Here is a 105,967-nt window from a genome sequence, read left to right as displayed (position 1 = left end):
CCAATGCGCGGCAGATCGCGGCGGATGAGTTCTTTCAGGGCATGTTCACCACGGCGTTGGATGAGGGCGAGATCATCACCTCGATCCGCTTCCCGGTGCCGCAGGCCGCGAGCTATCAGAAGTTCCTGCAGCCTGCGTCCCGGTTCGCTCTGGTGGGCGTCTATCTGGCGCGGTTCGCCGACGGTGTGCGCGTGGCCGTTACCGGTGCCAGCGAGGACGGCGTGTTCCGCTGGTCCGAGGCCGAGGACGCTCTGACCAAGGAGTTCCGCGCCGACGCCCTGACCGGCCTGAGCATCAATCCCGCCAACATGATCGGCGACCTGCATGGCAGCAAGGACTACCGCGCGCACCTCGTCAGCGTCATGACAAAACGCGCAATCAACGCCTGCGCTTAAAGACACAACTCAAACCAGGGCCCATATTACTTGGGCCTTGGTTTGGGCGTGAGGGTGCGAATAACGCCGTCAGCACGGACGCGACAGGCCGTCGTCGCATCGGCCTCTTGAACGCTGACTGCGGACCAAGCGGGATCGAGAATATGGGATCGCACAAAGTTCAGCCGCATTGCAAATTGGCTAGAAGTTGCAATGGCTCTGTTCTTCAACTTGACGGTTTTGGAAATACCGTGGCTTGGATCTGGCACCCCAAAGACCAAACCTTTGCGCCAGCGTGGAATTCACCGACATTCACCAGAGTATTTCTCCAACCCGCCTGCTTCTGCACCCGAGCGACCAGATCGGTTGCATACCCTTGAACCACCCCACTTAGCGTCAACATATGCCCCGGGGCCGGGTTCAACCATATGCTGAGAAACTCTTACGCGATCCCAACCGATCAGGTCTCTTGCTGCTGTCAGGTTTCCGCCGCTTGCGGAAGCCGTCTATGACGGCTGAATTGCGCCGCCCTATTCAAGAACAACTTTTGACTTTGCCATGGCGGCAGCTGCTTTTTGGCTGACTTCGGCGCCCATTGCAGAGCGACGCCAATAGGTCGGCCCGGCGGTTTATCCGATAGCGCACAGGGATCAAACCTTCGATTGCCAGAAAGGCAACGCGCGGACAAACATACCGACAAACGACCGTTAAAATCGCAGCGCGCAGACCGGCAAGTATCGCATATTTCAGCCATTTCAAAATCTGGTCCAATTTGTACAAGGGATAAATTTTCGGCACGTGAAGGGCTCTGCTTATGAGGTGCGCAAATTCCTGCAACGCCCAAAAGGGAGCAGCTTCCAGTTCCTCGGCCAGGCTCTGAAAAACCGTGCACAGACCCAAACCGTGAAAAAGGTTGGAGCCAGAAACCTTACTGAGACTTTCTGGAAATTACGAAGGGCCGGACCATCCCAATGCGACCAGCCTGTCAATGACCTCCTCGGCATGGGAGTCATTTTGATAGATACTTTTCAACATTGTATCCACGGGCGCTTCAGGCCACGCCTGTTCCAACTCTGCCAGTTTCGAGCGCGCTTCTTTCTCGCGTCCCAACGCGGCCAGTGAAGCCGTCGCATAGGCCAGGGATGGCGCGCTGAGAGGATCACCCAACTGCTTTGCTTCTTCAAACCTGATAATCGTTGTCTCGTACTCGCCCAGGTGAAAATGCGCAGCCCCGGATATGTTGCGATTGGCAAATCTCTGATTGCTGGACGCCAGCAGAGACTGACGATCCGCCGTCTCAACCGCTGCTTCAAATTCGCCAGAGAACAGGGCCACCGCACCGAAGAAATCCAACACAGCCCCGTCCCGAGGATCAAGCTGAGAGGCGCGGCGCCCTAGCGTCAATGCCTCGTCATAATTGCCATTGGCCAGGTACGCCCAACTTTTTGCCGATTGGCTCCACGCCTGATCCGGTGCCAATCGAACGGCCTCGTCAGCAAATTCCATTGCCGCTGTCGCAAAGTTCTCTTTGTCCTGCGGGTCCGGTGACAATATCGACAGCGTTGCCAGCGCCTGAGCCGCCCCGGCGTAGCCGCCAAAGAAGGTCGAATCCATCTCGATCACGCGTTCAAAAACAGAAAGAACAAGTACTTGGCGTGGCCGATCGAAGATCGGGAAAATCATCGCCCTGGCTTGCCGTGCAAGGTTAAATGCCTGCAAAGCAGCAGGTGATTTCTCATAAATTGCCGCGTGCCGCAAAAGTTCGGGTGTGTTCTGCGCGGCATCCGCGCTTTGTGTATTCAATTCCTCTGCTGGTTTGGATGGCAAGAAACTAGCCGCGATCAGAGCACCCACGATGGCGCCTGCGGAAAATGCCGCGAAAGGTATCCACTGCCTTTTTTGGTTTGCCGCGCGAAGGGGGCCGGAGGCGGTCTTCACTTCCTGAAACCGTGGGCGATATCCTCCTGTGTCGATGTGCAGGCGAACCGGATCACCTTTGCCCGCCCCTTCATAATACAGCTCCAAAAGCTGCCGAAGGCGCCTTGCATCAACCCGAACCACGTTCTCTGGGTCCACACCTTCCGTTGTATCGCGATCATAAACATCTTGCGCAATCGTCTTTCCGCGAATGTCACCGCCGCGACCTGCCAGCTCTTCCTCGACCACGTAGGTCAGAAAGGATCGCAGCCTGTCTGATCCATCGAAATGAGTATCGCCCAACACGCCCGCAAGGGCTTGGCGCTTCGCAGTTTCTGGGATGTCGTCAGGAAAATCCATCACATTCAAATACTTGCAACGAAATCCGTGTGAGTCACCCCTATTCTAACCGTGAGTCACTTACGTTGTTTGTCATTCAATAGCAGTGTTGGACCAGAACAACCCGACGAGGCCGGATTCTTGACCTCGATTTTGAACGCACCGTCGTTCGACCGAAAAAGGGGAACCTCATGACACGGCGCACAGATTTCGCGACATTCGGCAAGCACTTTTCTATTGGATTGGCATTTGGAGCCTGGGCCATAGCGCCCCCATCCTTAACCGGAGCATTGGGTGAATTGCTTTCACCAGGTGCCGCATACGCGCAGGAGACCGAGGCGGTTTCACCGACCAAAGTACGTGATCGGCCACGCGACGTTTACTACCCTAACACGGAAGACCTGGCAGAAGACGAAATGCGCGTGATCGCCTGCGGAACCGGGATGCCCACAACGCGCGCGGCACAGGCAGCCGCGTGCTTCCTTGTCGAACTGGGCAACGGTGACAAGTTTCTTTTCGACATTGGTTCGGGTTCGGCCGAACGAATTTCATCGCTGCAAATCCCCTACAACTATCTGGACAAGATATTTATCGGCCACTTGCACACCGATCATTTTGGTGCCTTGCATGACCTCTTTATCGGTGGCGCGCTGATGGGGCGGAATGTCCCGCTGCGGATATGGGGACCAAGCGGACCTGCCGAGGAACTTGGAACCGCCTACGCTTTGGACCACATGCAGAAGATGCTGACATGGGACCTGGCCGGGCGCGCCGGGAATGTTGATTTCCGCGGCTATTCAATGGAGGTCACCGAATTCGACTACAAGCTCGAAAACGAGGTGATCTATGATGAAAACGGGGTTCAGATACGCACCTTCCCCGCCATCCATTCAATCGATGGTGCTGTCAGCTATGCGCTGGAATGGAACGGCCTGAAGTTCGTTTTTAGCTCGGACACCTACCCGAACAAATGGTTCAAGGAATACGCAAAAAACGCTGATCTCGCGATCCATGAATGCTTTATCGCGGTCCCTGAACTGGTGACGAAAATGAAATTCACACCGGAATCCGCTCTTTTGGTCGGAACACAGGTTCACACGGCACCCGAAGCCTTCGGCAAAGTAATGAGCGACATCCAGCCCCGTATGGCTGTGGCCTATCACTTCTTCAACGACTTCGATACGTCTTCCGGCGTTTTTGAGCGCATTCGCTCGACCTATAACGGGCCGCTCAGCATGGCCGATGACTTCATGGTTTGGAACGTCACCAAGGACGACATAACCGTCCGAATGGCGGCCACTGAAGAACGAACTTGGTCACCGCCCCTCGCCGCCCCTGCCGAAGTGCCGTCACAGGACGACAGGGCTGAATTCGCCGAACGATCTGGTGTGCCGCTAGAGGCCATGCAGTTTTCGGACTTCACAAAATCGGGGTATGATGACGTGGATGACGTGCTTCGCCCGATCTTCGAGGAAGCGTCCGAGGCATTGGGTCAAGAGTTTCCCTATCCCGGAGACGAACAGTAACATAGGATGAAAGGTGCGGGGCCAGTTCCCGCGCCTTTTTGTTAGTTATCTGGTGAACCGCAATGCAAAAATACATTGGTTTCATAGCGGGATTGGTTCTGAGTTTCGGGCTTGCAATCTCAACGGCTCAGGTCGCAACGGCACAGTCGCTTGCCCGTTCAGAAGGCGACGACGGGTCTTGGCGACATTCGATCACGCCGTACCTTTTTCTTCCTCTCAGCACTTCGGGCACATCCACGGTCGGCGGAACAAGTGTCGATCTCGATTTGAACCTCAGCGAAGTTCTCGACCTGCTGCAAGGGGCAGCGTCGGTCCGGTACGAAGGCTGGAACGGAGATTTCGGGATCATCTATGAGGTCTACTACGTAAAACTTGGCGAGGATGCGACTTTGCCGGTCGGTGGTGCAACAGTAGATGTGGACATTCGTCAGACCTTCGCAAACGTGCAGGGTGCGTACAGGTTCGCCAACGGAGTGAACGCATCGGGCAAACGCTACGCTGCCGATGTCGCTCTTGGAGTGCAGTGGAACCGGTTGAAACAAGAGTTAGACATAGCTGGCCCCGGTCCGGGTACAACCTTGGGCGGCACAGAAGAGTGGTTTGAACCGATGGTGGCCATTCGCTATGCGACTGAGATCAATGAAAAATGGGGCTTTGCCAGCCGTGCGGAACTAAGCGGCTTTGGTGTGAATGGCGACAACCTTCAGTACCTGATCCTGGCCGGATTTGACTGGAAAGGCTGGGAGAACACCTCGTTGCGGTTCGGTTATCAATTCTATGGAATCGATTTTTCGACGGATCGGTCAGACGGAGAATTTGCGTATGATGTCGATCAAAACGGCCTCTATGCGGCTGTCGCGTTTCACTTCTGAGGCCAGCCAGCGCATCACTCTAAGCCTTTCAGGCGCTATTTTTCTGGGCTGTCTTATGCTTGGCCCCAGTCCCGCCATTGCGGATCTTGTCTCGCCCTATGGAGGCGAGACAGCGCCCAGTTTTGCGGAACTGGTGGTTGAAAACGATCGCGTCCGAGTCGCGCTGGAAATTGACCTGAGCGACTACCCCCACTTCGTCGCGCCGGATGACGGAGAAGGCACTTCTCTGGCGGACCGGACGGGGCAGACGTTTATAGTTTCGGCTGACGGACAACCTCTGAACCCGGTGGTGCGGGCGATCGACGTCCGGCCCAGAACGCCCAGACAGACTGCCGCCAGCAGGGTCGTGGCCCCCCGACCGCGAAGCGCGGATGTCGTCTTTGTGGACATGGAGTTTCAATTTCAGGGCCAACCCGAACAGATCACATTCACGCCGCCATTGAACGAAGCAGGTATTCCTTTGGCTTCGATTGGCATGGTGGCAGAACATGCCGGGGTTCCCGTAACAGACTACCGGTATCTGTCGCGTTCGGAAACCATGCTACCCAATTGGCAAGACCCGTGGTTCACCACATTCGAGAACCCAAACCTGACGCGCCATCACAAGTCACCCCTGATGTCATTCCTATCGATGGAACCACGTGAAGTTCGCCATGAGATCATCTTTCGCTTGAAGGATTTTGAAGAATGGACCGATTTGGATCTGGGCAATGCCGAACGGCTTTCGCCCGATCAGGTCGCCAAGATAAAATCGGAAACGGCGGCGTTTTTCGAGCGCCACAATCCAGTCTCGATCGATGGAGCGAACGTTGATGCCCAAACTGTTCAAGTTTCTCGGATTGCGGTTGGCGCTGACGGATTACGTGTTCTTCCTGACGAGGCAGAAGCCCTGCGAACAACCATGTTGTTGGGCGTTGTTCTGTCCTATCCGCACAACGCGCTTGCAAACCGTGTAGACATGACATGGCAGCTTTTCCCCAATGATGTCGAAACTATTCCTGTTACCCTGAGCGACCCCGCCGGGGCCGTACCCTCGCAGATTTACAAGTCTGATCCTGCCGTGGTCTGGAACAACCACCTTACGTCTTGGGAAGACCCCCAAACGCAGCCCGTTGTGGTGAAAACCGCCGGTATCATGAATCTTCCGTTGTTTGCCATCGGGCTTGGTTTGGCCGCCGCGCTTTGTGCTGTCTTGGCTCGGCGCAGCACGGCGACGCGGCGAACAGTCTTTGTAGGATTGTTTGGCGCCTTCGCAGCCGCATCAGTTGTAACCCTACCGATACGGTATTCTCTGCCCTTCTTAAATGATCGGGCACCGGATGAAGCGGCAACCCATTTGGTTGTGGAAGGCTTGCTTGGCAACATCAGCACCGCGATGCTTGAGCCGAACGCGCAGCGGTTTGAGACCGCTCTGAACCCGTTTGTCGACGCGGACAGTCGAACACAAGTAGGCGATGAACTACGGCGCGGCCTCTCCGTGACGCTGCCGTCAGGGGCATTGGCAAGAACAGACAAGATCGTCGATTTGCAGATCGAAAGCCTTTCCCCCGGAGAAACCCGCGGGGATCATCAAATCCTTGCAAATTGGACAGCACAGGTCAGTGGCGGGCATTGGGGGCATCTACATCGTCAATCTATCCAGTACCGAGGGTTGATGAACGTATCGCGCTATGGTGATCAGTGGCAACTGGACGGATTGACTGTCCTGAGCGCCAAGAAAGAAGGCTAGAAACATGCGGTTCATCGAAACATTCCTCGTCTTTGTGTTATCAGCCATATTGTTCTCTGGCGGCGCACTGGCGCATTTCAACCTGAACCAAAACGTTCGCATTTTTCACGTGGTGCACGACAACGATGGGCTGACCATAATGATGCGGACGCCAATGCCCTATATCGTGGCCGATAAAGTCGGCCCAATGGGTGCGGACGGCCTGCCCAACCCGGCACCTTTCACGACAAACGAGCTTCAGGACGATGCCCTGATGCATCTGGTTGACGCAGACGCAGTGTTCCGAGACCCGCTCGCGCTGGCCGAACTTGTCCGAAACGAGCTTGTCTTTCAACAAGGTGGTGTCAGGCTTCCGGGTCGCAGTGTCGCTCTGAGGGTCTATCCGCTTGGACAAGAACCGGGATTTGCGACAAAAGCCGAGGCATTGCAGGCGTTTGAAACGGAACCCGGTGATTTGCGCCTGGCTGGGCCGGTTTATGTTGGGGACGCTGTCGTCGATGTGATGCTGCAATTCTCGAACGCATCGGATGCCGCTTACACACTGTCCATGTTGGCCGATCCGGGTCTTCCCGAGCAGGACCAAACCGCAAATCTGATCCTGGACTATCGCAATGACGAAACCCGCACCTATCGCGCCAAGGGATTGCTGGCCTCACCTCTGGAAATAACTGGAACGGCGTCCTCTGCCGCTGCTACATTTGTAGTTGAAGGCATCCGGCACATCATTGAGGGCATAGACCACGTACTTTTTGTTCTGTGCATGGTCATCGGCTCACTGAGTTTGCGTGCGTTGCTTGCACGGGTGACGGGATTCACGCTGGGACACAGCGTAACCTTGATCATGGGCTTTTTCGGTTTGGCTCCGTCGGCTCCGTGGTTCATTCCAGCGGTTGAGACGGCCATTGCGCTTACCATTATTCTGGCGGCAGCCGATGCCGTGTTTCAAAGACCCGAACGGAAACATTCTTATCTGGTCGCCGCTGGCGTGACCGCAGGTGTCGGGTTGCTGCACGGCTTTGGCTTTTCGTTCATGCTTCGGGAAATCTTGAAGGTCGACGCCGACAACGTCTGGCAAAGTCTTCTGGCCTTCAATGTCGGGGTCGAGGTCGGGCAATTGATGATCGTGCTGGTAACCTGGCCTCTGGTCGTCATGTTAAGGCGTATGCCCGCGACCATATGGTTCGGGGCACGAACTTTCATAGCCGCGTCGATTTCAGTGGTTGCGATGATCTGGGCTGTGGAACGATTTTCAGCGTTGATTACCTGACGCTTTCGATTGCTCAAAAGGGCTTGAACTCCAGAAAATCAAATTCATTCACTCTGACAGTTCGCCAATCGCGGCTTTCAGACATGGATTTCTGCCACACAACCACAGTCCACTCAGCCCTAAAGAACGCTGCGGAACCAACGCGCTTTAGCGTTGACCAAAATTCCAAACCTGCTGACAATATTGGGAAAACAGGAAACACGGGAATGTTCAGAGGTATCAGGCAAGTGTTTTTGGCGACGTCCAAGTTGCGCTCGAAAGCCACAAAACGGCAACGGCATCTGGCTACCATTGCCTGACAGCGCAACCCAATAAATCCAAAAACGGACAATTCCGCCCAATCCAAGCAGGAAAATGGAAATGGAAGCAAATATTGAGGACCTTGCCGATCATCCACATTCATTCTGGAAGCGCTTTCGCGTGACTTCTGATGATCTCGACGGGTTCCACCATGTGAACAATGCAGTCTACCTAAAATGGTTGGACGCTACTGTTTGGGAACATACGCGCTCTGTTGGGCTGACCGAGCAAGCCTGCATTGACCTGAACCGCGGAATGGCGGCTGTGCGCCATGAAATCAATTACTTGTCATCAACGTTTCTGGACGACGAAGTCGTTGTGTTTAATTGGATTTTGTCGAATGACGAGCGCCTTCGGATCAGCCGTCTGTTTCAAGTCGTCCGCCTCGGGGATCAAAAAACAATCCTGCGGGCGCAATCTGACTATGTCAGCACAAATCTGAAAACAGGCCGCCCTGTTCGGATGCCCGAGATTTTCAAAACAAACTACGACGTGAAAATCTCGGTCACGGGCTGACCTGCACGGCCGGTTCTCCTGCCCGACACGATATCGGGCAGGGCTTTAGTTTGAGCGGCTATTCTGCCGCCACGCCTTCGACAGCTTCCTTTCGGCCCGCCCTGCGGAAGTAGAACATGAACGGCAGCACCACCAGGTACAAGCGTCTGGACCGGCTTGGCGTTGACCTGATCGAAATCTCGGGCGGCAGCTGGGAAAATCCGGTGAACCGCAGGGGCAAGGCCGAGGCCAAGAAAGAAAGCACCAAGAAGCGCGAGGCGTATTTCCTGGAATATGCCGAGAAGGTGAAAAAGCAGATCGACACTCCTTTGGTTGTGACGGGCGGGTTCCGCTCGGCGGCTGGCATGAGCGAGGCGCTGGCCTCGGGTGCCGTCGACATGGCCGGAGTTGCCCGGCCCTTTGCCGTGGACGTGAAGTTTGGCGCGCATGTGATGCAGAACCCCAGCCACGCATCGCCGGTCGCCCCGATCCGCTCGGGCATCAAGAAGATCGACGCGATGGCGATCATGGAGATCAGCTGGTACACGATGCAACTGGAACGGATCTCGCAGGGCAAAAAGGTCCAGACCAAGGCCGACGGCGTCTGGCCCGCTCTTAAGGTCATGTACCGCTTCTGGAAAAACGGAAAAGCCGTCAAACGCGTCAGAGCATGATTGCGTAGCTGCTAAAAAATTGGGGAGCAATCATGACTCAGTCTAACGGACGCTGCGCTTGCGGACAGGTCAAATTCAAAACACAAGGTCGCCCGCTGTTTCGGGCGATCTGCCACTGTACGATCTGTCAGAGGTTCAACAATGCAGAATTTGGCGACGTGCTGTTGTACCAACCCTCGCACGTGGATCAGACAGAATGCGGTCAAATTGCGTATGAGTGTCTGAAACAGCCCCCGGTTGTTCAGCGCGGAAAATGCACAAGCTGCGGAAATCCCGCCTTGGAAAAGCTGGAAATCCCGCTGCTTCCCAAACTGCTGCTGGTGCCTTCGGCGCGGATCGTCGAGCAGGCGCAGCTTCCGCCACCAGATTTCCACATCTTCTATAATCATCGGGTCCGAGATCACGATGACGCCGCACCCAAGGCCAACGGATACCTTCCCAGCCAGATCAGGCTATCACGACATCTTCTCAAGGGGCTTTGGCGCGGACACGGGTGACTAAGTGTCGGGCTATCAGCGGGCATGACCGACAATGACGCCCAGCTTTGAAAGCCAAGCGAATAGTTCTGAATCGAACCTGCCACCCAAGGCCTCGTTTACGCCCTAATTTAAGGCAATCGACACTTCCGACCCAGCGTCACGCTCAAAAACAAAAAACGTGACGCAACTGAACAGTTGCAAGGATTGACCGGGACCCTATCGCTCGGACTATTCGCGGCAACTTGCGCCAATCCTCCTCTCACTGCGCGACGCTACTCAACATGATAAAACCCGAACTTCTAACTGCACCCATCCTGCCGCAAATGGTCCGCTTTGCGGTGCCCAACCTTGCGGCCATGACGATCGTGACAGCCTCGGCCACGGTCGAGACCTACTATGTCGGGCTTCTTGGCGTTCAGGCGCTTGCTGGCCATGCCTTCATTTTCCCTCTCGTCATGCTGCAACATATGATGTCAGCCGGCGCTTTGGGCGGAGGCGTGTCTTCCGCCGTCAGTCGGGCGCTGGGGTCCGGGGACATTGACCAAGCCAAGGTAATGGGCTTGCACGCGCTTGTTATGGGCGCTCTGCTGGGGCTGACTTTTGCCGCTGGACTGCTTTGGGCCGGACCTACTCTGCTCGGGGCAATGGGTGCTCAGGGGGAAGTTCTGGACTTCACGTGGAGCTATGCGCGGGTCGCCGCCTTTGCAATTCCCGGTCTTTGGATCATGAACGCCCTTGTTTCGGTGTTGCGAGGGTCAGGGCATATGACAGGCCCGGCCATATTGACCATTTCAGTTGCGATCAGCCAGATGGTGCTGGGCGGAGTGTTGGGCATCGTTTTAGATCTGGGAATTGCCGGTATCGCTTGGGGGCAAGTGATCGCCTTTTCCTGCGGCGCAGTGGCAAGCATTGCTATCTTGCGTTTCGGCCCAAGTCAGGTACGGCTCAGCTTTGATCTTGGCAAATTGAACCGGTCGATCCTGTCCGAAATCGGCCGTGTCGGCGGTCTGGCGTGTCTGTCTCCGATACAGGGCACGCTGACCGCGATGCTTCTTACGATCTATATTTCGTCGCAGGGTGCAGCCGAAATTGCGGGGTATGGCATTGGGGCACGATTGGAATTCCTCTTGATCCCGATCGCCTTTTCCGTTGGCATCGGAACACTTCCCCTTGTTGGGACAGCAATTGGTGCAGGGGACCTTGCCCGCGCCAGAGCTGCCGGCTGGATCGGAGGGTTGATGGGCGCAGTGGTTCTAGGGTTCGTTGGCTGTGCCGTAGCCATGTTTCCATCGCTTTGGTCCGGCTTGTTCACGAATGACCCCGAAGTACTTGCCGCATCCGCCGCATATTTCCGTTGGGCGGGACCCGGATACGCGTTCATGGGCCTTGGCCTGTGCCTCTATTTCGCGTCTCAGGCCGCTGGACAGGTGATTTGGCCGATCATAGCTGGAACTTCGCGGCTTGTTCCTGTGGCCGTTATGGGTTGGCTCCTTATGCGATCAGGGGCGTCAATTGACCTGTTCTTCAGCACAGTATTTGTTGGAATGGCAGTCTTTGGCCTGATCACTGGCTTAAGTGTCTGGAAACTGGATTGGGGCAAAGCGCTGCGATAAGAGGCGGGTCTTCGACCGATGACACAGGCCCACACGTCAAAGCGTCTTTCCGCTCTTGCTGAGTGACTTGGCCAGCTTGCTGAGATCGCTGTAAACGCGTCCGGCCCGGGGATTCCAATTGGACACATCCTGACCTTGGGTTTTGACCACAAAATCGTCACCCCTGGCTGCCGGGCCGGTCAAAGCGGCCTGGGGGCCTTGCGCACAGACATTTTCACACGTTCCGCGCAGCAGCGTTTCATTCAACTGCCGGGCAATGTGATCGGGCACGCCTGCCGATTCCCATGCCTCACGCGCAACGGCCTGCAGAACAACCGTGAAGTTATTCGAGATGACTGCGGCAGCATGGTATAGGCTCTTGCGATCAGAGCTAATGGGAAAGCATGTGGCGCCAAGGGTCTCGAACAGGGCTGTCGCCACTCCGCTTGCATCGCTGTCTCCTTCTACTCCGCAAAGCGCACCCTGGAACTGCGTTTCGGCAACCTTTGGATCGGCAAAAGAAAGAACCGGATGCACACTTGCCAGCCTCCAATTCAACTGGCGCAAGGCGGCCATCTGATCGGCAGGGAAAAAGCCGCTGCAATGAAACGCAAAGGGCGAAGCAGTGGGCTTTGCCCGCGCCTGGAAGACCTCGGCAAGTTGACCCGCGACGGAAGCGATCTGAGTATCAGGCACGGTCAGCAGCCAAATTTCTGCCGGTCGAACCTCGGCCAGATCATCAACTGCGCGGCCCTGCCCGACCGCACGAACAAGGGCTTTCGCCGATGCCCCCCGCGCGCTCGAGACGTCCTGAAGGACATAGCCCGCCCTGTCCTGTAAAAGTCGGGCAAATGTCTGGCCGACCCGCCCGGCGCCAATGATATTAACGCTCAAACTCTGCATACCGTCGGCCTCCTGTCCTGCTTGAAACATCTATTGTCGATGCGGCCCAAACTCTCAAGCAGAGCGTTTCGTCAAAATATGTTACACAAATATTGCTTTTCTACTTTTCAGTAACATATTATGCATCAAATATCCTGATGCTGAATCATATATGGATTCGCCGACGGGGATCGGCATTTGCAGGTTATTGCGTTTGAGGAGTGCGCAAACATGTATGCACAGATGGTCAAATCCACCGGCAAAGGTGTACAGTCCCGCGACGACATGAGCCCCGAGGACCGGGTCTTTCAGGATCGCATCGATCAAGGCGAAAAGATTGAGCCGAAGGACTATATGCCGGACGCCTACCGGAAAACCCTGATCCGCCAGATCGGTCAGCATGCACATTCCGAGATTGTCGGCCAATTGCCCGAAGGAAACTGGATCACCCGCGCACCGACGCTTGAACGAAAAGCAAACCTGCTCGCTAAGGTGCAAGACGAAGCAGGCCACGGTCTTTACCTGTATTGCGCTGCTGAAACGCTTGGGGTCAGTCGGGACGAGTTGGTTGAAATGCTTCATTCCGAGCGGATGAAGTACTCGTCAATCTTCAACTACCCCACCCTGACTTGGGCCGATATGGGCGCGGTCGGTTGGCTGGTCGATGGTGCTGCGATCATGAATCAGGTGCCGCTGCAGCGCACATCCTACGGGCCTTACGCCCGCGCCATGGTGCGTATCTGCAAGGAAGAAAGCTTTCACCAGCGCCAAGGCTATCACATCATGATCAAGATGGCGAAAGAGGGCACCGCCGATCAAAAGCGCATGGCACAGGATGCGCTGAACCGGTTCTGGTATCCCGCGTTGATGATGTTCGGCCCATCGGACAAGGACAGTGTCCATTCCGCGCAGTCAATGGCGTGGAAGATCAAGATCAACACCAACGACGAGCTGCGACAGAAATTCGTTGATGAAACCGTTCCCCAAGCCGAGTTTTTGGGCCTGACGATCCCTGACGAAAACCTGCGCTGGAACGACGAAACCGGCCATTACGAGTTCAGCGAGCCTGACTGGTCGGAATTCTTTGAAGTGATATCCGGCAACGGTCCCTGCAATGCCGAGCGCCTGAGCGCACGTCGCAAAGCGTGGGACGACGGCGCATGGGTTCGTGAGGCGATGCTTGCCCACGCGCAAAAATCCAAGGAACGCTCTCAAGCCGCGGAGTAACCCGATGACACAGAACAACGAATGGCCGCTTTGGGAAGTATTTATTCGCGGGCAGCACGGAATGAGCCACCGTCATGTCGGCTCTTTGCACGCTGCGGACGCGGCACATGCAATCCGCAATGCGCGCGACGTTTATACCAGGCGGAATGAAGGCGTCAGCATCTGGGTCGTCGAGGCCGAAAAGATCACGGCATCCAGCCCCTCGGACAAGGGTCCACTGTTTGATCCGGCCCGTGACAAGGTTTACCGGCACCCGACCTTTTATGACATCCCCGAAGAAGTGGGGAAAATGTGATGCAGGCGCAGCAGAATAGCCCGTTGTTCGAGTTCCTCTTGCGACAAGGGGACAACGCGTTGGTTCTGGGGCACAGGACGTCCGAATGGTGCGGCGTGGCACCGGTATTGGAGGAAGATATCGCGCTGGCAAACATGGCGCTGGACCTGATCGGACAGACGCAGATGTGGCTGGGATACGCTGGTGAAGTCGAAGGCGCTGATCGGTCTGCCGATGATCTGGCCTTCTTGCGGGACGTTTACGACTTTCGGAACCTTCTGATGCTCGAAGTGCCAAACGGTGATTTTGGGCGCACTCAGATGCGGCAATTCCTGTTTGATGCGTATCAGGTGCCGTGGCTGACACGGCTGCAGGACTCGGCGGATACTCGCGTGGCCGAAATCGCGGCGAAGTGCCTGAAAGAGGCTCTGTATCACCTCGACCGGTCGTCCCACACCGTTATTGCCTTGGGTGACGGAACCGCCGAAAGCAATCATCGGATGGCTGATGCGCTGTCGTATCTCTGGCCGTATAGCGGTGAAATGTTTGCCGACGACGCAACCGACAACGCAATGGCCGAGGCCGGAATTGCCCCTCTGCCCTCGGATATGCGCGCGTTCTGGCTGGACACGGTACAGTGCGTTCTGAACGAGGCATGTCTGACCGTACCCGAAGGAAGCTACGCCCAGAGCGGAGGCCGCAGGGGTTTCAGACACACGGAACATCTGGGTCATATGCTGGCCGTCATGCAGACCCTGCAACGTTCCTACCCCGGAGCCGCGTGGTAGGTGCCATGTCCGTAAGCGAAGCGCAAATTTGGGATTGGCTCGAAACAGTGCCTGACCCGGAAATTCCGGTGATTTCGGTAGTAGACTTGGGCGTCATCCGCGATGTCTCGGTCGCGCAGGATCAGGTGACTGTGACCATAACGCCGACCTATTCAGGATGCCCGGCAATGGCCGTGATCTCGATGGACATCGAAACCGCGCTTGCAAAGAACGGCGTGGACAACTTGAACATCCAAACGCGCATCGCTCCGGCCTGGACAACTGATTGGTTGTCCGAGAAAGGCCGTGCAAGGCTTGAAGATTTTGGGATCGCACCCCCCCAGCCTGCGGGTGGGCCGTCCCGATGTCCGCATTGCAAGTCCGACCAGTTGGAAAAGATCAGTCAATTTGGCTCGACCCCATGCAAGGCGCAGTGGCGGTGCAAAGACTGTCTGGAACCCTTCGACTATTTCAAATGCATCTGAGGTCCCACATCATGGCCAAGTTTCATCCTCTCACGGTGACAGACATCCATAAAACTATCCGCGATGCCGTCGTAGTGACGTTGAAGGCGGAAGTTCCAGAGAACTTCGCCTTCGCGCCGGGGCAGTATCTGACCTTCAAAAGAGATTTCGATGGCGAGGAGCTGCGCCGGTCCTACTCTATCTGCGCGGCACCGCACGAGGGCATCTTGCAGGTCGGAGTCAAGAGTGTCGACGGAGGAGCCTTTTCAAACTGGGTCAACTCGGAACTGAAAGTGGGGGACGTGATGAACGCGATGACCCCAATGGGCAATTTTCACGCGGCAGCCAACGTGGATGCGCCACACTATCTGGGGTTTGCTGGCGGGTCTGGCATCACGCCGATCCTGTCGATCCTGAAAACCGCGCTGTCCGAGGATCCATCCGCGCGTTTCACATTGGTCTACGCGAACCGGAACCCAAACACGATCATGTTTCGGGAAGAGTTGGAGGACCTGAAAAACCGCTATCTGCAAAGGCTGAATATCGTTCACATCCTCGAGGATGACAGCCAGGAAATCGACCTTTTCCAAGGGCGGGTAGACGGTGAGAAATGCGCGGCACTGTTTCGGCACTGGATCGACATCAACTCGGTATCTCTGGCCTATATCTGTGGGCCGGAACCAATGATGTTGGCGATTTCGCAAGCCTTGAAAGATCACGGATTGACCAAGGATCAGATTAGGTACGAATTGTTCGCGTCTTCGCAACCTGGGCGGGCTAAGTCACGGGCCGCTTCAAAAACCAATGACGACAAGGGGATCAAAGGCCGCGTCACCTTGGGCGGTGTCAGCCGCAGCTTTACCATTCCAAAAGATACCAGTCTGTTGGAAGCCGCCCTTGCCGAAAATCTGGACGCACCGCATGCCTGCAAAGCCGGGGTCTGTTCAACCTGCAAGGCGCGGGTGGTTGAAGGCGAGGTTGAAATGGTCGCGAACCACGCCCTGGAAGATTACGAGGTTGAGGCGGGCTTTGTTCTGACCTGTCAGTGTTTTCCTGTGGCAGACAAAGTGGTTTGGGACTACGACGAGGGCGGGTACTAGTCGGCGGCCTGCACGCCCGGCAATCCGGCCATAATGAACCGCGACAAGGTTACCGCATAATCCTCGCGGTCGGAACGTGACGCCTTTGGGTGCCACATGTAGTACCAGTTCAACATCCCAAAGACCGACATAGTCAACTCGCGCAGCAGCCGTCGTTTTGTGCTCAGCTTGCCGCCGCTGACCGCATCCAGAATGCCACTCATCTGCGTGACCATGTCCTTCTGGTAGGCTTTCAGCACCTTTTGCATGTCCTCTGGCAACAACGACACGCCTTCGCTTTGAATGTTGTGCTCGTAGTCCATGCCCTCATAGGCCAGCAGGTATTCGCGCAAAACCAGATGCAGTTGTTCTTCGGGAGGCTTGCCTTCCAAGTCCACGCCCGAGACCCGATCGTTCAATTCCGAGAGATATGAGTCCAGAATATCGAACAGCAATGCCTCTTTGCTGTCATAGTAGTGGTAGATATTAGCCTTTGATATCCCAGCGCTTTTCGCCACCTGATTCATCGAGGCGCGCGCGATGCCCTCTCGGGCGAAAACACTGGCCGCAACAGAGAGGATGCTCTGACGCTTCTGGTCGTGGTCCTTTGCGATCGTGCGCGCCACGGGCTTACTCCTTTGGTCTGTTGTCGATCACACGGCGGGCCTTACCCTGACTGCGCTCGACTGTGCCGGGGGCTCCGACGGTCACTTTGGTTCCGACCCCTATGGTGTCTTTGATCTTCTTGGACAAGACCCCTGCCGCAGCGTTTCTCGCCTCTGCCGAAGCGGTGTCGGACCCAGCTTCGACATGCACGGTCATCGCGTCCATGCGGCCATCGCGGGTCAATTCAATCTGGAAATAGGGTGCAAGGTCAGGGGTCGCCAGAACCAGTTCTTCGACCTGAGTGGGAAAGACATTCACGCCGCGCAGGATAATCATGTCGTCAGATCGCCCGGTGATTTTCTCCATCCGCCGCATTGAACGCGCTGTCCCCGGCAACAGCCGGGTCAGATCGCGCGTACGGTAGCGTATCATCGGCAGCCCTTCTTTGGTGAGTGTTGAAAAGACCAACTCACCGATTTCTCCGTCAGGCAGAACCTCGCCTGTTTCGGGGTCTATGACCTCGGGGTAGAAGTGATCCTCCCAGATGTGCAGCCCGTCTTTGGTCTCGATACATTCGTTGGCTACACCCGGCCCCATGATTTCCGAAAGCCCGTAGATATCGACCGCGTGCATGTCGAAGGCATCCTCGACTTCTGCCCGCATCGCGTTGGTCCAGGGTTCTGCACCAAAAATCCCGACATCCAGCGAACTGTCCCGCGGGTCTATTCCAGCGGCACGAAACTGTTCAAGAATGTTGAGCATGTACGACGGAGTCACCATGATCGTGCTGGGCTTGAAATCCTGTATCAGCATCACTTGCCGCTCGGTCATTCCGCCAGACACCGGAACGACTGTGCAATTCAAACGCTCCGCACCGTAATGCGCACCCAATCCGCCGGTGAACAGGCCATAGCCATAGGCTATGTGCACAATATCACCCGGTTTGGTGCCGCTGGCCCTCATCGACCGGGCGACAAGATTTGCCCACATGTCGATATCGCGACGCGTATATCCCACGACGGTTGGTTTGCCCGTCGTTCCAGATGAGGCATGGACCCGCACGATCTGTTCACGCGGGACGGCGAATAGCCCAAAGGGGTAGTTTGCGCGTAGGTCGTCTTTGTAGGTGAAAGGAAACTTTGCCAAGTCACTCAACGTTAGCAAATCATCCGGATGCACGCCCGCCTCATCGAACCTTTGCCGATACATGGGCACGTTTTCATATGCGTGCTTCACGGACCATTTCAGGCGCTGCAACTGCAAGGCGCGGATCTCGTCGATGGATGCGATTTCAATCGGATCGAGCAAATCTCGGGCCGGTGTCAGATCTTTCATTGGCTCCTCCCCTATTCCTCGAACAACTGGCCCGGTACGGCGCGGGAACAGCCTCGGAATTCAGCAATCACTTCGTTGAGCTGGTTGGTAACGGTGACATCATAGATACCACTGCGTCCCGTCAGGCTGACTTCACGTGCCTCTGCAATAAGCCTGTCCCCCAATCGGCCCGGCGCGATATAGGAAATCGTGTTGTGCTGGGCGACCGTGGATTGATTGCGACTGTTGCAGGCAAACGCAAATGCACTGTCGGCCAGCAAAAAGATTATGCCGCCGTGACAGATGCCATGACCATTCGCGTGGTGTCGCTCGACCGTCATTGACAGCGTGGCTTGGCCTTCGTCGACTTTGTCGATCTGAAGCCCGACCCATGGGCTTGCATTATCTGCGCTCCACATAGCTTGTGCCGCGCGTTCGGCGCGCTCTTTTGGTGTCATGCTAGCGCCCCTCGAAACTTGGTAGCCGTTTTTGCAGAAAGGCCGACACACCTTCGGCGTAATCGGCGCTTTGGCCGCAGGTTTTCTGCAACTTAGCCTCAAGAACCAACTGAGCGTCCAGATCGTTATGCGCGGCTGCCTGAATCGCCTCTTTGGTACGAGACAGACCAAGGGTTGGCCCTTGTGCCAATCTTTCCGCCAGCAACCGCGCCTCGGTCATCAGTGCATCTTGTGCAACGCATTTCCAGATCAGACCCCATGCCTCGGCTTTTTGCGCCGCAAGAGGTTCTGCCGTCATTGCTAGCGCCATGGCGCGCGCCTCGCCCAAACGCCTCGTCAGCAACCATGACCCGCCTGCGTCCGGAACCAGACCAACTTTGGAAAACGACTGCACGAATTTAGCTGTGTCAGAGGCCAGCACGATGTCGCAGGCCAACGCCACATTCGCGCCTGCACCCGCGGCAACACCATTCACGGCGCAAATAACCGGTGCCTCAAATGACCGGATTTGCCGGATCAAGGGATTATAGAAAGTTGTCAGCGTCCGCCCCAGATCCGGCGGCCCGTCGAGGGTTGACGGATCACGATCACCCAAATCCTGACCCGCGCAAAAACCACGCCCCGCACCGGTAAGCAGCACTGCCCTCGCAGCTTCGGAATGTGCGGCATTCAACGCGTCGCGCAGGGCCAGATGCATCTCGTCGTTAAAACTGTTCAGCTTTTCCGGACGGTTCAAAGTAAGCTCGACCCAGTCCGCGTGCCGCGTGACAAGCACAGTGTCGGACACCATATTCTCCTTGATCTTCCTTAGCCTTGTCCTTAAACATTTCATAAACCGACCGGTAGGTCAATTAATGATTGGAGTCATACCGGAACCAGACGCGAGGAATGCCACATGACCGTACAAAGCGTTGAAAGCTATATCGCAGGCCAGTGGATCGGGTGCGACAGTTCGGCCCGCGATATTCATTCCGCCGTAACCGGAGACGTGATCGGTCGCGCAGGCAACAGCGCGTTGGATGTTTCGGCACTGCTGCAATACGCGTACGAAAAGGGCGGCCCTGCCCTGCGCAAGATGACGTTTCACGACCGTGCGCGGATGCTCAAGGCGCTGGCGCTACACCTGGAGCAACAAAAACAGGCGCTATATGATATCTCGTTTTCGACGGGCGCAACACAAAGTGATCACCTGATCGACATTGACGGCGGCATCGGCACGCTGATGGTCTATGCCAGCAAAGGCCGACGCGAGATGCCCGATGACACGGTCTATCTGGATGGCCAGATCGAACGGCTGTCGCGTCAGGGAACGTTTCTAGGTCAGCACATTTGCACCTCTCTGACCGGAGTGGCGCTTCACATCAACGCGTTCAATTTCCCGGTATGGGGCATGCTCGAAAAGCTGGCCCCGACCCTTTTGGCCGGCGTCCCGGCGATCGTGAAACCTGCGACGGCGACATGCTATGTCACCGAGCGATGCGTGCGGATGATGTTAGACAGCGGTGTGCTGCCAGAAGGCTCCGTTCAACTGATTTCCGGCAGTCTTGGGCCAGTTCTGGATCACTTGGGTGGGCAGGATATCGTCAGCTTCACGGGCTCGGCAGCTACGGCCAGGACGTTGCACAGCGCGTCCTGTTTTCTCCAGAATGCGACGCGGTTCATTGCCGAACAGGACAGCCTGAATTCCTCGATCCTCGGGCCGGATGCTGTATCCGGCTCGCCAGAGTTTGATCTGTTCATCAAGGAAATCACACGCGAAATGACAACCAAGGCCGGTCAGAAATGCACGGCCATTCGGCGCATCATGGTGCCAGAATCTCAGGTTGACGCGGTAATAAGCAGGTTGCGCAATCAGCTTGGATCGGTCGTTGTCGGCGACCCGGCCGCCGAAAAGACGCAGATGGGCGCATTGGTGTCTCAGGCCCAAAGGCGCGACGTTCTGGAAAAGGCTGCCTTGATCGGGCAAGAGGCGGAACGTGTTTTCGGAAACCCCCAAGACTTTGAGGTTCATGGGGCAGACCGCGACAACGGCGCTTTTGTGCCCCCAATGCTGTTTCATTGCGCGTCACCGGACACTGCCAACCTGCTGCACTCGGTCGAGGCGTTCGGCCCTGTTTCCACCGTGATGCCCTATCGCGATCTGGATCATGCCATAGACATGGCCAATCGAGGCGGCGGTAGCCTTGTGGCATCGGCAATCACCAATGATCCGGACATCGCACGAACAGTCGCGCTGGGTGCCGGGGCTTTCCACGGCCGACTTTATTTCAACAACCGGACTTCGATGAAGGAAAGCACAGGCCACGGCTCTCCTCTGCCGCATATGGTGCATGGCGGGCCCGGTCGTGCGGGTGGCGGTGAGGAGATGGGTGGCGTGCGCGGCGTAATGCACTACATGCAGCGCACCGCCATTCAGGGCAGCCCTGACATCCTGACCCGCATTGGGCAACAATGGGTTCCCGGCGCCAAGGAACACACAGACCGCGCCCACCCGTTCACGCGCACATTCGACGAGCTTGAAATTGGGGAAACCTTGTACACCGGGGAACGTGAAATCACGCTGGATGACATCGAAACCTTTGCCCATTTCACCGGCGACACCTTCTATGCCCACATGGATGATGCTGCCGCCAAACGGAACCCTTTCTTTCCCGGACGGGTCGCCCACGGGTATCTTTTACTAAGCTTTGCAGCCGGACTTTTTGTTCAACCGGACGAAGGCCCGGTCCTGGCCAATACCGGGTTGGACAATCTGCGGTTTCTAAAGCCCGTTCAGCCGGGCGACAGCATTCATGTGCGCCTTACCGTTCTACAAAAAACGCCGCGCAATCGGGACTATGGTGAGGTTCGGTGGCATGTATCCCTGCTCAATCAAAATGGCGATATGGCCGCGGAATACCAGTTGCTGACAATGAACGCTTTCAAGACAGCCTGACCGCCGGGTTTTCCCATAGCCACGCAACGCGCCCACATGGTATCCAAGAGGCCAGCCCTAGTTTAAGCCTTTTGGAAAGACCCGCATTTGACCCCGGCAGAAACTCTGATTGAAGACCTCAGTACGCTTGAACCAATAAAGACATGGTCACTGATCGTCACCTTGTTTGGCGACTTCAACGGCCAGCATGTTACAGGCAAGGAGCTGGGCTTGCTGTTAGGGCATGTGGGCATAAAAACCGAAGCCATGCGGGTCGCCTTGCACCGGCTCAGAAAAGACGGGTGGATCGTATCTACAAAATCTGGGCGCGAAGTCACCTACAGCCTTTCAGACCACGGCCTTGCAGAAACGCATGCCGCTTACGAGGACGTCTATAGGCAAGATGTCAAATACCCGGAAGGCTGGCAGTTTCTGTTGACCAAGGAAGACATCGAAGCGCCCGACCCGGCAATCCGACTTGAGCGGTCACTGCTTTTGGTTCCGATGGACTCTGCCCTAGGCGATGGGTCCGAAGTCTGCCTGCGGCTGGATATGGACGCGATACCCGATTGGTTTTCTACTCGGATCGTTCCCCCTCAGACTCTGTTTCACGCGCAACGCCTTTTCGACCTGGCGGGCCGCGTCCGGGAAACAGAGCTTGCGCCCCTGCCCCTGGCGGCGGTGCGGCTGCTACTGCTGCATCATTGGCGCAAGATCGCACTACGAAGTTCAAGCTGGGCGCATATTTCCCTTGTCCCTGACGGACCCTTGGCGATCTGTCACGACCGCGTCACTGGTTTGCTGGCGGACCTGCCCAAGCTCTCACCCAAGGCGTATTCGGGCTAAACACCAGCGCCCGAAGTGGCAAAATGGCGCTCACCAATAGTTGACCGACCGGTTGGTTTATGAAACTGTATTCAAAAGCTGTCCGCAGCTTTTGTTATGGGAGGACAACATGAAACAGACATTTGCGGCCCTTGGGCTGGGGATTTCCACGTTGCTGGCTGGGGGCTCTGCCTGGGCAGAGAAAACCATGGTGGTTTCATCATGGCTGCCACCCAGCCACATCGTGAACGAAATCATCTGGCCAGAGTTCATTTCACGCATCGAAGAAGCAACCGATGGACGTGTGACCGGTGCTATTGAATACAATCTGGCCTCACCCCCAGCGCAAGCCGACCTGATCGAAGATGGCGGCGCGGATGCGGCATGGATTTTCCATGGCTACAATCCCGGCCGATTTGTCACCACCAAACTGATCGAGATTCCGGGGCTTGAAGGTGACTCTGCCGCTGCATCCGCCGCCCATTGGCGAGCGCATGAGCAATACCTTGCCGCAGCCAACGAACATGACGGCGTTGTTCCGGTTGCCATGATGGTCCATGCCCCGGGCATGTTGCACCTGTCCAAGGAAGTCAGCTCGCTTGACGATGTCGCGGGTCTCAAAATCCGCTCGGGCGGTGGCGTTATGGGGGATGTCCTCAAAGGTTTGGACATGGCTGGCGTTCAGGTTGCTGCGCCCAAAGTCTATGAAACCGTCTCTAACGGTGTCGCCGACGGGACGTTCTTTCCCGGTGATACGATTGCCATCCTGCGCTTGACCGAAGTTCTACCCTACACCTATCGCGTACCGGGCGGATTCTATCGCGGCTCTTTCTCGATCATCATGAGTGAAGAGTTCCTTGAGTCTGTCGGCGAAGAAGACGCCACTGCCATCCGAGCCGCTCTGGGCGAGGATTTCTCGGCCTTCGCGGGCAAAGCGTGGGACGTCGGCAACCAGAGGGGTCTGGATGCGCAGGCTGCCTCGGGTCAGATCATTGACCTTGAAGGGGATGCAGCCGCCCCGTTTGAAGCGCTGGTGCCACAGATACAGGCATCGGTGCTTGAAGAAGTCTCTGGCAAGGGCGTCGATGCAGAAGCTGCGATGCAACTGATCCGGGACACCATGTCCGAATACAGCGCGAAATGAGCGCACAGTCGAACCTCAAACGGGCAAGCCACTGGTTTGCCCGCTTATGTCTGTTGGGCAGCGGTCTTTGTCTTATGCTCGTAATGGGTTTGACAGTCGTAGAGGTTATCGGTCGCTATATCTTCAACGCACCGATTTTCGGGCGTCAGGATCTGGCTCAAATTCTGTTGGCGTTGTCCATCTTCTTCGCGTTTCCCGTGGTCACCCTGCGGCGCGAACAGATTGACGTTGACCTGCTTGACCACCTATTCCCACGCCGCGCTGCGTTTTGGCGCGACCGGTGTATCGACGCGCTGACATCGCTTTGCCTACTGACGATGGCGATTTGGCTGTTCGCGCGCGCGGACAAGGCGCTAGAACGCGGCGTTACCAGCGAGTTGCTGTTCATCCCAAAATATCCGCTCATTTATTTCATCGCGCTCGTCGTGGGATTGACCGGCGTACTGTTGGCGGTCAGTGCAATGCTCAAAATCATACGGCCATCTGGCCCTGAAGGACTCTGACCAAGATGGAAGTCTCACTGATTGCTTTTGCGCTGGTCATCTTCCTTGTGCTGCTGCGCGTGCCGATTGGAATTGCAATGGGATTTATCGGGGCAATCGGCTTTGTTTACCTGCGCGACGGGCGCTGGTCCGCAGGGCTGGGCCCGGCGGCGGACTCGATACTGGACGTGACCCAGAACGACGCGCTGTCGGTGATACCGCTGTTTATCTTCATGGGCATGATCGTCGCGCAAAGCGGCATGGCGCTGGATTTATACCGCGCCGCCTACACGTTGGTCGGACGGTTGCCCGGCGGGTTGGCGATGTCGACGATTTTGGCCTGCGGTGGCTTTTCCGCTGTTTCGGGTTCATCGCTGGCCACGGCTGCGACCATGTCCAAAGTCGCCCTACCACCGATGCGCAAGTTTGGCTATCACGACAGCCTGTCGACCGCATCTGTCGCTGCGGGCGGTACGTTGGGAATACTTATCCCGCCCAGCATCATCCTGATCATCTACGGCTTTCTGACGGGTCAATCCATCGGGAAGCTGTTTTTAGCCGGCATTTTGCCCGGTCTTCTGGGAATCCTGCTGTATCTGGGCGCTGTCGCCTTCGTTGTCTGGCGCAAACCCGACTACGGTCCTGCGGGTGAAAAAAGCTCATGGTCTGAAACGCGGCAAGCTTTGTTGCGCGTCCTTCCAATCCTCGCGCTGTTCACGTTGATCATTGGCGGTTTGTACGGTCGAGTCTTCACAGCGGACGAGGCCGCGGGCGTCGGCGCATTTGGGGCGATCATCATTTCGATCCTGATCGGTCGTTTCACGTTCAAGGGGCTGATCGAGGCGCTGGTTCAGACAGTGAAAACATCTGTTGGACTGTTTGTCCTATTGATCGGTGCAGACATCTTTAACCGGCTGATTACACGCGCCAGATTGCCAGACGACCTACTGGCATTGGTCCAGGGGGCCGGGCTGGAGCCGTTCACGATTCTGCTGATTATCATCTTGATCTACATCGTTCTGGGCGCCGTGTTTGAGAGCCTGTCCATGATCACGCTGACCGTACCGGTCTTCGCACCTTTGATCGCGTCATTGGGCTTTTTCGAGGGCGATATCACCGGGGAAACCGCGCTGATCTGGTTCGGGATCATCGTTGTGGTGGTCACAGAAATCTCGCTGATCACGCCCCCCATCGGCTTGAATGTCTTTGTTCTAAGGTCCGTCGTGCAAGACGTATCAACGGCCACGATCTTCCGCGGGGTGACGCCTTTCTGGGCCGCCGATATCGTAAGGCTGGCGCTACTAGTGGCTCTGCCTGCGCTTTCCTTGTTCCTGCCCTTGGGCATATTTGGCTTTGGCCCATGAATGCAGAGGAATTATTCTGACGCCGCCTTGGACGAATAATAATATGCGATGGCCTGTGCTCGGTTTCTGACCGACAGCTTTTCATAGATGTTTGAAAGGTGAAACTTCACGGTATTTGCCGATATCTGCAGTTCCTTCGACAATTCTCTGTTCGATAGCCCCTTGGCCAAGGCTTCGAGGATGACAATCTCTTTGCGGGACAAGCCGTGCAGAGGATCCTTTTGCATCTTGCGCACGTCAATAAATGGAAAGACCATCTTGCCTTTTGCCACGTCCACGCAGGTTTCCAACAAGCCATCAACCTCACCAGACCGAGACGCGAACCCGGCTGCGCCCGCTTGCATGGCAAGTCGCGGGATATCTCCCAGATCATCTCCATAGATCACGAACCGTGGCGGGTTTTCCTGTTCGCGCAACACTTCGATCAGCTTGGCAGCACCCAGAACTGGCAAGTTCCACGAAATCACGCAAACTTGGACGGGCACCCGCATAATCGCACCCAAGAACCCTTCGGCCGTGGCGGATGTCGCCACCAAAGAGAATCGCGGATCGCGTTCAAAAATTTCCGACATCGCCGAAAGGACCAACGGGTTGTTGTCAGCCAGCATGATGTCGATCGGAGCTAAAGTCTTTTCCGTCATTGATTTCCCGTGCAAATTTCGCACCAACCACCCAAACGGGTAGGTCATTCTTTGGTATACAGCCGTATATTTACCAATTTGGGTAGGTTTTTCCCCATCCAAACAGATACCCGGAAGCAGTAGTAAGTTACGTTGCGTTAACTGGCAAGCTTCGGTTTTCCTCACCTCCAACGCGACGCATGGGGCCATCACAGACCCCATCACTGAGGAGGATCGCACGTGACATTTCAAGTCTACCCAGCTCTCGAAATCCCCGAGACCCTTGCTGCTGGTCCCGGACCCGGCAACACCGATGCCCGAGTACTGCGGGCCTTTGCCAGCGCAGGCGTCGCGGACCACATGCAGGGTGATGTCCTGAGAGGTATGATCGAATGCAAGCATATGCAGCGCGAGATTTGGGGCACCAAAAACACCTATACCTTCGCCGTGGCCGGAACCGGCTGGAGCGGGCTGGACACGATGTTCTCGGCCGTGATGCCGGGCGACAAAGTCGTTGCTTTCACCAACGGCACATTTTCGGGAATCGACGCGCTGACGCTTCGGATCAAGGCTGCAACGCCGCAGGAACACGCGGCCAATCCATTGGACCCACAGGCGGCAAGCGTCACCGTTGTCGAAATTCCCCACGGGCAACCTGTGACTGGCGCGATCGTGGAAGCGGCACTGGCAGAGCACAAACCAAAATGGGCGTTCATGGCGCATTGGGAAACTGGTTCCGGCCGGGTCAACGATCTGCGCGGTTTCTCGGACGCATGTGAACGGCATGGCGCGATGGGTCTGATTGACGCCGTATCGTCGCTGGGTGTTGCGGATTTCCGTATTGATGACTTCCCCGGCATCGCGGGTTGGGCGTCCTGCCCGCAAAAGGGCCTGTGCTGCCTGCCGCTGACCTATGCACCCGTCAGTTTTACCGACGCCTACATAGACACGTTAAAGACGTCTGGGGCTTACACCTACGTTCACAACCCGATTTTCGAGGCCCGTCACTGGGGTATCGTCGACGGACAGGACGTTGATAAAGGCACCTACCACCGGACCCATTCCGGCTATGCCGTGGCCGCCTTTCACGAATCCCTGCGCCTGACTCTGACCGAGGGGCTGGCCAAGCGCGCGCATTCCTACAAAACGCACGAAGCCGTCCTGCGGGACGCCGTGACCGCGATGGGATGTCAGGTGACCTCGGACATGCCCAGCCTTGTTGTTCTGAACCTGCCGCCCGAGCTGGCAGGCCGCGAGATGGAACTGGTCCAGGCGTGCCGCGCCAAGGGATTTGGCATCTGGCCAACACTCAGCGCCCCCGTTCAGGTGCGGATTGGCATCCTGAATCAGCTAAATCACCAGGCAATCAGCCACATCATCCACCTGTTCGCCCAAGCGATACAGGATCTTGGCGGCACCGTGGACTTTGACGCAATCGAAGCTCTGCTGGAAAGCCGCTACGGGACGTCGATTGCGGCCTGACCGCACTGCATTCACGGGAGAACATGCAGATGGATATTCACGAATATCAGGCAAAAGAACTTCTTTCCAAGTTTGGTGTCGAAACCCCTTCGGGGGCTTTGGCCTACAGCCCGGAACAAGCCGCTTACCGCGCACGCGAGTTGGGCGGCGACAAGTGGATCGTCAAAGCGCAGGTCCACGCAGGCGGGCGGGGCAAAGCCGGGGGCGTCAAGCTGTGCAACTCGGAAAGCGAAATCTACGCTGGTTGCGATGACATGTTTGGCCGCAAGCTGGTCACGCATCAGACCGGCCCCGAGGGGAAAGGCATCTACCGCGTCTATGTCGAGGCGGCCGTGCCGATTGATCGCGAGATCTATCTGGGTTTTGTGCTGGACCGCTCGAGCCAGCGCGTGATGATCGTGGCCTCGTCCGAGGGCGGGATGGAGATCGAGGAGATCTCGGCCGAGCGTCCCGACAGTATCGTTCGCTCGATCGTTGAACCGGCGGCGGGGTTGCAGGAATTCCAAGCGCGTGAGATCGCGTTCAAGCTGGGGCTTGAGCCAAAGCTGATCCAGCACATGGTCCGCACCTTGCAGGGTTGCTACGCCGCCTTCAGCGAGTTGGACGCGACCATGGTCGAGATCAACCCGCTGGTCATCACCGGCGACGACCGGGTGCTGGCGCTGGACGCGAAGATGAGCTTTGACGACAACGCCCTGTTCCGCCGCCCGCAGATTGCCGAGCTACGCGACAAAAGCCAGGAAGACCCGCGCGAAAGTCGCGCCGCAGACCGGGGTCTGTCTTATGTGGGACTGGACGGCAATATCGGCTGCATCGTGAACGGTGCGGGTCTGGCTATGGCCACGATGGACACGATCAAGCTGGCCGGTGGCGAGCCTGCGAATTTCCTGGACATCGGCGGCGGTGCCTCGCCCGAGCGGGTGGCGAAAGCCTTCCGGCTGGTGCTGTCGGATGACAACGTGCAAGCGGTTCTGGTCAATATCTTTGCAGGCATCAACCGCTGCGATTGGGTGGCCGAGGGTGTGGTGCAGGCGCTGCGCGAATTGGAAATCGACCTGCCGGTGATCGTGCGTCTAGCGGGTACGAATGTCGAGGAAGGTCAGAAAATCCTCGCCAAATCGGGTCTCCCGATCATCCGCGCAACAACTCTGATGGAAGCCGCCGAGCGCGCCGTGGGCGCGTGGCGCAATGATCTGACCCAAAACACCAAGATGAGGGCCGTGTAATGAGCATTCTTCTGGACCGCGACAGCCGTGTAATCGTTCAGGGCATCACCGGGCGCATGGCGCGCCTGCACACCAAAGATATGGTCGAATATGGCACCAATGTTGTGGGTGGTGTCGTCCCCGGCAAAGGCGGTGAAACCGTCGAAGGTGTGCCGGTTTTCGACACCGTCAAGCAAGCGGTCGAGGCCACCGGCGCCGATGCCAGCCTGGTTTTCGTCCCGCCCCCGTTTGCGGCGGATTCGATCATGGAAGCCGCAGATGCAGGCATCCGGTATTGTGTCTGCATCACCGATGGCATCCCCGCGCAGGACATGATCCGCGTCAAGCGTTACATGTACCGCTATCCCAAGGACAAGCGCATGGTGCTGACTGGCCCGAACTGTGCTGGAACCATCAGCCCCGGCAAGGCGCTGCTGGGAATCATGCCGGGCCATATCTACCTGCCGGGCAATGTGGGCATTATCGGACGCTCGGGCACGCTGGGTTATGAGGCTGCGGCGCAGTTGAAAGAGCGCGGCATCGGAGTGTCCACCAGCGTCGGCATCGGCGGCGACCCGATCAACGGATCGTCCTTCCGCGACATCCTTGAGCGGTTCGAGATGGATGAAGATACCGAGGTCATTGCCATGATCGGTGAAATCGGCGGCCCTCAGGAAGCGGAAGCGGCGGAATATATCCGTGACCATGTGACCAAGCCCGTTGTGGCTTATGTTGCCGGTCTGACCGCGCCCAAGGGCCGGACCATGGGCCATGCGGGTGCCATCATCTCGGCCTTTGGTGAAAGCGCGAGCGAAAAGGTGGAAATCCTGACGGCGGCCGGCGTGACCGTGGCCGAAAACCCGGCGGTGATCGGCGAGACCATCGCCCGCGTCATGGGAAAGGCTGCGTGATGGTCAAACCTTCGATCCTTGTCACCCGTCGCTGGCCCGCTGCTGTCGAAGCGCAACTGGCCGAAAACTACAATACCGTGCTGAATACCGGGGACATTCCGATGTCCCCGTCCGAGATCCGCAACGCACTAAAGACATACGACGCGGTTCTGCCCACGGTGACCGACACGCTCAGCGCCGAGGCGCTGGACGTGCCCGCCGCCCAAACCAAAATCCTGGCCAACTACGGTGTCGGCTACAGCCATATCTACGAACCGGCTGCCCGCGATCTGGGTATGACGGTCACCAACACGCCGGACGTTCTGTCCGAATGCACGGCTGATCTGGCGATGACCCTTCTGCTGATGGCTGCCCGTCGTGCGGGTGAGGGCGAACGTGAGCTGCGTGCAGGCGGCTGGACCGGCTGGCGGCCCACGCATCTGGTCGGCACCAAGGTCAGCGGCAAGACGCTGGGCATCATCGGCTTTGGCCGCATCGGTCAGGAAATGGCCCGCCGCGCCCATCACGGGTTTGGCATGAAAATCCTCGTGCAGAACCGCAGCGCCGTGGCGCTCGATGTGCTGCAGCAATTCAATGCGACGCAGGTCGAAACGGTGGATGAGTTGCTGCCGCACTGTGATTTCGTCTCGTTGCATTGCCCCGGAGGGGCCGCCAACCGGCACCTGATCAACGGACGCAGGTTGGATTTGATGAAACCCAACGCCTTCCTGATCAACACCGCGCGTGGTGAGGTGGTGGACGAACGCGCCTTGGTTCAATCTCTGATATTCGACACGATCGGAGGCGCTGCGCTGGACGTGTTCGACGGCGAACCGCGCATCAGCCCGGACCTGCTGCAATGCGACAATCTGGTGATGTTGCCTCATCTGGGCAGCGCCACAAAGGAATCGCGCGAGGCGATGGGCTTCCGCGTTTTGGACAATCTGGGCGACTTCTTTGCCGGCCGCCCCCCTCGCGACCGCGTCATCTGACACACCTATCTTTCAAAGGACTGAAATCATGAGCTTTCACGCCATAGAACAAGCCCCCGCGCGCCTGAACCGCAGCGAACTCGCCGTGCCGGGCAGCCAGCCCGGAATGTTCGAGAAAGCAGCCAAATCGGATGTTGATGTGATCTTTCTCGATCTGGAAGATGCGGTCGCACCTGACGAAAAGGAACAAGCCCGCAAGAATATCATTCAGGCGCTCAATGACATTGACTGGGACACCAAGACCATGTCTGTGCGGATCAACGGTCTGGATACCCACTATATGTATCGCGACGTGGTCGATGTGGTCGAACAGGCGGGCGAACGTCTGGACTTGATCATGATCCCCAAAGTGGGCACCGCCGCCGATGTCTATGCGGTCGACATGATGGTCACGCAGATCGAAGACGCGATGGGCTATGAAAAGCGCATCGGGTTCGAGCACATCATCGAAACCGCATTGGGGATGCAGAACGTAAGCGAGATCGCCGCCGCCTCAAAACGCAACGAAAGCCTGCATTTTGGTGTGGCCGACTATGCGGCCTCGACCCGCGCGCGCACCACGATCATCGGCGGCGTGAACCCCGATTATGCAGTCCTGACCGACCCGGATGATGATGCGGCCCGTGCATCGCATTGGGGTGACATGTGGCACTATGCGCTGGCACGTATGGTCGTGGCGGCCCGCGCTAACGGGTTGCGCCCGATTGACGGCCCATTCGGTGATTTTCAGGATCCCGAAGGCTACAAAGCAGCGGCCAAACGCGCGGCTGTTCTGGGCTGCGAAGGCAAATGGGCCATCCACCCCAGCCAGATCGCGCTGGCCAATGAGGTCATGTCCCCCAGCGATGCCGAAGTCACCAAGGCGCAGCGCATTCTGGTCGCCATGACCGAGGCTGAAAGCGCTGGAAAAGGCGCTGTATCCCTGGACGGCCGTCTGATCGACTACGCCTCGATCCGGCAAGCCGAGGTTATGGTGGAAAAGGCCAGGCAGATCGCAGCAGCGTAATTTTTCTGATGTGTGCGTGCGGCGCGGTCATGTCCCATGCTGCGCCGCGCCACGTTATGCTGCCGCATCGGGTTTCGGCGACCGGGCAAGAAACGTCCACGCATCATATTGCGACAGGAAAACCTGCCCGGTCAGGTCATCAAGGAAATGCGATCGTTTCAACCGATCCATGACCGGTCCCTTGACTTCGGACATGTGCAATCCCACCCCCATTGCCGAAAGGCGGAGATTGATCGTTTCAAGACTTTCCAAAGCTGAGAAATCCACTTCATTGACCGCCGAACACATCAAAACCACGTGACGCACGGTGCAACCATCTGTAACCCGGCGCTGAATCAGATCTTCTAGAAATCGCGCATTCACGAAATACAGACTTTCATCCACGCGCAGAGTGACAATTTCAGGGTCAGTCAGAACCGAATGTCGATGGATGTTTCGGAAGTGCTGAGTTCCAGGAACAAGCCCCACTTCGGCCACGTGAGGGCGGGATGTCTTGTAAAGATGCAGCAGGACAGACAGGACCACACCTGACGCCACGCCCACCTCGACGCCCAGACCCAATGTCAAAAGAATGGTCGCGACCACCGCCGCGAAATCGGCACGCGAGAAGTTCCATGTCTTTTTCAGGATGGACAAGTCCACAAGGCCAAGGACAGCCACAATAATTGTTGCCGCCAACGTGGCGTTGGGCAGGAAATAAACCAGCGGCGTCAGAGCCAGCGCAGCAAATGCCAAGCCGATAGCCGTAAACGCCCCCGCTGCGGGTGTTTCAGCCCCGGCATCAAAATTGACAACGGATCTGGCAAAGCCACCTGTCACTGGGAACCCGCCGGCAAAGGCCGCTCCTAGATTGGCAGCGCCAAGCCCAATCAGTTCCTGATCAGGGTCGATACTCTCGCGTTTCTTCGCCGCCAGTGTTTGCGCGACCGAAACGCTTTCCACAAAGCCGATGACCGAGATAAGGATTGCCGGGACAAGCAGGGCTTGGATCAATTCTGGCGAAAAGCTGGGAACCGTCCAAGGCGGCAAGCTCTGGGGTACGTCCCCAACGATGCGAACGCCGCTGGCCGACAGGTCGAACGCCCAGACGGTTGCCGTGGTTGCCACCACAGCAAAGACCGGTCCGGCCTTGGTCAGAAGATCAGTCAGCATTTGCGGCGCGCGCAAACGGACCAGAGCGGATTTCAGGTGGCGGCGCGCCCAGAACAGAAACAGGATCGCCCCTGCCCCGATCGCGACCGATACCCAGTTCGTTTCAGGCAAATGCGTCAGGATCGAACCTGCAATCTCGGGCAGCGTGTGCCCGTGCGCCTCGACCCCCAGAACATGCTTGAGCTGGCTGGCCGCGATCAGGATTCCCGAAGCCGTGATGAACCCTGCAATAACGGGATGGCTCAGGAAATTGGCAAGCAGCCCCAACCGCAGCACACCCATCAGAACAAGGAAACCTCCTGACAAAAACGCCAATGTCAGGGCAGCTACCGCGTATCCGGCCGTGCCTTGCTCGGCCACCTGCCCCACTGCCGATGCGGTGAGCAGCGAGACCACCGCGACGGGACCGACTGCCAACGACCGGCTGGTTCCGAAAACTGCATATAGGACAATCGGTACGATCGAGGCGTACAGCCCCGCCTCGGGTGGCAGCCCCGCCAAAAGCGCATAGGCCAGCGACTGCGGGATCAGCATAATCGTCACAATCACTGCCGCTATCAGGTCATTGGACAGGGTAGAGCGAGAGTAATTGCGGCCCCAATCCAGCACCGGCACAATGTGCCTCAGAACGGCCAGAGAATCTTGATTGGACATCAGTCAGACGCGACCTTCAGTTTCTCAGGTTTCGCCAGCCACTCTTTCCCACGCAACATTGCCTTCCAGTAGATCGGCGGCAGCAGACACTCTTTCAGCAACCACGCCGCTCGTGAGGGTTTGGTTCCGTCGATCAGGAAAGCTGGAAAGCTCGGCTTGAGCGCGCCACCATAGCCGAATTCGGCAAGCACGATTTTGCCCCGTTCGACTGTTAGCGGACAAGAACCATACCCGTCATATTGCGCCACCGCAGACCGGCCAGCGATGTCGGCGACAATGTTATCGGCAACCGTAGGAGCCTGCTTGCGCGCCGCAGCCGCCGTCTTTGCATTGGGCGCGTTCATGACGTCGCCCAAGGACCAGATGTTGTCATAGCTTTTGTGCCGCAGAGTCGCCTGATCCACATCGACCCATCCAGAGGCATCAGCCAAAGCTGACACACGGATAAAATCGGGCGCTGCCTGCGGCGGGCAGACATGGATCATGTCGAACTCGACATCGACGGTTTCGGCATCGTTGCCCGGTTTGCTTACCTCAAAACGGGCGGTTCTTGTGGGACCGTCAATGGCGACCAGATTGTGGAAAAAGTTCAGTTTGGCATTGTACTTGCGGACATAGTCCTCAAGCGCGGGCACATAGTCCTTGACCCCAAACAACACTCCGCCCGCGTTCATGAACCGAATATCCATGTCCTCAAGAACACCACGGCGAAACCATGCGTCGCCGGACAGATACATCGCCTTTTGCGGCGCACCAGCGCATTTGATCGGCATCGGAGGCTGGGTGAACAACGCCCTTCCCTTGCGCATCTGCTGCACAAGTTGCCACGTATAGGGGGCAAGGTCATACCGATAGTTCGAGGTTACCCCATTGCGGCCTAGCGTCTCTTCCAAGCCCTCCACTTTGCCCCAGTCCAGTTTGAGTCCCGGGCACACCACCAACCGGTCGTATTTCACCACTCGACACCCATCGAGGATCACGGCGTTGTTGTCGGGCTCGAACGCCGCCACCGCGGATTTTAACCAATGCACGCCCTTGGGGATGAGGCTGCCAAGGGTGCGGGCCGTGCTCTGGGCCTCGAAAATTCCGCCTCCGACCATCGTCCATCCGGGTTGGTAATAGTGAATATCAGCCGGGTCGATTACCGCGATGTTCAAATCGGGACTACGCGCCTTCAAACTGGCCGCGACAGCTATGCCACCAGCACCGCCGCCCACAATAACCACTTCAAAATGTGCATCGCCCTTGTCAGTTGGTGTCTTGCCACCATTGGCAATACGCCGGGCCACTCCGTTCATGTCGTACCCGGCGGCCCCAGTTGCCGCGAGGATTTCGGCCAAAGGACGCCGTTCGGCTTCGTGAAACGACCACAGCGTTGCCGACCGTGTTCCAGTTCGGCAATAGGCGAGTATTGGTTTGGGCGCATCCAGATACGCGGTGCCAAACGCTGCTACATCCTGATCACGGACCATGCCGCTGGTGATCGGAACATAGAGCGTCTCGATCCCCAGCTTCCTGGCCGCAGTCTCGATTTCATCGAACGTAGGCTGGTCGGCGGCTTCTCCGTCCGGTCGATTGCAAATAATGGTGCGAAAACCCTTGGCTGCAATCGCCGCGACATCTTCGACCGTGATCTGCGGGCTGGCTGAAAACTGTTCTGTGATAGTCCGAATGTCCATCTTTCTTATCCCTCGACCAATCACAAGGTATTCACGGGCACTTTGAGCATCGGGTTGCCGTCATTATCCCGAGGCACTTCGCCTGCGCGCATGTTAACTTGAAGCGAAGGTATGATCAGCTTTGGCATATCCAGAACCGCATCGCGCTCGGTTCGGAATTTGACAAACTCGTCTTTCGTCTTGCCGCCACCGACATGGATGTTCAGGGCTTTTTCTTCCCCGACAGTAGTTTCCCACGCAATCTCGCGTCCGTTAGGCCCATAGTCGTGGCACATGAACAAACGTGTTTCGTCCGGAAGCGACAGCACTTTTTGGATCGAGTCGTACAGGACGCCCGCATCCCCGCCGGGAAAATCCGCGCGCGCGGAACCGCCATCAGGCATGAACAGGGTATCCCCGACGAAAGCCGCGTCGCCCATGACATGCACCATACAGGCCGGCGTATGACCGGGCGTGTACATGGCAAAGGCTTGCATGTTGCCGATCTTGTAAGTGTCGCCGTCCTCGAACAAGGCATCAAATTGCGAACCGTCCCGCTGGAATTCCGTTCCTTCGTTGAACACTTTCCCGAACGTGTCCTGCACGACCATGATCTTGGAGCCAATGCCGATTTTTCCGCCCAGCTTGCTTTGAATATAGGGGGCCGCCGACAGGTGATCCGCGTGGACATGGGTTTCGATGATCCACTCCAGCCGCAAGCCCTGCGACTGTATTTGACGGATCAATTCGTCCGCGTGGTCATAGGTGATCCTGCCCGCCGCATAGTCAATGTCCATGACGCTGTCGACAATGGCACAGGCTGGCGACGAAGGGTCTTTGACGATGTAGCTGATGGTATTCGTCGCCGCATCGAAAAAGGCTTGGACGGTCGGTTGCACATTTAGGTCAACGCTATACTCGGTCATTTGGGTAACTCCTCCTCAATAGGTTCAAGACAGGGCTTGAGTTCGGCGAACCGCTGCGTTTTGCAAAAATTTCGCCAATAGAATCCCGGCGACCAAAGCACCGACAAAGGCAAAGACCTGCCAATGCCCCGTCCCAAGTGCCGGCAGTGCTCCGCCGGGGCAAAACCCGGACAAACCCCATCCGACACCAAACAGGACCGAACCGGCCACAAGCTGAATATCTACTGCGTGCTTGGTGGGCAGGTTGAACCCGTCCGCGAAAATTGGCGCCATGCGCCCGAACACCAGCCGATAACCAAAGAAAGTGGTTACCAAAGCGCCGCCCATGACGAATATCAAAGAGGGATCCCAGCTTCCTGCGATGTCGAAAAAGTTAAGCACTTTCGCAGGGTTGGCCATCCCTGAAATCGAGATTCCAAGGCCAAACACTACGCCGATGAGGTATGTTGCGAACAGTTTCATGAATTACCCTCCGATCACGTGGCGCACGACAAAGACGGTGGCAAAGGTGAACAGCATGAACGTTGCTGTCGCCACTATCGACCGCAGGCTCAGCCTGGCCATTCCGCAAACTCCGTGACCTGACGTGCAACCTGATCCAAAGGTCACACCCAGCCCGACAATCACCCCACCTAAAAGCAATGCCGGGGTGGTCACGGGGACTTCGACCGCTGGCATTTGCCCCGAGAACAGCCAGATCAATACTGGCCCGGTCACCATTCCGGCGACCAGAGCCGTGCGCCAGGCGAAATCCGGGCCTGTGGCCGGCTGTACCATCCCGGACAAAATGCCGGTGGCCCCCATGACCCGACCAAGAACGAGCATCAGCAGGGTCGAGGCAATCCCGATCAGAACTCCGCCGGACAGTGAAGCAAAAGGCGTAAACGCAGTTTCCATCATCCCCGGTCCTTGCATGTTTTTAGGCCGAAATTGCTGTAGATCGGGCAGTTCCCGACAATGGCGGTCACCGTGAAAACAGCGGCGACGATCAAGGTCAGCCAAAACATAATGCCCGCGCCGGTCATGCCGGTCCCAAAAGCCGCGATCAGCAGGACAACCGCGATCAGGATGCGAAAAGCACGATCGAATTTTCCCATGTTGGTGGTCATGTCTCACTCCGTCGAGAATCGATAGAGCGATATTGACACGGGTGTGACCCAGACTTTGGTGACTTGGTCACCAACCGTTCAGTTTTTCAGCCACCTCGGGCACCGGGTTAGATGGCGGTAGCGCGCGTCATTTGTTCCAAACCATCCCGATTGATCAGATGAACCTCGCCGCGCGACTGCTCGATCCATCCACGGCGGTGAAATTCGGACAAAATGCGCGAGATCACCTCGCGCGCTGTACCCAGCTCGGTCCCCAATACGGCGTGGGTTGCGCGAACAATATTGTTATGGTCCGAAAGCTCGAGAAGACGAGCAGCCAGACGGACGTCCATACGTTGAAAAACGATATCATCAATCAGCGTGAAAAGGTCCGTGATCCGCCGTGAATACGCGGCAAAAACAAAATTGCGGAAAACCTCGGACCTTGCCACCAGATCATCAAAGGTTTCACGCGGTATAGCAACGGCACTGACATCGGTTTCGGCTATGCCATCAGCGGAATAGTCTTCAAAGGCCAGCATGCATGCCGTCGTCAGGACGCAGCTTTCCCCTGCATGGACCCGGTAAAGAAAGACCTCGCGACCCGTATCGGACTTTTGCTGAACACGTATCGTGCCGTCCAACAGCAGCAAAAGGTTGTCCGCCGTCTGACCCGGCGAGAATACCTGTGTACCTGCCGGAACGTTGACGATCTGGCTGCCACTTTCCAGTTGGCTGCGAATATCGGCCGGCAGTTGGCTCAGCCCTTTGAATCTATCAATCCACGAAGCGTCCATGTCTGGTTCCTAATTGGCTTGCGAAAATGTCCAGGCACTCGCCACGATACATTTGGTTTGCCGAATATAACAGAGACCAAGAATGTTGCCGCGAAACCGGGTCAATTCTTGACGGCCCTGAATGTCAGAATACTTCATTCTCTGCTCTCATATCGCCGGGCCGAAGCGATCTTGAGGCGTATTCGCTTTAGCGGCACGTGGGAAGACCGATTAATGACCAAACGCCTGGCAGTTATTTCCAGCGGTCTGAACAGTCCGCTAAGCAGCGCCGTCGAGTTTGCCCGCATCGCCCAAGAGAATGGATTTGAGATAGACTTCTTTGCCCCTGAAACATCGGCCGGTCTACTGGCCCATGCGGGACTGCAACATCACATTATTGCCAAACCGAAATATGACGCGTTCAGGCCGTTGTTGTCCGCGGACCAAGCCAATCTGATGACAAAACCAGATCGTTTGGATGCTGCGGTGTCGGCTTTTGGCGTCGACGACCTCAAGACGCAATTGGCTGAACGCTCGCCAGATGCGATTTTTGTCGATTGTGAGTTGCACGCGCATATCATCGTTGCGACGACACTTGGCATTCCGGTCGTCCAATACAGCAACATGTTTCTTTCCCCGCCCAGCCCGCAAGCTCTGCCTTTGAACAGGCGAGGCGTTCCCGGGCAAGGATTTCGAGGTAGCAGACTCGGTATTTCCCTGCTGTGGGCTCATTTTCTGCTCTGGAAACAACTAAAGATTCTAAGAAATCGGGTGTCCGGAAAAGGTACGGATTACCCGACGGCCATTGTCGAACTTGCGCGGCGAAACGGGATTCCGATCTCAAAGATAAGGCGTCGCTTATGCTGGCAGATGCCGTGGACTTACAGGTTACCGACAGCGCTGCTTGTCCCACAGGCAGTGGACCTTCCGACCAAACCCTATGACAACATGACTTATCTTGGCCCCATGATAATGGAAGACCGGATCGAGAAGCCCTATGACAAAGAAAAGGTGGCTGATTTTTGCGATCCTGCATTGAAAAGAAAACGCATCTTTGTCGGCTTCGGCACGATGATAAAAACCAAAGGTGACTTGATTTCAAAACTCTGTGCTGTGGCCGAACGGCGACCTGAATGGCAGTTTCTGATAACGGCAGGCCGAGATTGGGACAGCGCATCTGCGTTGGCAACGCCAGAGAACGTTCTTGTGGTCCCTTGGGTTCCGCAACATCGGGTTCTGAAACACGCGGACTTGGCGATAATGCATGGTGGAACGGGCGGCCTGCTCGAAGCCATCGAGACCGCAACACCGATGTTGATGTATCCCCATGCGATCGACCAAAGAGGAAGCGCGGCTCGGGCCGTGTTTCACAACATCGGCCGTGCGGGAAATCCTAGCGATCCTGTTTCAAAAATCGAGGACGACATCCTGTCTTTGCTGCACGACGAGGACCTGAAACGAACATGTCGTGAGATGCAGACCGCATGCAGATCCGAGCAGGAAAACCAGACCCTAAACCGCTTTTTGGAGCAGTTGACGAGCACAGCGAACGAAAGATAGCGACCGTCAGATCGCCGGGCATTTGGTCACAATTACCACTTGCGATGCCCTACTTGGCAATTGGGAATACAGAAAGTCCACGTCACCGCATCGTCGGCCTAAGTTTTTTTGATCCCGTTGGAATTCTGCTGCGTAGTCCTTTCAAAAGCAGCCGATGAAACCCAACAGTGCACCAAGCAACCCAAAACACCACTTGCGGCTCTGACGTAAAGAGTTTTGCAGCATCGCTTCCGCGCGTGACCTCTGAAAGTTTGCGTGAAATCTGGAGGTCCATAGCGGAATTTGGGCTTTTCCAACGCTTTGCCCCTGTCGAAGTTGGCGGTGATCAGCGTTCCGCCAAAGAGTTCTGTGACCAGTTCATCGCGTTTGGCGAAGCCTGTCGCGACAACGGTTTGGCGATGGCTGTGATCTCGCAAATCTGGACCTTGCAGCAGCCTTTGATCCGCTTTGGAAGTCTACAGATCAAGGACACCAATCTGCCGGACTTGTTGACCGGAGAGGCGATTGGCGCATTTGCCCTGACCGAGACGGCGGCGGGGTCGGATGCCCTTGCCCTTCAGACCCGTGCCGAACGTGTTGAGGGCGGATATGTCCTGAACGGTAGCAAAGCCTTTGTCGGAATGGGGCCGGTCTGCGATTTCGCCATAGTCTTTGCCCAGACAGCGCCCGAAAAGGGTCGCTGGGGATTGTCAGCCTTTATCCTGCGCGCCGAAGATGAAGGTTTTATTCGACATCAGGGGCAGGAAAAGCTGGGGCTGAACTCTATCCCCTTGGGCCAGTTGGAACTTAACGACTGCCGCATTCCCGAAGACCGTCGGTTGGGGCCAGAAGGGTCCGGCGCGGCAATCATTCAATCTACGCTTGATTGGGAAAGAAGTTTCATTCTTACGTCGCAGGTCGGCGCCATGCGTCGGCAACTGGCGGACTGCGTCGAATTTTCAGCCTCTCGCAATTTGTTCGGGCAGGCCATTTCCGAATTTCAGTCTGTGTCAAATCGCATTGCCGACATGCGCGTGCGCCTGGAAACCTGCGAATTGATGTTACAGCGCGCCGCAGACCTGTACGACGCTGGAAAACCCCTCACACAGTTCGCAGCGATGGCGAACCTTCACATATCCGAGGCTTTCCTGAACTCAAGCACGGACGCGCTCAGGATTCATGGCGGACGCGGATACCTCCAAGGTTCGCCGAGCGGGGACGACGTGAAAGACGCGCTAGGCGGCGTGATCTACTCGGGCACCTCGGACATTCAACGTCAGATCATCGCAAAGATGGAAATTGGACAGCAGGCCCGGCCGGGCACGAAAGGGAGATCCGACCTATGACAAACACCCGCTTTTCGGAAAATCCAAGCGGAACCTTCCGTCGGATTGCCGCACAGATGACGCATTTTCTGCAGCTCGGGCTTGGTGCACTGGTCCTAATCACGCTGGCATCCACCGCCTACGCCCACAAATACAACGAAAGCTATGTGTATTTTGACGTGACTGAAGACAGCCTGAGCGGGCGCGTCGAAGCCACACTCACCGACCTTACCCGACTTCAACAAGGCACGGCGGACGTGGAGACAGCGTTGACACGGGACGAAGTCCTTGCTGCGCAGCAAGAGATCTTCGACTATTTCGAGGATCGCATGAACCTGTCGTCCGAAGGCCAGCCCTATCAGGTTGAGTTTGACGACATTTCGTTCCTCGACACTTCCGTCGACACTTTTGCCCAACTCCACTTCAAGGTTCTCGGCATTACCGAGACACCCACTACGATCCAGATGTCGTATGACGGGCTATTTTCGGACGTCGACCCAGCACATCGCGGATTTGCGTTGATTGGAAGCAACACGCGCAACGGCATGGACGAAAACGAAGCTTATATTTCGCTGATTTTTGCGCCTGGGGATGGTGAGAAGAACCTCTATCTGAACGACGAACCGACCAAGGATATTGCCCTGACTTTCTTTGAACACGGGGTTTGGCATATCTGGCTTGGTTTTGATCATGTCCTGTTCCTGCTGACGCTGCTACTGGGCGCTGTAATGCGGATCGAGAACCAGCGCTGGGTTCCGTCCGAAAGCATTCGCGACAGCCTGCGCGAGACTGTGAAAATCGTCACGGTGTTCACCGTTGCGCACACGATCACGCTGTGCCTCGCCACGTTTGAAGTCATCACACTGCCAGTGACGTTGGTCGAAGCGGTCATCGCTTTCTCGATTGCAGCAGTGGCCATTGGCAACCTGGTCCCTCGTTTCCACGCTGGGTCGTGGAAAGTGGTGTTCCTTTTCGGCATCTTCCACGGCTTTGGTTTTGCGAACGTTCTTGAACCACTTGGGCTGGATCCGACGCGCAAGGCGCTTGGTCTGGCGACGTTCAACATCGGCGTTGAAGTCGGACAACTTGCCATTGTGCTGGTGCTTTTCCCAATATTCTTCGCGTTGCGCCGATTGACGGCTTATCGCGTAATCGGGCTGCAATTCGGCTCGGTTGCGCTGATCGCGATTGCGGCCTTTTGGTTCTACGAACGCACGGTTGGCTGGTTTCCAGAGTTCGGCGAAACCTTGGCGCAGGTCGTCAACTGATGATCGATGCAGCTTACCTTGACCACGCAGTCAGGCACTATGCCAGGCTAACACCAGATGCGCCCGCTTTGCGGCTGCTGGGCAAGGTAACGACTTATGCGGACCTGAACACCGAGGTGGACAGGATTGCGGCGCTGCTGTTGGACCGTGGCACCCAAGCAGGGGACCGAGTGATACTCTGTTCAGCCAAGAGCCCAAGAGCCATAGCTGCGCTGCACGCAATTCTTCGCGTTGGGGCTGTCTATGTTCCTCTGGATCCAGCCGCCCCGGCAAAGCGTATCGCCACGCAAGTTTCAGCGATCTCGCCACGGCTTGTCCTGACAGATTCCGACCGAGTCGGTCACTTTTCGGACAGCTTCGCACCATCTCAGATCGTGGACATCTCGGAACCGCTGCCCAAGCTGAACGCGCAAAAGGCTCTGGAATCCCGGCAGTCGCAACGATCAGAGTTTGACGCAGCCTATATCCTGATGACCTCTGGGACGACCGGCACGCCAAAGGGCATCGTTCACACGCACCAAAGTGGCCTTGCCTATGCCAGAATGGCTGCAAATCTGTGTAATTTGACCGCGTCTGATCGTGTCAGTCACCACACCCCACTGCATTTTGACATGTCAATTTTCGACGTGTTCAGCACAGCCTTGGCCGGAGCGTGCTGTGTGATCATCCCTGAGATGCATGCCAAACTTCCGGCGTCGCTGTCTCAACTAACCGAACAAGAGAGCATTACGGTCTGGTATTCCGTGCCCTATGCCATAATCCAAATGTTGGAACGCGGTACGTTGGCAGATCGTAATCTGCAAGCTCTGCGCGTTGTCATGTTCGCGGGGGAAAAAATGCCGCCCGCAGCCCTCAAGGATTTTTCCGCGCACACACCGAACGCAAAGTTCCTTAACGCTTATGGACCAACCGAAACCAACCATTGTACGACTGCCACCTTCACCCATGACGATCTGGACGGCGTTGGACCGCTGCCGATTGGTCACCCAGACGTCGGCGTATCAGCCCGCATCGGAACAGAGGCAGTGGAACCGGATAGCGGGGAACTGCTTATCGCTTCTGATCAGGTGATGTCCGGGTACTGGAACAGACCGGATCAAAATCGGGCGGCTTTCTGCACATTGCCGGACGAAAGCGGGCAGCCAAGACAGTTCTACCGGACCGGGGACATCGTGCGCCGCGCCTTTGACGGGCAACTCATTTTGGTTGGGCGCAAGGACCGGCAGATCAAGCTCAGGGGGTTCCGCATTGAACTGGATGAGATTGAACTGGCACTGGTGAATATCCCTGACGTCACCGAAGCCGCCGCAATTCTGGTCGGAGACGAGATTCATGCCTTCGTGACCTGCAATTCTGACCCGGATTTGAACGCTATCCGATCCGATCTGGTTTCCGTGCTGCCGCAATACGCCGTCCCGCATCGGATAGGCAGTCTCAAGGCAATGCCGCGCACTTCGACCGGCAAAATCGACCGCAAAAAGCTAATAGGAATTGCAAATGAGCAACGAGCAGCCTGACTCACCAGACCAAGCATTGCGGCGCTACATTCAATCGACGCTTCTGGGCGGAAAACACGTATCCGACGATGAAGAACTTCTGCTGAGCGGAATGATCGACTCGCTCGGGGTCATGTCTTTGGTGTCTTTTGTCGAACAAAGCTACCAGATCGAAATACCCTTTGAAGATGTCACGCTGGAAAATCTGGCAACAATTAGCGCGATTTTGAGCTATGCGAAAACACGACAGAAAACGTGTGTGGGCTGATGGGCATGACTTTTCCCCTCACAGACAGCCAGATGCTGTTTTGGAAAGGCCATCTGCTTCATCCAAATAAACCGCTGTACAATATGGCCTGGCGGTTTGATCTGCATTTTGACTTGCAGCCAGATTTGTTCAGGGCCGCTTTTGCAGAAACGCTGCGGCAAAACGAAATCCTGAGAAGCGCGGTCCGTGATACGCCGGACGGTCCAAGACAATACGCCCTAGACGAAACCGGGGATTTGCTTGACGTCAGGGATCTCAGCTCTGACACGCAGCCAGAAAACAGGTTGGCGTCGGATTTACCTTCTTGGGTTCAGACCGCATTCGATCTGTCATCCGGGACCTTGCGAAGCCAGTTGGTCAAACTGGCTGAAACCCACTGGGTCTGGCTTGTTTGCCAGCATCACATTGCCTGTGACGCACAGTCGGGGGCGCTGTTGTTCGCGCAAGTCTCGCAACGCTATTCAAACCTGGAGCAGACCGGAAACAACAACGCCGAAGCTTTGCCGGGCTTTTTTCATAGCTCGGTGTTGCAAGCCCCTTCGCGATCAAACACGACCGTCGCTGCGCCAAAGTCATCCGCCCCCCCTTATGGCAGCAATCCAAAACGGGCGTCCGACTCGAAAAGATTTCCGATCACCGTAGAGCCCGAAGTTTTCACCGCACTCGAGAATGCAATCACGCAACAAGAGTTTCGGCTGTTTACCCCCGAACTGTCCCGCCTGGCCATCTATCTCACGGCTTACTTCGCCTACCTTCACCGAGTAACGGGTGATGAGCGGATTACGATCGGGCTGCCCTCACACAATCGTTTGACGCAAGAGGACCGCAACACCATTGGGCCTTTTGTCGAAGTCTTGCCGTTCTCGGTCGGGATCGAAGATACGGATACGCTGCGCACCCTTTACGACAAGATCAAAACGGGCCTTGGTACATTTCTGAAAAGTGCAAGGCCCGGTGCGGTATCACACGTCGACACGTCAGGCATCAGCGCCGTTTGCAACTACATCCAAGCGCGATTTGGCGGGTTTGCCGGGCGACCCGCCACCGTGGAATGGCTTCATAGTGGCGCACATGATGCCATGCACGCGCTGCGCCTTCATATCATGGATTTTGAAGGCAGCGCGTGCCCGAAACTCTTTCTGGATGTGCAGAATGAAGTTCTGGACTCAGTTTCCGAAGAAGATATGTCCACGCATTTTCTGCGTTGCCTGAAGGCTGTTCTATCGGATCTCCATACTCGAATTTCGACCGTCGGGCTTTCCGGTGACGTCCGAGACAAGGCTATTATACAGGGTCCGCTCGAAACTCCGTCCCCATTTGGGTCTGTGTTGGATGCATTTGTGGCGCAGGTCGAAAAAGACCCTCACTTGGTTGCGCTTTCCTGCGCGGATGAGGTGATGAGCTATGACAAGCTACACCAGCGCAGCGATCAGATCGCGGCCCACCTGTCTGGCTTGGGCATACCGAAAGCATCATGCATAGCCGTCCACCTGCCGCGATCATTCGACTTTATGGCGGCAGTTCTGGGTATTCTCAAAGCTGGCTGCTGTTTTGTCCCTATCGCGTCCAATCTACCCAAGGCGCGGGCATTAGAAATCTTGCAAGGGTGTCGGGCGGCGGCTGTATTCGTGGCACACGAAAACACGGGAACTTATCCGTGTCCGAGCATCTCGGCGGCCGAGACACTGAACCCGGCTAAGATCGACTTTTCAATCCGGCCCCAAGATACGGCCTATGTCCTGTTTACCTCTGGTTCGACCGGAATTCCGAAGGGCGTCGAAGTAAGCCACAAAAACTTGGCGCGGTATATCAACTGGGCCGCATACACCTTCGCGGGCAGCAATCCCGCACATTTCGCTTTCTTTTCGTCCGTGTCTTTCGATCTGACTCTGACGTCGATGTTTGTTCCGCTGATCACAGGAGGATCGGTCAGGATTTACCCGGAAAGATCCGACCCGGACTTGGCGGTTTTGGATGTCTTTGCCGATGACGCTGTCGACATCGTAAAACTGACCCCCTCGCATCTTGCTTTGGCCTGTAAGCAGGGGCAGCCGCTAACGCGCATACAAACACTGGTTCTGGGCGGTGAAAACCTAACCTCGCAACTTTGCAGGCAGGCTCGGGACGTTTTGTCTCCAAACTTGGAGATCATCAACGAATATGGCCCCACGGAAGCCGTCGTGGGCGCGATGCATCACGCATATGACCCCCGTGCCGACGCCGGGCCTTCTGTTCAAATTGGCCAACCTGCCTCGGGAATGTCGATCAGTATCCGGGATACCGCCCTGAATGTCTGTCCTTTGGGAATACCCGGCGAGATCGTGATCGGAGGGCGGCTGGCCCAAGGGTATTTTGGCAATCCTTCACTGTCTGCCGAGAAGTTTATGGACGATCCACTGAACCTTCAGGGTCGCGTCTACCGCACAGGCGACCTCGGTCGGATGACCAATGACGGGAAGGTCGAATATCTTGGCCGTAGTGATCAGCAGATCAAGAAAAACGGTGTCCGCCTGGAGACGGCTGAATATGATCGGGTACTACGGCGACTTTCCGGTGTCGACGCCGTTCATGTCGCGTTTTCCTCAGTGCAACCGGACACACAGCCAAGCCATCAGTGCATTCGCTGCGGCCTGACAAACACTGTTCCCGGAGTACGCTTCGAGGAAAACAACATTTGTACGATCTGCGCGGAATTCGACGACTATAAGGATCGCGCCGGAGCCTATTTCCAAACTGAACCCGAGCTTGAACGCCGGATTGTCGACGCCGCCAAATCCCGCAGGGGGCCGTATGATGCGGTCATGATGCTGAGTGGCGGCAAAGACAGCACCTACGCCGCATATCGTCTGGCCGCGCACACGCATCGCGTGCTCGCGGTTACTTTGGACAACGGGTATATCTCGAAGGAAGCAAAGGACAATATCCAAAGGGTTGTCAGTGACCTGAATTGGGATCACCGGTATCTGTCCACGGACAAGATGAACCAGATTTTCGTGGACAGTCTCAAGACTCATTCCAATGTCTGCCAAGGCTGTTTCAAAGCACTATACACTTTGGCCTTCCGCACGGCTCTGACCGAAGGCGCACCGATCGTCGTGACCGGGCTGTCCCGCGGACAGTTCTTTGAAACCCGGTTGACCCCCGAACTTTTTCGTCACGCGGCCCCGACATGCGGGCAGCTAGACGACTTGGTCACGAAAGCGCGCAAAGCGTATCACGCCGAAGACGATGAGGTGGCGCGGCTGCTGGAAACAGACGATTTGAAGGACGGGCGTTTCCTTAGCGAAGTAGAAGTGCTCGACATTTATCGATATATCGACGTGCCGGTATCAGAAATTTACGACTTTCTGGAAACACGAACCGCGTGGAAGCGGCCCTCGGATACCGGTCGATCCACCAATTGCCTTATCAACGATGCCGGGATTCATGTTCACAAGGCCCGTGAGGGGTTCCACAATTACGCGCTGCCTTATTCGTGGGACGTACGCATGGGGCACAAAACCCGCGAGCAGGCATTGGAAGAGTTGAACGACGAAATCGACACCGGGCGCGTGCAAGCCATCCTGGAAGAAATCGGCTTTGACGAACCTGTAGCGCGCGCCCCGAAACTAACCGTCTACGTCGCCGGTCACGGGCTGGTCGAACCGAATATCTGGGACACATTGCGTGAGAGCCTGCCACGCGAAATGCTGCCAGACCAGATTGTGATCCTTGAAAACATGCCGATCAATGGCAACGGAAAGGTAGACACATCACGGCTGCCCGCTGGGTCTTGGCGCAGTCAACCGCAAGAAGCACATGTAGCCCCGGAAACCGAAACTCAGCGCCGCCTGGCCTCAATCCTCAAAAACGTCTTGGGGGTTGCCGAAATCAGCGCCACCCGGGAATTCTTCGATCTTGGCGTGGACAGCATTACCGCCATAGAAATAGCGATGAGAGCCAACGAAATGGGTCTGAACCTGCCCGCGACCGCATTGTTCGAGCATCGCACTCTCAGGGCACTGGCCGATTACGCTGACACCTTGCCTGCTGAACAAACCAATGCCGACGACCACACACCACTGGTTGATCTGGATGACGACGAACTTTTCCGCATCACGGAGGCATTGGACTGAAATGGGCCTTCCCAAGGGTGTAGTAGATATCCTGCCATTGACGCCAGCACAGCAGGGAATGTTATTTCACTCGGTCGGCGACACTCGTCAGCTTGGGCAATATGTGGCTGTGATTAGCTGTTCCCTGAACGGACCGCTGGAACCGGAACGCCTGAAGCGCGCCCTGAACGCCGTACTCGTCGAACGTGACGCCTTTCGTGCCGGGTTCGTCTGGAAAGGTGTGAAGCAACCAGTGCAGGTCATCCGTGAACAGGTTTCCCTACCATGGATCGAGCTGGATTGGACCACTGCGAAAGACGTCGAACAGAAGTGGTCAGACCTGTTGCGGCTAGAACAGATCCGTCAGTTTGACCTGACAAAACCACCGCTGATGACGGCGACGCTGATCAAGATTTCGACCAACGCGTGGCGGCTTGTCTGGACGGTCCACCACCTGATCAGCGACGGTTGGTCGACCGGAGTCGCCCTTCAAGATTTATGTAAGCATTACCAAGGTCTAAAAGCAGATCAACCCAAGGCACCGCCCTTCAGAACCTATCTCGCCTGGCTGCGAAATCAGCATAACCTGACAGACACTGACTTTTGGAAAACCCAGTTTCACGGTCTGGAGGATTCAAGTGTCTTCCCCCGACCAGACGCACATTCAGGCGGCTCGGTGCAAGTCTGGCGGTCTGAAACGCTCGGCAGCGATGTGATGTCGTCCATCGAAAGCTTGGCCGGTCAACTCAGGGTCACATCAAACAGTATTCTGTCTGCAGCGTGGGCTTTGGAATTGCGGCGTTTGCTACAACAGGACGACGTTGTTTACGGAACGACGACGGCAGGCCGTCCGGCTGAAATCGCCGGGATCACAAGGGCTGTAGGCGCATTCGTCAACACACTGCCTGTTCGGTGCAAAATAAACCCATCGGACTCGGTCCGGGATTTCCTGCGAAACCATGCCCAAGCGGAACTTAATCGCCGCAAGCACGAATTTGCTTCGCTTTCTGAAGTGCAGGCTTGCGCCCCGATCGCCAGTGGCTCACCGCTGTTTGATACGATGTTCGTGAACGAAGGGCTTGGCGCCCAAAGTGTCGATCTCGGAGAGGTTGAGGTCTGCGACCTGAAAACCTCGCAGTTCAGCAACTATCCTCTTACGGTACTTGTGACGCCGCAAAAGAAGCTAACGGTCGAAATCTACCATGATCCCGAGATCATTCAGGCCAAGACGGTCGACGCGATATTTTCCGGCTACAAGAACATTCTATCGGCGATAATCAAGAACCCCGAAGTTGCGATCAAGAACCTGTTGCAGCGATCGCAAAACGCCATAGAACTGCGACCCGAACCCCGGCATTTCGACGTCGTTCAACAGTTTTTGTCGCACGCGCAGCAGACTCCGGATGCCCCTGCGATCTCTGACGGGCAGGGAACGACGACCTACGCCGCGCTTTCACTGCGCGCACGACAGATCGCCTTGGCGCTGAAGGAAGCAGGTGTTGAGAAATCCGATATCGTGCCAGTTGCCCTACCTCGGGGCACCGAGGCCATTTCCGCATTTCTAGGGGTGATGATGTCAGGCGCGGCCTATGTGCCGTTGGACATGGATTACCCACCACATCGCATCACGCAGATGTTGGATACGATCCAGCCTCGGTACATTGTCACGGATGCAAGCATGGACGGTCTCCTGCCCGACACCGATGCCAAGATCGTCACGTTGGGGTCGCTCGGTGATGCAATGGACGTGACCGAAGTGGAGTTCGGCGAGCGTGCCTATGTCATGTTCACATCGGGGTCGCAGAACCAGCCCAAGGGGGTCGAGATATCCCGTCAAGGTCTGGCCATTTCAACCGCCGCTCGTGACAACATCTACGGGACGCCGCCAAAGGTATATCTGCTTTTGTCCTCGTTGGCCTTCGACAGTTCGGTTGCAGGCATCTACTGGACGTTGGGCGCGGGCGGACACCTTGTCGTCGCGGACAATCGCAGCGAACAAGAGCCATACAAGCTCGGGAAGTTGATCTCGCAGCACCGCGTTACGCATACACTTTGCTTGCCGGGACTGGCGCAGGTTTTGCTGACAGCCGTGCCAGGCGGTGATCTTGGCAGTCTGGAAACACTGATCACGGCAGGAGAGCCGCTTTACCCCAGCCTCGTAAGGCAATGCCGCACGATCCTGCCGGATTGTCGTCTGGTCAACGAATACGGGCCAACCGAAGCAACAGTCTGGTGCACGTCCTACGACGCCACAAACCACACAGGGGAAGGCGATATTCCCATCGGATCGGGAATTCCCGGCACCTGGGTCGGAATTGTGCACAAAGACGATTGCCCAGCCGAGACCGGACAGGTCGGAGAAATCGTCGTGGCGGGACAAACTGTTGCGCTCGGCTATCTGAATGACCCCGACCAGACCCAAGAGAGTTTCTTCAATATTGGCCCAGAGAGTATCCGCGCCTACCGGACCGGAGATTTAGGTGTCGAAGATGCGTCAGGTCGCATCCTGTTCTTGGGCCGCAAGGACTCGCAGGTCAAAATTCGAGGGCACCGCATCGAGCTGACGGAAATCGAAGCGGCAGCCAGCTTTGTTGCAGGCGATCTGCGAGTGGCCGCAGTTGTTCTGGAACGCTCAGATTCAAAAAGCATAGGCGTTGCCGTCGAAAGCCCGCCAGACGCCAAACTCTGCGACACCGTCCGCCGGCATCTGGAAGCGACACTGCCTACCCCGTTTCACCCAAATGCTGTCGTTTGCATTGAGACGTTTCCAAACCTTCCCAACGGGAAGACGGATCAGACATCGCTTGCTTCGATCGTTGCGCGTTCCGTTGGTAATCAACCCGGTGCCGCACCCAAAGATGCCTTGGAAACGTTGGTCGCAGAGGTTTTTTCGGATGTTTTACGCATCCCTTGCCCGTCTCGCGACGCAAACTTTTTTGACCTCGGCGGAGACAGCCTGGCCACGATCGCAGCCTTTTCCAAGGGTCAGGACGCCGGGCTGCTGTTTGAACCCACCGATCTGTTCAGTTGCCCCACCGTTGCGGAATTGGCCAAGCGAATACGTGACCGAGAAGTGGACCAGTCATTTTCCGAAGATGACAGCACGTTTCAGATCTCCAATCCTGGCGACGGCAAGACAACCGTTGTCATAGCGCATTGCTCTGTCCAGTTCTGTCGCTATATGGCGCGCAGCCTCGGCCCGGATTGTTCCGTCGTTCTTGTTCGCAGTCACCGTACACAGGGAATGGCGGTCCCCTACGGGAAATCGTTTAGCGATCTGGCATCCGACACGATTTCGCATCTGGCGCAATCCTCCAACACAGGTCCGGTTGTGCTATGCGGCTATTCGGCGGGATGTCCGATGGTTATGGAAATGGCCAAGAAACTTGGGCCGGAAACTGTGAAGGGAATGGTTCTGTTAGACCCGCCTTTCAAAATGGTCGGGGCCGAACCTGCCCTACAGCCACTGTATTTCCGGACCTACAAAAGATGGAGGTACCTGTTCAAAGGGTTCAAACGCAAAGTCAAAGCTCGCCGCATATTGCCGAGGATCAAAACCTCTCTGGCACAAGAGCCCGAGTCCGAAAAGTTCCGCATCCAAGCTGTTGAAATCGTTCACGCCCTGGCGATCAGCGATTTTCGCGTACCCCAATTTGATCGACCTGCCCATGTGTTTCTGACCAGAGGGAACCCCTCACTGCGGTCTGGCGACGTTCTGGACACGCATTTACGCCAAAAGACATGTCACCCCCTGGACATGAAACACGTAGAGCTTATGCGGCGACCAGATGCCTTTGTGACCGTCGCTGCCGCGCTCAGGGACCTGATAGATCAACCCGTTCAATCGGACAAAAGCGCTTGATCCTTCAGAACGGAAAAAGTGGTGCGGGTGGAGGGACTTGAACCCCCACGCCTTGCGGCGCCAGAACCTAAATTTCACGAGTATTCAATTTAATCAAACTCTTAGCCTTAAAGTTTCCCAAGACATATCGTGAACAAAGACGGAAACTGGGAAACCCTATACCAAGACAGTTCATTTCGTGGTTTGCTTCCACAATGGGCAGTGCCCAAGTAAACTACCAATCTCATTGGCGATCACTACCAAATGCCGGACTTTCGTCAGGTTTACGCAAGTGAGTTAGTCGCGCAACAAAACTGAGATCAACATGGATGAGTGTGCTGTTAAGCTAAACCCGAATCAAACTATATGAAAAACCAAAGTTTCCATATGTGGCCATGTGGAAAATCGTTTATCACAAATTGCGTAACCGAGCGTAGGCAGAAATGGTACAAAGCGCACATATTGGCATCAGCAAGGCTATTTCTGACAGTGAAATCAACATTTTTCAGGTTTACGGCGAACGTCGATCCGGTACAAATTTCATTGAAAAATTGATTAAGAAAAACACCACTTTAAAACCTGTTAGTAGGTTTGGATGGAAGCATGGCATACCCACTTATCCAATACTACCAAGCTGTTGTCTTTTCATCGTAGTCGTGAGAAATCCAAAGGATTGGCTCCAAAGCTTTTATCGTGCTCCCTTTGAGGTGGACCCTGGGATTTCTAAGCTATCTTTTTCGGATTTCATACGAGCTGAATGGGAAAGTATTTATACCCCCTTGGATTCAGGTTGGTCTAGGCATGGGTACGATTTGAATTATCGATTGGGCCGTGGCGAAATCCTTCAGTTGGATCGTCACCCTATTGAAGGGCGCAGGTACAAAAATGTTCTGGAGTTGAGAAGTGTAAAGTTGGCTGGGCATCTTTCGATTTTAAATCGAGGAGTTAACGCACTGATTGTGCGTTATGAAGATATTGTAAACACAACAAGTGATTTACTATTTTTACTAGCAACGGAATTTGGAATACGGTGCAAAACTACTCCCACTCCGGTTAAAAATAGAGTTGGACCAAGCTCGACGCGCCCGAACGCAGACACGATGTTTAAACCAGAAGACTTAGATCACATAACTCAAAATTTGGACCTCAAGTTAGAAGCTCGTTGCGGTTACTCGATTTAGACCCCGTTCTGGGAAATTTTGGTTTTTCCTATCTCAAAATTCGTTGAGGCAACAATAAGAGATATTTTTCAATATCTTCTAATGTTAATTTTTCTCTTCTGACAAACTCCTCCAAACAAAGACTGGCGAGATCAAATGCGCCAACAACACTGTCTGCCAAGATACAAAGCTTAGATAATTGCTCGTCGCTGAAAGATTGTAGGGTTCGAAGATCTCGGATGAAGAACGCATCCCCATCCACTATCTGAGAAAACGCTCGTCGCCGAAACTTCGTTCTTAACGAACGGCTACCCAAAACAGGTTTCAAGAAATCGAAGCTATGGAAAATGAATCCTTGATCTCTCAGCTCCCTCTCAAGATCACCGAATGTTGGTTCCTTTTCATACAATGGAAAAAAGCGAACTTCAGTTTGAACAATCATTGCTTCAGCTAGCTTATTTCGAGCATTTGAAATAACGTTTAACTCTCCACCTTGAATATCGATCTTCAAAAAATCGATGGGGGGCACGACTCCCAAGTCATCTAGCCGATCGGTAGAGATACTTTCCACATCTGCTATCTGCATCGGTCTTTTGAATCCGAGGTAGGTTGCACTTTTTAGGTCAGGCTGAAAAAGCGAAGAAAATCCAGAGTGCCTCGTCAGAAAAAGTCTTTCTTGCCCACCATCTCCAAGTGCTCGGCAGTGATAAGTTTCGTTAGATGCGGCTTTACTCAAAAGTTCTTGGTGAGCTTCAGGATTTGGTTCGAAGCCAACTACTTCAGCTTGGCCGTGTGCAAGCAGGTGTAGATAAGAGGGATCACCTTCTATTGGGTTTGCACCAACATCAACAATTTTAACAGGTTGGAAATACTCTAGTCGATCTATTAACCACACCAGCCTTTCAGTTTTTTCGTTGTTTTCATCAATATTTACTCGGCCACGAACGGGCGATTCTTTAGCCCTATCAAGTGTCCTCGACAGTGCCCTGCCTACATGATCCGGTGACGTTGCCAGTATTTTTCTCAATCGGTTTTTCTTCAAGTAACCCTTTTGACCACCTTGAATTCGTTCATATATTTTCGCCATCGGAACTGAAGGGTGTACAACAAGTGTGTCATCATGGCGTTTTTCAACGATTTCATGCAAGTGAGGAGGGTTTGTATCAAAATAGTCTCGGTGAAAAATATCCACATAGTCATAGAGATCAGTAACGTCGAAGCCTCCTTTGTGAGCAGCGGTCGAGAGTATGGCTTCATCGTTTACGCGAAGTGGTAAATGGTGGTTTTGAACCCTTTTCCTAAGCGAGAACATTTCGGGGATCAAATCTGCGCTTACTCGGGTGAACGGAAAAATACATCCATAGTTCGCGTCTTCTCCAATTTGCGCCAGTGGCTTTGAGAACTTGCGCGGTCTATCAAACCTTCGCAAATCAGCAGCAACTGCGTCACTATTATTTCCTTGCAGGATGGCTTTAACCTTTTTCGCTCCGGCATCGCTCAAAAAAACATCGGACTCTATCAAACAAAAATAATCATAACCTGAAAGTTGGTTTGCAGCGGCATAATAGCAGTAGTCTCCGCACAGCCAGCCCCAGTCTCGTGGATGAATTTTGAATTGCCAATCTGCCAGAACGGATTTTGACAAAGAAACTTTTGTCGCGTCTGGGTAGTCTAGGACGCCTTTTGTTTCGTCGCATACAACAAACGTGTTGGGTGAAACATTGCTTCTCAGACAGTCTAAGAGCCTCTGAGTTTGCAAGTTACGTTCGTGAGTTCTCACAAGGAAGGCAGTTTTTTCTATGGTCATAAGAGACTTTTGGAATCGAATACAGGCTTTGGCAACCAGACCTATCAACTAGACAGCTGCGAGTTCTCTAACGGAATTAAACGTATTTGTTCGGACAGCAACTTTGCATTGGATTAAGAACCTGCCGTTTCCCTGTCATAAATGCTTTGTAGCACGTTTCAAGAACGAAAGGTGAAAACGGGAAACAGTATGGGAAACTTTCTGCAAACGGGACTAGGCAAAGGCATCAACAAGAATATTTTTATCTCTTAATTTCAATATGGTGCGGGTGGAGGGACTTGAACCCCCACGACTTGCGTCGCCAGAACCTAAATCTGGTGCGTCTACCAATTTCGCCACACCCGCATCGCTGACATCACCTGTCAGATTGACCGGCTCAATAGCAAAGCTTGAAACCAAGTGCGAGAGGGAAATTGAGCCAACATGAAAGATTATTAAACACAGCCCCGTAGCGTCACGTGGGCAGTGCCTTCTCTGGTCAGTTCCAGCCGGGCAGGTAGCTTACCTTGCCGCCGTTCAAGTACGGCTATCCGCCCCCCTCAAAAGAGATTCGGAGGTCGTTGCACCCATTTTTCAGGGCCCCGAAAGATTCTGAAGCGCCCGTCAGGGAATGCCGCTGCGACATTGGAAACCTTCAATAAATCCTCTGCCAAGTCACAGATTCTTGCGTAGCTGCAAGGCTTCAAAGCCCCCGCATCACATTTGCGCCACATTTCAAACGCCAAAAAATCTTATTCGCGTCAAACAAATTCCGCCTTGCCAGTAATTGATGGAGGCAAGGACTTAGTGAGTCTTTTTGCCCTCGGGCACCGTACGAGTTTTTCTGCTCAACTCTAAAACAAGGGTCGGAAACTGTGACCAATTTGATGACTTCTGCCGCAGCCGAGCAAGACGCCGTTGGTCTTGCACGCGAAAGTTTTCTTGGTGAACTCAAAACCCTGAGCCGCGACCACCCGGACACGGGTTTTGGGGTCGCGCTGCGCACACATTCTGGCGGGCATTACCTGCTCGCAAACTCACGAATGCCGTTGCCCGAAACCAAGTCTGCGGGGTTCCCGACCGGACGCCGTGTCGCCTGCCTTGAGAACAGTGAGCAGTTCAGCTCGATCGAAGTTCTCGCCGACGAGCGCGCGTTCGAGAAGATTTCCCCAAGCGCCGAAGCTGCCATTCTGGGCAACGCTTTGAATTTGATTGCTCGCATTGACACGCTGACCAGTACTCCGACCGACCATGGACAGCATCACATGGCGGCGACAGGAACCGGAGGCTAACCATGGCGCGCAACGACCATCTTCTGTCTGTCGGCAATGAAGCGCTGACGCCAATGACCTCGGCAATGGCTGCGCTGACGACGCAGATTGACCAACTGACAGAGGTGGCAGACGCCCGTTCCTCTGCCCGTCTCGCTACCCTCAAGACGCGCATGGAAAACTTCTCGGCCAGCGTTACGCTGGTTGGGCAGGTCAAGGCTGGGAAGTCCTCGATTGTGAACATCCTTGCCGGGCGCCCTGCGCTGCTGCCATCGGATGTAAACCCGTGGACATCGGTGGTAACCACACTGAACATCAACACCCGCACCGAAGGCGACACAAAGTCCAAGTTCACATTCTTCGAGCAGGAAGAGTGGGACAACCTGATGGTCGGCGGGGGTCGTTTGGGCGAACTGGCGAACCGGGCCGGTGCCGATGACGAAATGGACGATATCCGCCGTCAGATCGGCGAGATGAAGGCCAAGTCAGAGGAACGTCTGGGCAAACATTTCGACCTGATCCTTGGTCAGAGCCATCAGTATGACTATTTCGACGAAGAACTGATTCAGCGGTACGTCTGTCTGGGCGATCAAGACGACCCGGACATCAACCCAAAGACCGGGCGGTTTGCGGACGTGACCAAATCTGCGGAACTGTTCATGGACATTCCGCAATATCCGATCTCGTTGAAACTCTGCGATACGCCCGGCGTCAACGATACTTTCATGGTGCGCGAGCAGATTACCCTTCGCAGCCTGCGCGGGTCCGAAGTATGCATTGTTGTTCTGGCGGCAAGCCAAGCTCTGACGACGATGGACATGGCGCTGATGCGGATTATCGCCCAGTTTGAGAACCGTCAGATCATCTTGTTCGTAAACCGGATCGACGAACTGGCAGATCCGGTCACCCAAGTCCCTGAAATTCGCGACCGAATTCAGGACACTTTGAAGCAGAACAATATCGACACCAACACCAGCGTCGTATTCGGCAGCGCTCTTTGGGCAGAAGCCGCCATAACCGGAAACCCTGATATTCTGAATGAAGATTCCCGTCAGGCGCTGAACACATTCTATCTGGCCGCTGGGTTCGGAGATCAGGCGCCTTCGCTGGATAAGATTTGGGCGTTGTCCGGCCTGCCGGATCTGCTGTTGGCTATGAACGAACGCATTGCAGATGGTGCCGGTAACCGTCTTCTGGACCGAGTCCGGCACAAGGCCCGCAACATCGCGAGCCAAATCCGTGCCACTGCGGTCGCCAAAAGCCTGTCCGCCGGTGAAGGCGTTGTTCGTGATCTGGATGGCGTATCCACCGAAGACGCAATCGCGCAAGTCGCTGAGCAATATGATAAGAAAGCGGCTGAACTGACCTCATCCCTGCGCGAAAAAGTACTTGAGAGACTGACCTCCGCCGAGGCCAACTTTGTCAAACGGGCAACAGATTCTCTGATAGCTCATCTTGAGCAAAACGGCGAGGAAGGTACTTGGCAATACGACCCCGCAGGGCTGCGGACCCTGCAAAAAGCGGCCTATTTCAGCTTTGCTCGTTCGATGCGCAAAGAGGCCGGGGCGTTGTATGGCGCGGCAGCAGCCGACATCGAAGCCCTCTACCAGAAACTACTGGGCAACCATTTGGGCGAATTCACGATCGAAGCGCCTATTGTTCCCCGTGTGCCGCCGCCGTTGGGGATCGGACGCACCATCGCCCTGGACCTTCAAAGCACCTGGTGGCGCCGCTGGTGGCAGCGTCGAAAGGGATTTGAAGCCTATGCAGCGGACTACACTCGTCTGATTGCATCCGAAGCAAACTCGATCACCAAGGATATCGAAGAACATCAGATTGCAGCCGTCCTTGAGAACGTTCGGGCCAGCCTGTCGGATTTCATGCGTGAGCAGAAAGAAACGTTGCTGAGCATTTCAGCAGCGGCCGAAAAAGACCCAAGCCGCAATGCAGCATTGATGGCCGGTATGACGGCAAGAAAATCACCCGACGACATACTGGGCGACATCCTAAAAGATCTTAGCAACGAGGCAGCATAAGTAGCGATATGGCAAAAGATTCACAAACCCGCTTCGTCTCTAACAAAAAATGGGAACGCATCGAGCAGTGGTCCCGGCGCAAACCCGTGTTCGCTCTGATGGGCGAGTTCAGCGCCGGAAAATCCACATTGATGAACTTTCTTTTGCGCTCGCACGCATTGCCCACACAGGTGACGGCGACGCAGTTGCCCCCGGTTTGGTTTAGTTGGGGCAAGCAATCCGCCTATGTGCAAGGTCACGATGGCAGCCGCGAAAATATCGGGTTGGATCAGCTTGAATCTGTTGGGGTAAACGACGCCCAGTTCGTTCGCATTTTCCTGGAATCAGACATTCTGGAAGCTGTTGATCTGATCGACACGCCCGGCATTTCGGATCCCAAGATATCAGACGATGTCTGGCGGCGGGCGGTCGGCCAGGCAAATGGGGTGCTGTGGTGCACCCACGCTACGCAAGCCTGGCGCGAAACCGAGAGGGCAACATGGGTTTCCCTTCCCGAGAGACTTCAGAACAACTCGTTGCTGCTGGTCACGCGGGCCGATGTTCTGGGTTCCAAAGACCGCCAGAAGGTACTGCGCCGCGTCAATCGCGAGGCAGGACACTTGTTTAACCGCTCTATCCTGTTTTCAGCGCGGGACGCTATTGTCGCCCGAGACAAAAGCGGTGACGCCGAGCTGTGGGCACGCAGTGGCGGCGGAAAGATGGTCGACAGTTTTCTTGAGATTACTGAGCAAATCATGGGCAATCGCGCCGAAATTCTGTCTCGTTACCAAATAGATAGCGGCCTTCAGGCTTCGACGCGCGTGCAACCGCTTCGACCTGAAAAATCCGCGAGTGGTTCCAGCCATTCGCGGCCACTGAAACTGGTCGATCCCGTTCAGGCCGAGGACCCATCGGCAGCCAACGACGAGGTTGTGACCAATTTTCCAGTGCGCCCTGCCCGCGTTGAAGCGCGGTCGGGCGAAGCGGAACGGGCACCCAGAATCGACGCTGGCGAGGCTGATCGTTTGAGGGCCGAAATGGGAGCAGCGCCACTGGCGGATACACCCGAACAGGAAGATGATCTGCGCGCGTTCTTCAAGGAATCGCCCAGTCAAAACCTCAACCTCACCGATTTGCACTCGTCATCGATCGAAGCAGACCAGATCGACCCGATAAGTGATGAGGAATTTGGTGACGATGCCGGGATTGAACTGACATCTGCAGCCGAGTTGGACCAACCGGACGATGCTGCGTCCGAGCCGGACGCCTTTGTGGAGTCGCTGGAAGGCAAGCTGGCAAACCTGCCCGAACAAGCCGAGATCGAGGAAGAAGTAGCTGAAAGCCAGCCCGCAGACGTTTCCGTTTCCTCTATCGCTGCGCTGATGGCTGAACAAACCTCCGACACAGACGATGAGTTTGAACCGGAACCTGAATCAAACGACCTGCACGACATGCAAGTCGTGCCACTAACTAATGTCGAAGCATTGAACGGGCCGGAGCAGAACGAGCGGCTTGAGGATCTATTGAACGTTCCCGCCGGAACGCTGATTAGCGCGGCGGCAATGTGGCGCGAGATCACGCAGGACGAAGAACTGCCCCAAGACGCAGATGGATTGAAAACAATGTTCCAGTCCTTCCTTCAGGAATTCGACCAGATCGCGGCAGAACATAACGCGCGCAGTTCCAAGGGAACGATGCCGACCATCCCGAAACCCGACAAAAACAACGGCCCGGAATGGCATGTGTTGTAGATATCACTAAGGCAGAGAAACAGGACGCAAGATGTCTATCGAAGCAGCTTTAAACACCGCGATCCACACCATACCCGACTGTATAGCAGCCGGGTATGTCGATATGGAAACGGGGATGTTGCTGGGAACAAGTTTTGCCAGCCCGGAAGACGCACGCGCGCTGGACAGCTTGGCGATCGCTGTCGCCAACTTGTTTCAGGGACGCGGCATAGGTGGGTTTGAAGAACTTCTGCGTGAGGCCGGCTCTGAGGGGTCCGAAAAGACGGGTTTTGGGGAAATTGCGGTGTTTTCCAAAGGTCGGCTGAACATCTTTCTGCGCACTTCGGCCTATCCTGATCATGTGATCTGCTACACATGCCGCGACAGCGCGAATGTCGGATTGGCTCTAACGAAATCACATCTCAGCCTGGGGCCTGTCTCGGCTGCAGTTTAGACAGGACCAGAGGGGGTCTCGACATGATGGACACTGAGATACTCGATCTGCTCGAGGACATTGGGCGCACGACAGTAGCGCGTCTCAATCCCGCAGTTACTCTGACCGGAGAAACCGCTGCGGCAAGGCGTGAACAAGTGCTGCGCACCATTCGCGGCACGGTCTTGCCCCGGCGACTGGAGTTTACGGCGGCCAACGGCGATTGCCTGGCGATCGAGGTTAACAGCTCTCGGGTGACGGATGTTTTTCGCGTCCGGTCCGGCTTGGTGCCTGACTTTGAAACCCAGCAGCGCGACGCGCTGGCCGAAAGTCTGGCGCATCTCGTGTCCGACATCGCCTCGGCACCGGGTCCGCTGGAACTTATATCGCTTCAGCCAGATATCGCGCTTGAGGCCGACGATGTGGGCATTACGTTCAGCGAAATTTCCAAGGCCTGTCTCGCGATTGAGTTGCCGTCCGAACCGGTCGTTTCGATTGTCCCCGATCAAACGACGTCTACGTTGCCAGATAATCCGCCTGTTTCTGACCAGAGCCTCTCAAGCCGGTTCTATGACGGCGCAGATCGTTGTTCCCTTGGGCGGATTCAGGCAAGCAAACAAGACGGAACAACCCACCGGTCCGACGGTGCCTGCGCCCCGGACCAGCCCCTGCATGCGGGTCAGAACCTGTTGAAAAAGTTTGCTGATGATCTGGCCGGTTGGGATGGTGACGCGCTGGTGGAATTGGACTATCCGCAGCTTATTGTCATGAGACCCTCGGGCGGGAATGGCACAGCCTTGGCCGTCCTGCACGATGCCAACGAAATCACAGTGGCCGTGCACGAAGCAAGAAAACTGGGTGCCGTCGTCAATCTTTGGAAGGATCTCACCGAGGACGCGGAATGAGGTCGTTCCAAAAGTTCAAATTTTCAACGAATCCTTTCCTTAACTAGGATTCACCAGGGTAAGAGTTATGAGTGAAAATCAACGACGTGAGTTGATACGTATCGCCGAAGAAATGCACCGGGTCAGCAACGATGAGACCCGGCAGTTCATTTCTCGTATAGTCAGCGATCTTTCCAACCTGAAACCGTCCATCGCGTTTGTGGGCCAAATCAAGGCCGGAAAATCTCGCTTGATCAATGGCTTCACGGCGCAGGCTGGATACCTTCCGTCAGACGTAAACCCGTGGACAACCGTGATCACGGATATGCATTTTGGGCACCCGTCAGGTCGAACAGACGGTGCCGAGTTCCATTTCTTCGACAATCGCCAGTGGCAATCGCTCATCGCTGAGGGCGAAGAGTTGCGCAACATGTTCCCGGATGACGAGGACAGCTACAAGCGCGAGATGATAGAAGAACAGGTCGATGCGATGAAAACCCGCGCCAAGCTGCGCCTGGGTGAAAGCTACAAACACCTGCTGGGGCAACATCACGACCTTGAAAAGCTGACTTCGGACGATCTGGCGCGCTATGTATGCGCGGGCGATGAGCCGTCAGAGGACGGCACGCTTGATCCTGGGTCGGATCGCGGTCTGTATAGTGACATCACCCGCAAGGCCGAAGTGTATTTTGATATCGGTCACTTCCCGTTTCCGGTGACCGTCACGGATACGCCGGGCGTAAACGATCCGCTGCTGATCCGCGAAGAGATCTCTCGCCAATACCTAAAGGAATCTGATTTCTTTGTTGTCGTGCTGTCTGCGCATCAAGCGCTGTCGCGGGCTGATCTGAAACTGTTCCGATTGATGCAGGCACTGGAACTGGGTCAGATCGTGGTCTTTATCAACCGCGTAGACGAGCTGGGCGAGGGCGCGGATGACGCTGCCAAGGTGCGTACCGATGTGATGGACGGTTTGGAAAAGGCACTTGGAAACTCGGACATCGATGTTCTCATGGGCAGCGCACAGTGGGCTCACTATGCGCTGACAGGTGACGAAACCGGAGTGAACCACGACCAGATACTTGCATGGCTGCGTGCACATCCCGAGCTGATGAAACAGTATCTGGACGGCGTTGAAGAAATCAAAAAAGGTCCTGGTCCTATCAGCCGCGAAGGTGTCTTGCGTTTTGCGGCCATGATCGCTTCGGGTCTTCCTGATTTGCGCGGGTATGTGACCCGCGCCCTGAACGATGGTCCGCGCAACGAGCATCTTCACATGGCCTGGCAGCACCTTCACAGCTTTGCGCAAGGCGAACTTGAGCGGACCCAGGCACATCTGCGCGCCATCGAAAGCGAAAGCGCGAACACGCCGGACAGTGGGTCAGAGAATGACAAGACACTTGCGCGGCTGCGCACGCTGGTCAGTGACAAGACCGCAGGAATCGTCAACGATATGGATGAAGTCCTTGCCAACCTGCGAGGGGTAATGGACGACACCGTAGCCGAAGCAGTTTCAGACGTTGTGCGTGGACCAAGCGGTTCTTCGCCCTTGCTGGCCAAGGGCGGCGAGACGGAATTGAATTTTGGCCCCCTGCGCGACCGCATGCGAGAGCTTGTTCAAGGCGCGACACAGGTTGTGCGTCAACGAATGCTCAGCGAGCTTTATGCCATTGATATGCAAAGCAATGCTGCTTTGCGCTCATTGCCCGGATGGCAGGACACAACTGATAACCGGATGAACACCAGCGCTGTCAGGTGGTTCCGCCCGGACACCACCGCTTTGACACGCGGTATCACCGTTGAGTTGCGAGTCACCTGGCTATCGCGCCTGATATCGCGAAAGAGTGTTGTTTCGCGTGCTGAACAGATGATCGTGCAAGAGTTCGAGATGATTGGCGACGATCTTGTGGACACTGCCCGTGGGGACTTGATGGAAAGGCTGAATACAGTGCTGGATCACTATCTGGCGTTGTTGGCCGGCCACCTTGAACACCGGTCCGGTACTGGCGAGACCAACGCACGGGCCGAAGCACAAGAGGCGTTCGACAACGCTCAACGTGTTACAGACGAACTGGACGCCATTTTTGGCTCTGACCCCTCACTCAATAATTTACCCGAGGCCGCAGAATGATCGAATTTCCTGGAACCCAGCAGGAAGTCCGAAAGCTGGAACGCTTTCTGAGCACCACTGAAAATCTTCCTTCAGACCCGGTGCTGGACGACATGCGCGCGCGCGCACTGGGACATGCAGAGCGGCTGTCGAATTCGGTCAATATCGGCTTTGCAGGCGAATTTGGCGCAGGTAAGTCCAGCCTGGCCAATATGCTGGCCGGGGCCGATATTTTGCCGACAGGTCCCCAGCACTTGAAACTGCCGCTGGTGATAGTCGCTTATGCCGAAGCGCCTGAGACCACGGTTGGATGGTGGGGCAAGGAACCCAAGGTTTATTCCGGTATCGCACTTGAAAAAGCAGCGGCCGACAATCCTGACTTTATCTCAGTCGGACTGAACACTCCGGCCCTTCAAGAGATTTCATTGTTTGATTTGCCGGGCACCGGGGCGCTGGACGAATCCTACAAGCCAACACTTGATTTGCTAGAGTTTGTCGACTGCGCGATCTGGTGCACAAACGGCGCGAATGCCTGGCGCGAGACAGAACGCCACCTGTGGTCACAAGTTCCACAGAAGTTGCGCGACAACAGCCTTTTGGCCGTCACCCACGCCGACTTGCCACCTGTCCAAGAAGCCATGGACCGGGTACTGGCACGTCTGGACAAGGAAACGGACGGAATGTTCCGTTCGGTGGTGCCAATCGGAACCCCGGTCGCGGTTCGGGCAATGGCGCAGGAACCTGAGCCTGATTTTGATCTGTGGGAAACCTGCGGGGGCCAAAACCTGGCCGAGCAGGTGCTGAAGATCGCATCAAACCGCCGATTTTCAGACTTAGAAGCCGCACGAACTGAGATAGACCGCGACTTTCAGCCCTATCTGGATTCGTTGGAGTTGTCCGAACCCGCTTCTGACCGGCCCGAGATTTCGCCGATGCATACGGCACTTGAAGCCTCGATGCCTCCGCTGGAGAACCCAATTCTTGAAGATTGGCTGGCAGCGATTGCAAGCATCTATGAAGACCTGCGCGAAAACTCTGATATTGAGCCTTCCGCGTTTCTGAGCAGTTGCCAGGAGATTGTCGAAGATTTCGCCGAACGGCTGGAACAATCAGGCGAGATCAATCCAGATGCCGATTGGATTCCCGGCGAGTTTGAAAAGGCCACGGACCTGTTGCTCTTGCTGCAATTTGAAAGCGGCGATGCACCCTTGAAGGATGCGATCAGTATTCTGGCGCAACTGAGCGACAACCTCGCTTGGGCCGGCAGCCGGGTTGAAGCCCTAAAGTCGAAAACCGGAACCTGATTTTTCACGCCTAAATTGAGCGTCACGGCAGCGATTCGAGCGCAATGGAATCGAGTCGCTATTGTTTCGGAATCAACGACCAATCCACGAGAAATTGGTACTCAGTCCGCGCTTTTAACATCCCCACAACCAACATGTAGTGGCAACCGTGACGCCCTATACCTCATCTAGTTGATCGCCAAAATCAGTTCTCAGTGAAGCCATGAGGCGGCCCCAATAAAGTCAAATTTGAAACGTCTAACGTTCTTTAGTGTCCTGCGGTTGTGTTTGGTTGTGAGTAGTTGGGCAGTTTGCCCCGTTGAATGAACCGCAAAACGATTAGAACGGGCGGGAAGAAATGAGCCACAACCAGGCTGTCGGCGCAACGCACGACGAACCGAAAATAGAAGGACTTCAACCGGGCGCCAAGCTCTTGCGCGGACAGTATGAAATCCTGCGCTTTCTCAGCAATGGTGGTTTCGGGATCACGTATCTGGCTCGTGACAGCCTCGAGCGGGACGTGGTGATCAAAGAGTGCTACCCCGGCGCCTTGTGTCACCGTAATGGGGATCTCGTCGAACCTGTTGAACCCGGCTACGAAAACGACCTGCGGTCTATTATCGAGCTTTTCATTCAGGAAGCCCGCAATCACGCTCGATTGGTACATCCCAACATTGTGGATGTGCATCAGGTCTTTGAAGACAACAACACAGCCTATATCGCCATGGATTTCATCCAAGGGTGCGATTTGTTGGACTATGTTGAAAACCCCGACAATGACGCAGGCCCAGATTTCATCGTCCAGGTTACCGAAAAGATGCTGTCGGCGGTGTCCTTCATCCACCAAAGCGGCATGTTGCACCGCGATATCTCACCAGACAACATCCTGATCGACGAAAACGGCGAGCCCGAGTTGATCGACTTTGGCGCGGCCCGGGAACAGGCCGCGAACCAGTCCGCGGCCCTTCTGACCCTGCGGGTGATCAAGGACGGGTATTCGCCTCATGAGTTTTACGTTCGAGGCGCGGAACAAGATCCCAGCAGCGACCTGTATGTCCTTGCTGCCACGCTGTATCACGCCATCAGTGGCGAACGCCCCATTGACGGCCAGACCCGACTGAACGCGTTCAACAACAGTCAGGACGACCCATATAAGCCCCTGACAGGCCGGTTCAAGGGTTATCCTGAAGGCTTCCTCGAGGCGATCGACAAAGCAATGGAAGTACACGCGACGGACCGCGTTCAAAGCGCGCTGGACTGGTTGCGCATGTTCCGCGGGCCGGGTGTGATGTTCGACACGTTCGCCTACCGCCCGGTTTCAGTCATCGTCGCGATGGATCGCAAGGACGAAGCCGCCGAAAAAGCACGGATCAAAGCCGAAAGCGAAAACGCAGAAGCCGTCGTAACCGCACTGCTGGCGGGGAACCCGGACATTGCACTGGGCAACGAAGACAAAAAAGAAGAAGAACTCGCGCAGTTCGCCCCAAAGGAAGAACCTCCAGTCGCCATAGATACAGTCGTCAAAAGCGGTTCGGGCGGCAGCGGCAAGTTGGTCGCGGGCACGGCGATCCTCGTCGCGGCACTGGCCGCCGGTGGTTTTTTCCTGACGGCTGGCAAGGAAGCTGCGACCACACAGGACGATGAAACCTTACTGGCACCAACGGCCGACGTTGCCGAAAGTGCAGACGAGGCAGTGTCTGAACAGGACGATGTGCCAACCGAAAGCGCCCCAGAAGTAACGCCCAAGCAGGTAGCAACAGAGCCAGAGCCTATCGAGCAGACCCTGGACCAACCGGCAGCTACACAAGAGGTCGAAACCTCAGCAGCCGACACCCCATCGCAGGCACCTGCAACCTCCGAGGCGGTCGAACTGAGTGAAACGCAGGTCGCGTTTTCCCACTGGGACGTTGAAATACCGTTTCAAACCTCAAAACGCAGGGCTTCTACTGGCAACGTGATCGCGATCACTGGCGTAGATAGTGCGCAGGACATGTCCGTGATCGGCGAGTGGGTTCAACGTGGTGCCGCGATCTACACCCTAAACGGCAATCCGGTGCAGGCCGACGCCAGCTTTGCCTCGCAGGTTCTTCGTGACCTGAATGTGGACCCTGACGGTTATATTCGCGTTACAGCTCGATACCGTCCATTGGGCGAAACACGCGCAAAGAACGGATTGCTGGCCCTGCCAGCGATGCGCATGGTCGGTCTGAAAAACGGATACGGGTTCACGATCCGCAATTCAAAGGGCGAAGGCTGGACAACCGTCGCCGAAACCGTTCCGTCCACGTCATCAGGCAGTTTGCGAGCTGGCGACATTTTGCTGTCGGAGACACAGACCGGTATCAGGCTTGACGGACCAGAAACACTGGACGCTGTCATGGAAGCCCTCGTGTCCGAAAACCACCCGCAGGCCCGTTTGACTGTGTTGCGAAACGGTGCCGAGGCGGATGCCATCATGCAGTTAGCGCAGGAGTGATCTGACCGGTTCATTTGTAGTCTGCCAGTGTGTTTTTGCTGAGGGATGCGCCCCAAAACCCGCGCATCCTGACGGGGACCGGCCCGTCGCGGAAAGTAAGAGTGACTTTGGTTTTTATCATCAGTGCCGTTGCGCGGTTCCGCGCAGAGGTGAGTAGCAGCCCCATGGGACAGAAGTCCTGTGGCCAAAACAAAGGTGTCGTCACCATGTTCAAATACAAAAGCCCTCTCAGCCGGCTTCTAGAAGGTGCCGGCAAACCAAAAGAAACCGAAGCCGAAGACGTAGCGGCACAGGACACGGAAACCGAAGCCGAGAAACCCGAGCCGATCGCGGATTTCAACGCTCTGCGCGAGGCGCTTGCAGGCGGCAATATGTCGAGTTCCGAAAGCTACGAGGAATCAGACGAACTGCTGCCCGAAGAAGAAATGCCAGAGTTCCCCGAACAGCAGGACGAAGACTCGGAAAAACTTGAAGCCGAGGATGAAATTGTGATGACAGAGGTCATCGCGGAAATTCAGGAAACCTCTGACGAGCCTCAAGAGTCGGAAGACACCGATTCCGAGCCGGTCGTTACGCTGCACGTAGCGAGCGACGAGCCAGAGGAAGAACCAGAGGTCGTTGTGTTCGACGCCACGCCGGAACAGCAGGTTGTCGAAGTCGTTGCCGAAGACCCTCCTATTCAGGATGAAGCACCTGCAGCGGACACGGCAGAAGACGTCGTAGCAGCTCCAGCCCCTGCACCGGCGGCCTCGGATCGTCGCGGTCGGGTCAAAACGACTTTCCTGGGATTTGAACGCGCAGATACACATGTTCAGGATTTGATCGAGACTACGGAACCCATCGACAAGACAGAGTCTGCCCAGCAGACTTTCCCGGTTGGTTGGCTCGTGGTAACGGCCGGTCCGGGCCGCGGCACCAGCATCACACTGTCCGAAGGTCTGATGCAGATCGGGCGCAACGACGATCAGGCTATCCAACTCGACTTTGGCGATACCGGTATTTCCCGCAGCAATCATGCGGTGATCGCCTATGACCCCGAAGATCGCAAATGTTATCTGGGTCATGGCGGCAAAGCCAATTTGGTTCGCCTGAACGGCAAGCCGGTTCTGAGCACCGTAGCGCTGGCCAGTGGCGATCTGATCCGCATCAGCGAAACCTCGATCCGATTCACAGCCTTCTGCGATGACGGCTTTGACTGGCGGGATTCCTGATAGATGCTGGCGAGCCCGGCATATGACATTGCGTTGATCCTCGATCAGGGTCAGCGCGACACACAGGAAGATGCCGTTGCTGCTCGTATGTTCGATGCAGCAGACGCCGCATACATCGTCGTCGCGGACGGCATGGGCGGTCACGCCGCCGGAGAGGTCGCGTCCAATCTGGTCATCAAGGCTTGGCGTGACGCTCTGGACCCCGAACTGGAGCAAGCTACACCGTCCGAGAACGCATTGATCGACGCGCTACCAGTGGCGGCAATGCTGGCCAACGCCGCGGTCGAAAACCACTGTGAAGAACAGGGCGGCGGCCTGAAAATGGGATCGACGCTGTTGGGCGTCCTGCTGTTGGCCCAGCGTGTGTTCTGGATCTCGATCGGTGACAGCCCGCTGTATCTGTTCCGCGACGGAGCCTTAAAACAGGTCAACGAGGATCACTCGATGGCGCCGGTCATAGACGCTCAACTCGCCCAGGGTATTTTGACCGAGGACGAGGCCAGGTCGCACCCTGACCGCAATCAACTGACGTCGGTCATCATGGGCGCGGCCATTCCAAAGGTGGACTGCCCCGAAACCCCGCTGAGCTTGACAGGAACGGATATTCTGATCGCAGGCAGCGACGGGCTGCAATACCTCGGTGACTTGGAAATTCAAGCCATTCTCGAAGCCAATACTGATGCACTTGCCCGAGATATAGCCGACGCGCTGTTTCAGGCGCTAAGGGCCAAAAACGATCCCGACCAGGACAATGTGTCAATCGGTGTCGTGAAACTCACAATAAATGAATGAAGGCAAAGCGACAGGACCAATGAGACCCCATCTGATCATATCCAGCCTGGCACTTGCTGCCGTAGCGGGCGCCGCCTCAGCGCAAGAGGCATGCTCGACCTATGAAATCCAGCGTGGCGACAGCCTGCGCGAACTCACCATAGAAGTCTATTCCACCGAAGACTTTCGCATCATCTATGACGCCAACCGCGATGTGATCGGGAAAAACCCGAACGTCATCCGTGTTGGTGACGTTCTGACGTTGCCCTGCCTCGAAGACATCGGCCGCGCGACGCAGCTTCCACAGACAGAGGCCGAGGCGATGGCCACTGAAATGGCGGCTGAACTGGTCAAGGCTGCCGAGGACCGTGCTGCCAAGGCAATTGCAGAAGCCAAGAAAGCCAGCGAAGACGCTGCTTTAGCCGCCAAGGCAGAGGCCAGAGAGGAAATCGAGGCCGCACGCACAGAGGCTGCGGCACTGATCCGAAATGCCGACACGACCGAGCGTCCGGGTATACGCGACCGGCAGTTGTTGCTGATCACAGGGGGCAACTACGCGCCCTTCACTGACGAAAATCTGCCTAATCGCGGCCTGTACACAAATCTCGTGGAAACCGCGATGCTGCGCGCCGCACCCGAACAAGGGTACAAGATTCAGTTCGTCAATGACTGGTCCTCGCATCTTGATCTGCTGATGCCGACACTGGCCTTCGATGCAACCTTCCCCTGGTCACGTCCGAATTGCGAAGAGACCGCTTCGCTGTCTGAAAATGACCGTGAGCGGTGCGAAACTTACAATTTTTCAAACCCGTTCTATGAAGTTGTGGACACATTCTTTGCGCGGGAAGGGTCTGGTTATGAACAGACGCTGACTTATGCCGACTTTGCGGGCACTACGATCTGCCGCCCCGAAGGATGGTCCCTTTCACATATGGATTCGGTCGGCCTGTACGAGCCTGCAATCTCGCTTATGCGACCGGTTTCACCAGATGACTGCTTCCGCGCATTGATGGACGGAACCGCTGACATCGTCGCCATCGAAGCACACCTGGCCGTCGAAGCAATCGGCCGCCTTGGATACGAGCACCGCATTATCGAAAACCCCAACCTGGCGGCGATCAAGTCGCTTAACGTCATGACCCACAAAGATAATCCGGATGGGGAAGCGATCCTTGAGACGCTCAACCAGGGTCTAGCGATCATGCAGCAATCAGGAGAGTGGCGCGACATCGTCTCAACCGCTCTGCGTCATCAAATGGAAAATGGCTAAGCCCCCCAACGGCCGCACACTTATACAGTCTGGAGAAAGTGGATGTTCAATTCTAATCTGAAAAAGGTCGCGCTGTCGGCCACCACCGTCACGGTCCTAAGCGCCGGAGCTGCCGCCGCGCAGGAAGCCTGCAGCAACTACACGGTTGCCGATGGCGACACGATGGCAACAATCGCCATCGCAGCCTACGGCACCTCGAACTATCAGCCGATCTTTAACGCCAACCGGAATGCGATCACCAACCCCAACGCGCTTGAGCCCGGACTTGTTCTGGCCCTGCCCTGTGAAGACGGCAGCCTGCCGAATGGTCAGAGCGCACAAGAAGTGATCGCGGCGGAAGAAAAGCGTGCCGCAAGCATCAAGCGCTCGAACGTCTATGCTCCGCCGATCAAGTTGGTCGCCGGCAACGGATGGGAACCCTTTACAAGTGAATCCCTCAGCGGCGGCGGGATCATGACCCGTCTGGCCACAACAAGCCTGCAGCGTGCAGGCAACAGCCGTGACTTCTCGGTCAGCTTTGTGGATGACTGGGGCTCGCATCTGGACACTCTGCTTCCGCTCGGCGCATTTGACATCTCGATCGCGTGGACCATTCCGGACTGCACCAACCGCACTTATGAGTGGTCGGCTGAAACCGAAGCCCGGTGCACACAGTTCGTCGCCTCCGTTCCAGTTTATGACGTTGTTGGCGGCTTTTACACATTGCCGGAAAGCGAATACACGAACGCAACAACCTTCAAAGACCTTGAAGGCTCAACCATTTGCCGCATGGCAGGCTGGAGCATGGTTGTTCTTGAAGAAATCGGTCTGAACCGGACAAATACCACCGTCGTTCAACCCAACACGGCGCGTGAATGCCTTGACGCTGTATTGACGGGCACTGCGGACGTTGCCGCGTTTGAGGTTGAACTGTTCGCCGCGACCATGAAAGACATGGGTTTGACCTCGGCCGACATAGTTGAAAACCCCTATGTTTCCACCTTGTCGTCGATGAGCTTCCTCGCGCACCGCACTAATCCCTTTGCTCGTGAATACGTCGCGATGATGAATAAGGGTCTGAACGAAATGCGTGAATCCGGCGAATGGTATGCGATCATCTCGGACACACTGCGCGAGCAGAATGAAAAACTGAACGCAGCATCGAACTGATACAACGACCAAACCAGTTGATTTGGGGCCAGTTGTCGAACTGGCCCCTTATTTTTTGCAAGCCGGGCGAGTTCTATCTGAATCGCCAACAAAAAAGGGCCGACTCAAAGAGTCGGCCCCTGTCTTATTTCTGGCGCCCTAGCCTTTCGGTTCGGACGCTGTTGATCAACCAATAAGCGCATTCAATGTCGCGCTGGGACGCATGACCGCTGCGGCCTTGGCGGGATCAGTGTGGTAGTAGCCGCCAAGATCGGCAGCCACACCCTGAGCCGACGCCAGTTCGGACAGGATCTGTTCTTCCTTATCCGCAAGCTCTTTGGCCAGAGGCGCAAATTCAGCCGCCAGCGCCGCGTCGCCGGATTGCGCGGCCAGCGCTTCGGCCCAATAGCGGGCGAACCAGTAGTGACTGTCACGGTTGTCCGGCTGACCCACTTTGCGGCTGGGTGAGCGGTTGTGGTCCAGAATACCCTGTGTTGCGGCTTCGGCGGCTGCACCCAGAACACCCGCCTTGGCATTGCCTTTGCTGTCGGCCAGGAAATTCAGGGATTCACCCAAAGCACAGAACTCACCCATCGAGTCCCAGCGCAGGTGGTTTTCCTCGACCAACTGCTGCACGTGTTTCGGGGCAGACCCACCAGCACCTGTTTCAAACAGACCGCCGCCATTCATCAGCTTGACGATGGACAGCATCTTGGCCGAGGTGCCCAGTTCGAGGATCGGGAACAGGTCGGTCAGATAGTCACGCAGCACGTTGCCGGTGATCGCGATCGAGTCGTTGCCCGCCGTGATCGTCTCCAACGACTGGCGCGTCGCTTCGCGCGGGGCCATGATCAGGAACTTGTCGGCCACACCAGCAGCCTCAAGCGCCGGTTTGACGTATTTGATCAGCTCGGCATCATGGGCACGGTTTGCGTCCAGCCAGAAGATCGCCTCGGACCCGGTCAGGCGCTGACGGTCTATAGCCAGCTGAATCCAGTTCTCGATCGGGGCTTTCTTGACAGTGCAAGAACGCCAGATATCGCCCTTTTCGACTGCATGCTCATGCAACGTCTCACCATTGGCCAGAACGATGCGGATGGTGCCATCGGCAGGCGCTTCAAATGTGGTCGGGTGAGAACCGTATTCTTCAGCCTTCTGCGCCATCAGGCCCACGTTGGCGACCGCGCCAGCGGTGGCCGGGTTCAACGCGCCATTGGCTTTGAAGAAGTTGATCGCTTCATCATAGACGGGCGCATAGCAGCGGTCGGGGATCACGCAGTTGGTGTCGCCCTTGGCGCCTGTCTCATCCCAGCCCTTACCGCCTGCGCGGATCACCGCAGGCATCGAGGCGTCGATGATCACATCCGACGGCACGTGCAGGTTGGTGATGCCTTTATCGCTGTCGACCATATACATGGACGGACGGTCGCCCTTGATCGCGTCGATGGCGGCCACGATATCGGCATTGTCCTTGACCCGATCCAGCAGGTCACCCAGACCCGAGTTCGGGTTCACACCCAGCGCATCCAGTTCAGCACCGAATTTGTCAAAGACCGGAGCCAGCCACGCCTTGACCGCATAGCCAAAGATGATCGGGTCCGAGACCTTCATCATCGTGGCTTTCATGTGCAGCGAGAACATGGTGCCGTCGTTCTTGGTGTCTTCAATGGCGTCCGCCAGGAAGGAAGACAGCGCCTTGACCGACATGAATGTCGCATCGGCCACGGTGCCCTCGGCCAGCGGCCAGCCGTCTTTCAGAACGGTGGTGCTGCCGTCTTTACCGACGAATTCGATCTTGGCGTCACCTGCCTGAGCTGCGGTGATGGTCGCCGATTTCTCATTGGCGTAGAAGTCATTGCCCGACATGGACGAGACTTTGGTCTTGCTGTCCGAAGCCCACTCACCCATCGAATGCGGATTCTTCTGAGCATAGTTCTTCACAGCACGCGCGGCGCGGCGGTCGCTGTTGCCCTCGCGCAGAACCGGGTTCACGGCCGAGCCTTTGATGGCATCAAAACGCGCGCGGATCGCTTTTTCTTCGTCGGACGAAGGTTCCTCGGGGTAGTTCGGGATATCGTAGCCCTGCGCCTGCAGTTCTTCGACGGCCGCAACCAACTGCGGTACCGACGCCGAGATGTTCGGCAGTTTGATCACGTTGGCTTCTGGCGTCTTCACCAATTCACCCAAAGCGGCCAGATCATCGGTAATGCGCTGTTGCTCGGTCAGGTTTTCCGGAAAAGTCGCGATAATGCGCCCAGCCAATGAAATATCCTTGGTGCCAACACTGACGCCCGCGGCCGAGGCGAACTTGCGAATGATGGGCAGGAACGAGGCGCTGGCCAGTTCGGGCGCTTCGTCTACAATGGTATACAATATGTCGAAGTTCGATTTATCTGCCATATTCTTTTACCTTTTTTAAGCCTTTCGGGGCGTGCGATCCAAGAGTTTGCCACGTTTGCGTGGCGTGGGTGGGGCGCGTCTATCCTACCGCCCCAACGGTGACTCTGATTTGACAGGGCTTCCCTTAAAACACGTTTGGCTTGGGATCAATCGCATCTGGATGCGCATTTTGACACGTTTTGCGGAAAACCGCCCGGCGCACCCAGATTAAGCGCCCCAGGTATCGCTCAGCCTATAGCCACCGGGCCACGGGTCGTCAGGGTCCAGCATGTGCTGATGGGTTCCGGTAATCCAGCCACGACCGCTGATCTCGGGCACGATCGCCGCGCAGTCGCCAATCGTGGTGGCCTCGACGATCTTTCCCGAAAACCGCGACCCGATGATCGAGATCGCCTCGAATGTCTGACCTACGACCATTTCCCCTTTGGCAGCCATCAGCGCCATACGCGCCGATACTGCGGTTCCGGTCGGAGACCGATCGACCTTGCCCGGCTGAATGGCCACTGCGGATTTACCGCGCAATCCGGTTTCCGTAGTGTCAAGCGGGCCGCAAAATGCGCAAAATGAGATGTGGTTCCACTCGCTGTTTGTGGGGTGGTTGAATCCAATCTGTTCGTTGGCTGCATTCGTTATTGCCACGCCCAATCGCGCGATTTCGCGTGCTGCGTCTTCGGTAATGTCAAACCCAATAGCAGCCGCATCAACCACAACGAAACTGTCTCCGCCAAATGCGGTGTCCACCGTCAGAGTACCGATGCCCGGCACTTCAAGAGGTACTGCGATCTTGTCGGCATAGCTGGGAAGGTTCCTTACAAAAATTCGCTCGGCTTTACCGTTCCGACACTCGGCACGCACATGGACCAATCCGCCAGGAGCCTCCAACGTCAGATGCGTGACGGGTTCCTGCATCGGGATAATCTCACTATCCAACAGCACCGTAGCCACGCAGATCGAATTCGACCCGGACATAGGCGGCGTGTCTTCAGGCTCCATAATGATAAAAGCGGCGTCAGCGACCGGGTGTTTCGGCGGGACAAGCAGGTTTACATGACGAAAGACTCCACCGCGCGGTTCGTTGAGAACGAAATTCCGCAGTGTCTGATCTTGCGCGATGAAAGACCTCTGGTCCCACAAGGTGTCGCCCGGCGGCGGTTGAACACCCCCGACAATTACGTCGCCAACTTCGCCTTCGGCATGGGCTGAAATGACGTGGACCGTCTTCACACTCCGCATTACCCCTCCTTAAAACCGCGCTGGCGAATACGGGGCCAGCGAGACCGGAGCGTTTTGACCATCCAGAACCGCACCGACAATCTCTGCAGTCCCCGCCGACTGCGTCAGCCCAAGGTGCCCGTGACCGAACGCGTAGATGACGTCGGCTGAATTGGGCGATACTCCGATCACGGGAATACTGTCAGGCAATGACGGTCGAAAACCCATCCATTGGGTGCCGCCTTCGGTTTTCAGGCCCGGCAGGAAGTCCTCGGCCTTTTTAAGCAACGTGTCCGCGCGCTTGAAGTTTGGAGGCAGCTTCAAACCTGCCAACTCGACCGCGCCGCCTACGCGTACACCGCCGTTAATTCGGCTGGCCACGAACCCGTGGCGAGAAAACGTGAGATGCATCCGCAAGTCAAATGCGCCTTCTGGCAGAGTCGTGTTATATCCCCGCTCTGTCTCAAGAGGGATGTGATCGTCTAGCGTCTGCGCAAGGTGATGTGACCACGCACCGGCCGCCACCACAACCTTGGCAGCGTCTATGGCACCCTCCTCCACCGTGATGCGCACGCCGGTTTCCAACGGGGTCAGCGCGCGAATATCGCGCCGCTCGATCCTTCCCTGGCGATCTCGGAACGCCTGCGCTAGATGCTCGACCCATTTCTTCGGATCGACGACATTCAGCCAGTTTGGAGTAAATCCGGCATGCGTGAAACGCGGGCTGAGACCCGGCTGCCTTTCTGTAATCTCGGCCCGGCTTTCCAACAGCTCGAACTCGATTCCATATTCACGGCGCAATTCCCACGCGGGCAGGCTGGCGCGGTATTCATCTTGGGATTCGTAGAGCTGCATCTGCCCGTCACGCTGCATCAGCGCTTCGCCATCGACGGATGGTATCAAACGATCCAATGCCGCGCTGGACAGCTGCATCAAGTTGACCTGAGCGCTAAGCAACTCGGCATATCGACCGGGCTGACTTGCCCGCCAAAAGCGGAACATCCAAGGGGCAATTTTCAATGCGTAAGCCGGAGGAACTGACAACGGCCCCAAAGGGTCCAACAACCACCTTGGCGCTTTTCGCATAATACCGGGCGTCGCCAGCGGCTCGACTTCGGGAAATGCAAAGGCACCGGCATTTCCTGCCGAGGTTTGAGCAGCGACTCCATCCCTGTCCAGAACCAGAACGTTATGTCCCCGGCGCTGCAATTCAAGCGCAGTGGTGATGCCGATTACACCGGCTCCGATGACGACGACCTGTTCAGTCATGGCGCAATTCCCAACCGAAACGGATCAGTTTCAGCAAAGATCAAGTTGGACTCGGCCATAACGAAAGCCTGTCCGGTTATCGAAGGGATAACGCCGCCATCCGAACCGGGCTGGTATGACAGCTGGTAAGTGCTTCCAATCACACTCTGCTGAGTGATTTCCTCTCCCGGAGACAGTAGACCATCAGCAGCCAAACAAGCCAACCGCGCTGAACTGCCGGTGCCGCAGGGGGAACGGTCGTAGTTGTTGTCAGGGCACAGAACAAAGTTCCGGCTGTAAATAGTCTCGTCTGGCGAAGCGTCCTGAAAGATCACGTGATCTATTGGCTCGCCCTTTTCGCCACCGACCCCCTGCGCAATCGACGCTTGCCGGATCGCGATACTCAGATCGGTCAGCTGCCCGATATTGCCAGTTTGGACCGGAATCGGGCTGGGATCGACGATGAAAAACCAGTTTCCCCCGTAGGCAACATCGCCGGTTACTTCCCCATAGTTGGGCACGTGAACTGAAATGTTGTGATGGACCCGCCGGCTTTCGATATTTGTCACGGTCACCGTGTTGGCATCATGAAGCTGGGCGGTGACGACCCCGGCCGGAGTCTCAATCCGGTGCGACCCTATCCCTATCCGCCCCATATGGGCCAGGGTCACTGTCAGCCCGATCGTGCCATGCCCACACATGCCCAGAACGGCATCCACATCGAAAAATATCACGGCGGCAACACATGTCGGGTCCACCGGCTCGACCAGCAAAGCCCCGACCATCGCGGGCTGACCGCGCGGTTCAAGCATAACTGACCGATAGAACTCCTCGTGTTCGCTCGCCAGCCGACGAGCGCGCTCTACCAAAGAGCCGGACCCCAGATCGGGCGCACCGCTCAGGATAACCCGCGTTGGTTCCCCTCCGGTGTGGCTGTCGATCACATGCATTCAGCGATCACCCCGCCCTGTTTCGACCAATCGGCAAACCAAGACCCGAACAGGGCATATTGTTGCTCACAATAATTCCGCTGCGCATCGGTCAACTCGTCCGTTTCATTGAAGTGCAGACGGTATTCTTCTTCACCGTTCAACACCAGCAAGTGCTTGTAATAAAGCACCAGGTCCGGGCCTTCGTCAAAGCTTGAGAGAACATGAATAGCCTCGGTCAATTCTTGCCCACGCTGACGGGCCTCTGCATTGCCCTGAACCGCTTTTTTGGACAACGCCGCCAACAACAAAGCCTCGCGCGGCAAGGCTGTTCCAATACCAGTGATCGAACCGGTTGCGCCGCAGTTTACGAACCCGTGGTAGACCTCGGTATCGACACCGACCATCAAGGTGACCTGATCGTCTTGGCTGGTGATGTTTTCAGCCGCGTAGCGCAGGTCATCTTTTCCACCAAACTCTTTGAAACCGATCAGGTTGGGATGTTCTGCGCGCAGGGCAAAAAACAAGTCCGCCCGCGTCGCGAAGCCATAATAAGGGCTGTTGTAAATAATCGCGGGCACATCCGGGGCCGCCGTCAAGATAGCCTTGAAATGGTTCTTCTGAGCGGTCGGGGAACTGCCGCGTGACAGAACGCGCGGAATGACCATAAGACCGACGGCACCGACTTTCTGAGCATGGGCGGCAAGAGCGACAGCCGACTTCGTATTTATAGCGCCGGTTCCAACAACCACGGGCAGCCCCGCTGCAATCAAACGCTCAACACCTTCCATGCGCTGCTCATCTGTCAACAAGGGCCAGTCCCCCATTGATCCGCAATAGACGACAGCCGACATTCCTGCTTCGATCATCTGCTGCCCTTTACGGACCAGCGCATCAAAATCAGGGGTGCGGTCGGCCTTACAGGGGGTCATCAACGCAGGCATGGTACCCGTGAAAACATTGGTCGACATCGGCGTTTCCTTCCAAAAAATTGAGTTCGGGCGCAGAAATCTGGCCCTTTGGTTTCGCCTTATCGGATATTGGATACAAAATCCAGAAGAAATGCAGATCAAGAAAAACGCGCCGGATCGATGGACCGGCGCGCTTGCTCCAAGCTGGAATTTGCGATCAACGAAGCCGTTGACCAGTGCCTGAATCAAACAGCATGGCGCGCTCGGGGCGAACGACAATGCCGATCTGCTCACCTTGCTTGCTGCGCTGGTCTTCGCGTTCTTCGACGATCAATTTGTCGCCATTCGGTGTCAGCAGATACGAGTAACTGACCCCACCCAAAGCCTCCGTCAGATCAACGGTGCAGGTCTCACCCGTGCGATCAACCTCGATATGCTCGGGACGGATGCCCAGAGTCACATTGGTCATTTCGGCGGGCACAGTCACACTCAGCGCCAAAGGTTCACTCAGCGCGGGATGCGAAACCCTGCCGTCCACGACATCGCATTCCAGAAAATTCATCGCCGGAGATCCAATGAAACCGGCAACAAAACGATTGTCCGGGTCGCGGTACAGATCCATCGGAGCGCCGACCTGTTCGATCCTTCCGTCGCGCAGCACCACAATCTTGTCGGCCATTGTCATTGCTTCGACCTGATCATGGGTTACGTAGATCATAGTCGCGCCAATTTCATTGTGCAGACGGGCGATTTCAACGCGCATCTCGACCCGCAGTTCGGCATCCAGGTTTGAAAGAGGCTCATCGAACAGAAACACCTCTGGCCCTCGCACAATCGCGCGACCGATTGCGACCCGCTGACGCTGGCCGCCTGACAGCGCCTTTGGCTTGCGCTTCAGGTACTGATCCAGCTTCAGGATACTGGACGCTTCCTGCACCTTCTGGTCGATTTCAGATTTAGCGACGCCGTTCATCCGAAGGCCGAAACCCATATTTTCAGCCACCGACATATGCGGATACAGGGCGTATGTCTGAAAAACCATCGCAACACCACGTTTGGCGGGGTCCACATGGGTCACGTCCCGAGCGCCGATGTGAATCTGCCCCTCCGAAGTCTCCTCCAGCCCCGCGATCATCCGCAGCAACGTGGACTTGCCGCAACCCGAAGGCCCGACGAACACGCAAAACTCGCCGTCTTCAATCTGTAGATCAATACCGTGAATAACCTGCGTTTCGCCGTAGCGCTTAATCGCTTGGTTCAGAGTCACACCCGTCATGTCGCTTGCATCCTGTCATTGTCTGCGTCCGGGCGGGTTTCAGGGAACCGCCACGCCTGTGCTTCGGCCCCAATCTGATCCGCCACACGGCGAACACGGGGAACCCAAGTCTCCAACTGGTTAAAATCCATTCGCTCGGTGGTCCCTGTCACCGAAATTGCCCCCAGCATCCGCCCTCCTGCCGTCAGAATGGGGCAGGCAACGCAGATGATGCCGGGCTCGTGTTCCTCGTCATCGACCGCGTACCCGCGATCTCGGATCATCTCCAGATCGGCTCTCAGAGCTTCCTCTGATGCAAGGGTCTTTTCTGTAAACCGATGAAAACTTTGTTGTGACAAGGCTTTGTCCAGCGCCGCATCGTCCAGATAGGCCATCATCGCCTTGCCGACGCCCGTACAATAGGCCGGGCCCACCTTTCCGGCCTGCGAGAACATCTCTATCGGCTGTGTCGCGTTCCGTTTGTCGACATACAACACCTGCCCCGAATCCATCTGCGCCAGATGCACGGTCTCTCCCGTTTCGCGGCTGAGGGCTTCCATAAAGGGCCGCGCAATCGGGGCAAGTGAGCTCTGGGTCCATGCCGCATGCGCCAGCCTGACCAATCGCAGCCCCGGCGCATAGGTCTGCCGGTCGGGATCGTATGACAGCATGCCCTGATTGGTCAGGGATTGCAGAAACCGATACAGCGTTGCCTTGGGGAAAGTGCTGGTGTCCAACAGCTCTCCGAATCGAACCGGGCGCTGAAAGGCAGCCACCTGATCCAGCACATCACATGCTTTTCCTATAGTTCCGTCACCAGCCACGGGCGCGCAGTCTCCTCCGTTTACCCACGTCCATTGGCACGAGGGTCTTGACAAGCGTAACCGATTCGATGTGTAGTTTTCAATATATAAAACTTGGTTTCAATATTTGGAACTGAATGGAAGCTAAGGGAGGAAACCATGCATTCCATCTACAAGCGCACTACGGCCGCGCTGGCCATGAGCGTTGCACTTGCTGTTCCGGCAGCCGCCGAGCTGACTGGTGAACTGCGAATTTTCCTCGATACGTCGAACCCGGCGCCACGCGCGACGATGGAAGCGATGATCGAGCGGTTTCAGGCGCAGCACCCGGACCTTGCTATCGAAACAACCGTCATAGACCGCGAGGCATACAAGACGCAGATCCGCAACTTTCTAACCGCGGACACGCCGGACGTCGCAACCTGGTATGCAGCCAACCGAATGAAGCCATATGTCGAGGCCGGCCTGTTCGAGGACGTGTCCGATCTGTGGGCCGAGCCCGAGATCGCCGACAACCTCGCATCGACCAAAGGCGCGATGACCATCGACGGTAAGCAGTGGGGCGTGCCCTATACCTACTACCAGTGGGGCGTTTACTACCGCAAAGACATCTTTGATGAGCTGGGCCTGTCCGAGCCGACCACCTGGGAAGAAGAACTGGCAAACTGCCAGAAAATCGTCGATTCAGGCCGTGCCTGCTATACGATCGGGACAAAGTTCCTTTGGACCGCGGGTGGCTGGTTCGACTATCTGAACATGCGTACCAACGGCTTCGACTTCCACCAGCAACTGGCCAATGGCGAAGTCAGTTGGGAAGACGATCGCGTCAAACAGACTTTCGCGAACTGGAAACAGCTGATCGATATGGGCGCTTTCATCGACAACCACCAGACCTATAGCTGGCAGGAAGCCCTGCCCTTTATGGTGAATGGTGAAGCTGCCGCCTATCTGATGGGCAACTTCGCTGTCGCACCGCTGCGTGAGGCCGGTCTCAGCAACGATCAACTCGACTTCTACCAGTTCGTTGCCATCAACCCCGATGTTGAACTGGCAGAAGACGCACCGACCGATACGTTCCACATCCCAGCAAACGCGTCCAACAAAGAAGCCGCGCGGGAATTCCTGCGGTTCGTTGTTTCGGCTGACGAACAGACCGAAATCAACAACGGCTCGAACCTTGGACAGCTCCCGGTCAATGCCAAGTCTTCGGTCGACAACGACAAATTCCTGAACCAAGGCTTCGAGATGCTTTCGTCAAACAGCCCCGGCGGTGTGGCCCAGTTCTGGGACCGTGACGCACCGGCTGAAATGGCCAAGGTGTCGATGGAAGGTTTCCAAGAATTCATGGTAAAACCTGACAACGCCGACCAGATCCTCGCCAAGCTCGAGCGCGCGCGTCAGCGTATCTACGACAACTGATCCGGCATGGGCCGGGCTGAAGCCCGGCCTACGTCACCCTCAATTGTAGGGCGGGCATCAGCCCGCCCTCGCCCCACCAGACCCGAGATACCCTATGTCCGCTGTCGACACCCCGGAACAAGAAAGCTGGTTCCACCGAAACCAACAACGCATCGCGCCTTGGCTGTTTCTGGCCCCCGGCCTGTTGTTCTTTATGGTTTACGTGATCATCCCGGTCTTTCAGTCCTTCAACTTGTCACTTTACGAATGGGACGGGCTTGGCGCGGCCGAATATGTCGGCTTTCGCAACTACGAAGACCTGTATTGGGAATGGGTCGACCGGGATGCTTTTTTCGTATCGCTCAAGAACAACCTGATCTGGCTGCTCCTTTATCTGGCGGCCATCCCGGCGGGCCTGTTCATCGCGCTATTCCTGAACCAGACGGTTTGGGGCATCCGGCTTTACAAATCCTTGTTTTTCTTTCCCTTCGTGATTTCGCAGGTCGTCGTCGGGCTGGTTTTCACATGGTTCTATGACCCGACATTCGGGCTTCTGAACGAATTTCTGGGCTTCTTTGGCCTCGGACCGTTGAATGTTCTGGGGGATGAACGGTTCGTCACCTATGGCATCATCGTCGCGGGCCTCTGGCCGCAAACGGCGTATTGCATGATCCTCTATCTGACTGGCCTGAACGCGGTGGACCCCGAACAGATCGAGGCCGGACGTCTGGACGGAGCCAAAGGTGGACGGATGCTGTGGCACATCATCCTGCCGCAACTGCGCCCGGCCACCTTCATCGCCTTTGTCGTTACAATCATCGGCGCATTGCGGTCGTTTGACCTGATCTCAATCATGACACAGGGGGGGCCGTTCGGTTCGTCCCGTGTGCTGGCCTATTACATGTTTGAGGTCGCGCTGTCCGAATACGGTTTCCGCATGGGGTACGGCGCGGCCATCGCGGTGATCCTGTTCCTGATCATGCTCTGCTTCATCGCCTATTTCCTGTGGTCGATGTACCGCGAAGAGAGAGGGCACTGAGATGTTTCCCAAACCTATCGAAAAACAATCTCGCGCGGCACAGATTTCGTATCAGGCCATGTTGCCGCTTGCCCTTCTGCTGTGGCTGGGGCCGTTGCTGGCCGTCGCCCTGTTTTCGGTCAAACCGGCTGCGGACTTTACCAATGCGAACTACTGGGGCATGCCCTCCAGTTTCGAGGGCGCGTTCAACTATGGGCAGGTCTTCTTCAACTCGGACATGCCGCGGTATCTGCTGAACTCGTTCCTGATCACAATCCCAACCGTGATCGGGGCCGTTGCCCTTAGCTGCATGACCGGGTTCGCGCTGGGGATTTACAAGTTCAGATCGAATCTTTGGATTTTCTTCATGTTCGTGGCGGGCAATTTCGTACCGTTCCAGATTCTGATGGTTCCAGTACGCGACCTGACGCTGCAACTGGGCCTGTACAACACCAAAACCGGCCTCGTCCTGTTCCACATCGCGTTCCAAACAGGCTTTTGCACCCTGTTCATGCGCAACTTTATCCGCGCCCTTCCGTTCGAGTTGATCGAAGCAGCCCGGGTCGAGGGTATCAGCGAATGGCGTATCTTCTGGTACGTCGTCCTGCCACTGATGAAACCGGCGATTGCGGCGCTGAGCGTGCTTATCTTTACCTTCATCTGGAACGACTATTTCTGGGCCGTCGTCCTGACCCAAGGGGCCGAAAGCCAGCCGGTCACTGCAGGTATCACCAGTTTCAATGCGCAGTTTCGGGCCGCCTACCAGTTAATGAGTGCTGGTTCGATCGTGGCCGCTCTGCCTCCGGTCGCCATGTTCTTTCTCATGCAGAAACACTTCATCGCGGGGCTGACCCTCGGTGCCGTAAAATAACGCCAAACCAAAGGTTTGCAAAATGACCAAGATTGCATTCGTTGGAGCAGGCTCCACGATTTTCATGCGTAACATCGTGGGCGATGCGCTGCTTACCCCATCCCTGGCGGACAGCCACTTTGCGCTGATGGACATCGACGCAGAGCGGCTGGCCGAAAGCGAAACTGTTGCAAAGGCCATGATCCGATCGGTCGGAACGGGCGCGACGGTCACCACCCACACAGACCGACGGGCGGCCCTCGACGGCGCGGATTTCGTGATCACCGCGTTTCAGGTGGGCGGCTACAAACCCTGCACGGTCACTGATTTTGAAATCCCGAAACAATACGGCCTGCGCCAGACCATCGCCGACACGCTGGGCGTCGGAGGCATAATGCGTGGTCTGCGCACGGTACCCGTGCTTTGGGACGTCGCGCAGGACATGATGCAGCTTTGTCCCAATGCGACATTGCTGCAATACGTCAACCCGATGGCGATCAACACCTGGGCGCTGGCCGAGCGGTTTCCAGCTCTGAAACACGTGGGTCTGTGCCATTCGGTCCAGAACACGGTCGAGGAACTGGCGCATGATCTGGACCTGCCCAAGCATGACATCCGATACAAGGTTGCAGGCGTAAACCACGTCGCCTTTTTCTTGCGGTTGGAGCACGAAGGGCGCGACCTCTACCCGGCGCTTCGTCAGGGCTATGCCAGTGGGCGGTTGCCAAAGCCCCCTTTGCTGATGCCACGGTGCCCGAACAAGGTGCGATACGAAGTGATGGATCACTTGGGCTATTTCTGCACCGAAAGCTCAGAGCATCTGGCCGAGTATGTCCCTTGGTTCATCAAAGAGGGACGACAGGACCTGATTGACCAGTTCGGGATTCCGCTGGACGAGTATCCGACACGTTGCGAGGAACAGGTCGCCAGTTGGAAAGAACAGGCCAAAACGCTTACCGATGGCCGTAACATCACAGTAGAGCGCAGCCACGAATTTGCCGCCGACCTGATGAACGCGATTGTCACGGACACACCCTATGTGGCCTACGGCAACCTGCCCAATACAGGACAGATACCGCAATTGCCGCTTGGCGCAGCAGTTGAGACCCCTTGCCTCGTGGACAGCAACGGCGTTCAGCCTTCTGTCGTAGCAGATATACCGCCGCAACTGGTTGCGCTGATGCGCACTCAGATCAACGTGCAGGAACTGACCGTTCGGGCTTTGGTCGAACAAAACCCGGAGTTTATCTATCACGCTGCGATGATGGACCCGCATACCGCCGCCGAACTGGACCTCCGACAAATCCGAAACATGGTCAGCGACCTTCTGACCGCCCATGCTGATTGGCTGCCTGACTGGTGCCAGCCCGCCAAAGCTGCTTGAAGGGGCAAATCCTATGACCAAGAAACGCCGCTCGGAACACTGGTACGGAAAGCTGGACAAGGACGGATTCATCCACCGCTCGTGGATGAAGAACCAGGGTTTTCCCGATCACGCTTTTGATGGCCGCCCCATCATCGGCATCTGCAACACATGGTCGGAACTGACCCCCTGCAACTCGGGCCTGCGCGATCTGGCCGAGGGCGTGAAACGCGGCGTGTGGGAAGCCGGAGGATTTCCCGTCGAATTCCCCGTCATGTCGCTGGGCGAGACGCAGATGAAGCCCACGGCCATGTTGTTCCGCAACCTGCTGGCGATGGATGTCGAGGAATCCATCCGCGCTTATGGCATCGATGGTGTCGTCCTGCTGGGCGGCTGCGACAAGACCACGCCGGGGCAGTTGATGGGTGCGGCCTCGGTCGATCTGCCGTCCATCGTGGTCAGCTCTGGCCCGATGCTGAACGGCAAGTATCGGGGGCAGGACATCGGGTCGGGCACGGATGTCTGGAAATTCTCCGAAGCCGTGCGCGCCGGAGAGATGACGTTGCAGGATTTCATGAACGCTGAATCCGGCATGTCGCGCAGCGCGGGTGTCTGCATGACGATGGGCACGGCCTCGACCATGGCCTCATTGGTTGAGGCGATGGGGATGAGCCTGCCTACCAACGCCGCCCTGCCCGCAGTTGACGCGCGGCGCATGGCGCTGGCGCATCTGACCGGCAAACGGATTGTCGAGATGGTGGACGAAAACCTGAAGCCGTCGGACATCCTGACCAAAGAAGCGTTTGAAAACGCCATCCTGACCAATGCGGCAGTCGGCGGTTCGACCAATGCGGTCGTGCACCTGTTAGCCCTTGCCGGTCGTGTCGGAGTGGATCTGTCGCTGAAAGATTTTGAGATCGGGTCAGAAATTCCCTTGTTGGTGAACTGTATGCCCTCGGGCAAATACCTGATGGAAGATTTCTGCTACGCCGGTGGTGTGCCGGTCGTTCTGAATGAACTCAAACCCTTTCTGCGACCCGCGAAAACCGTGCTGAACAAGGACATCTCGGCCCATTACGAAGGGGCGGAATGTTTTAACCGCGATGTGATCCACGGCTTTGATGATCCTGTGAAACCCGCGGCAGGGCTGCGCGTACTTCGCGGTAATCTGGCACCGAACGGAGCGATTGTGAAACCCTCGGCCGCTACGGATGAATTGCTGGAGACCGAGGCAGAAGCCTATGTTTTTGAAAACATCGAAGACTTGAAAGCCAATATTGACCGCGAAGACCTGCCGGTGACACCCGAGACCATTCTGGTCCTCAAGGGATGCGGTCCCAAGGGCTATCCGGGGATGCCCGAAGTAGGCAACATGCCGATCCCTGCCAAATTGGTAAAAGAGGGCGTACGCGACATGATCCGTATCTCGGATGCGCGCATGTCTGGCACGGCTTTTGGCACCGTCATTCTGCATGTCAGTCCCGAAGCACAGGCGGGTGGCACGCTGGCGCTGGTCAAAACCGGCGACCGTATTCGCGTGTCCGCCCGCAAAGGCGAGCTAGAGCTGTTGGTCGACCAAAATGAACTGGACGCGCGCCGCGCAGCTTGGCAACCGGACGAACCGCATTACACTCGCGGATACGCTAAACTTTACATTGATCACGTGTTGCAGGCCGATCAGGGTGCCGACCTTGATTTCCTTGTCGGCAAGGACACCCGCTTAGTTACCAGAGAGAGTCATTGATGGACCAACCTGCCACTTTTCACGACCTGAACGGGGCCACTGTCTACATCACTGGTGGCGGATCGGGAGTCGGCGCATCGCTGACCGATGGGTTTATGGCTCAGGGTGCCAATGTTGCCTTTATCGGCCGCTCTGACGCCGCCGTGTTTGTCGAGCAGATGCGCGACAAACACGGTCGCGCGCCCTTGTTCATGCAGGGCGACATGACGGATACCGAGTTGCTGCACGCGACGATGAACCAAGCCGCCGAGGAATACGGCCCAATCAACGTGCTCGTGAATAACGCCGCCAACGACAAACGCCACTCCTTAGAAGAAACCACGACCGAATTCTGGGACTGGATGATCGAGGTGAACCTCAAGGCATATTACTTTGCCTGTCAGGAGGCCGCCCGACAGATGCAGGACAAGGGCGGGTCGATCATCAATTTCAGCTCAATCAGCTACATGATGGGCAACGCCGGTTATCCAATTTACACGACCTCAAACGCTGGAATTACCGGGATGACCCGTTCTCTGGCGCGTGAGTTGGGCCCGCAGAACATCAGGGTAAACGCGCTGGCGCCCGGATGGGTGTTGACGCAAAAGCAGTTGGACGTGTGGGCAACGCCCGAGGATCTGGCCGCGCATATGGACCGGCAATGCCTCAAGGAACACCTGACGCCAGAAGACATGATTGCGCCAACCTTGTTTCTGGCGTCCCAAACCAGCCGCGCGATGACAGGGCAATGCATGGTTGTCGATGGTGGCGTAGTGGTGACGGGGTAGCGCAATGAATATTGAGTGGATCGCGGCAGACTGGGGAACCTCTCATCTACGGGTTTGGGCGATGCAGGGTGAAACGATCCTGGATCAGGCACATTCCGATCAGGGCATGGCGAAACTGTCGAGGGACAAATTTCAATCCGCGCTGCTTGCGTTGATCGAAGGTTGGCTGGGCAGCTCTCCGACCGACGTTGTCGCGTGCGGCATGGTCGGGGCAAGACAAGGCTGGGTTGAGGCTCCCTATTCTGCCGTTCCTGTCGCCCCACTTCCCGCTGCACCAATCCGCGTGCCCGACACTGATCCCCGAATTAGAGCATTTGTTGTGCCGGGGTTGAAACAGAACGCTCCGCCCGATGTCATGCGCGGCGAAGAAACGCAGATCGCCGGATTTCTGGCGAGCCGACAAAACTGGGACGGGGTCATTTGTCTTCCTGGAACTCACACCAAGTGGGTTCAGATCAGTGCGGACGAAGTCGTCAGTTTTCGCACCTTCATGACTGGCGAGATGTTTGAGCTGCTACGCGGACAATCCGTACTGAAGCACTCAATCGGGGAAGGATGGGACGACAACGCCTTTTCCGATGCTGTCGCCGACACGCTGTCCAAACCCGAACAGCTTGCCGCCCGTCTGTTTGGCTTGCGGGCGGCTGACCTCTTGCGCGGAGACGACCCGATTGTCGCCCGCTCACGGCTGTCAGGTTTCCTGATCGGCGCTGAACTGGCCGCGACCCGCCCGTATTGGCTGGGTCAGCAGATCGTGATCATCGGAGCTCGGGAAATATCTGACGTTTATGCCAGCGCACTCGAAAAACAGGGGGCATTCGTTGAGATTGTCAACAGCACCCAATCCACTTTGGCGGGTCTGATGCGGGCCCGAAACCTTACGAGGCAAACCGTATGAGCCGCCCAATTATCGCCATCCTACGCGGGCTGAAGCCGACCGAAGCCGCTGCAATCGGACACGCGCTTATAGACGCGGGCATAGACAGGATAGAGGTTCCTCTAAACTCTCCCAACCCCTTAGACAGCATAGGAATCCTGGCCGATCAGTGCGGAGACAAGGCGTTGATTGGCGCAGGCACCGTATTGACACCGCAAGAGGTGCAGCAGGTGGCCGATGTTGGCGGTCAGCTTGTCGTTTCTCCCAATTTTGATGCCGAAGTTATCCACCGGTCGGTTTCTTTGAACATGCAAAGCTGGCCCGGTGTTTATACCCCGACCGAGGCTTTCGCAGCGCTCAAGGCCGGAGCGACAGGGCTGAAACTGTTTCCCGGCGTGATGGCAGGACCACAAGGCTTGGCAGCAATGCGGCCGGTCCTGCCGAAAGGCACATTGATCTTTGCGGTTGGAGGGGCCGGTCCCGAGAATTTTGCAGAGTGGATCAAGGCAGGCGCGGACGGTTTCGGCATTGGATCTGCGCTCTTTAAGCCGGGCATGAACGTGACCGAAGTCGCAGACCGGGCAACACGGATCGTTTCGGCTTATGATGAGGCAGCTGGATGAGCTATGTCTTTGACGACCGTCCTTGCGAGCTTGGCGAGGGTCCGCTGTGGCACCCTGGGCGACAGCAGCTTTTCTGGTTCGATATCGTCAACAAATGTCTGATGTCACGGCTGCAGGGGAAACAGCACTATTGGCAGTTTTCCGAACACGTATCTGCCGCCGGATGGGTGGATCGCGACACCCTGCTGATCGCATCAGAAACCGGGCTTTGGCGATATGATCTGAACAGCGGCGATAAAGAGTTGATCCTTCCACTGGAAGCCGAAAATCCAGTCACCCGCTCGAACGACGGACGCGCCGATCCTTGGGGCGGGTTTTGGATCGGGACAATGGGCAAGAACGCCGAACCGGGCGCGGGTTCGATCTATCGCTTTTGGAACGGGGAATTGCGCAGGCTTACCAGCGGCATCACCATCTCGAACGCAATCTGTTTCGCGCCGGACCGATCCTGCGCCTACTACACGGACACGATGACACAACAAGTCATGCGCTGGTCACTGGACCCTGAAACCGGCTGGCCCGAAGGGCGCAGTTCCGTTTTTCTGGACTTACGCGCAGACAAGTTGAACCCGGACGGAGCTGTCGTTGATGTCGACGGCAACATCTGGATAGCACAATGGGGCGCACACCGGGTCGCAGCATACAGTCCCGAAGGCCGGTTTCTGAAAGCGCAGACTTTTGAGGCCGCGCATGTTTCCTGCCCTGCATTTGGCGGACCTGACTTTACAACCTTGTTCTGTACAACTGCGCGTGAGGGTCTGGGCGAAACAGCTCTTAAAGAACAACCTTCCAACGGTATGACTTTTGCAGCTAGCGATGTCGGCAAAGGCCAGCCAGAACCCAGAGTTATCCTATGAAGCCAGAACTTGGAGTTTGCTATTACCCCGAACACTGGCCCGAAGAAATGTGGGCCGACGACGCCGCGTGCATGATCGAAACCGGTCTGAGTTGGGTTCGGATCGGTGAGTTTGCCTGGAGCCGGATCGAGCCAACCCCCGGAGATTTGCGCTTTGACTGGCTGGATCGCGCTGTGGAAATACTCGGGTCTGCGGGGCTGAAGGTTGTGATGGGCACGCCGACTGCGACGCCGCCGCGTTGGATGCAGGAAAAGCACCCCGACATGTTGGCTGTAGACGCGCAGGGGCGACCGCGAAAATTTGGATCGCGCCGTCATTATTGTTTCAGCCACAAAGGCTATATTGCCGAATGCGCACGCATTGCCCGGATCATGGGCGAGCGTTACGGGGGCAACCCCCATATCGCCGCGTGGCAGATCGATAATGAATATGGCTGTCATGATACGACACTCAGCTACAGCGACCCTGCCTTGGTCGCATTTCAGAACTGGCTTGAGGACCAATACGGCACCATTGATGCGTTGAACTCTGCTTGGGGCAATGTCTTTTGGTCGATGGAATATGATGGGTTTGACCAGATCGACCTGCCAAATCTGACCGTGACAGAACCAAACCCGGCACATGTTCTGGCCTTTCGTCGGTTCAGCTCTGATCAGGTGGTAGAGTTCAACAAGGCGCAGGTTGATGCGCTGCGCCCACTGACAAACGCGCCCCTCTTACATAATTACATGGGGCGGATTCTGGACTTTGACCATTTCAAAGTCGGGGCCGATCTGGATATCGCGACATGGGACAGCTACCCGATTGGGTTTCTTTCCGACCGGCTTGAGGCTGACGAAGCACATAAGGCTGCCTTTCTGCAACAGGGTGACCCCGACATGCAGGCGTTTCATCACGACCTTTACCGCACGGTTGGACATGGTCGCTGGTGGGTCATGGAACAGCAACCCGGTCCGGTGAATTGGGCTCCGTACAATCCGGCACCCCTGCCGGGTATGGTGCGGCTGTGGTCGCTGGAAGCCGTGGCACATGGTGCCGAAGTGGTCAGTTATTTCCGGTGGCGGCAGGCTCCGTTCGCACAAGAGCAGATGCACGCAGGGTTGTTGACACCGAACAACCGCCCGGCTCCGGCCTTGTCTGAGGCGCGGCAAACCTGTGATGTGTTGTCCCAACTGGGTGACGTCCAACAGAGTAAGGCTGATGTTGCGATCGTCTTCGACTATGCGTCGGACTGGGCTTGGGCGACACAACCACAAGGTGCTGGTTTCGATTATTTCCGCCTCGTGTTCTCGGCCTACCGCGCGCTGCGGCGTGCTGGGCTTTCAGTCGATTTTCTATCCTCGGACAATATCCCCGAGAACGCTTACAAAGTGATCCTTGCGCCGGGTCTGGCGAGTGTGGACACCGACCTCGAGACCAGCCTGAACAAAGGATGTGATCTGGCTGTCCTCGGCCCGCGCACAGGGGCGATCACGCCGGATTTCCAAATTCCGAAAACAGGACGCCCAGGCCTGTCGGGTTTGGACTGTGATGTCGATCTGGTTGAGACGCTGCCCCCGTCAATAAAGCGCAACGTCGACGGTGGCGGCGCAGCCCAGCACTGGGTTGACCGTTTGTCCGGGACAGCGTCCGATCTGCTGACCTTTGAGGATGGCACCTCTGCCCTGAAAGGCGAAAACGGGTTTTGGTATCTGGCGGGCTTCCCGGATGAGGCGCTTTGGGATCGCGTGATCAATATGGCCTCGCAACAAGTGGGATTGGCGTTGCACCCGATGCCCGACGGCCTTCGTCGGCGAGACACCAAGGGCCATACGTTCCTGATCAACTACAACGCGACCCCCGTGGAATGGAACGGAACAAAGATCAACGCGTGCGACGTTGCCATATTGACAAAAAATGCGCCCGAAGAGGGGTAATCTCTCCGGGCGCAGTCGGCCTTTATCAGGCTCTCCAGTTATTCAGATTTAAGGCTGTTTGGGTCGAATACGCCACCGAACCCACCGTTATTTGACGGCTGCGTTTCGGTGTCCTGACTTTCTTCTTCCTCGTTGCCCAATGTGTTCGGCGCAAACACGTTGCCAAAGCCGCTGTTGTTTGAAGGCTTCGGCGCCGATTGCCCCGCGTCGCCTTGTTCAGCCTCCTCAGCCTCACGCTTTTTGCGCTGTTCCTCGCGCTGCTTACGCAGCTCTTGGATACGCTGTTCGGCTTCTAGACGTTTTTCCTCTTTGACATTGGCGATGCACTGGGCCGGGTTGTACGCGGTCGCAGTGCCGACCACGGTAATCGTGGCAACGGCAAACACGACCAGAAGCACGGCGGCCATATTGCCGGCAAAGAAGCTGGGCAGTTTGATCTTCCCTGCCAGTTCCTCGACCGTGGCATTCTTGCGCGCGGCTGCAACCAGTTCCTGACGCTTCAACTTGGCCTCGTTCAGCAGGGCAAAGAACACGGTCAGCGCCACGATAATGAAGGCCAGTGCCGAGATCGACGGCGTGATGCCATAGCGCACTTTCTGCGCCAGCTCGATCGTCAGTGTCGGATATTCGCCAAAGGTAAAGGTGGTCGTGTTGTAGTTCTCAAACGATGCAAGGAACGCAAGCACAGCCGCCGACGCGATCGCGGGCCGCATGAACGGAAGCAAGATCTTGCGAAATGCCTGCGCGTGCGTTGCACCAAGGTCCAAAGCTGCCTCGGTCAGCGCGATGTCGTATCGCTGTAGCCGCGCCACCAGAACCAGCATGCAATAGCTTGCGATAAAAGTGGACTGACCGATCACAGTCAGGAAAACCCCGTTTGACAATACGCTATCTGCGCCCAGCCCCAGCATCCGATTGATCCGGTCCCAGAATACCAGCGTCGAGATACCCAGAACCACGCCCGGGATCAGGATTGGGGCAATGATGATCGTGTAATACGTCGCACGCAGCTTGGGCCATATCTGGGTCAGCATCAGCGCGCCCGCCAGCCCCATCGCAACCGATAGAACGACCGTTCCCGCACCGATGATCAACGAGTTCTTGATCCCGTTCAGAATACGCTGATCCTGAAACAGATCGCCGAACCACTGAAAGGTCAGACACTCCCACGGAGTCATCCGCGGGAAGGCGGATGAATTGAATGCCGTAACCGACATGATCACAAGCGGACCAAGCAGGTACAGGAAGAAAAGGGCCAGGTAGACCCAGATGCTTACACGAAGGAAAGAGAGGTTCATTTCCCAATATCCCCCATGTTCACCTTGAACAGGCGCATTATGGCCAGAACGAACAAGATACAGGTCACAAGCAGCACGATCGCGTAGGCGGCACCTTGCGGCCAGTCATTGTTGTCGTTGAACTGCTGATAGATCAGTTGCGTAAACCACAGGCTGGACGGGCCGCCCAGAATCTGCGGCGCGGCAAGGGCACCAGCGGATAGCATGAAGACCATTGTACAGCCCGAACTGATGCCCGGCTTGGCGTAGGGAATAACCACGCGCCAGTGAATCCTCCACCAAGGCGCGCCCAGATCGCGCGCAGCCTCGATCTGGTTGTGATCGAGGCTTTCGATCACGTTGTAGATCGGGAAAATCATCAGCAGGATGTAGGCATATCCAAGACCCGCATAGAGGGCGATGTCGTTGCGGATAAAGTCAAAGGGCGTGTCCCAGATCCCCAGACCCATGAACAGGGTGTTCAGAACTCCGGTCTCGCCAAAGATGATCCGTAACGCGAACGCACGCAGGATTTCGTTGATCCAGTAAGGGATGATCAGCATGATCGCGAAAATGCGAATATGACTACCCTTGGACTGCCCCAGATAGTAGGCGATCGGATAGCAGATGATCAGGTTGAAAATAGTCACGCAGACAGCCGCGAGCAACGTTCTGAAGAACACTCTCAGGTCGACCGAATTGTAGTCCTGAGATCCCCCTTCCGGGCCGTAAATCAGGTATTTGTAGTTCTCGAGCGTATAAACGTCCTTTGGTCCGCCAATTTCCGGCGGCGGCAGGTTCGGACGGAACGAAAAGTCCAACATCGAGAGTTGCGGCAGGATAATCAGGCCGATGGTCCAGAACAGGACCAGCCCCAATATCGCCAGCCCCATCCCGGTGCCGTTGCGATTGAAAAACTCCTTGAGGAATTTGGGCATGTTTCCGACCCTCTTATTCCGCAGCCAGTTCACCCGCCGGGACCAGAACCGCGTTTTGGGTCTCGTATTCCAGCGTGATGTTCTGTCCGGTGTGGTCTTGGAAGGATTGTCCGTGGTTCGGGATCGACACTTTGATCTCTTTGCCGCCTTCACCTTCGGTGAAGATGTTGAACACGTTGCCCTCAAACTCTTCGTGGTTGACCCGCGCCGTCACGAAATGGTTGCCAGATGCGCCTTCGGGTGCGATGGCGAACGCCTCGGGGCGGATGAACATCATCGCCTCATCGCCTTCTTTCACCTTGCCCTGATTGGCGCTGGATATCCGCGCAACCAGATCGCCGGAACGGTTCGTTGCAATCAGTGCTTCCGTCCCCATGATCTGTTTGATCTTGCCCCGGAACACATTGTTTTCACCAACAAATGACGCAGCAAAAGCCGTGTTGGGATCGTTGTAAATCGTCTTGCCGTCAGCGATCTGGTCAATCACTCCGGCCCGCATGACGGCAATATTGTCCGACATGGTCAGAGCCTCACCCTGATCGTGGGTGATATAGATGAATGTGATGCCAACACGCTGCTGAATCTCTCGCAATTCAGTCCGCATGTGCTGGCGCAATTTGAGGTCCAGTGCCGAAAGCGGCTCATCCAGCAACAACACGTCGGGTTCGGCACACAGCGCCCGTGCAATCGCAACGCGTTGACGTTGCCCACCGGACAGTTCGCTTGGCAGCTTGTCGCCCTGACCGGGCAGAGCGATCATGTCCAGCAACTCGTCCGCACGCTTGCGGCGCTGCGTCGCGCTGGAGCCTTTGATCTCCATCGAAAAGGTGATGTTCTCCCAAACTTTCATAAGAGGGAACAACGCGAGGTTTTGAAATATCAGGGCGGTCGGGCGTTTGTTGGGACCGATACCACGCATATCGTTGCCACCGATCAGGACCCTGCCCTCACTTGGGTCCAGAAAACCCGACACAGCGCGCAGGATTGTTGTCTTGCCACATCCCGACGGCCCGAGGAACGAAAAGAAATCGCCCCCGTTGATATTCACATTGGCGTCCCGCACAGCGACAAAGTCACCGAAACGGATCCACAGGTTCTCAAGATCTACACCGACCCCTGCACTCATTTTAGGTATCCCCGTCTGGTGCGTTTGCAAAACGCACCGAAAAAGCATCCGTCACACCTGATCAGTGCGCGGTTTGACTACCCCCCGCCCAGTGGCGGAGGGCTTGAGTTCAACGCGATTAGGCGCTTTTGAACTTGTTGACGAACTCGGTCCGGGTTTCCGCGTACCATGGTGCTTCGGCAGGCCACGGGTTCAGGTTGGCCAGAGAGTCGCCCGGATACGCTTCGGCGAAGTTCTTCTTGTAGGTATCGCCGGAATACTGATCGGCACCCAGAACAGGCGAGTTGTAGCCATGGCTATCAATCGCGACACCAGCCGGTTTCGCCTGGTAAGCAAAGTCGATAAAGGCGTAAACCTGATCGATATTGGCCGCGCCGGTCGGCATTGCCATACCATCAACCCAAGCCATCGCACCTTCGACCGGAGCTTGATAGTGCACCGGCTCACCTGCCGATTTCAGTGCCAGCGGCGGACCATCCCAAGTTTGACCGACCACGACGCCTTCGTTCAGCAGACCGTTTTTCTGGGTATCCGCGTCGTTCCAGATCAGCTTGATCCGGTTCTTGCGCTCGACACACCAGTCGGTGATCTGACCCCAGACTTTACGCATGGTGTCTTCGTCACCATAGGCCGCCCATACGGAACCCGGCTCCATCTCGCCCGCGCGTTCCATATACAGACCCGCACCCAGCATCATGGAGTGTGCGCGGCCCATGGTCTTACCGGCGTTTTCTTCGGACCAGACATCGCCATATGAGGGCGCGTCCCCTTCAGGCAGCCACAGGTCCGTACGGTAAGCAATCCCTTCGGTGCCCCAGATATGCGGCAGCCAGTGAACGCCGCTGTCTGCAAAGTTCCAGGCGTCCGTGCCGATCGCCGCCATCGCCGGGTTCACCAGATCAATCGGCACCTTGTTCATGTCAAAGGGCTGCAACAGTTCCAGCGGCTCCCACTGCAGGGACCGGTTGTTGGTGGGCGAGACAATGTCAAAGCCCTGACCCTTGGTGGCCTTCATCTTGTTGATGATTTCTTCGTTCGACCCGATACCGGTGTAGTTCACCTTGATCCCGGTCAGAGTTTCAAACTCCTCCAGGAAACTGGGCGGCAAGTAGTCAGACCACATCAGAATGTTGATCTCACCCGATGAGGCCAGCGCGCTTTTGCTGTAAAGGGGTGCCGCCAGCGCCGCCGCGCCCGCACCTTTTAGTACCGTCCGGCGGGACAGGTTTTGGTGTTTAGTCATCGTCATAACTCCCGTTGCAAATCCGTTTTTTTGTTTTTGTGGATACAGGCTAGACCTTTGCGATCCGGCTGTCAGTCCAAAAGTGACAGTTGCCAGTTTTCATAAGTCCAGTTTGGAAACGAGAAGCTGCTTATATGCAGTGTAGTGCAATGAAACAAAGGGGCTGATGCTGATTGCCTCAAAAAGCGTAATGCGCCCCAAACAAGGGACGCAACTTGTGTTTGCTGCTTATTTTGGCAGCGGCGCTTCTGTGGGCTGCGTGAAAGGGTATGAACCACGCTCCGACCACAGGTGCGATTCTGTAATCGACGGGGATATCAGGGCTTTTTGCGCATGGATGTGCCATTGTGGAACAGATGCACCTTGTCCGGGCTGGCTGAAAGGGCAACGGTTTTCCCCCGCATGTTGCGCTGAATACCTTGCAACTTGGCAATCACGGAATCGGCCCCTTTGCGGTTCTCGAAATACAGCAAAGTGACCTCTCCCAAGGCTTCAGTGAAGTCCACGACCCCCTGAAAGGCGGCATCCGCGTCGCTCGGAACAAAATCTTCGGGCCGGATACCGACATTCACCTGTTTGCCCTGATCCTCTGCTTCGGTCGCGATACTGCTGGTGATCGTTCCACCGGCTTCCAACTCGACAACGGTCGTCGCACCCGTTTGTACGATGACACCGGGCAGCAGGTTCATCGACGGCGAGCCAATGAACTGCGCGACAAATTCGTTGTCCGGCGTCTCATACAGCTCTAGCGGAGTACCGACCTGAGCAATCCCCTTGTTGGCCAGAACCACAATCCGGCTGGCCAAAGTCATTGCCTCAACCTGATCATGGGTCACGTAGATCATCGTGCTGTCGGGCATCGCCTCTTTCAGACGCGCGATTTCAATCCGCGTGGCCACGCGCAACGCCGCATCAAGATTAGATAGCGGTTCGTCGAACAGATAGACCTTAGGGTCGCGCACGATGGCCCGCCCGATGGCGACCCGCTGACGCTGCCCACCCGACAGCGCCTTGGGCAAACGGTCCAGAAACGGCTCAAGCTGAAGAATACGGGCAGCCCGCTCAACGGCGGCGTTGACCTCGTCGGCAGGTAGTTTGGCAATCTTGAGGGCAAACGTCATATTCTCGCGCACGGTCATGTGGGGATAAAGCGCGTAACTCTGAAACACCATCGCAATACCGCGCTGCGCCGGGGGCACGTCATTCATGACCTGACCCTCGATCTCCAGCGTTCCGTCCGAGATTTTTTCCAGCCCCGCAATCATGCGCAACAAGGTGGACTTGCCACAGCCGGACGGCCCTACGAAAACAATCAGCTCGCCGCGCTCGATGTCGAGGTTGATATCCTTCAAGACATCAATACTGCCGTAGGTCTTTGCGACATCCGTGAGATTGAGTTCCGACATGACCTACCCCTTTTCCCGAACCATCAGACAGAACTGAGCAGCGCCGAGGGTCAGTTCTCCTGACCCGCCGACACTGCCCAACTCCTCCCCGATAACGCGCCAGTTGCCGTCCGGCACGGCGACCTCTGCCGGGTCTGAACCCAGATTGAAGGCACAGAACACCTGCTCACCTTGGTCTTCACGCACAAAGGAAAGAGCCGAGCCGGATTGAACCATCTGAACTTGCGCACCCGACATCAATGCAGAATGCGCGTGGCGCAGCGCAATCGCTTGACGGTAATGGTGCAGCATCGACTTGGGGTCTTGCTCTAACCGGTCCACGGCGCGTTCGGTTTGCGACGAACTGACCGGAAGCCAGGGACGTCCTTTGCTGAATCCAGAGTGTTCGTCCTGCGCTGCCCAAACCATCGGCGTGCGGCACCCGTCGCGGCCTTTGAACTCCGGCCAGAATTCGATGCCGTAGGGGTCTTGCAGGTCTTCAAATGCCACATCCGCCTCGGGCAGGCCCAGTTCCTCGCCTTGATACAGACAGGCCGACCCCCGCAGGCACATCATAAGAACCGCGTGTTGCCGGATGGCCGAGTCGCTTAGCCTCCAGCGTGAGGCGTGGCGCTGCACGTCGTGGTTCGAGAACGCCCAACAGGGCCATGCATCACCGGCCTTTTCCCCCAACTGGTCGAATACCTGTTTAGCGTAAGACGCGGTCAGTGCGCGCTTTTCCAAAAACTCGAAAGCATAGCACATATGCATCCGCTTATCGCCGGATGTGTATTCGCCCATGATTTCAAGCCCGCGTTGTGCGTCGCCGACCTCACCCAGACAGGCGCGGCCGTCATATTCGTCGGTCAACGCGCGCAGGCGCTCAAGGAAAGCGATATTCTCGGATTGGCTCTTGGAGAAAAGGTGATCTTGATGGTTATAGGGGTTCACCATCGGCGCAATCGAGGCGTTGCGTTGGTCCATCGGAAGACCGGGATTATCGCGAAGCTGGGCATCGTGGAAATAGAAGTTGATCGTGTCCAAGCGGAAGCCATCGACGCCCAAATCCAGCCAGAACCGGGCCACGTCCAGCAAGGCGTCCTGCACGTCCGGGCAATGGAAGTTCAAATCCGGCTGTGAGGTCAGGAAGTTGTGCAGGTAATACTGCAACCGCCGCGAGTCCCACTGCCAGGCCGAGCCACCAAAGATCGACAGCCAGTTGTTCGGCGGTGTCCCGTCCGGTTTCGGGTCGGCCCATACGTACCAATCGGATTTGGCGTTCTCGCGGCTCATACGGCTTTCGCTAAACCAAGGATGTTGATCCGAGGTATGCGACAGCACGAGGTCAATCATCACTTTCAGCCCTTGACCATGCGCCTGATCCAGCAGCTCTTTGAAATCCTCCATCGTGCCGAACATCGGATCGACATCGCGGTAGTCGCTGACATCGTACCCGAAATCCTTCATCGGAGACTTGAAAAACGGCGAAATCCAGATCGCATCAACGCCAAGCGAGGCGATATAGCCCAGCCGTTGCGTGATCCCCTTCAAGTCGCCAATTCCGTCGCCATTGCTGTCCTGAAAGCTGCGGGGATAGATCTGGTAGATCACGCCGCCGCGCCACCAGTCGGAGGCTGCTTGGGTTGCTTTTGTTGTGTCTACAGTGTTCTGCACGTTCATCAGACGCCTCTATTTGACGGATCCGGCCAATAGGCCTCGGACCAGGTATTTTTGCATTGCAAAGAAAACGATCAGCGGTACGGCAATCGACACGAAGGCCGCTGTCGCCAGAATTTCCCAGTTGCCGCCCCGTGTGCCCAACAACTCAACAATCCGGTTGGTCATGACGGTGGTCTGACCAGACGCGTCGATCAAAAAGACCTTGGCGACCAGCAGATCGTTCCACGTCCACAGGAACTGGAAGATCGCGAAGGAGGCCAGTGCCGGGAAGCTGAGCGGCAGGATCAGTTTGGTGAAAATCTGAAACTCGGTCGCGCCGTCGACCCGCGCGTTCTCGATCAGATCACGCGGAAGCCCCGCCATGTAGTTGCGCAGCAGGTAGATCGCCAGCGGCATCCCGAACCCGGTATGGGCCATCCAGACGCCCAGATACCCTTTGCCGATCCCGATATTCAGGTGGAATTTCAGAAGCGGGATCAACGCCAACTGCAGCGGAACCACCAGCAACCCAACCACGGCGGCGATTAGCAGGGCGCGGCCCGGGAAGTCCATCCACGCCAGCGCATAGGCTGCAAAGGCCGCCACCAGAATAGGGATGATTGTCGCCGGGATAGTCACGGTCAATGTGTTGAAAAAGGCCCGCCCCATGCTGTCGGTACTGTCTTCGGCCAGCAGGACTTTGTGGTAGTTCGCCAATGTGAACTCGGGCGGCAACTCGGCGGTTACGAACACACGGGCACCACGGCTGCCGGTAAACTCGTCGGGATTCTCCATCCTGTAGTTGCCTTGCGCGTCCACGGTGATCGTTCCACCCCGGCGCATCTCGGCAATCTCACCCGGAACAAACGCATCCACGGCCCGCGAGCTGACGCCCCATTTCGATATCGTGGCCTTGGCGCCCGCATCAAACAAGTTGCCCTCAATCACGTACATCCCGTTTTCCTGCACCTGAGTTTCCGGCCCAGCAGACCGCAATGTCAGGTTCTGTTCAGATGGGAACAGCGACCGCCACCAGCCGCTGGTCGCGATCTGGTCCGCCGTTCGGAAGGATGAGATCAACAGCCCTAGCGTCGGCACCACCCAAAGCACGACCAAAAAGACAACTGAGGCATGGACGACCCAGTGCAGCGCCGGTTTGGTTCCTGCAATATCGCTCATGACCTCACTCCATCTCTTTGCGCGCGTTGCGCACGTTCCAGATCAGGATCGGCGTCACCAGCAGCATGATCACCATGGCCGAGGCCGACCCCACGCCCCAGTCATTCGCGCGGAACAGTTTGTCGTACATGTAGTTGGCCAGAACCTGCGTCTCCCACTGGCCATTGGTCATGGCAAAGACGATGTCGAAAACCTTGAGCACGGTGATGGTGATCGTGGTCCAGACGACGAGAATGGTGGTTTTGATCTGCGGGACTTTAATGCGGAAGAAGATCTGGAACGGGTTGGCACCGTCCAGAATGGCCGCTTCGATGGTTTCTTCGGGGATACCGCGAAGGGCAGCAGACAGGATCACCATGGCGAACCCGGTCTGAATCCAGATCAGCACTACCATCAGAAAGAAACTGTTCCAGAACGGGATGGTCAGCCATGTCTGCGGCTCGGTCCCGCCAAAAAACAGATAGAGCGCGTTCAGCATCCCGATCTGGTCCTGCTCGGCCGGGCGGGTATCATAGACCAGCTTCCAAATCACCGACGCACCCACAAAGGAAATCGCCATCGGCATGAAGATCAGCGACTTGGCGATATTGCCCCAACGGATGCGGTCGGTCAGTTGCGCCACCAAAAGACCCAAAGCGGTGGACATCGCAGGCACGATGATCAGCCAGAACATGTTGTTGCGCATGGCTTCCCAGAATTTGGGTTCGTTGGCCATCTGGATGTAGTTTTCCAGACCCACCCATTCATAGCCCCCACCGGGCACACGATCCGTAAGGGACAGGCGCAGCGTTTCGACCACCGGGTAGGCCAAATACAGACCCAACGCAGCCAGCGCCGGGAACAGGAACAACCAGGGTCGGATCACGTTGGCGCGGTTGATATTGCGCCCAGCATTCGGACCCCGCGCCGGAAACAGCACTTTGTCCAGAAACTGGTTGGAGAGGTAGAAATAGCCCACGCAACCTGACACGCCGATGGCGATGGTCAGCAGGCCCTGTAATGCCGGATGCATGCCGCGTCTCCCTTGCGACGATGGGGTGGGGCAACCCGGATGTGCGGGTTGCCCGATCAGGAACGCTTAGTCCAGCGCGTCCCAGGAGGATTGGATTTCGTCGGCAACCTCTTGCGCCGATGCTCCGCCTGCGTAATCGACCATGCCGGTCCAGAACGTGCCTGCGCCGACACCGCCGGGCATCAGGTCAGACCCGTCAAAACGGAAGGTCGTCGCACCCAGAAGAATGTCGTTCATCTTCTTCAGCGTCGGATCCGAGAACAGCGAGGTATCGACACCCTTGTGCGGCGTCAGGAAGCCGGTCAACTGCATCCAAGTCTCATGCGCCTCGGGCGTTTGCAGATACTCGATCAGAGCGTGCGCGCCGGGGCTGTCATTGGTAATGGCCCACAGAGTTCCGGCACCCAAAACCGGGCTGCCGAGGTCCTTGCCTTCATAGGCGGGGAAATAGAAGAAATCGGCATCCTCACCCACGACCGTACCTTCAGGGAAAAACGCCGGGATAAAGGACGCCTGACGGTGCATGTAGCATTGCGGAGGTGAGCTGAACATTCCCTTCGGGCTGTCGCGGAAGTCGGTTGTGGCAACCGCCCCTGCGCCACCGGCGACGTAGTCATCATTACGGGCAAACGCGCCGAATTCCTCGATCGCCGCGATGACTTTGGGGTCGTTGAACTTCATCTCGTTGGCGACCCATGCGTCATAATCCTCGGGCGACTGCGTACGCAGCATCATGTCCTCGACCCAGTCTGTCGCGGGCCAACCGGTCGCGCCACCCGAGCCCAGACCGATACACCAAGGCGTCTCACCATCCGCCACAATCTGGTCGGTCAGCGCCTTGAGCTCCTCCATGGTGGTCGGCACTTCATAGCCGGCATCTTCAAAATTCTCGGGCACGTACCAAACCAGCGATTTTACATCGACCTTGTAGAAAAAGCCGTACAGATTTTCCGCCCCGTCAGGACCGCCATATGTGCCAAGGTCAACCCATGACTGCCCCGCGGCATAGTTGTCGCGAATCCAGTCACCCGTGCCATCGGCAAGCGGCGTAAGGAAGCCGGACTTAGCCATATCCGCCGCCAAACCCGGTTGCGGGAATACGGCAACGTTCGGCGCTGAACCCGCCTCGGCATCAATACGGATTTGCTGTTCAAAACTGTCTGACCCGACATAGGCGTACTCATGCCCGGTAGCTGCGGCAAAGCCATCCAGCACCTTTTCGACATTTTCCTGATCCGGCCCCAACCAAGGGCCGAACACGGTAACCTTGTCCGCCTGCGCAGCGCCCGACATCAGGGCGAACGTGGCCGCACCTGCGTAAAGCGAGTGTTTCATGAATTCTCCTCCCGTATCATCTCTCGCTCTGGAATCACGAATTTCAAAGCGCTTTGGATACCGGGCTTTATCCGCTAACATTCAGGTTCTGTCAATATTTGGTTTGCCTGACCTCAACTATGTTAATATTTTCTGCCTATAGGTTGAAACCTGTTGACGCACAGGCAAATTCCCCACAATACAGGTGACAGTGCAAATTTGAAGGCGCTTTGAAGCGAATATGAACCTAAAGCAGCTCTCAGAAATTCTTGGTTTGTCTCAGACGACGGTCAGCCGCGCTCTGAACGGCTATCCCGAGGTGAACGAGGACACGCGCGTGCGTGTGCAAGCTGCTGCCGCGAAACATGGCTATCGGCCAAACAGCCGCGCGAAAGGGCTGGCCACGGGGCGATCCATGGTCATTGGGCATGTGATTCCCAGTTCCTCACAGCATGAGATGGTGAACCCCATTTTCGGCGATTTCGTCGCCGGGGCCGCACGAAAATACGCGGAACATGGCTATGACATGATGTTCACGAATGCCGACGATACCTCGATCGAGCGCGCATACCGCGACCTGTTCCAACGCGGCGCAGTCGACGGGGTTGTCCTGCAGGGGCCGAAGGTCAACGAACCTCGTATCCGCGTACTATCCCGCATGGGGGTTCCATTCATCGTTCATGGCCGCGCGACTGGAATTGATGAGCCTTACGACTGGATCGACGTAAACAACAAAAGCTCATTCCAAAGGGCCACCAAATTCCTGATCGACCTTGGGCATCGTCGCATCGCACTGATCAACGGGTTAGAGGATATGGACTTTGCCCAACGCCGTCGCGCCGGGTATCTGGAGGCTCTGCGCGAGGCCGGGATAGCCTGCGATCCGTCACTTATGCGCAGTGCCGAGATGACCGAGGTTTATGGCCATCACGAAACGCGTGCCATGCTTGAGATGGATGATCCGCCAACGGCCATATTGATCTCCTCCATGATCTCGGCGATTGGTGTGCGGCGCGCCTTGAATGATGCGGGATTGAAGATGGGGCGAGATGTATCCGTTATCGCTCATGACGACGATCTGTCTTATCTGAAAAACGGACAGGACGTGCCAATCTTTACCGCTACGCGCTCATCCGTCCGACAGGCTGGCGAAATAGCAGCCGAGATGTTGACCGAACGGATCAAATCGCCTGACGACCCGGTTAAAACAAGATTGCTGGAGGCCGAGCTGGTAGTTGGCGGCTCAACCGGCCCCGCCCCTGACAGGTTCAAATCATGAAATACTCGCGCTCTGACTTTCCCGAAGATTTCCTTTTTGGCGTTGCAACCTCTGCTTATCAGATCGAAGGCCACGCACAGGGCGGCGCGGGACAAACCCACTGGGATACGTTCGCCGCCACACCCGGCAACGTGGTGCGCAATGAAAACGGTGACCGCGCCTGTGATCATTTGAACCGCTTCGGCGAAGACTTTGATCTTGTGCGTGACGCAGGATTTGACAGCTATCGGTTTTCCACCAGTTGGGCGCGTGTTCTGCCTGAAGGGCGCGGTCCAGTTAACCAGGAAGGGCTGGACTACTACGACCGCCTTGCCGACGCATTATTGGAGCGTGGAATACGCCCCTGCGCCACCCTTTATCACTGGGAGCTACCCTCACCTCTGGCCGATCTGGGCGGCTGGAGAAATCGGGACATCGCCAACTGGTTTGCCGACTTTACCGAGGTCATCATGGGTCGCATCGGTGACCGCATGTTCAGTGTCGCGCCGATCAACGAACCTTGGTGTGTGAGCTGGCTCAGCCATTTTGACGGCCACCACGCCCCCGGTTTGCGCGACATTCGCGCCACGGCGCGCGCGATGCATCACGTTTTACTTGCGCATGGACGGGCGATTGAGGCGATGCGCGGTCTGGGCATGTCCAACTTGGGCGCGGTGTTTAATCTGGAATGGGCAGAACCTGCGGATGACAGCGCCGAGGCACGCCGCGCCGCTGATCTTTATGATGGTATCTACAATCGGTTCTTTCTTGGCGGCGTGTTCAACAAAGCCTACCCGGAAAACGTTCTGAACGGGCTAGAACCTTTCCTTCCCACGGGTTGGCAGAACGATTTTGATACGATTGGCACTCCGGTCGACTGGTGTGGCTTGAATTACTACACCCGCAAGCTGATCGCCCCAGCAGATACCGCTTGGCCCAGCTTAAAAGAAGTCTCCGGGCCTCTGCCAAAAACCCAGATGGGTTGGGAGGTCGAACCCAGCGCCCTGACTCGGTTCCTGACCCGCACAATGCGCGACCACACTGGCGATCTTCCGATCTATGTCACGGAAAACGGCATGGCCAGCCCGGAACGCCAACAAGACGACGACCGGATCGACTACTTGAACCAACACCTTTCGGCTGTGCGCGACGCAGTGGACCAAGGCGTGCCGGTCAAGGGATATTTCATCTGGTCCCTGCTGGATAATTACGAATGGGCCTTGGGATACGAGAAACGCTTTGGCCTTGTGGATGTCGACTTTGACACAATGGAGCGCACGCCCAAAGCGTCTTACAACGCGGTGAAATCTGCGCTGAAGGGCAGTACGATTTCGCTGCCATTGGCGCAGCGCGCCGGAGCCATGCACGAGCATTGGAACTTGGTTGCCGATATCGGCGGAACCAACACTCGGTTGGGCGTTATTTCAAATGGTAAACTTACCGATCTGCGCAAATACCCGACCGGTAAGCTGCCGCAATTGCTCGAAGCGTTTCACAGCTTGCGGGATGAAATTGGAACCGATCCGCGCGCCGTCGTCGCGGCGGGTGCAGGACCGGTGCGGGACGGTATGATCCGGCTCACAAACGCGCAGCTTGATCTGTCCGAGGCTGACATTGCGCGCGCGACGGGCGCACAGCACACCTTTGTCATCAACGACTTCACCGCCGCTGCGTGGTCGGTTGCCGAGATCACCGGAGACGATGTCGAAGTTCTGCAAGGCGCCGAAACGCCACCGATGGGAACCCGCTTGGTTGTTGGCCCAGGAACCGGGTTGGGCGTAGGTTCTCTGCTCTATTCTGACGGTCGGTTTCACACCGCGTCTGGCGAAGGTGGCCACGTTGGATTGTCGCCCCGTCACGAGGACGAAGTCGAGATTTTCCGCGCTGCACGCGAAATTGCTCCGGACTGTTTTTTTAACGATACCCTGACGCTTGAGGCCGAGATGTTTCTGAGTGGTACGGGATTGCCGATCCTGCATCAGGCCATTCAACTTGCGTCTGGTCTGACGACTGCCGAAACGCGCAGCGCCAAGGATATCCTTGATGATGCCCGCAATGCCTCGGACCCGCTTGCAGTCAGGGCAGCGCAGATGTTCACCTCGCACTTGGGTGCCGTGATGGGCGACTTGGCAGTTGTTATGATGCCAACGGGTGGTGTTTTCCTTGTCGGCGGCGTGGCCGAAAAGAATCGTTGGCTTTTCACCGACGCCTTTATGGATGCCTTCAACGCTGG

At 56.4% G+C, this 105,967-nt stretch carries 88 protein-coding genes, 1 tRNA gene and 1 pseudogene (1 of these 90 running past the window's edge); 57 read left to right on the top strand and 33 right to left on the bottom strand.

The genetic code is table 11. The annotated features are described in order from the left end of the window. Positions 1–395, top strand: a 395-nt coding sequence (locus tag ACR0KS_RS18180; RefSeq protein ID WP_480693290.1) for an FAD binding domain-containing protein, incomplete at its 5' end; no start/stop codon positions are given. A gap of 205 nt (positions 396–600) precedes the next feature. Here ACR0KS_RS18180 and ACR0KS_RS18175 read toward each other — a convergent pair. Continuing rightward, on the bottom strand, positions 601–777 hold the full coding sequence (locus ACR0KS_RS18175) for an FAD:protein FMN transferase (protein WP_170668980.1): 177 nt from the start codon (positions 775–777) through the stop codon (positions 601–603). A gap of 545 nt (positions 778–1,322) precedes the next feature. Next, entirely contained in the window at positions 1,323–2,651 is a 1,329-nt protein-coding gene (locus ACR0KS_RS18170) for a tetratricopeptide repeat protein (protein ID WP_170485861.1), read from the bottom strand. 170 nt (positions 2,652–2,821) lie between these two features. Between ACR0KS_RS18170 and gntH the strand changes: the two genes are divergently transcribed. The 8 genes from gntH to ACR0KS_RS18130 all read left to right on the top strand — a co-directional run bounded on the left by gntH (position 2,822) and on the right by ACR0KS_RS18130 (position 11,585). Then, positions 2,822–4,156 carry a guanitoxin biosynthesis MBL fold metallo-hydrolase GntH gene (gene gntH, locus ACR0KS_RS18165; RefSeq protein ID WP_170563255.1) on the top strand — a complete coding sequence of 445 codons (1,335 nt, stop codon included), beginning with the start codon at positions 2,822–2,824 and terminating at the stop codon, positions 4,154–4,156. A gap of 62 nt (positions 4,157–4,218) precedes the next feature. Beyond that, positions 4,219–5,028, top strand: coding sequence for a hypothetical protein (locus ACR0KS_RS18160; protein WP_480693289.1), 810 nt, complete (start codon positions 4,219–4,221; stop codon positions 5,026–5,028). After that, entirely contained in the window at positions 4,979–6,757 is a 1,779-nt protein-coding gene (locus ACR0KS_RS18155) for a hypothetical protein (RefSeq protein ID WP_170418801.1), read from the top strand. Before ACR0KS_RS18160 ends, ACR0KS_RS18155 begins: the two co-directional genes overlap by 50 nt. A gap of 4 nt (positions 6,758–6,761) precedes the next feature. After that, entirely contained in the window at positions 6,762–8,024 is a 1,263-nt protein-coding gene (locus tag ACR0KS_RS18150; RefSeq protein ID WP_170485862.1) for a HupE/UreJ family protein, read from the top strand. Positions 8,025–8,384: 360 nt separating this feature from the next. Then, positions 8,385–8,840, top strand: coding sequence for an acyl-CoA thioesterase (locus ACR0KS_RS18145; protein WP_170485863.1), 456 nt, complete (start codon positions 8,385–8,387; stop codon positions 8,838–8,840). Between the two features lie 116 nt (positions 8,841–8,956). Further along, entirely contained in the window at positions 8,957–9,493 is a 537-nt protein-coding gene (locus tag ACR0KS_RS18140) for a beta/alpha barrel domain-containing protein (protein ID WP_170563259.1), read from the top strand. Positions 9,494–9,525: 32 nt separating this feature from the next. After that, positions 9,526–9,990: a GFA family protein gene (locus tag ACR0KS_RS18135; RefSeq protein ID WP_170485868.1), complete on the top strand. Its 465-nt coding sequence runs from the start codon at positions 9,526–9,528 to the stop codon at positions 9,988–9,990. Between the two features lie 263 nt (positions 9,991–10,253). Beyond that, positions 10,254–11,585, top strand: coding sequence for an MATE family efflux transporter (locus ACR0KS_RS18130; RefSeq protein ID WP_170563262.1), 1,332 nt, complete (start codon positions 10,254–10,256; stop codon positions 11,583–11,585). Positions 11,586–11,621: 36 nt separating this feature from the next. Here the strand turns inward: ACR0KS_RS18130 and ACR0KS_RS18125 are convergent, their stop codons facing one another. Continuing rightward, entirely contained in the window at positions 11,622–12,467 is an 846-nt protein-coding gene (locus ACR0KS_RS18125; protein ID WP_170563264.1) for a Rossmann-like and DUF2520 domain-containing protein, read from the bottom strand. Between the two features lie 210 nt (positions 12,468–12,677). On the opposite strand from ACR0KS_RS18125, the gene paaA reads away from it, so the two are divergent. From paaA to ACR0KS_RS18100, 5 genes are read left to right on the top strand one after another with little or no spacing between them, the layout of a single operon-like run. Continuing rightward, a complete protein-coding gene (gene paaA, locus ACR0KS_RS18120; RefSeq protein WP_170563267.1) occupies positions 12,678–13,673 on the top strand; it encodes a 1,2-phenylacetyl-CoA epoxidase subunit PaaA in 996 nt (331 codons plus the stop codon). Between the two features lie 4 nt (positions 13,674–13,677). Further along, positions 13,678–13,968: a 1,2-phenylacetyl-CoA epoxidase subunit PaaB gene (paaB, locus tag ACR0KS_RS18115; protein ID WP_170415873.1), complete on the top strand. Its 291-nt coding sequence runs from the start codon at positions 13,678–13,680 to the stop codon at positions 13,966–13,968. Then, on the top strand, positions 13,968–14,735 hold the full coding sequence (paaC, locus tag ACR0KS_RS18110; RefSeq protein ID WP_170415875.1) for a 1,2-phenylacetyl-CoA epoxidase subunit PaaC: 768 nt from the start codon (positions 13,968–13,970) through the stop codon (positions 14,733–14,735). The genes paaB and paaC overlap by 1 nt, the downstream gene beginning before the upstream one ends. A 5-nt stretch (positions 14,736–14,740) precedes the next feature. Further along, positions 14,741–15,199, top strand: a complete 459-nt coding sequence (gene paaD / locus ACR0KS_RS18105) for a 1,2-phenylacetyl-CoA epoxidase subunit PaaD (RefSeq protein WP_170415877.1) — start codon at positions 14,741–14,743, stop codon at positions 15,197–15,199. An 11-nt stretch (positions 15,200–15,210) separates the two neighbouring features. Further along, positions 15,211–16,278, top strand: coding sequence for a ferredoxin--NADP reductase (locus ACR0KS_RS18100; protein WP_170415879.1), 1,068 nt, complete (start codon positions 15,211–15,213; stop codon positions 16,276–16,278). On the opposite strand, the gene ACR0KS_RS18095 is transcribed toward ACR0KS_RS18100, so the two are convergent. From ACR0KS_RS18095 to paaG, 4 genes are read right to left on the bottom strand one after another with little or no spacing between them, the layout of a single operon-like run. Further along, positions 16,275–16,883, bottom strand: coding sequence for a TetR/AcrR family transcriptional regulator (locus tag ACR0KS_RS18095; RefSeq protein WP_170563270.1), 609 nt, complete (start codon positions 16,881–16,883; stop codon positions 16,275–16,277). The two genes, ACR0KS_RS18100 and ACR0KS_RS18095, sit on opposite strands and share 4 nt — an antisense overlap. A 4-nt stretch (positions 16,884–16,887) precedes the next feature. Next, positions 16,888–18,198 (bottom strand): phenylacetate--CoA ligase PaaK, encoded by a 1,311-nt coding sequence (paaK, locus tag ACR0KS_RS18090; protein ID WP_170563273.1) that lies wholly within the window; start codon positions 18,196–18,198, stop codon positions 16,888–16,890. 11 nt (positions 18,199–18,209) lie between these two features. Further along, positions 18,210–18,635 carry a hydroxyphenylacetyl-CoA thioesterase PaaI gene (gene paaI / locus ACR0KS_RS18085; protein ID WP_170415883.1) on the bottom strand — a complete coding sequence of 142 codons (426 nt, stop codon included), beginning with the start codon at positions 18,633–18,635 and terminating at the stop codon, positions 18,210–18,212. Between the two features lies 1 nt (position 18,636). Further along, positions 18,637–19,422, bottom strand: a complete 786-nt coding sequence (gene paaG, locus ACR0KS_RS18080) for a 2-(1,2-epoxy-1,2-dihydrophenyl)acetyl-CoA isomerase PaaG (protein WP_170415885.1) — start codon at positions 19,420–19,422, stop codon at positions 18,637–18,639. A gap of 108 nt (positions 19,423–19,530) precedes the next feature. On the opposite strand from paaG, the gene paaZ reads away from it, so the two are divergent. The 5 genes from paaZ to ACR0KS_RS18055 all read left to right on the top strand — a co-directional run bounded on the left by paaZ (position 19,531) and on the right by ACR0KS_RS18055 (position 25,364). After that, positions 19,531–21,570 (top strand): phenylacetic acid degradation bifunctional protein PaaZ, encoded by a 2,040-nt coding sequence (gene paaZ / locus ACR0KS_RS18075; RefSeq protein ID WP_170485874.1) that lies wholly within the window; start codon positions 19,531–19,533, stop codon positions 21,568–21,570. Positions 21,571–21,657: 87 nt separating this feature from the next. Next, complete coding sequence (locus ACR0KS_RS18070) at positions 21,658–22,395, top strand: hypothetical protein (protein WP_170415889.1); 738 nt, start codon at positions 21,658–21,660, stop codon at positions 22,393–22,395. Between the two features lie 109 nt (positions 22,396–22,504). Next, entirely contained in the window at positions 22,505–23,518 is a 1,014-nt protein-coding gene (locus ACR0KS_RS18065) for a TRAP transporter substrate-binding protein (protein ID WP_170415891.1), read from the top strand. An 83-nt stretch (positions 23,519–23,601) separates the two neighbouring features. Beyond that, the gene (locus ACR0KS_RS18060; RefSeq protein ID WP_170563276.1) at positions 23,602–24,021 is read left to right on the top strand and encodes a TRAP transporter small permease; all 420 of its coding nucleotides are present in this window, start codon (positions 23,602–23,604) and stop codon (positions 24,019–24,021) included. A 5-nt stretch (positions 24,022–24,026) separates the two neighbouring features. Further along, a complete protein-coding gene (locus ACR0KS_RS18055) occupies positions 24,027–25,364 on the top strand; it encodes a TRAP transporter large permease (protein WP_170485875.1) in 1,338 nt (445 codons plus the stop codon). A gap of 11 nt (positions 25,365–25,375) precedes the next feature. On the opposite strand, the gene ACR0KS_RS18050 is transcribed toward ACR0KS_RS18055, so the two are convergent. Beyond that, positions 25,376–26,005: a response regulator transcription factor gene (locus ACR0KS_RS18050; RefSeq protein ID WP_480681460.1), complete on the bottom strand. Its 630-nt coding sequence runs from the start codon at positions 26,003–26,005 to the stop codon at positions 25,376–25,378. Between the two features lie 219 nt (positions 26,006–26,224). Between ACR0KS_RS18050 and ACR0KS_RS18045 the strand changes: the two genes are divergently transcribed. Genes ACR0KS_RS18045 through ACR0KS_RS18025 form a run of 5 tightly spaced genes read left to right on the top strand, consistent with a single transcriptional unit; the run spans position 26,225 to position 31,559 of the window. Then, positions 26,225–27,466 carry a pyridoxal-phosphate-dependent aminotransferase family protein gene (locus ACR0KS_RS18045; protein ID WP_170415897.1) on the top strand — a complete coding sequence of 414 codons (1,242 nt, stop codon included), beginning with the start codon at positions 26,225–26,227 and terminating at the stop codon, positions 27,464–27,466. A gap of 29 nt (positions 27,467–27,495) precedes the next feature. Further along, a complete protein-coding gene (locus ACR0KS_RS18040; RefSeq protein WP_170563279.1) occupies positions 27,496–28,692 on the top strand; it encodes a malate--CoA ligase subunit beta in 1,197 nt (398 codons plus the stop codon). Further along, complete coding sequence (sucD, locus tag ACR0KS_RS18035; RefSeq protein WP_170415902.1) at positions 28,692–29,582, top strand: succinate--CoA ligase subunit alpha; 891 nt, start codon at positions 28,692–28,694, stop codon at positions 29,580–29,582. The genes ACR0KS_RS18040 and sucD overlap by 1 nt, the downstream gene beginning before the upstream one ends. Further along, positions 29,582–30,553, top strand: coding sequence for a 2-hydroxyacid dehydrogenase (locus ACR0KS_RS18030; protein WP_170416137.1), 972 nt, complete (start codon positions 29,582–29,584; stop codon positions 30,551–30,553). The genes sucD and ACR0KS_RS18030 overlap by 1 nt, the downstream gene beginning before the upstream one ends. Positions 30,554–30,581: 28 nt before the next feature. After that, complete coding sequence (locus ACR0KS_RS18025) at positions 30,582–31,559, top strand: HpcH/HpaI aldolase/citrate lyase family protein (RefSeq protein ID WP_170563282.1); 978 nt, start codon at positions 30,582–30,584, stop codon at positions 31,557–31,559. 54 nt (positions 31,560–31,613) lie between these two features. Here ACR0KS_RS18025 and ACR0KS_RS18020 read toward each other — a convergent pair whose 3' ends face one another. The 7 genes from ACR0KS_RS18020 to ACR0KS_RS17990 form a co-directional block, all read right to left on the bottom strand. Further along, a complete protein-coding gene (locus tag ACR0KS_RS18020) occupies positions 31,614–33,365 on the bottom strand; it encodes a sulfate permease (RefSeq protein WP_170415906.1) in 1,752 nt (583 codons plus the stop codon). After that, a complete protein-coding gene (locus ACR0KS_RS18015) occupies positions 33,365–35,044 on the bottom strand; it encodes a bifunctional protein tyrosine phosphatase family protein/NAD(P)/FAD-dependent oxidoreductase (protein ID WP_170563285.1) in 1,680 nt (559 codons plus the stop codon). The genes ACR0KS_RS18020 and ACR0KS_RS18015 overlap by 1 nt, the downstream gene beginning before the upstream one ends. A 20-nt stretch (positions 35,045–35,064) precedes the next feature. Further along, positions 35,065–35,949 (bottom strand): MBL fold metallo-hydrolase, encoded by an 885-nt coding sequence (locus ACR0KS_RS18010; RefSeq protein WP_170415910.1) that lies wholly within the window; start codon positions 35,947–35,949, stop codon positions 35,065–35,067. 24 nt (positions 35,950–35,973) lie between these two features. Beyond that, positions 35,974–36,411 carry a DUF6691 family protein gene (locus ACR0KS_RS18005; protein WP_170415912.1) on the bottom strand — a complete coding sequence of 146 codons (438 nt, stop codon included), beginning with the start codon at positions 36,409–36,411 and terminating at the stop codon, positions 35,974–35,976. Positions 36,412–36,414: 3 nt separating this feature from the next. Continuing rightward, on the bottom strand, positions 36,415–36,849 hold the full coding sequence (locus tag ACR0KS_RS18000) for a YeeE/YedE thiosulfate transporter family protein (protein WP_170415914.1): 435 nt from the start codon (positions 36,847–36,849) through the stop codon (positions 36,415–36,417). Further along, complete coding sequence (locus ACR0KS_RS17995) at positions 36,846–37,058, bottom strand: YgaP family membrane protein (RefSeq protein ID WP_170415916.1); 213 nt, start codon at positions 37,056–37,058, stop codon at positions 36,846–36,848. The genes ACR0KS_RS18000 and ACR0KS_RS17995 overlap by 4 nt, the downstream gene beginning before the upstream one ends. 107 nt (positions 37,059–37,165) lie before the next feature. After that, the gene (locus ACR0KS_RS17990; RefSeq protein WP_170415918.1) at positions 37,166–37,834 is read right to left on the bottom strand and encodes a Crp/Fnr family transcriptional regulator; all 669 of its coding nucleotides are present in this window, start codon (positions 37,832–37,834) and stop codon (positions 37,166–37,168) included. A gap of 213 nt (positions 37,835–38,047) precedes the next feature. Here ACR0KS_RS17990 and ACR0KS_RS17985 point away from each other — a divergent pair, with 213 nt between their 5' ends. The 8 genes from ACR0KS_RS17985 (at position 38,048) to ACR0KS_RS17950 (ending at position 52,825) form a co-directional block, all read left to right on the top strand. Then, positions 38,048–39,373, top strand: coding sequence for a glycosyltransferase (locus tag ACR0KS_RS17985; protein ID WP_170803208.1), 1,326 nt, complete (start codon positions 38,048–38,050; stop codon positions 39,371–39,373). Between the two features lie 167 nt (positions 39,374–39,540). Next, positions 39,541–40,698, top strand: coding sequence for an acyl-CoA dehydrogenase family protein (locus ACR0KS_RS17980; protein ID WP_170485880.1), 1,158 nt, complete (start codon positions 39,541–39,543; stop codon positions 40,696–40,698). Next, the gene (locus ACR0KS_RS17975; RefSeq protein ID WP_170415924.1) at positions 40,695–41,945 is read left to right on the top strand and encodes a HupE/UreJ family protein; all 1,251 of its coding nucleotides are present in this window, start codon (positions 40,695–40,697) and stop codon (positions 41,943–41,945) included. The genes ACR0KS_RS17980 and ACR0KS_RS17975 overlap by 4 nt, the downstream gene beginning before the upstream one ends. After that, positions 41,945–43,462 carry an amino acid adenylation domain-containing protein gene (locus ACR0KS_RS17970; RefSeq protein WP_170415927.1) on the top strand — a complete coding sequence of 506 codons (1,518 nt, stop codon included), beginning with the start codon at positions 41,945–41,947 and terminating at the stop codon, positions 43,460–43,462. The genes ACR0KS_RS17975 and ACR0KS_RS17970 overlap by 1 nt, the downstream gene beginning before the upstream one ends. After that, positions 43,443–43,709 (top strand): acyl carrier protein, encoded by a 267-nt coding sequence (locus tag ACR0KS_RS17965; RefSeq protein WP_170415929.1) that lies wholly within the window; start codon positions 43,443–43,445, stop codon positions 43,707–43,709. The genes ACR0KS_RS17970 and ACR0KS_RS17965 overlap by 20 nt, the downstream gene beginning before the upstream one ends. A gap of 5 nt (positions 43,710–43,714) precedes the next feature. Continuing rightward, the gene (locus tag ACR0KS_RS17960; RefSeq protein WP_170563292.1) at positions 43,715–47,824 is read left to right on the top strand and encodes a non-ribosomal peptide synthetase; all 4,110 of its coding nucleotides are present in this window, start codon (positions 43,715–43,717) and stop codon (positions 47,822–47,824) included. Position 47,825: 1 nt separating this feature from the next. After that, positions 47,826–51,665 (top strand): non-ribosomal peptide synthetase, encoded by a 3,840-nt coding sequence (locus ACR0KS_RS17955; protein ID WP_170563294.1) that lies wholly within the window; start codon positions 47,826–47,828, stop codon positions 51,663–51,665. A 422-nt stretch (positions 51,666–52,087) separates the two neighbouring features. After that, positions 52,088–52,825, top strand: coding sequence for a hypothetical protein (locus ACR0KS_RS17950; RefSeq protein WP_170485884.1), 738 nt, complete (start codon positions 52,088–52,090; stop codon positions 52,823–52,825). 28 nt (positions 52,826–52,853) lie between these two features. Here the strand turns inward: ACR0KS_RS17950 and ACR0KS_RS17945 are convergent, their stop codons facing one another. After that, positions 52,854–54,611: an FkbM family methyltransferase gene (locus tag ACR0KS_RS17945; protein WP_170485885.1), complete on the bottom strand. Its 1,758-nt coding sequence runs from the start codon at positions 54,609–54,611 to the stop codon at positions 52,854–52,856. Positions 54,612–54,871: 260 nt separating this feature from the next. Further along, positions 54,872–54,956 (bottom strand) — tRNA-Leu (locus ACR0KS_RS17940). A 521-nt stretch (positions 54,957–55,477) separates the two neighbouring features. Here ACR0KS_RS17940 and ACR0KS_RS17935 point away from each other — a divergent pair. From ACR0KS_RS17935 to ACR0KS_RS17880, 12 genes are all read left to right on the top strand, one after another. Continuing rightward, on the top strand, positions 55,478–55,882 hold the full coding sequence (locus tag ACR0KS_RS17935; RefSeq protein ID WP_480681469.1) for a hypothetical protein: 405 nt from the start codon (positions 55,478–55,480) through the stop codon (positions 55,880–55,882). Positions 55,883–55,884: 2 nt separating this feature from the next. Then, positions 55,885–57,897: a dynamin family protein gene (locus ACR0KS_RS17930; protein ID WP_170485886.1), complete on the top strand. Its 2,013-nt coding sequence runs from the start codon at positions 55,885–55,887 to the stop codon at positions 57,895–57,897. A gap of 8 nt (positions 57,898–57,905) precedes the next feature. Beyond that, positions 57,906–59,627 (top strand): dynamin family protein, encoded by a 1,722-nt coding sequence (locus tag ACR0KS_RS17925; protein ID WP_170485887.1) that lies wholly within the window; start codon positions 57,906–57,908, stop codon positions 59,625–59,627. A gap of 31 nt (positions 59,628–59,658) precedes the next feature. Beyond that, complete coding sequence (locus tag ACR0KS_RS17920) at positions 59,659–60,060, top strand: hypothetical protein (protein ID WP_170485888.1); 402 nt, start codon at positions 59,659–59,661, stop codon at positions 60,058–60,060. 23 nt (positions 60,061–60,083) lie between these two features. Next, positions 60,084–60,944: a hypothetical protein gene (locus tag ACR0KS_RS17915; RefSeq protein ID WP_170415941.1), complete on the top strand. Its 861-nt coding sequence runs from the start codon at positions 60,084–60,086 to the stop codon at positions 60,942–60,944. A gap of 67 nt (positions 60,945–61,011) precedes the next feature. Next, positions 61,012–63,054 (top strand): dynamin family protein, encoded by a 2,043-nt coding sequence (locus tag ACR0KS_RS17910; RefSeq protein ID WP_170415943.1) that lies wholly within the window; start codon positions 61,012–61,014, stop codon positions 63,052–63,054. Beyond that, positions 63,051–64,337, top strand: a complete 1,287-nt coding sequence (locus ACR0KS_RS17905) for a dynamin family protein (RefSeq protein WP_170563296.1) — start codon at positions 63,051–63,053, stop codon at positions 64,335–64,337. Before ACR0KS_RS17910 ends, ACR0KS_RS17905 begins: the two co-directional genes overlap by 4 nt. A 337-nt stretch (positions 64,338–64,674) precedes the next feature. After that, positions 64,675–66,792 (top strand): serine/threonine protein kinase, encoded by a 2,118-nt coding sequence (locus ACR0KS_RS17900; protein WP_170485891.1) that lies wholly within the window; start codon positions 64,675–64,677, stop codon positions 66,790–66,792. Between the two features lie 101 nt (positions 66,793–66,893). Continuing rightward, positions 66,894–68,003: an FHA domain-containing protein gene (locus tag ACR0KS_RS17895; protein WP_480681473.1), complete on the top strand. Its 1,110-nt coding sequence runs from the start codon at positions 66,894–66,896 to the stop codon at positions 68,001–68,003. A gap of 3 nt (positions 68,004–68,006) precedes the next feature. Beyond that, entirely contained in the window at positions 68,007–68,795 is a 789-nt protein-coding gene (locus ACR0KS_RS17890; RefSeq protein WP_170415949.1) for a PP2C family protein-serine/threonine phosphatase, read from the top strand. A gap of 19 nt (positions 68,796–68,814) precedes the next feature. Further along, positions 68,815–70,044, top strand: a complete 1,230-nt coding sequence (locus ACR0KS_RS17885) for a transporter substrate-binding domain-containing protein (RefSeq protein WP_170415951.1) — start codon at positions 68,815–68,817, stop codon at positions 70,042–70,044. Positions 70,045–70,086: 42 nt separating this feature from the next. Then, complete coding sequence (locus tag ACR0KS_RS17880) at positions 70,087–71,193, top strand: transporter substrate-binding domain-containing protein (protein ID WP_170389197.1); 1,107 nt, start codon at positions 70,087–70,089, stop codon at positions 71,191–71,193. 165 nt (positions 71,194–71,358) lie between these two features. On the opposite strand, the gene ACR0KS_RS17875 is transcribed toward ACR0KS_RS17880, so the two are convergent. From ACR0KS_RS17875 to ACR0KS_RS17845, 7 genes are all read right to left on the bottom strand, one after another. Then, positions 71,359–73,572, bottom strand: a complete 2,214-nt coding sequence (locus ACR0KS_RS17875; protein WP_170563298.1) for an NADP-dependent isocitrate dehydrogenase — start codon at positions 73,570–73,572, stop codon at positions 71,359–71,361. Positions 73,573–73,779: 207 nt separating this feature from the next. Next, the gene (locus ACR0KS_RS17870; RefSeq protein ID WP_170485893.1) at positions 73,780–74,805 is read right to left on the bottom strand and encodes a trans-3-hydroxy-L-proline dehydratase; all 1,026 of its coding nucleotides are present in this window, start codon (positions 74,803–74,805) and stop codon (positions 73,780–73,782) included. A 9-nt stretch (positions 74,806–74,814) separates the two neighbouring features. Next, the gene (locus tag ACR0KS_RS17865; protein WP_170563300.1) at positions 74,815–76,053 is read right to left on the bottom strand and encodes an FAD-dependent oxidoreductase; all 1,239 of its coding nucleotides are present in this window, start codon (positions 76,051–76,053) and stop codon (positions 74,815–74,817) included. Further along, on the bottom strand, positions 76,050–76,982 hold the full coding sequence (locus tag ACR0KS_RS17860) for a 4-hydroxyproline epimerase (protein WP_170415958.1): 933 nt from the start codon (positions 76,980–76,982) through the stop codon (positions 76,050–76,052). Before ACR0KS_RS17860 ends, ACR0KS_RS17865 begins: the two co-directional genes overlap by 4 nt. Further along, positions 76,973–77,932, bottom strand: a complete 960-nt coding sequence (locus tag ACR0KS_RS17855) for a dihydrodipicolinate synthase family protein (protein ID WP_170563301.1) — start codon at positions 77,930–77,932, stop codon at positions 76,973–76,975. The genes ACR0KS_RS17860 and ACR0KS_RS17855 overlap by 10 nt, the downstream gene beginning before the upstream one ends. 157 nt (positions 77,933–78,089) lie before the next feature. Continuing rightward, positions 78,090–79,148, bottom strand: coding sequence for a sn-glycerol-3-phosphate ABC transporter ATP-binding protein UgpC (locus ACR0KS_RS17850; RefSeq protein WP_170415962.1), 1,059 nt, complete (start codon positions 79,146–79,148; stop codon positions 78,090–78,092). Beyond that, positions 79,145–79,951 carry an IclR family transcriptional regulator gene (locus tag ACR0KS_RS17845; RefSeq protein WP_170415964.1) on the bottom strand — a complete coding sequence of 269 codons (807 nt, stop codon included), beginning with the start codon at positions 79,949–79,951 and terminating at the stop codon, positions 79,145–79,147. The genes ACR0KS_RS17850 and ACR0KS_RS17845 overlap by 4 nt, the downstream gene beginning before the upstream one ends. A gap of 138 nt (positions 79,952–80,089) precedes the next feature. On the opposite strand from ACR0KS_RS17845, the gene ACR0KS_RS17840 reads away from it, so the two are divergent. The 10 genes from ACR0KS_RS17840 (at position 80,090) to ACR0KS_RS17795 (ending at position 91,343) form a co-directional block, all read left to right on the top strand. After that, a complete protein-coding gene (locus tag ACR0KS_RS17840; protein WP_170563303.1) occupies positions 80,090–81,349 on the top strand; it encodes an ABC transporter substrate-binding protein in 1,260 nt (419 codons plus the stop codon). A gap of 94 nt (positions 81,350–81,443) precedes the next feature. Then, a complete protein-coding gene (locus ACR0KS_RS17835; protein ID WP_170389206.1) occupies positions 81,444–82,367 on the top strand; it encodes a carbohydrate ABC transporter permease in 924 nt (307 codons plus the stop codon). A 1-nt stretch (position 82,368) separates the two neighbouring features. Continuing rightward, positions 82,369–83,217 (top strand): carbohydrate ABC transporter permease, encoded by an 849-nt coding sequence (locus ACR0KS_RS17830; protein ID WP_170389207.1) that lies wholly within the window; start codon positions 82,369–82,371, stop codon positions 83,215–83,217. Between the two features lie 22 nt (positions 83,218–83,239). Next, positions 83,240–84,580, top strand: coding sequence for an alpha-glucosidase/alpha-galactosidase (gene melA / locus ACR0KS_RS17825; protein WP_170415968.1), 1,341 nt, complete (start codon positions 83,240–83,242; stop codon positions 84,578–84,580). 13 nt (positions 84,581–84,593) lie between these two features. After that, complete coding sequence (locus ACR0KS_RS17820) at positions 84,594–86,303, top strand: IlvD/Edd family dehydratase (protein WP_170563305.1); 1,710 nt, start codon at positions 84,594–84,596, stop codon at positions 86,301–86,303. Continuing rightward, the gene (locus ACR0KS_RS17815; protein WP_170563307.1) at positions 86,303–87,070 is read left to right on the top strand and encodes an SDR family oxidoreductase; all 768 of its coding nucleotides are present in this window, start codon (positions 86,303–86,305) and stop codon (positions 87,068–87,070) included. Before ACR0KS_RS17820 ends, ACR0KS_RS17815 begins: the two co-directional genes overlap by 1 nt. 4 nt (positions 87,071–87,074) lie before the next feature. Further along, a complete protein-coding gene (locus ACR0KS_RS17810) occupies positions 87,075–87,968 on the top strand; it encodes a 2-dehydro-3-deoxygalactonokinase (protein WP_170485896.1) in 894 nt (297 codons plus the stop codon). After that, positions 87,965–88,570 carry a 2-dehydro-3-deoxy-6-phosphogalactonate aldolase gene (locus ACR0KS_RS17805; protein ID WP_170415975.1) on the top strand — a complete coding sequence of 202 codons (606 nt, stop codon included), beginning with the start codon at positions 87,965–87,967 and terminating at the stop codon, positions 88,568–88,570. The genes ACR0KS_RS17810 and ACR0KS_RS17805 overlap by 4 nt, the downstream gene beginning before the upstream one ends. Then, entirely contained in the window at positions 88,567–89,427 is an 861-nt protein-coding gene (locus tag ACR0KS_RS17800) for an SMP-30/gluconolactonase/LRE family protein (RefSeq protein WP_170415978.1), read from the top strand. Before ACR0KS_RS17805 ends, ACR0KS_RS17800 begins: the two co-directional genes overlap by 4 nt. Then, a complete protein-coding gene (locus ACR0KS_RS17795) occupies positions 89,424–91,343 on the top strand; it encodes a beta-galactosidase (protein WP_170415979.1) in 1,920 nt (639 codons plus the stop codon). The genes ACR0KS_RS17800 and ACR0KS_RS17795 overlap by 4 nt, the downstream gene beginning before the upstream one ends. Before the next feature lie 38 nt (positions 91,344–91,381). On the opposite strand, the gene ACR0KS_RS17790 is transcribed toward ACR0KS_RS17795, so the two are convergent. The 9 genes from ACR0KS_RS17790 to ACR0KS_RS17750 all read right to left on the bottom strand — a co-directional run bounded on the left by ACR0KS_RS17790 (position 91,382) and on the right by ACR0KS_RS17750 (position 102,497). Next, on the bottom strand, positions 91,382–92,641 hold the full coding sequence (locus tag ACR0KS_RS17790; protein WP_170415981.1) for an ABC transporter permease subunit: 1,260 nt from the start codon (positions 92,639–92,641) through the stop codon (positions 91,382–91,384). Further along, positions 92,638–93,558 (bottom strand): ABC transporter permease, encoded by a 921-nt coding sequence (locus tag ACR0KS_RS17785; RefSeq protein ID WP_170389216.1) that lies wholly within the window; start codon positions 93,556–93,558, stop codon positions 92,638–92,640. Before ACR0KS_RS17785 ends, ACR0KS_RS17790 begins: the two co-directional genes overlap by 4 nt. A 13-nt stretch (positions 93,559–93,571) precedes the next feature. Next, positions 93,572–94,684, bottom strand: a complete 1,113-nt coding sequence (locus tag ACR0KS_RS17780; RefSeq protein WP_170415983.1) for an ABC transporter ATP-binding protein — start codon at positions 94,682–94,684, stop codon at positions 93,572–93,574. Positions 94,685–94,802: 118 nt separating this feature from the next. Further along, positions 94,803–95,927 (bottom strand): extracellular solute-binding protein, encoded by a 1,125-nt coding sequence (locus tag ACR0KS_RS17775; RefSeq protein WP_170389218.1) that lies wholly within the window; start codon positions 95,925–95,927, stop codon positions 94,803–94,805. Between the two features lie 317 nt (positions 95,928–96,244). Beyond that, on the bottom strand, positions 96,245–97,333 hold the full coding sequence (locus ACR0KS_RS17770) for a sn-glycerol-3-phosphate ABC transporter ATP-binding protein UgpC (RefSeq protein ID WP_170563310.1): 1,089 nt from the start codon (positions 97,331–97,333) through the stop codon (positions 96,245–96,247). A 3-nt stretch (positions 97,334–97,336) separates the two neighbouring features. Continuing rightward, the gene (locus ACR0KS_RS17765; RefSeq protein ID WP_170415988.1) at positions 97,337–98,992 is read right to left on the bottom strand and encodes an alpha-glucosidase; all 1,656 of its coding nucleotides are present in this window, start codon (positions 98,990–98,992) and stop codon (positions 97,337–97,339) included. 9 nt (positions 98,993–99,001) lie between these two features. Continuing rightward, positions 99,002–100,150 (bottom strand): carbohydrate ABC transporter permease, encoded by a 1,149-nt coding sequence (locus tag ACR0KS_RS17760; protein WP_170415990.1) that lies wholly within the window; start codon positions 100,148–100,150, stop codon positions 99,002–99,004. 4 nt (positions 100,151–100,154) lie between these two features. Then, positions 100,155–101,162 (bottom strand): carbohydrate ABC transporter permease, encoded by a 1,008-nt coding sequence (locus tag ACR0KS_RS17755; protein WP_170415992.1) that lies wholly within the window; start codon positions 101,160–101,162, stop codon positions 100,155–100,157. Positions 101,163–101,228: 66 nt separating this feature from the next. After that, positions 101,229–102,497, bottom strand: coding sequence for an ABC transporter substrate-binding protein (locus ACR0KS_RS17750; RefSeq protein ID WP_170415994.1), 1,269 nt, complete (start codon positions 102,495–102,497; stop codon positions 101,229–101,231). 220 nt (positions 102,498–102,717) lie between these two features. Between ACR0KS_RS17750 and ACR0KS_RS17745 the strand changes: the two genes are divergently transcribed. The 3 genes and pseudogenes from ACR0KS_RS17745 to ACR0KS_RS17735 all read left to right on the top strand — a co-directional run. Next, the gene (locus tag ACR0KS_RS17745) at positions 102,718–103,755 is read left to right on the top strand and encodes a substrate-binding domain-containing protein (RefSeq protein ID WP_170563313.1); all 1,038 of its coding nucleotides are present in this window, start codon (positions 102,718–102,720) and stop codon (positions 103,753–103,755) included. After that, positions 103,752–105,053: pseudogene (locus ACR0KS_RS17740) on the top strand (GH1 family beta-glucosidase); the annotation flags it as partial. The gene ACR0KS_RS17745 and the pseudogene ACR0KS_RS17740, both read left to right, overlap by 4 nt. Positions 105,054–105,095: 42 nt before the next feature. Then, a protein-coding gene (locus tag ACR0KS_RS17735; RefSeq protein WP_480681609.1) for a glucokinase crosses the window boundary here: on the top strand, positions 105,096–105,967 show its 5' portion. The gene runs 109 nt beyond the window's last position; the window shows 872 of its 981 coding nt (coding positions 1–872); the start codon lies at positions 105,096–105,098; its stop codon lies beyond the right edge, outside the window.

Source organism: Ruegeria sp. BC7 (genome assembly GCF_056539165.1).
This window is presented reverse-complemented; position numbering and strand designations above follow the sequence as displayed.

Coding starts and splice junctions, on each gene's coding strand:
- ACR0KS_RS18175 (WP_170668980.1), bottom strand. CDS start 777: ATGTTGACGCTAAGTGGGGTGGTTCAAGGGTATGCAACCGATCTGGTC.
- ACR0KS_RS18170 (WP_170485861.1), bottom strand. CDS start 2,651: ATGGATTTTCCTGACGACATCCCAGAAACTGCGAAGCGCCAAGCCCTT.
- gntH (WP_170563255.1), top strand. CDS start 2,822: ATGACACGGCGCACAGATTTCGCGACATTCGGCAAGCACTTTTCTATT.
- ACR0KS_RS18160 (WP_480693289.1), top strand. CDS start 4,219: ATGCAAAAATACATTGGTTTCATAGCGGGATTGGTTCTGAGTTTCGGG.
- ACR0KS_RS18155 (WP_170418801.1), top strand. CDS start 4,979: ATGATGTCGATCAAAACGGCCTCTATGCGGCTGTCGCGTTTCACTTCT.
- ACR0KS_RS18150 (WP_170485862.1), top strand. CDS start 6,762: ATGCGGTTCATCGAAACATTCCTCGTCTTTGTGTTATCAGCCATATTG.
- ACR0KS_RS18145 (WP_170485863.1), top strand. CDS start 8,385: ATGGAAGCAAATATTGAGGACCTTGCCGATCATCCACATTCATTCTGG.
- ACR0KS_RS18140 (WP_170563259.1), top strand. CDS start 8,957: ATGAACGGCAGCACCACCAGGTACAAGCGTCTGGACCGGCTTGGCGTT.
- ACR0KS_RS18135 (WP_170485868.1), top strand. CDS start 9,526: ATGACTCAGTCTAACGGACGCTGCGCTTGCGGACAGGTCAAATTCAAA.
- ACR0KS_RS18130 (WP_170563262.1), top strand. CDS start 10,254: ATGATAAAACCCGAACTTCTAACTGCACCCATCCTGCCGCAAATGGTC.
- ACR0KS_RS18125 (WP_170563264.1), bottom strand. CDS start 12,467: ATGCAGAGTTTGAGCGTTAATATCATTGGCGCCGGGCGGGTCGGCCAG.
- paaA (WP_170563267.1), top strand. CDS start 12,678: ATGTATGCACAGATGGTCAAATCCACCGGCAAAGGTGTACAGTCCCGC.
- paaB (WP_170415873.1), top strand. CDS start 13,678: ATGACACAGAACAACGAATGGCCGCTTTGGGAAGTATTTATTCGCGGG.
- paaC (WP_170415875.1), top strand. CDS start 13,968: ATGCAGGCGCAGCAGAATAGCCCGTTGTTCGAGTTCCTCTTGCGACAA.
- paaD (WP_170415877.1), top strand. CDS start 14,741: ATGTCCGTAAGCGAAGCGCAAATTTGGGATTGGCTCGAAACAGTGCCT.
- ACR0KS_RS18100 (WP_170415879.1), top strand. CDS start 15,211: ATGGCCAAGTTTCATCCTCTCACGGTGACAGACATCCATAAAACTATC.
- paaK (WP_170563273.1), bottom strand. CDS start 18,198: ATGAAAGATCTGACACCGGCCCGAGATTTGCTCGATCCGATTGAAATC.
- paaI (WP_170415883.1), bottom strand. CDS start 18,635: ATGACACCAAAAGAGCGCGCCGAACGCGCGGCACAAGCTATGTGGAGC.
- paaZ (WP_170485874.1), top strand. CDS start 19,531: ATGACCGTACAAAGCGTTGAAAGCTATATCGCAGGCCAGTGGATCGGG.
- ACR0KS_RS18065 (WP_170415891.1), top strand. CDS start 22,505: ATGAAACAGACATTTGCGGCCCTTGGGCTGGGGATTTCCACGTTGCTG.
- ACR0KS_RS18060 (WP_170563276.1), top strand. CDS start 23,602: ATGGGTTTGACAGTCGTAGAGGTTATCGGTCGCTATATCTTCAACGCA.
- ACR0KS_RS18055 (WP_170485875.1), top strand. CDS start 24,027: ATGGAAGTCTCACTGATTGCTTTTGCGCTGGTCATCTTCCTTGTGCTG.
- ACR0KS_RS18050 (WP_480681460.1), bottom strand. CDS start 26,005: ATGACGGAAAAGACTTTAGCTCCGATCGACATCATGCTGGCTGACAAC.
- ACR0KS_RS18040 (WP_170563279.1), top strand. CDS start 27,496: ATGGATATTCACGAATATCAGGCAAAAGAACTTCTTTCCAAGTTTGGT.
- sucD (WP_170415902.1), top strand. CDS start 28,692: ATGAGCATTCTTCTGGACCGCGACAGCCGTGTAATCGTTCAGGGCATC.
- ACR0KS_RS18030 (WP_170416137.1), top strand. CDS start 29,582: ATGGTCAAACCTTCGATCCTTGTCACCCGTCGCTGGCCCGCTGCTGTC.
- ACR0KS_RS18025 (WP_170563282.1), top strand. CDS start 30,582: ATGAGCTTTCACGCCATAGAACAAGCCCCCGCGCGCCTGAACCGCAGC.
- ACR0KS_RS18020 (WP_170415906.1), bottom strand. CDS start 33,365: ATGTCCAATCAAGATTCTCTGGCCGTTCTGAGGCACATTGTGCCGGTG.
- ACR0KS_RS18015 (WP_170563285.1), bottom strand. CDS start 35,044: ATGGACATTCGGACTATCACAGAACAGTTTTCAGCCAGCCCGCAGATC.
- ACR0KS_RS18010 (WP_170415910.1), bottom strand. CDS start 35,949: ATGACCGAGTATAGCGTTGACCTAAATGTGCAACCGACCGTCCAAGCC.
- ACR0KS_RS18005 (WP_170415912.1), bottom strand. CDS start 36,411: ATGAAACTGTTCGCAACATACCTCATCGGCGTAGTGTTTGGCCTTGGA.
- ACR0KS_RS18000 (WP_170415914.1), bottom strand. CDS start 36,849: ATGATGGAAACTGCGTTTACGCCTTTTGCTTCACTGTCCGGCGGAGTT.
- ACR0KS_RS17995 (WP_170415916.1), bottom strand. CDS start 37,058: ATGACCACCAACATGGGAAAATTCGATCGTGCTTTTCGCATCCTGATC.
- ACR0KS_RS17990 (WP_170415918.1), bottom strand. CDS start 37,834: ATGGACGCTTCGTGGATTGATAGATTCAAAGGGCTGAGCCAACTGCCG.
- ACR0KS_RS17985 (WP_170803208.1), top strand. CDS start 38,048: ATGACCAAACGCCTGGCAGTTATTTCCAGCGGTCTGAACAGTCCGCTA.
- ACR0KS_RS17975 (WP_170415924.1), top strand. CDS start 40,695: ATGACAAACACCCGCTTTTCGGAAAATCCAAGCGGAACCTTCCGTCGG.
- ACR0KS_RS17970 (WP_170415927.1), top strand. CDS start 41,945: ATGATCGATGCAGCTTACCTTGACCACGCAGTCAGGCACTATGCCAGG.
- ACR0KS_RS17965 (WP_170415929.1), top strand. CDS start 43,443: ATGAGCAACGAGCAGCCTGACTCACCAGACCAAGCATTGCGGCGCTAC.
- ACR0KS_RS17960 (WP_170563292.1), top strand. CDS start 43,715: ATGACTTTTCCCCTCACAGACAGCCAGATGCTGTTTTGGAAAGGCCAT.
- ACR0KS_RS17955 (WP_170563294.1), top strand. CDS start 47,826: ATGGGCCTTCCCAAGGGTGTAGTAGATATCCTGCCATTGACGCCAGCA.
- ACR0KS_RS17950 (WP_170485884.1), top strand. CDS start 52,088: ATGGTACAAAGCGCACATATTGGCATCAGCAAGGCTATTTCTGACAGT.
- ACR0KS_RS17945 (WP_170485885.1), bottom strand. CDS start 54,611: ATGACCATAGAAAAAACTGCCTTCCTTGTGAGAACTCACGAACGTAAC.
- ACR0KS_RS17935 (WP_480681469.1), top strand. CDS start 55,478: ATGACTTCTGCCGCAGCCGAGCAAGACGCCGTTGGTCTTGCACGCGAA.
- ACR0KS_RS17930 (WP_170485886.1), top strand. CDS start 55,885: ATGGCGCGCAACGACCATCTTCTGTCTGTCGGCAATGAAGCGCTGACG.
- ACR0KS_RS17925 (WP_170485887.1), top strand. CDS start 57,906: ATGGCAAAAGATTCACAAACCCGCTTCGTCTCTAACAAAAAATGGGAA.
- ACR0KS_RS17920 (WP_170485888.1), top strand. CDS start 59,659: ATGTCTATCGAAGCAGCTTTAAACACCGCGATCCACACCATACCCGAC.
- ACR0KS_RS17915 (WP_170415941.1), top strand. CDS start 60,084: ATGATGGACACTGAGATACTCGATCTGCTCGAGGACATTGGGCGCACG.
- ACR0KS_RS17910 (WP_170415943.1), top strand. CDS start 61,012: ATGAGTGAAAATCAACGACGTGAGTTGATACGTATCGCCGAAGAAATG.
- ACR0KS_RS17905 (WP_170563296.1), top strand. CDS start 63,051: ATGATCGAATTTCCTGGAACCCAGCAGGAAGTCCGAAAGCTGGAACGC.
- ACR0KS_RS17900 (WP_170485891.1), top strand. CDS start 64,675: ATGAGCCACAACCAGGCTGTCGGCGCAACGCACGACGAACCGAAAATA.
- ACR0KS_RS17890 (WP_170415949.1), top strand. CDS start 68,007: ATGCTGGCGAGCCCGGCATATGACATTGCGTTGATCCTCGATCAGGGT.
- ACR0KS_RS17885 (WP_170415951.1), top strand. CDS start 68,815: ATGAGACCCCATCTGATCATATCCAGCCTGGCACTTGCTGCCGTAGCG.
- ACR0KS_RS17880 (WP_170389197.1), top strand. CDS start 70,087: ATGTTCAATTCTAATCTGAAAAAGGTCGCGCTGTCGGCCACCACCGTC.
- ACR0KS_RS17875 (WP_170563298.1), bottom strand. CDS start 73,572: ATGGCAGATAAATCGAACTTCGACATATTGTATACCATTGTAGACGAA.
- ACR0KS_RS17870 (WP_170485893.1), bottom strand. CDS start 74,805: ATGCGGAGTGTGAAGACGGTCCACGTCATTTCAGCCCATGCCGAAGGC.
- ACR0KS_RS17865 (WP_170563300.1), bottom strand. CDS start 76,053: ATGACTGAACAGGTCGTCGTCATCGGAGCCGGTGTAATCGGCATCACC.
- ACR0KS_RS17860 (WP_170415958.1), bottom strand. CDS start 76,982: ATGCATGTGATCGACAGCCACACCGGAGGGGAACCAACGCGGGTTATC.
- ACR0KS_RS17855 (WP_170563301.1), bottom strand. CDS start 77,932: ATGTCGACCAATGTTTTCACGGGTACCATGCCTGCGTTGATGACCCCC.
- ACR0KS_RS17850 (WP_170415962.1), bottom strand. CDS start 79,148: ATGACGGGTGTGACTCTGAACCAAGCGATTAAGCGCTACGGCGAAACG.
- ACR0KS_RS17840 (WP_170563303.1), top strand. CDS start 80,090: ATGCATTCCATCTACAAGCGCACTACGGCCGCGCTGGCCATGAGCGTT.
- ACR0KS_RS17835 (WP_170389206.1), top strand. CDS start 81,444: ATGTCCGCTGTCGACACCCCGGAACAAGAAAGCTGGTTCCACCGAAAC.
- ACR0KS_RS17830 (WP_170389207.1), top strand. CDS start 82,369: ATGTTTCCCAAACCTATCGAAAAACAATCTCGCGCGGCACAGATTTCG.
- melA (WP_170415968.1), top strand. CDS start 83,240: ATGACCAAGATTGCATTCGTTGGAGCAGGCTCCACGATTTTCATGCGT.
- ACR0KS_RS17820 (WP_170563305.1), top strand. CDS start 84,594: ATGACCAAGAAACGCCGCTCGGAACACTGGTACGGAAAGCTGGACAAG.
- ACR0KS_RS17815 (WP_170563307.1), top strand. CDS start 86,303: ATGGACCAACCTGCCACTTTTCACGACCTGAACGGGGCCACTGTCTAC.
- ACR0KS_RS17810 (WP_170485896.1), top strand. CDS start 87,075: ATGAATATTGAGTGGATCGCGGCAGACTGGGGAACCTCTCATCTACGG.
- ACR0KS_RS17805 (WP_170415975.1), top strand. CDS start 87,965: ATGAGCCGCCCAATTATCGCCATCCTACGCGGGCTGAAGCCGACCGAA.
- ACR0KS_RS17800 (WP_170415978.1), top strand. CDS start 88,567: ATGAGCTATGTCTTTGACGACCGTCCTTGCGAGCTTGGCGAGGGTCCG.
- ACR0KS_RS17795 (WP_170415979.1), top strand. CDS start 89,424: ATGAAGCCAGAACTTGGAGTTTGCTATTACCCCGAACACTGGCCCGAA.
- ACR0KS_RS17790 (WP_170415981.1), bottom strand. CDS start 92,641: ATGAACCTCTCTTTCCTTCGTGTAAGCATCTGGGTCTACCTGGCCCTT.
- ACR0KS_RS17785 (WP_170389216.1), bottom strand. CDS start 93,558: ATGCCCAAATTCCTCAAGGAGTTTTTCAATCGCAACGGCACCGGGATG.
- ACR0KS_RS17780 (WP_170415983.1), bottom strand. CDS start 94,684: ATGAGTGCAGGGGTCGGTGTAGATCTTGAGAACCTGTGGATCCGTTTC.
- ACR0KS_RS17775 (WP_170389218.1), bottom strand. CDS start 95,927: ATGACTAAACACCAAAACCTGTCCCGCCGGACGGTACTAAAAGGTGCG.
- ACR0KS_RS17770 (WP_170563310.1), bottom strand. CDS start 97,333: ATGTCGGAACTCAATCTCACGGATGTCGCAAAGACCTACGGCAGTATT.
- ACR0KS_RS17765 (WP_170415988.1), bottom strand. CDS start 98,992: ATGAACGTGCAGAACACTGTAGACACAACAAAAGCAACCCAAGCAGCC.
- ACR0KS_RS17760 (WP_170415990.1), bottom strand. CDS start 100,150: ATGAGCGATATTGCAGGAACCAAACCGGCGCTGCACTGGGTCGTCCAT.
- ACR0KS_RS17755 (WP_170415992.1), bottom strand. CDS start 101,162: ATGCATCCGGCATTACAGGGCCTGCTGACCATCGCCATCGGCGTGTCA.
- ACR0KS_RS17750 (WP_170415994.1), bottom strand. CDS start 102,497: ATGAAACACTCGCTTTACGCAGGTGCGGCCACGTTCGCCCTGATGTCG.
- ACR0KS_RS17745 (WP_170563313.1), top strand. CDS start 102,718: ATGAACCTAAAGCAGCTCTCAGAAATTCTTGGTTTGTCTCAGACGACG.